The organism is Marinomonas sp. KMM3893, from assembly GCF_004352855.1.
Lineage (GTDB): Bacteria > Pseudomonadota > Gammaproteobacteria > Pseudomonadales > Marinomonadaceae > Marinomonas > Marinomonas arenicola.
This window is the reverse complement of the sequence record NZ_SJSC01000003.1, coordinates 1-115,343: the sequence shown is the minus strand read 5'-3', so window position 1 is coordinate 115,343 and position 115,343 is coordinate 1. Positions and strand designations below refer to the sequence as shown.

The following is a 115,343-nucleotide window of genomic DNA, read 5'->3' as shown; positions in this document are numbered from 1 at the left end:
AGACGCGTCGCGTTGTCTTGCTCCATGCCTCTAGACAGCAAAATCGTTTTATAGGTATCAGTAAGCTTTGCTACAGATATGATTGGCATAGTAAACCTCATGTTTTTCCGTATTACGGAATTTGTTATTGTTGTTATTCCATATAATGGCATCGTATGAATTTAATGGGAAGTCTGTTTCTTCAAATTTCAGAAAATAAACGCGTAAAATACCGCTTAAAAAGCGCCTTAAAATCCGATAATTCTGATCATTTAAATAAAAACATTAAGAAGGGCAATAAGTTAGAGCGCACACACTCGATGCTAAAGGAGGAAAATAATCGCGCCAATTTTTCTCAAAAATGAAAGGTTCAAGGTTACACAGCAAAAGCCGCTCATAACTGTCCTTTCTAAAAAACTCAGTTCTCATTTATTTTAGGCATAAAAAAAGCCAGCGCACTGGCTGGCTTTCGTGACTCTCTTAACCTTGTCGTTATTAACGTGTCTTAGACAGCGCCTTAATATCACTACCATGAACCTGAACTTGTAGTTCATGGGTTAAGCGTCGAATCTCTTCTAATTGCCCTAACAAAGAGTGCAATTGAGACTGTACAAAATAATGTCGCTCATCTTCGTCGGCTGGCGTGTCTGCGAGGCTTTTTCTCAAACGCTCAAATTCAACACTACTGTCATTTACCAACTGTCTTTGCTCAAGGCATTCTGCCACTTCGTGTAAACTTCCCACTATGTAATTTCCCGCATCTGCTAATAACTGATTACTTGACTGTTCGATTAACGTGCCGCGATGAGCGCTAAACGCGGCTATGTAATTAAATAGGGTATGACTGCGTATCACTAAACGCTGCCAAAGCTCGGTATCACGGCGAAAGTGACCCGGTTCTTGCTGCATATTAACTAAGGTCGAGGTTAGCAAGGCATCGGCGTTATAAGCGCGTCGACGGCTGTGGCGATAGACCTGCTCACTGACGTTGTCTTCTTGATAAAAGCGCATCAACTCTCGTAAGTAATCCGCACTACGGCGTAAGCCTTCAGCAAAGGTTATTGGCAGTTGGCGATACGCCCAATCCGGTAAAATGAAAAACACCGCAAGCCATGAAATAACACTGCCAATTAAGGTATCGATCAATCGTGGCCAAATCACATCATACCCATCTGATACCTGATTAAAGCAGCACACGACCATTAGCGTGATGGCCGCCGTCGCCAACATATAACGATTGGTTCGCGTTAAGAAAAACACCACACCAGCCACAACCGCAATCGCTAATTGAATGATTTCCACTGGGAACAAAGTAATTAAGGACCAAGCCGCAACCAGCCCTATCACTGTCCCTGCGATACGCTCGTAGAGCCGTTTTCGAGTCGAGCCAAAGGTTGGCAAGCACACAAACAAGGTGGTCAACATGACCCAATAACCTACCGAGAGGTTCAAATTTTGGATAATGGCATAGCCTGCGGTAAGCGCTAACGACATGCGCACAGCATGTCGAAACACCTGAGACTTTGGGGTCAACTGGTCCACGATTTGGTCAAAAATAGAGCGAAACGTGGTTCGCGGTTGGGGTATTTGCAAGGAAGCATCGGACAAGGAGACGTCTTCTAATTGACGCGCTTTGTCTAATTCCTGTTGTAAGGCAATGATATTGTCGGTTAATTGACGCAGCGGACGGAAAAGACGCCACTGGGTTGGTTCCGCTTCGCGTTCTAAGTAATCCATCGATCTCAGTACGCCGGCCACCGTTTCTTCGCTGTCGCGTAAATCAATCGAATGACCACCACGAATCGCTTCGCCTATTTTTCGACAGCTGGTCCCTGCTTCAGACAACTGACGCTGAAGCCGAAATAAAATATCACTGTGGAAAAAGGTTTCTGCCAAATCGGAATAATTATAGTGAGAGGAACTGGCTCGTTCGTGGATACCTTGAGCAATAAAATAAAAGCGGATATAACGCCCTAATCTAGGATTGGTTGGGTCACTGTCAATGCGACTCACCAAAATCTCTCGCACGCGATTTAACGCGACCACAACCTGCCCATGCTGCTGAGCTAAATCGAGTCGTAAAGAGTCCACGGCACCGCGCGTTGGTAATGGAAAAAACTTAGACTTAAGTTTTAAATAAAGCCCGACCTCAATATACAGGGAGGTCAACGCTTGGCGCAGAGTCACATGGGCAAACAAAGCCGCCCAAATCACCGACAAAATACCGTACCATAAAGCCCCTAATGTCAATAATACTGGCTCGTACCAAACCGGCACTTCATGGGTGGCTTGGTTAAGACCTATCATGGTGTAAACCGCCAAAATCAAGGTCGCTTGTGAGATCAAACCATAGCGTCGTCCTAGCGCTCCACCCATGGATAAGGAAAACGCCACAACGGCAATAGACGCGCCAAATACCCAAGGGTAAGGCATTAATAAACGCACCCCAAAGGCAGTAATAATGAACAAAATCAGAGTGATAGAAAGCGTTCGAACCCGACCTTGCCAGCCATCTTCAGTCTCCGCTAACGCGCTCGCAATTACCCCTAAAAAAAGTGGGATAACCATATCGATGCGGTCAATACTCCAACTCACCGCCATAGCGCCACACAAGGCCACAAACACCCTTACGCCATAAGACAATTGGCTCGTGCTGGTACCACTCAATTTACGTAACGATTGCAGGGAATGTTTAAAGGACAGCATAATAAAATTGCGTCTCCTGGTCGACGACAGCAATAAAGGGAGCATGAGGATAAAGATCGATTTTAAACGGCCATTAGAGTAACTACAAGTGAGCAAAGCCTATCTGCAAGTTACTTCCTAATAGCATGATTAAAAAGCACTTTTTATCACTATTTCGCCCTCATATTCTTCCCTAAAACACGCTTTATAAAGGCAAGACTGAGGCTGTGTAGAGCTCTGCTCAATGTCTGTCGTTATCATGTTCGACGGCAGACACAGTAAAAATATTCGATCAACGAGATAACTCGCCCTGACACACTTTTCAGCCTGTATTGAATCATGGAGAATAGTCTACAAACTGCCACCCTGCTCACCCTATTGGAAAGAGCTTGCCTGGTACGTAGATTGTTCTGTTTTATCATGCTTCATTAAGGATCATTCAATGGCTAATCACCACGAAACACCAGAGAAAATTGCTCAAGCCACCGCAGGCTATGTTATGCAACAAACCATGTTGCGCATTAAAGACCCAAAAGCCTCCTTAGATTTTTATCAAAACGTACTCGGCATGAAGCTCTTAGGTAAATACGATTTTCCTGGGATGAAATTCACCCTTTACTTTTTAGGCTACGAACAGGAGATCCCTGAAGGCGATGAGAAAACGCAAACAGAATGGGTATTTCGTCGCCCAGCACTTATCGAATTGACCCATAACTGGGGCAGTGAAAACGACGACAACTTCCCAGGCTACCACAATGGTAATGAAGACCCGCGTGGCTTTGGGCACATAGGCATTAGCGTCCCAGACGTACACGCAGCTTGCGAGCGATTTGAAAAATACCAAGTGGAGTTCGTAAAAAAACCAGACGAAGGCTCAATGAAAAACCTTGCCTTCATCAAAGACCCAGACGGCTACTGGATTGAAATATTGTCTGCTGAGGGCATCACAGAGATCATTCTTTCTCAATAACAAAACCGACTGGCAGGCTTGAACATACAGCTAAAGAGTGAGCGTTTTGGCACCGCAAACAAACCGCTCACTTTGCGTCACGCTCTGCTTTTGGCCGCCTTCACGAAACTTACTAGGACACCCACGAAACTTACTAGGACACCCATGCTAACAACCCAGCAATAAGAAACTTACTAGGACACCCATGCTAACAACCCAGCAAGGACACTTACTAGGACACCCACACGAAACTTACTAGGACATCCACGAACTTACTAGGACATCCATGCTAACAACCCAGCAAGGACACTTACTAGGACACCCACACGAAACTTACTAGGACATCCACGAACTTACTAGGACATCCATGCTAACAACCCAGCAATAAAGAGGCTTGTGCGAAATTTCTTCTTTATTCTATGCTCTACTTTTTATCGCTTTCACCGCAGACCAAGTCGACACACCATAAGGCACTAAATAGGTTAAGCCGACTTTAAACCAGTCATGAGCCGAAAGAGATAAGGCCATTATTTTGTCACCATGGTTTATCAAAGCCAGCATGGTACCAACAAACAAGGCCACTTTAACGGCACTGACCACGACAACACGAGAACGAGCAATAACAAAAAAATGTTTATTCGCTTCAGGGGGATTCATAATATTTCTAGCCTTGATTATTGAGCATTAGCTAACTCGAAATGAAAAAGGTGCAATATAAAAGCCGCTCACCAACATGGACGACTCACCTTGTCGCCATAGGGTGATCAGGGTTTAGCTGAAGCAAGTCCCAGAGGTTCCCATACAAGTCTTCGAAGACAGCGACAGTTCCGTAATCTTGCTCTTGAGGCTCTCTGACAAAATGGATGCCTATCGATTTCATACGCTCGTAGTCACGCCAAAAGTCATCAGTGTTTAAAAAGATAAACACACGACCACCCGCTTGATTACCAATAAACTCTTCTTGTCTCGAATTAGACGCCTTAGCCAATAGCAGGGTGACGCCATGTGAATTTGGTGGAGCCACCACCACCCAACGCTTATCCTGCTCCGCTTGATAGGTATCTTCGATAAGGTCAAAATTTAACTTATTCACATAAAAATCTATCGCCTCGTCATAGTCTTTGACGACAAGTGCGATATGCACAATATTTTGCTTCATCTTTTTGCCTAGCGTAAAAAATTGCTTCGTCAGCAAAGCCCTTGTTTTTAGTGGGCTACAAGCTCAACCTTGCTTTATTGTTGTTTCAAACTAACGACTCTGTCCAGTGCCTTTTACTAGTAGAGACGACTTGTTATAAGGCGCTTAAGACGTTGTTATTATTTGCATGAACTTTGTCGCCAAGGCCGACAACGCGTCTTCTGTGATGACCTCAACATTATTGTAATCAACCAGATTCCCATGCCGAATCAACACCGTTCTTGGGTAACCTGGACCTCCAAATTGCGCCGTCATTTGTTCATGTTCCGCGCTGATGAAATCGCCTTTGTGTAATTGCACAGTCACTTGAAGCACATCCACGCCATGACGCTTCATTGCCTGCCAAAAGCCCTCAATATACGGCTTTTGTCTCTCTGTACAGTCTGGGCACCAGGCCGCTACGACATTCACAACAAAAGTATCACCCGCCGCCATGCGACGATGAACCTCAACAGGCTCTACAAACTGAAGAGTGCTAACAACCTGTGTACTGCCATTAGAATTAAGCTCTATTCCCATACCTACCTCAATCAACCCCTAGCTAGCAACCCCTAGCTAGGACACACACTTTTATTTAACTAGGACACACATACTAAAACTACAATTGATCATAACAAGAAAATAAGGGGTATACCCTTTTCAGAGTTGCTTAAGTGGGTTTTTCTCTTCATTTACAAGCTAGAAAACGGATGTCATGCCTGAAAAGCATGCCCAAGACAAGGCAAAGCCCTAAAGCGTATTCAGTGGCGTTTTATTCAGATTAGAGAGTAAATTAGCGAAGCAGATGACAACTTTGTAGGCTTGGTTTTCGCTGTCGTTGATTGGACTCACAATAATGGGCGACGGCCGTTTCTTTGCCCACCACGCCGCCTGTTTTTTCACCAAACTGTATCGCAATACAAAGCCAGTTATCAGAAGAGATATTAAGCCGTTGAAGTATCGGCAAAAGCGAGGCATCAATCGCGCACTTTTTACCTTCTCGAATAATTCGTCCTGTTATATCAACCAGCGCTAGGTAATCTTGTAATAGGAAAGGAAGGCCATCTGGCATGTCGTTTCGTGGATGACCAACAAAGGGAAACAAGGTTTTAGGTTGATGATTTTCTTTTGCGGAGTTGATGCGTTTTTTTATGCTCGTGAAATCTGAATCCTCTGGCGTATCGCTCATTTTAGCTCGTATCGGATTCAAATCGACATACGCCATACAAGCAATTAATGCAGCTTCGTCCAGCAATGCTTGAGACTTAAAGCGCCCTTCCCAAAACCTTCCTGTACAAGCGTCTTCGGCATTTGCTTGTCGTGCAATCGGCTCATTTAGCTCTTTCATAAACCAACTAATATCCATTAGTCGATGCCTGAAAGTGTCCGCAGATGCCTCAACTAAGGTCAAAGCGAAATCATGCAGAGCTTCTCCCTTTAGGTATTGTTGAGTGAAAAGTGTTCCCTTATGGAGTTTATGCCAACGCCTTAGCACCTCTAACGTTGACCAGTTTTTTGCCTCCTCTTGATTGATGTGCAACACCACATGGAGGTGATTACTCATCACGGCATAAGAGCAAACATCAATGCCAAACACACTGGCCAAAAACAACAAACGCTTTTCAATCCAGCCACGTCGGTGCTCGTAGCTGTTCCCCGTTAACTCATCTTCACCGCATAAAAATGCCCTACGCACACAACGTGAGATGCAGTGATAATATGGAGTGTCATCAATACTAATTTGCTGGCTTCTGGATCTAGGCATAATGTGACTCTTGCTCGAAACTATACTGTAATTATATACAGTATAGTTTGATTCCAAAAAAATGCATTATTTCAGGAAAGCCTTATTACATAAGGGTTTGAAAGGTGGATGGCACACTTAAAGTAGCAGCACACTAAAGTAAAACTAAAGCAGTTAAGCTGGCTCTGTTAGTAATTCATCTCTAATCAGTGTTAACAAAAAGGTTTCTCGCTCAATCGACATGCCTTTTTTATCACTATTCTTAATAGTGTCTAGATTATGCTTAATCGCATCGTGAACATTGATCCACACGGCTTTCATGCCATTTTTAACTTCATAATCTTCAAGGCTTGTTTCGCCTAATTGCTCATCTATGTCGCAGGTATAACAATAAGATTTCATATGCATGATCTCAAAGCCACCTCTGTTCCATGGGCGATACTCTTCATACAAGCCGAACGCTTCGACATTACGAATATTTTGTGCCCCTGTCTCTTCCGCCAACTCGCGGATCAATCCTTGGCTCTGATTTTCTCCTTGATCGATTCCCCCACCCGGTAACGTGTAATCGTCGTAACGCTGTGTATACAGCATTAAAATTTTCTCTCCTTTTAAGATAATGCCACGCGCTGCAAGACGTAAAAATGAAGGTCGATCAAGTGACTCGATACTAGGATGAACAGTCGATTTTAACAAACGCATAAATAGAAGCACTGTGGTTATTGAAAAGAGGAGCAGGATGATAGCGGTTAGGTGATAACCAATCAAACGTCAGAAAGAGTATGTCAGCAGCATGCCATAGAAGAAGCCTTGCTATCACTGGCTTTTAAAGGTGGGTGGCACTTTAGGTGAGAGTGGCACTTTAATTCTCTTTAATACAAAGACGGTAATTTCAGTTTAGGATTCCCGACATAGGCGCATTTATAGTGACTTATTGAGAGGTTTGGTTATTTAACCAACAGGTCAGGTTGAATAACATACAAAATCTAAGTAGTCGTCTGAAAAGCACAGAAAGTAAGGAGGAAAAAGCCTTATTTTTGATGAGTTTCAAAGAATGTATAACCTGTTTAAAATCATAGCTTTACCCTAAAATGAGCGTTCAATTCAGCAGTAAGCTAGGCGTGATATTTCATGAAAAAACTATGAGCAACAGAGAGATAAATTTAACCCCATCAGTACCAACAAACGAAAAACAAACAACCTTAGATAAAGCTTCAGATTATGGCTATGAAAAAGTCCGAAGCTCTTTCACCAAGTCTTTTGCATTAGCCATCTATGCTGGAATCTTCATTTCCATCGCATTCGTATTTTACCTCTCAGTCACAACTGGAAGCGGCGACGCGCCTTGGGGAATGGTTCGCCTAATCGGTGGTATTGCCTTCAGCCTTGGTTTAATTCTAGTCATTGTTTGTGGTGGCGAATTGTTCACCAGCACAGTATTAAGCACCGTTGGCTGGGCTCAAGGGCGTTTTAATACCGCACAATTACTCAAATGTTGGGGGCGTGTTTACCTAGGTAATTTCGTCGGTACAATGGCTCTGCTTGGTCTCGTAATGGCCGCAAAATTGTACCAACTTGATGGCGGAGAATGGGGCATCCACGCCATGACAATCGCGCAAGGTAAGCTGAAGTACGATTGGTCACAAGCATTTGCCTTGGGTATTTTATGTAACTTCCTCGTCTGCTTAGCGACATGGATGACATTCACAAGTAAAGACACCCTTGCTAAATCATTGCTTGTTGTTTTACCCGTCGCCATGTTTGTCAGCAGCGGTTTTGAACACAGTATCGCAAATATGTTTATGGTTCCTCTTGGGCTTGCTATCAAAGCCGTTAGTGACCCCGCTTTCTATGTCGCTCATGGGCACCTTGTTTCAGATTTCGATCATTTAACTTTTTATAATTTTATTGTCCATAACCTTATTCCAGTAACTCTTGGTAATATTTTTGGTGGTGGCGTTCTCGTTGGCCTTGGCTACTGGAGCATTGATCGTAAAAAAACAAATGAGAAAACTCTAGATCAAACGGTGACCGCACAGAATAGATAGTCCATTGCAGTAACTTCCAATAGCGGACCAACCGTTGTTGGAAGTTACTCAATTTAACAGCCGTTTAAAGACCCTCCTCATCGCTCAGCAAGCTAACTAAAACGTATACTTTAGCGCCTCCTCTACTCTCAAATAGAAATCGAAGCCTTGCTATGACTGGGTTATAAGGGTGGGTGGCACTTTAATAAGCATTTGAACTTGCAGACTCTACCAGCGCTCTGGTGCGTAATAAAACACCGGCAACGACCAGTTCCAACGAATAGCAGCTAGACGCATAATCAGACCGCTACTGAAGGATACGAGCAGCGTAATGTCTTCATTCACGCCATAATGCTGCAACACTAAATAGAGCACAGCGACCATCAAAGACACGCTGGCATACAACTCATGTTGCAGCACCTGCGGAGTTTGATCACAAAGAATATCTCGCAAAATACCGCCAAACACACCAGTGATAATACCCGCCATAATGACCACTGGCAGGCTATAATCCAATTGCTGAGCAACATTACAACCAATGATGGTAAAGGCGATCAACCCCATGGCATCTAACAGAAGGAACAACTTCTGCAAGCGATGCATAAAGCGCGCAAGAAGCATGGTCGAAAGACCAGCCGTAATCGTTAGATAGATATAAGAAGGATGTTGAGTCCAATTAACGGGGAAATTTCCAAGAAGAATATCACGTACCGTGCCGCCGCCTAACGCCGTAATAAAGGCGATCAAAGCCACACCAAACATATCCATATTACGACGACCAGCGACTAAAGCACCAGACATCGCTTCTGCGGTAATGGCAATAAGATAAACAATCGTAAGCACACAGAACTCCTGTGTAAATCTGTGCCTCTCCCCCTGTCCCTTGTTCCTGAGAGTTTAACCAGACAGACCTGACCGCTGGCTTGCTCCTTCGGCGGGCTACTAAATGTAACCTCTCTCCAGATGGCAATATACTTAATCCGCAGTACTTTAGCCTGAGCGTTTATGGGAGTTTGCGCCTTCGGCGGCCAGCCTCTAAAGCTGACTCTCTCCTGCGGGGGCGCGCATTGTAGACAATTGCCATGGGAAATGAAACAGATTCTAGAAGGTGTTTCTCAAAAAGATAAAATCTATGTGTGGCAAGGGGTTAGCCGACTACAAAGAGTAGCGAGACATAAACTCATAGTGTCTGAATTATAGACAGTGGGGGGATTTTAATTGGTGCTGGTTGATATCGTTTTTATAAGCCAGGTTGCCAACCGTCGTGGTCAAACCCTTTTAAACATAACGCATTCGTAAGTCGATAGTTATGTAGCATTTTAAAAGCTCCCCTTAGTCCAAAAAGCCCGCTATGACTGGGTTATAAGGGTGGGTGGCACGTTAATTTTTTTAAAAGCTCCCCTTAGTCCAAAAAGCCCGCTATGACTGGGTTATAAGGGTGGGTGGCACGTTAATTTCTGACCTTATTTATCCTAGTTGAGCGATATGTGTCAGCGTCTCTGGATGATGTTTAACTAACTTCAACAGGGTTACCGCTTGGCCATTTGGCGTGCTGCGACCTTGCTCCCAGTTTTCTAATGTACGGGCTGAAGTATGTAACAGACGAGCAAATACACCACGCGACATATTAAACTGCTCACGGATATTAACAATTTCATCAGGCGAAATATTAAGCTCACCAACATCGCTTACTTGATGTGTTTTTAGCGTTAGCTTACCTTCTGAATGCGCTTTCGCTTCAACAAGAGAAGCACTTAACTCTGCAAATAAATCACGACTGCTCATTGCGCCATGCCTCCATAAAAATCTTCAATTGTTTCTTTTGATCTGAAGTTAGATCGGCCATCTCACTTTTTCCATAAATTGTCAGCAAGTAAAATCGCTGCTTATCATCGAGAAAATAATAAATAACGCGTGAGCCCCCGCGCTTCCCCTTCCCTTTGATCGCTACACGTACCTTTCGCAAACCACCAGTGCCTTGAATAACATCGCCCTGTTTTGGGTTAGTCATTAACTCGGCTTGAAAAAGCCTGAACTCCTCATCACTGAGGTACTCATCTCGGAATTTTTCAAATATGGTTGACTCAATGAATATGCTTTACATACTTCGAAGTGTACGCAATAAGCGTATAGGCAGTAAAGTCGCAACAAAAAAAGGATGCTAACTCGCTAGAGCAGGCTCACATCGTAATTTTTTAAGATGTTTTTAGAGAATCAGGACAGGGCTGCTTGATAGATGTAACGCTAGAAATTTTAAAGGGAAATGGACTCTTCGGACGGGAAGGCCCGCTATGACTGGGTTATAAGGGTGGGTGGCACTTTAATCCTCTCAAATATCAGCCCTGAAATTGTCGTATTTTTGCATTTGTAAATTGTCGTGTTTTTGCATACTATATAACCAATAAATACGGGGGGATAAGATGACAATTCAAGACAGGATAAAAACAAGAGTAAAACGCTCTAAGCGTTCTGTTTTTCTGCGCTCTGATTTTAAAGACATTGCCGAATACGACCAAGTCGGACGTGGTCTTAGAAACCTTGTTAAAGACGGCTTATTAATGAAAATTGGTTATGGCCTTTACACCCGAATCAGACAAAATAGAATCACAGGGAAACCTATGCCTGACAATGCTTCTGGCGCAGATGGCGTATTAATTGAAGCGATGGAAAGGCTTGGTGTCGATTACAAACTAGATAACCTATCCAGTTTGAATATCTCTGGGGAAAGTACTCAAATTCCAGCCAACATCAAAATAATTCTCAATAACCCGCGCTTTACCCGTAAAATTTCGATAGGAAAACAGGGCATCAATGACGATCGATAGTTCACTCTTTGTTGATGTTGCCGACGCCATTGGCCTTGGTAATCCCGCTATTGTCGAAAAAGATTACTACGTTGTTCAGCTACTACACCTTATTTCTTCCATTGATCTGGAATACCATCAGATTGTTTTTTCTGGTGGTACTGCATTGGCTAAATCGACAGTCAAAACCTATCGAATGTCTGAAGACATTGACTTGAAGCTGATACCAAAACAATCGTTTTCACATCAGTCATCACAAAATGCTAGAAGAAGTTCTCGTAAAGACGTGAAGAACCTTATTGAGTCTTTGATTGAAAGCTGCGCCCTTTTCTCAATCGAAGGAACACCTACAATTTCGGACAAATATAGATACTTCGCCTTTGATATCCGCTACCCCCAACAATACCAACAAATTCCCTGTTTGCGCCCCTTTATCAAATTAGAATTTATAGAATCAGATCTTTTAAGCAAACCAGAAACTAGATCGATTCAATCCATCTTCGCCGAAGTAACGCAATCCGGTATTGAAATTGACGAGTTTCCTTGTTCTGCCATCATTGATACTCAAGCAGAAAAGCTCCTATCAATGATACGAAGAACAGCCAGTGTCGCTAGAAACAACGAACGGACGGATGACGAGACACTCATCAGACACATCTACGACACCTATCACATCCAACTTACCCAACCTTCAAGCACCGACCTGCTCAGTTCATTAGTCGCAAAAGCAATCAAGATAGATGTAGAACGTTATGGAAACCAACACCAACGAATGATCCAAGCCCCTATCGACGAACTCCGTTATGGGTTACAACGATTAATTGATGACAGAAAATTTTCTGAACGCTACAACAATTATGTCAGTCCCATGGTCTACGCTGAAAATCCTGTTTCTTGGGAAGACGCACTCACCGTATTTTCAACGCTAACAAACCAAGTGTTAGATCATATTGAAGCGAACTCTTTGATGATTTAGGAATGTTCGGTTGGTTGGTCTACTTAGTATCAGACGGGGAGTCATCAACCATAGTCAAAACCTTTTCATAGCAGAACATTTAGACGTCAATAGCCCTGTTGAATTTTGAAGAAAATGCCCCCTTAGTCCGAAAGGCCCGCTATGACTGGGTTTTAAAGGTGGGTGGCACGTTAATTCCATGACTGGGTTTTAAAGGTGGGTGGCACGTTAATTCCTATGAGCTAAAACCGCCAAGCGTTGAGAATCCCTCTTGAACGCTTTGTTATGTGCGTACTATTTGGTGCCGCATTTCAATTAGCTGATGCTCACCCACCATCTCTACTTCTTTGATGAACTCAAAACCAAACCTTTCATAGTATTTTCTAAGATAACCATGAGCGTGGATTTCAATAGACTCGACACTAATATTCTGTGCATGGTCCATTAATGCTTGAACAACTTTTGAAGCAACTCCAACCCCTCGATATGTCTCAGTAACCGCTACCCTAGCCATAAAAGAAGAACCGTCTTCTTTCACTGTTAGGCGAGCAGTAGCAATTGGTTCACCTTGTTCCGTTACTAACGCGTGGATTGACTCTTCATCTAATCCATCAAAGTCTAATTCTGTAGGGATCTGTTGTTCAAGTGTAAATACCTGATAACGGATAGATTGAGCCAGCTTGATCAACTCGGAATCTTTGCCGATAGTTACTTCCATTGCTATTTTTCCTCCAAGCACATAACGCCTAATTCAGGTGCGCCGTAGGCGTCACCTGGAATTTCTTGTTATACCCGTTTACGGTTCTATTGTCGGTTAATTTTAACATCGCCATTTTCTATGGACACTGTGAATCTGTGAGAATCACTAGGCTTTACTTTAGTGGATGAGAAAGTCCCATAATCGTTGACTTCTTCAAATTCATAATAAAACGATACTGAATCTATGTTGTTATTTTCGGCTAATCCTATGAGATTGTTTTTCAGTTCAGATAACTCTTTTTCTTTGTTTCTGCTTTGATTAATTGCGTCAAAATAAAACAAAAAACACTTTTCAATTATCTTACCTTCGTCATCCGCTCCAATTTCATCAGTCATTGAATTGGGGATAGCAAAGTTGATCATTGAACTTTGATCAAGACCGTTAGTAATAACTTTGAATACATTAAAATATATCAGAGTATCATTATTTTCATTTGACACTTTATAAAGAGTGTCGCTTAACCCAGTATGAGAGCCATTTGTTGGTCTGGTATGAGGGTTTTCTGTATAGCCTACATATTCGACATTGCTGCTGATACCTAGATTAATTCCTGATTGTTCGAGGAAGTCATGAATAGAAGCTGTTGTTAGATCGCCATTCGAATCAGTTAGAGTTATATATTTGTCAGTTAAGTCGATTTTAGGGTTAGAAAACCGTTTCAAACCACGATCAAAAAACTTACATTTAATACTTGTTTTTTTCTCTTCCTTACCAACTAGAATATGTATTTTTACTTTCTTTGTGAAAGGGTTATAGCGGGGCTTTTTCTTGATATTGAATCTTACTTTCTCACGAGAGCAGATGAAATAAACGAATCGTTTTTCAAGATTCTCTTCAACTGTTTTCTTTAATTGCTTTAAATAATTTACTATTAACTTTCTTGTATCAAAGTATTCTGCGACCTCGTCTGGGTGTACTACGAGGTCATACCAATATTTATGATATCTTTCTAGTTCAACAATCCAATTTTTATTCGCAGATTTATATTCTCCATGCTCTGCAAAAGATGAATAACTCCCTCTGTTCAATTTCTACTCCTTGAGTTGATTTAGGGTATAACGCCGCGCTCTGCGGAAATTTAGGAGCGCTAGCGAGTAAATTTTCCGTAGCAGCGCCTTGTTAGCACTAGTTCGCAATATCTTCATTCTTGATAGAGCTTAGATATGAAAGATCCAATTGCTTCCCATGAGGGCTTTCTAATTGGTTAGAAATAGATACTTCAAACTTAAGGCTTGATGCCAAAGCATGTGCAGTTCCTGCAGCAATAGCTACAATTGGATTTGAAAATGAAGCACCAACTACGCCAGCAGTAATAGCACCATTCGTAATAGAGCCATAATTCAGATCGAGCGATACCTTTCTGCTTGCCAACAATCGCTCCCCCCAGCTTTGCTGGGCTACTTTGTCTAAATCACTAATAGCTTGCTCCAATCGCTGTATGTGAACATTTTTTGAGCGAGGAATATCTGCTGACTTTGATATCTCTAGATATAAATCATCTAATGTTCCGCGTAGAGCTGCCAATTCATCTGCTCTTTTTAATTTGAACTCCAACAGCCTATCTAATGGAACATCTGATTTCGGAACTGGTAAGCAACGTGTTAACTCAAAATCGGCAGTAACCAACTCTGCAGACATACCTGCGGGAATAGTTAGCTGATCACCACTTTGGTGAATAGCCCACTGTCCTGGATTCTTGTTGGTGAGATCCGTTGCTATTTCAGCTAGCCCCTGAAAATGCATTTTAGCGAGATCGCTACCATCAAAAGTGCCGCTTAAATTCATTCGTGCTGTTTCTTTACGAACTATTCCTGCCCCCTCTAATATTTTCAACTCATCAGAAGTACCCGTACCGAAAATATTACTGTCAGTTAATACAACCTTATCCCAGTAAAGAGCATAATATCTGCATTTTTCTGGAGGGATTCCACCTTTCATGGAGATTGAGTTCCCTTCGCTTACAATCTCCATCGCTGGAGTAATTATCCCTCTTTCCATATTTTCTCCGATTCTGAATTAATAGTGCTAACGCCAAGCTAAGCGGCGCAGCTTGCTGCGTCCTTGCTTGAGCGCCTTGTTAGCTTTTGTTAATTGAGGGCTCTGCAATGAGTTGCCATGAATGTACATCAGGACTGCACTGCATAAGCTTAATATTTCTTTGCCCCCAAGACTCTAAGATATTTTTGAATTCTTGGTCAGTAAAAGTTTTTTTCTTGGTCACGTTCTTATAAATATGACGCCCTAAATAGATTTCCTTTATTGAAGCCTCCGGTATGTCGAAGCAATATAGAGGCCGAGCAGCAACACTGATTTTAGTCCATTCTTTATGGCGACCTTGACCAAAGTGATAGCTTAAAGGTATCTCTGATATATTTTTAACCACTCTTACTTCTTCTTCGTAACCCCATTCAATCGACTTATATAGAAACGCTCGTTTTACAAGGTTAAATGCATCTTCATCAAACTTTAGCTTTTGCCCTATGGAACGGAGAGTTTCTTCACTGATAATTGGCAAGTTTTTATGAGGTTTAGTAGCTGAATAAATTACTTCGCCATACTGGCTAGGAATAACGCATGCTGCAAGGTCTGAAAAGCCTGCAATCTCTACATCAAAACCTATTACAGCGCCTTGATGCTCATCACCGTAATGTGACCACATTAAACTATTTAACGGTTGTCGCGTTAAAGACAAAACTCCGTATTTTCTAGAAAACCTATTTTTTACATGCATTTGTAGCTAAATTTGCTGTTATCTTTGATTCATCATCATCCGAAAATCCAAACGCTGTGCATTCAAAGGGATCATTAAGGTCCTCTAAACAAGAAAATCCAATTGATTGATTATCGATGACTGCTTTAGCAGCTTCAAAGGACATGTATTTGTATAGGATCACGGTAGTGCCTTTTGAAAGCTAACTTTTAAATAAGGGGCGCAGGCATGTGGGGCATAATGGCGAAGCCGCCCCGCATGTTTGCGTCCCAGCGAACGAAGTGAGTGACTTAATTTTTTTGTTAGGTGCGAGCTTATTCATAGACCCCTTGCTCTGTAATCAAACATTTAGGGCAAAAAGCCTTTCTTTTTAATGCCAATTCATTACAGCCAGCAAATTGACAATTGTTAGTTGAATAACCATTGTACTTTTTAAGTAACGCATTTATGTGTTTCCTCAATAGATGATCTTTGCTGACATCAGTTGGAGAGTCAATTTTTACAGCAAGTAGTGACTGAACTTTGTCGAAGTGATCAACTAGCCAATGTTGAGAACAAGTTGAACATTTGAGAATAGATTGCCAACCATTCCCATAACTTTGCATCTCAGGCATTGAATTGAAGTAACTATCATTTCTCCAGCCAGTAACTCTTATATCCATGCTTTGACACTGACATTTCACTTGTAGCACCTAACGCCCACATTAAGCGGACTAAAATTGTTGGCTATAATTGTATGAGGAACGAACAATGGCCAACTGTTTTAGTTCCGTTTAAATTACTTGTTAGCTACGTGCTGAATACGGAACCACTGTAATAACTTCATCAAGTCGACTGACAACTAAATCACCAAGTGAAGCGGTTGAAGTGCACTCAGCTATAAAACTATCAACGGCACTGCAAACATCGATAACCAATGATTTAGTAGAGATAGCAACCGTATTTTCTTCAGCGTATATTTGATGAGTAAGAGTATTACAATCATGATATAAGAACTTCATGGTATTAGGTTTATCATGTAATTCAGCTGTTGTGCCATAAGTATGAAGTAACGCACATCTAGCTGCATATACATCCTTTCCCGAATATTGATACTGTTGTTCAGCATTCGACTTTAAGTACTTATCGCACCAGTCAATAAAATCTACTCGCGTAACTCTACTTTTATCAGACGGCCTAGCTAGACCAGCCATTGCATCGATACAAATAAAGCTCATAGCTATACTTGGAGTAACTAATCCTTGAGCATCGCATTGCTTTATTTGTTCAGTAAGACCTCTTAAAACTGCCCAATCTGCTTTTTTTTTGATTCATAGTGCCTCAATTATCGATAAAGTAACTAACGCCTAATTAACAGGCAAAAAATAGTTGGCTAAAATAAGCGACGAAGGAGCAAAAGCCAACTGTTTTTTATCCTTGATTAATTTCTTGTTATGTTTACATTAAGACTTTTGAATAACTATTTCGATCAATATCGATGACCTCTACAGTTATAGAGCAACCAGATAAACCTAGTGTTTTAAGATGCTCTAAAACAAGTGTAGAAAAATTTAATTTTTGTTCCGAATTACGACCGGAAAGTAATTTTAAAGCAACGTGTACGAATGAAGCTTTATCATTACCTGTTTGATAGTTTGAGAATGAAATTGCCCTAACTTTTATATCGCTTCCATTCTCTTCAAACAATTTAGAATCCATAGCTCCTGAAAAAACTCGAGAAGTTAAAGAATTTCCATCAATATTTGATGAATGCTCAATTACACAATGTGGCACCATACTCTCCTGTAAACATAACATCTATGGACACCCCGCTTTTTGCAAGCAAAATCAACCGATAACAAATGTGGTTTTGCAGCCATCTATTCGGATTCCTTGTAAGAGACTTGCTCTTGATCCCCGATGAACTTCGCTGACTTGGCTCTAATCATTTTACCGTTTTCTAAGAAACGATGTTAGGCACAGAATCTCCAAGTCACGGTCTAACCTATTTTGTCATCACTTGCTTTTACCGAGCAAAACCGGATGTTCTTTGTTTACTTAATAGCGCTCTTTAAGCGCTAAAACTTTTCTCTTTGACCAACACGGCCCAGGCGATGCGAACCAACTTATTGGCTAACGCGACAATCACTTTGTTCTTATGCATTCTTTTGAGTAGCGAGGTTACCCACTCATAGAATGGTTTTCCTTCTTTCATATGCCTTATCACAGCTCTAGCACCATGTATAAACATACGCCTCAAATAGGTATCACCTCTTTTGCTGATACCAAGTAGCAATGACTTGCCTCCGCTAGAATGCTGGCTTGGCACTAATCCCAGCCAAGTAGCTAACTGACGCCCAGACGAAAACGCTTTTGCATCGCCAATGCTTGCTACCAAAGCCGAAGATGTTAGACGCCCGACACCAGGGATCTCCATCACTTTCTGGCATTCATCACTGGTTTGGCTTACAACATCAATCTGCATATCTAAATCATCAACGTACTGCTCAAGATCGGTTAAACGCTTTTGCATCGATTTAATATGATTAACCAACAACTTTGGCAGCTGCTCTTCGACTGAACCAAAGCCTTCTCTAAACCACTTTCTTAACTGAAACCTACCTGCGGGTACGCTGACCCCAAATTCTTGCAGGCTTGCCCTAATTCGATTTATAAGGGCTGTACGATCTCGTATTACGCCTTCTCGTTCACGATGAAGTAGCAATAACGCTTGTTGTTCTTCACTTTTAACTGAAACAAATCGCATCGTTGGACGACGAACTGCTTCGCAAATAGCTTCTGCATCAGCACTATCATTCTTATTCGTTTTGACATAAGGCTTAACGTACTGAGGTGGCATCAGCTTAACTTCATGCCCCAATTTCTCAATTTCTCTAGCCCAATAATGAGAGCTTCCGCATGCTTCCATCCCTACTAAGCAAGGCTCTATATTACTTAAAAACTTTATAACCTGATTTCTTCGTAATGATCTATTAATCAGTTTTTTACCTGCTCTATCGAACGCGCATAATTGAAAAACCGACTTTGCTAGATCAATACCGATTGTATAAATTTCACTCATGGCCGCCTCCTTTTAAACTGACTCTCTCAGTATAGAAGGGGTGTCCATTTCATTATTTTAATAGTGCGCATGCGTGTTTACGCATTTCAAAAACTGTCTAAATATCTCTATAACCAACTGAATTTAAAGTGTTTTATAAAGTTATTCATAATATCCAAAATTGGCTAAACGAGCGTGCGCGTTGTGCGTTTGATGTTCGCGAGGTAACAAAAAGAGAGGTATGTTTGAGAGTGAACCATCCGTTAGTTACTTTGCTTTCAATCCTTTGTTTACAAAATGTAACGCGAGTTGATTGAGATTACCAGACTGCTTTATCGTTTTTTGGTCTCTGGTTCTGGTTTGCGGTTTGCGCCAAGTGCCTAGAGAAAGACGAAGGCATTGGTATTCATCCAGTGCTGCGGCAACATGGCCTTGTGAAAGCGTTGCTTTCATTGTCAGATTCCCGTCGTGCCTCCGTTCATGCTGACCTACGTTCAATCGGTGTTTTCGATGATTTATAAAGCTTTGAAGTTATAAATACCTTAATTCGATGCAACGAAGTTGCGCGACTTGATGACGTTTCTGAGGCGGTGTTTGATGATGTCTCTCCATCTAAAAAGGCGCTAAACACCTTCCTTAAATGATCGACGTGCAAAAGCTTTCCTGTGCTACGGAAAAGATACGCTAAAGGCCTTAAAGCGAATTTTTGCCTTTCCTTTAAAATAAAGTTTTGGGCGCTAGCAAAAAGTTACCCGCTCAGCAGAGCGGAATAAAGGTCAGGAGTGCAAAGCGTTTGAATGGAAGGCACAAAACCAATACCTAGTATTCGACAAGTTTGGCGTTACCCGTCGGGGTCAAATCCCTTTAAATGCAGCTAATTTAGATGTGATCCATTCCGTAGGATTTTAAAGGGAAATGACCCCTTAGTCCCATTGTCAGATTCCCGTCGTGCCTCCGTTCATGCTGACCTACGTTCAATCGGTGTTTTTAATGAGGTAGGCGGCGGAGGTGAAGAAGTGCCGAAGAGAAACGCTGGTTGAGCTGCTCCAGCAGTGAGGTCGAAGTCAGGTCAAAGCCCTTTTTGAAGCGGTGTTTCTGGCTGCAATAAGGTCTGTAGGGCAAAAAGGGGTTCGACCCTGAGCAGTGCATAGCGTAGAGAAAGACAAAGGAACAAGCATTGGTATTCATCTAGTGCTGCGGCAACATGGCCATGTGAAAGCGTTGCTTTCATTGTCAGATTCCCGTCGTGCCTCCGTTCATGCTGACCTACGTTCAATCGGTGTTTCGATGATTTATAAAGCTTTGAAGTTATAAATACCTTAGTTCGATGCAACGAAGTTGCGCGACTTGATGACGTTTCTGAGGCGGTGTTTGATGATGTCTCTCCATCTAAAAAGGCGCTAAACACCTTCCTTAAATGATCGACGTGCAAAAGCTTTCCTGTGCTACGGAAAAGATACGCTAAAGGTCTTAAAAGAGACTTTTTGCTTTTCTTTTAAAATAAAGTTTTGCGGATCTGGGCAAAAGTTACCCGCTCAGCAGAGCGGAATAAAGGTCAGGTATGCAAAGCGTTTGAATGGAAGGCACAAAACCAATAACCCCACCCTAGCCCTCCCCTTACTCTTTAACTTAAAAAAAGTAAGGGAAGGAATTAGCCCAGTGACCTGGGCTTAGGGGTTATTTGTGGGCAAATGCCGTTTTCGTGCAGTCGCTGTCTATTTTGTCTTTTTCTTCCGCTAGGATTTCATCGGTAAATTGCCCCATGAAGCAGCAGCAGATGCCTTCGCCTATCATGGTGCGTGGCCCCATTGGGTGGCCGATGTGTTTGTAAACCCCGTGGCTGTGGCCATGTCCGTGGTTATGTGAATGACCGTGGCTGTGGGAATGGTCGTGTGTGTGTCCATGCCCATGGGAGTGACCGTGATCATGGCTATGGTCGTGGCCGTGAGAATGGTCGTGGTCGTGGCCGTATTCATGGGCATGTTCGTGATCGTGTTCTTTATCAGAAACGGACAAGCCTTGGGTGTCGTCTTGTGGGTCGACGAATTCGGCGTGGTGGTGATGAACGTCTACTTCGCCTGCGGCTAGGCGGCGTTTGAAGGAGTTCATTAGGGTTTCTTCACCGGTTTGTAATTCGCCTTGCATGATCTCTTCGACGCGGTTTTGGAAAGCGTCGATGACTCTTGGGTGATCACTCAGGTAAGGCGTTTGGATGAATTCAATCGCTGGGTTTTGTTTGGCGACTTTCTCCACATAGCCTTGAATACGTTTGATCAAACGACCGGTAAACAAGAAGTAAGGCGCAACAACAATGCGTTTGTACCCTAGCTTCATTAGGTTTTCTAAGCCGACGCCCACAGATGGGTAAGTCACACCAGAGTAGACAGTATCTGCCCAACCAAAGCCCATGTTTTCATTGACGATGCGCGTCAATTTAGCGGCTTCCGCGTTGGCGCCTGTGTCCGATGTGCCACGCCCTACTACGACTAATAAGGTGTCGTAGAGGTTTTCAGGTGGGTTTTCTGGGTCAAGCCCAAGTGACTCATAGATGCGCGCTTGGAAGGCTTCGATCATGTCGTCTTGCAAGCCAAGTTCACGGCCATAGGTAATATGCAGACCGGCGTTTTTTTCTTCGTAAGTGGTTAATACAGAAGGAATGTCATTTTTGGCGTGGGTCGCAGCAAACAGCATGCCCGGCACCGCGTAAATTTCTTCTACGCCTTGACTTAATAAACTGTTTAAGCCCATGTGAATGTTGGGCGCGGAAAACTCCAAAAAGCCGTACTCAACCGGCAACTCAGGAAAGCGCTCTTTTAAGCCTTTTGCTACTAGGCCAAATTCACGCTCTGCGTCTTTATCACGACTGCCGTGACCACAAATCATAATGCCCTTTTTGGCCTGTTCTGTATTACTCATTGTTTCTCTCTACTTTGTTCGACTCAGCTGGCTCATAGTCTAGCGACCACCAGCAAGATAACCAATGACCTTCTGCCCAAGATCACTGACGTTGCTCTTGCTGCTGATCTAGGTCAAGCAACAAGGATTGAATCTGTTCTCTGTGGCGTTCTGCGTTCTGCCACATACCACGCTGAATGGCTTCTAATAAGCGTTCGCCCATTTCTTCCAATGCATGGGGGTTATTATCGCGCATAAAGGCTTGATTGTCTGGATCAAGAAGCAATCTGTCGGTAACTTGTTCGTATTGATAATCCGCCACTGCATCCGTAGTCGCGTCATAGGCAAACAAGTAATCCACCGTCGCGGTCATTTCAAAGGCGCCTTTATAACCATGACTCTGCATGGCTTTAATCCATTTGGGGTTTAACACCCGCGAACGCACCACCCGATTAAGCTCTTCTTTTAAGGTGCGTATTTTAGGTGCCGTAGGGTTCGAATGATCGCTGTGGTAAACACTGGGCGCTTGGCCGCTAAACGCTGTTACCGCGTTGGTCATGCCCCCTTGAAACTGGTAATAATCGTCTGAATCAAGAATATCGTGCTCGCGGTTGTCTTGGTTTTGCACCACAGCATCGAGCTGTGACAAGCGCTCAACAAAAGCCGATTTCGCTTCCACGCCTTCGCCTTGGCTGCCATCGTTATTGGAGCCATAAGCGTAGCCGCCCCAGTTCACATAGGCTTCGGCCAAATCAGCTTTGGTGTCCCAACAACGCTCGTCGATCAAGCCTTGCAAGCCTGCCCCATAGGCACCCGGTTTACTGCCAAAGACTCGATACGAAGCTTGACGACTCGCTTGTTCAGCGCTCATTCCTTGGGCTAATAAGGTGCTTTTTCTGGCTTCCACATTCGCGCGAATGGTGTTGCCATTGCCCGGCTCTTCGAACTCGGCGATGGCTTGCACGGCGGCGTCATAAAGACGCATCACATTGGCAAAGGCATCGCGGAAAAAGCCAGACACACGCAAGGTCACATCGACCCGCGGTCGGCCTAATTGCATGCAAGAAAGTATTTCAAAATCGGTGACCCGGTTGGAGCCCGGCGCCCAAATAGGCCGAACGCCCATCAAGGCAAACGCTTGGGCAATGTCATCACCACCGGTGCGCATGGTGGCGGTGCCCCATACCGACAAACCTAAATCTTTTGGGTAATCCCCTTCTTCTTGCAGGTGCCGCTGGATCAAGGCGTCTGCCGATTTCTGACCAATCGCCCACGCGGCAGGAGAAGGAATCGCGCGATTATCCACGGAGAAAAAGTTACGCCCTGTCGGCAAGGTATCTAAGCGGCCACGGGTTGGCGCACCACTAGGCCCTGGCGGTATAAAGCCACCCGCGAGCCCGGTTAATAAGGCTTGAATTTCATTGTCAGCACTTTGCGCTAACGCCACCATCAGGCTGCGCTTACTGTGCGCTAATAACTCTGCGGTTTGCGGCAAGCTCTGCGCTACCCCGTCCACTGGGTTGTTGCCAATTAAATGGCTCAATACCAAATCTTTGGCCAAGAGTTCCAAACGCTCTTTGGTGTCTGCATGGGTTCGCCAATCTGCTTTGCTCACCTCAAGCAGCGCTCTTGGTTGATGACCTAACCAAGGTGTGCGCGTGCTTTGCATTGGGTCGAAATTGTCGTGTTGTAAATCTAAATCCGCCATTAAGGCATGCAAAATACCTTTACTGGTAATCTCACTACCACGGGGTAAACGTAACAAGGCAACCAAGGTATCCGCTAATTTATCATCTTCTGGTAGCTCCCCAAGGCGATGCAAACCATGGCGGATCTGCGCTTCTTTGATCTCGCACAAATAAGTATCCAGACCTTCTAGCACGGTTTCTTCAAGCACGGCCCCATCATCCCCCGACTCAATGCCAGTCAGCTCTTCTAATAAATGGGTTTCTTGGACTTTCTTTAAAATCTGCTCACGCAGCCAGGTTTCGCGACGCACATCCATGCCCATGGCTTGATAATATTCGTCGACTAAATTTTCCAGTTCCGCCATCTCGCCATAGGTTTCAGAACGGGTCATGGGCGGCATTAGATGATCGATAATCACCGCTTGAGTACGACGTTTGGCTTGCGCCCCTTCTCCTGGGTCGTTGACGATAAAAGGGTAAAAATGTGGCATAGGACCCAGTGCAATATCGGGCCAACACTGATCAGACAAGGCGGTGCCTTTGCCCGGTAACCATTCTAGGTTGCCATGTTTGCCCACGTGAACAAAGGCGTCCACCTTGTAGACATGACGCAACCAAAAGTAAAACGCCAAGTAACTGTGAGGTGGAATCAAATCTGGGTCATGGTAATTGGCGGCGAGATCCAAGTTAAAACCACGGGCTGGCTGAATACCAACGAAGGTTTCGCCTAAGCGAATGCCCGCCAGCATCATCCGACGCTGGCCATTTTGCTCGCGGCACTTATGGTCGTCTTCTGGTGGTCCCCAACGATCCCAAACGGCATTTTGGCTGTCTAACGGCAGCTGATAAAAATAATGCAGGTAATCTTCCAGCGCCAAGCTTTGCCAACAACCACGCTCGTGTAAGGTGGTTGGGTTATTCGTTACGGCGCCCAGCAAGGCTTCTATTAAAGCGTTTCCATGCTCAGGAATCTCTTCAACCGGATAGCCTGCCGCTTCGAGTGCGGTTAACAAGTTTACCGTCGATGCGGGCGTGTCTAACCCCACACCGTTGCCAATGCGGCCGTCTTTGGTGGGGTAATTGGCTAACACAAAAGCAATGCGTTTTTCGCGATTGGGCTTGTTGGCTAAAGTCGCATAACGCTTTGCCAGTTCCGCAACAAATTGCGCGCGTTCCAAGTGCAATTCATAACGCACCAAATCCACTTGTGCGAGTTCGTTGTAATGGCTCAAGGCTTTAAAACTGAGCGCTCGGGTAATGATTCGGCCGTCCATTTCTGGCAAAACGATTTGCATCGCCACATCGCGACTGCGTAAGCCTTGAGTTTGTTGTTGCCAATCTTCTTGTGTACTGCCTGACAGAATCAGCTGCAACACAGGAATCGGGGCGGCAAACGCAGATTGGAAATCCGTTGGTTCTGAGGCTAAATCTGGACTGCCCACTCGATTGGCGGCAAACCCCGTGGTGTTTAAAATCACCTTGGCTTGAGTACGCTCGACTAAGGATTCAATCAGCCCAACCGAAAGGTCATCCTTTAAGGAACTCACGGCAACCGCCAATGGCACCAAACCTTGCTGTTCAAGCACACCAATAAGCCCATCGAACATGGCGGTGTTGCCGCTTTGTAAATGAGAGCGATAAAACGCCAAAATCACAACGGCGTGACCAGCCGCTATGTTCTGCTGATAAGCTCTTTGCCATTGTGAAAAACCCGACGACTGACCATTGTGGTAGATCAAAGCATTGGGTAAAGGGGCTGGCTCTTGCCACGGTTGCGCCGCTGCAAAATAACGCTCGCTCAGAAAGTAGAATAATTGCTGGCTGTTGGCTTGCCCGCTGTCTCGCAGATAGCGCCACACTCGATGGCTGTCTTCTGGTTTCGCCGTAGAAACGTTAAAAAGCGCAGGATCTGGGGTGTCATCGCCTGGGACCATGATCAAGGTACGGCCTTTTTTTGCTTTCGACCAAGCTTGAAGCTGCTGAAAACCATAGGACCAATAATGCTCGCCACCAAGTAGCGAGACAATCACAACCGTGGCGTGATCCAGTACCTTGTGTTCATACAAATCGTAAGCGGCGGGTTTGACCAACTGCATCCAGTTCGCCAAACGAACGCTGGGTAACGAGACACCGTCTGAAGACAGCTGATCGAGTGCGCTACCTAATGCACCGAGCACGCTGTCTGCAGCGGCAAGTATGACCAGCTGCGCCGGTGTTTGACCTAGGTCGACAATGCCTTCATCGTCGACGAATCCGCCCGGTTTGGCTGCTAATAAATGCACGTCTTCTCCGCTTTTCGCTTACGTTTTTACTCTTGTTAATAACGGTTATGACTGACCGTTATTATTGGCAAATCTTGCTCGTTACTTTAACCGTGCATCAGGCACTTAATGCATCGTGCAAAATGTTTTCGATTTGCTCTTTTGAGATACCTTTAGCAATAAACACCAATTGTGTTTGGCGCACTTCTTCCGGCAGCCACAAGCGATCAAAATAACGATCCAAGCGTGTTCCCACGGCTTGAAACACTTGTCGCATCGGCTTGCCATGCACAGCGGCAAACCCTTTAACGCGGAAAATATTGTGCTCTTCGATCAACTGAGTCAGGGTTTCTTGCAATAAGTCAGAAGACACTTCTCCTAAGGTAATCACAAAAGAATCAAAGTGGTCGTGGGCATGATCATGGTGTGCACCGTGAGCATGGTGATGATCGTGATGGTTATGCACTTCGTCGATTCGGCTTTCTGTTGCCGCATCAATGCCTAACAACATATCCAACGCCGCTTCACCGTTTTCGATGTACACCGTTTTTACCGTATTGGGCACCGCATGCGTAATGACAGATTGCACACGAGCACGCTCGCCTTCGTCCAGCAAATCGTTTTTACTCACCACCACAAGGTCCGCGGCACTTAGCTGATCGTCCAGCAATTCTTGTAGGCTTGGGTCATGATCAAGGCTTTCGTCTGCTTGGCGCTGAGCTTGCACTTGATTTTCATCGTGAGCAAAACGCCCTGCCGCTACCGCTGGGCCATCAACCACTGTGATCACCGCATCGACCGTGCAATATTCTTTAATGCCCGGCCAGTTAAAGGCTTGTACTAATGGCTTAGGCAGGGCCAAGCCACTGGTTTCAATCAAGATATGGTCGATGTCGCCACGACGTGCAACCAACTGCTCCATCACTGGCAAAAATTCTTCTTCTACTGTGCAGCAGATACAGCCATTGGCCAGTTCATAGAAGCCATCGTCGCTGCGTTGGCTGCTTTCTTGACCTTCTTCGCCTTCAGGGCAGTCAAGAGGACAAGAGCGTAAAATCTCTGAATCTATGTCTAACTCGCCAAACTCATTGACGATAACAGCAATACGCTTGCCAGCCGCTTGTTTTAATACGTTCGACAGCAAGGTCGTTTTACCACTGCCTAAAAAGCCAGTGACGATCGTTGTTGGAATTTTATTAAGCTGCATAATGAATCCTGCTTTTATTTTTTGTCGTCTTTTTGACGATGGATTTTTCGGAATATATGGGCCTGACTTTTATCGTAAAGATAGGAGTCAGCAAAGTCATCAGTGTCGAGCACCTGACCCACTAAAATAAGGCTCGTTCGAGTAAACTTTTTTTCCCGAACTTTAGCAACAATATCCGCTAACGTGCCGACCACATAATCTTGATCCGGCCAGCTGGTTCGATAACACACAGCCACCGGGCAATCTGCGCCATAATGTGGAATAAGCTCGTCGACAATTTTGTGTATGCGTGTCACACCAAGGTGAATCGCAAGGGTCGCCCCACTTTGCGCCAAGGCAGGCAAACGCTCTCTTTCAGGGAAAGGGGTTTTGCCTTCGTAACGCGTCATGATGACGGTTTGTGATACACCAGACAGAGTTAACTCTTTTTTCAGCATGGCCGCAGACGCCGCCACCGCACTCACGCCTGGTATCACTTCATAATCAATGTCTAAGACTTCAAGACGACGAATTTGTTCACCAATGGCACCATATAAAGCCGGATCACCACACTGTAAGCGCGCCACATCTTTGCCTTCTTGCGCCGCTTTTTCAATCACCGCGGTGGTTTCATCAAGGTTCATTTCTGCGGTGTCGTAAATGGCTTCGGCACTGTCACGCACACTGTCGATCACCTGAGTCGGAATCAGTGAGCCCGCGTACAAAACAACCGGGCAACGCGCCATGGTTTTCACCGCTTTGATCGTCATCAGATCTGGGTCACCAGGGCCTGCACCAATAAAGTAAACCGTCATTTGATCTCCTTAAATATAGTCAGCGTTAAAGCTTTTTAGAATAGCCGCGAGGAGTATAAATCCACTGTTTTTCGCCATTTTTAATGTGTTTCGTGTCTGAGTTACCCACACTGACCATGGTGAACATGTCCACGTCTTTGGCGTCTAATTCGCCAAGTGTGGTAAAGGTAATCTCTTCTTCTGGGCGAGTTAACTGGCGGCCTATCATCACCGGGGTGCTGGCAGGTCGGTATTGAAGCAACACATCACGGGCGTGATTTAATTGCCAATCGCGTTTTTTCGAAACCGGATTGTAAAAGGAGACGACAAAATCCCCCGCGCCACACGCATGAAGACGCTTGTCGATGGTTTCCCATGGGGTTAATAAGTCAGAAAGAGAAATGGTACAGAAGTCATGACCTAGCATGGCGCCTACTCGGCTGGCACCCGCTTGCATGGCAGAAATACCGGGAATGACTTCGATGTCAACATCCAGCCATTCAGGGTGATTTTCTTTGCCTTGAAGTTGCAGGTCCAGCAACTCAAAGACCAAGGTCGCCATGGCGTAAATGCCAATGTCGCCACTGGAAATCAGCGCGGTACTCTTGCCCTGTGCCGCTAAGGTAAGCGCAAGACGCGCTCGGCCAATTTCTTCACCAAGCGGTAAATCATGGAAGGTTTTGCCTTCGCTCAGCTCACCTAATAGGTCTAAATAATAGCCGTAGGCTACCCAATCACTGCAGGCGGCCAATGCTTTGGTTGCATTTGGAGCAACCAACCCTAAATCACCTGGGCCCATGCCCATTACAAATAATTTGCTCATTACATCTCTTAAAATGGTCGTGCGTTATCAATACGCGAATCGGACCATTGTACACGTGAAATCGCTAAGAGGAGATGAAAACAGACAAGGTTAACGTGAGAGTTCTTCAGGTAAATGAGCGAAGTCAGCGTCGAATTAAGACTCGACGCGAATAAGCTGACATTTGATTTTAGAAAGATCTTCTATTTCCAAACCGGCTTGCTGACCTTTCACCCAAAAAGACACGTCTTCGCCAAGGTAATGGGCACCAGAAGCGCTAACCGCTCGGGTTAAGTTGTAGGTTTTTTGCTGCCAAAAGATCTGCGCTTCTTCCCCATGAAACATGACTTTTAAAGGCATGCCTGCGCACAGGTAATCCGCAACGTCCGTTTGGCTATCTTCTAGGCTTGGGTAGTCTTCTGCGGGTGGTTTCTCCACCCCACTACAGGCCGTAAGCGCCATCAGAGTGAAACCAGCACACACACTACCAAGCCATTTTTTATGGGCGGTAATTTTAGAGACTCCGTTCATAAACACTCCTTTCATAAACAATAATCGAGTAGATCAAAAAAGTGGATAGCTCGCATTTTGTAAACGCCAGCTAAGCGGTAAAACCTTGATAATCTTATTTTCGCTCTTTGAAAGCAGAAACAAAAGCGCTTTTACGCTTAGCAAGATGACAATAAAAATGAATCTCCTTAGAAAACATCATCCTATGCTTTGACACAGCTCTGTAAAAAACCGTATATTGCACATATCGAAACTATTCGATTTCGTTCTCGGGGCGGGGTGAAATTCCCCACCGGCGGTAAAGAATTTTATTCTAAGCCCGCGAGCGCTCATACTGCTGTCAAAGTAGTATGAGGTCAGCAGATCTGGTGTGACTCCAGAGCCGACGGTTACAGTCCGGATGATAGAGAGCGCGTCAGACAATACCTCAAGCAAGGTACGCCTTATGGTGTGCTATCGCCTAGTGTTAGGTACTTCATTTTTGATGAAGTATTTGCCTGTCCGTTCGCCCTGATTCACCTTTATTTGTAGGATTTAAAAATGAATCAGAGCTCAACAACGAATGTTACTGACTTTAACTCAGCAGACCAACGTATCGCATTTATCCATGCTTCTTGGCACACAGACATAGTGCTAAATTGTTTGGAAGGGTTTAAAACGGAATTAGCCGCTCGCGGTTATGACCTAAGCAAAATCGACATCTTCCCTGTTCCAGGTGCTTACGAGATTCCTTTGCAAGCAAAACTGCTTGCGAAAAGCGGCCAATATGCGGCCATTGCTGGCAGCGCACTTGTGGTTGATGGTGGTATCTACCGTCACGATTTTGTCGCTCAAACCGTGTGTAATGCTTTGATGCAAGTACAGCTAGAAACAGAAGTGCCTGTTCTTACTGCGGTACTGACACCTCATAATTTCCATGAGCACGATGAGCATTCTAGCTATTACAGCCGTCACTTTGTGAAGAAAGGCATCGAGCTTGCTAACGCATGCGACATGACGATCCAGCTAACAACTAAGACGAAAAAAGAGCTGCTATAAACCCAGCACTCATTAAGAGTCGCTTGCTCAAACTGTCTCATATCAAGCCTCATTTATGATCGTAAATGAGGCTTTTTTTGCCTTCCACGGTAATAAAAGTGCTTTCTTCCATTGTCTACACTAGGCTGTTTTTCGTCATGCGCGCCGAACCAACACGGCCGTGAATTTGAATAAGACATCACCTTATTAAACGGTGATAAATCATTCTAGCCCGAGATAACCCACCTCCCTCTTATAAAATTCTCCAATAACCTTAATAGTTTCTTTGTTATAGGTTTTCATTTTCAAAAGAGTAATATTTGAAAAATGTGTTTCCAACTCTATCGCAAACTCTGCGGCTCAATATGATAAGGAGATAATAAATGGGCGTGTCCAGCGAACAATTCGATCATAATACGACTTCTTCATCTGATCATCAGATTCAATCTCCCCCAGGTTCTTTTAAATCAAGCAAACCTAGATCATCGGTTAAGCAATGGATTAGCACGCAACTCGCCCTCGCTGGCATCACCATTAATGGCAGTAATCCTTGGGACCCTCAGGTGCATAACGAGGCTATATGGCCTCGTATCTTACGGCATGGGTCTCTTGGTTTAGGTGAAGCCTATGTAGACGGTTGGTGGGATTGCGAGCAAATTGACGAATTTATTTCCCGCCTTATTGACGCTCAGCTCGATAAAAAAGTCACTGGCCGTTGGGTGACAATACGGCATTGGTTAGCCGCGACTGTGATCAATCGACAATCAGAAAAGCGCGCCTATCAGGTCGGCGAACAACATTACGACGCCGGCAATGATTTGTACCAAGCCATGCTTGATCCGACCATGGCCTACTCTTGTGGCTATTGGCATCAGGCTAAGAACCTCCATCAGGCCCAACTCAATAAACTGCGCCTGATCTGTGAAAAAGCCAAGTTACAAAAAGGGGAATCGGTATTAGAAATTGGTTGTGGTTGGGGAAGTTTTGCTGAGCTTGCCGCAAAAGAGTATGGCGTTAATGTCACCGGCATCACTATTTCAAAAGAGCAAAAGAAACTCGCCGATGAGCGCTGTAAAGGACTGCCGGTCAAGATTGCTCTGCAAGATTACCGAAGCTTAGATGGGCAATACGACAAACTCGTGTCGATTGGCATGTTCGAACATGTTGGCCCTAAAAACTATGATACCTATATGCGAACGGCTCACAGGTTAATGAAAAACGATGGCATCTTCGTGTTACATACCATTGGCAACGCGAAAACCTCAGTGGGAACAGACCCATGGATAGATAAATACATTTTCCGTAATGGCGTCATTCCATCTCTTACCCAGATTAGCGAGGCGGTAGAACCTTATTTTGTGATTGAAGACGTGCATAACTTTGGCCCTGACTATGCAACCACGCTCATGGCATGGCACGATAATTTCGTTGCCGCATGGCCGAGCCTAAAGGAGCAATATAGTGAGCGTTTTTATCGCATGTGGGTGTATTACTTGATGGTCTGTGCCGGGGCATTTCGCAGCCGCTCACTACAACTTTATCAAGTGGTGCTAAGAAAGCGTGTAGACAGATTAGCTCGTTACCAAAGCGTGCGTTAACACGCTGTACAAGGCATCAAGAAAGGCCGTTCGGTGATGGCATTTCTTGATGCGATCTTCCCCTATGAGTCTGAGCGCTTACTCGCCCCTAACGACCCGCTGTTGCAGTGCTTCGTATAGATCGCTGTGTTTATCTGAGGCAACACAAAGGCTCAGCATGTCGTCGATAAAAAACGTCATAGCCCGCCGCTCTATTTGCTGGATGCCTTGCTGTTGCTCAGCGGATAAATTGGCGTATTTAGACGCAGCGCCAAAATCGCCAAATAAAATGTGTCCATCTGGGTTGATCAGCACATTGTGTGCGTATAAGTCACCGTGGGAAATCTCTTTGTCGATAAAGTGCTGCAGCACGGCGTCCATTTGCGCCACAATATAATGAATTTGTTGAATGGAAAAAGCCTGCCCTTGCGTGAAGGTATCTCGTGTACAGCTTGCTAAACTCGGTGGCTGACCAAGGTTTTGATAGTGTTCAGGAATCAACTCCATCAACAAAGCGGAACAATCAGCTTGGTCAATTTGCGCTAATGGCTTCACAATATTGTCATGGACCCCTATCGATAGACAGGCATCCAATTCATCCTCAGGATACCCATCGCTGGTTACCTCACCTTTAAATACCTTCACAGCAATGCTATCAGGAAATCCATAAGGGTTACGCTGCCAAGTCGCTTTAGAAATTACCCCAGATGCCCCCTGACCTAATACCTGATGCAAGATCAAATCTTCGGCAGCGACCGTTTTAAACTCTGGATGATAATGGCGATCCGCACAAAAAGGGTTGCCCGAAAACGCCAACCACGCCAATTTCGGCAAGCTTAATAAAGCGTCTGGAAAGGAGGACAGCTTATTCGCCGACAAGCGGATCAACTCTAGGTTCTGGCAATGTCTAATGGACTCTGGAATATCACGCAATTGGTTGCCCGCTAACGCCAACTTTTGCAAGCGTGGTAACAAGCCTATTTCCTCTGGCAAGGTTTCAATTTGGTTATCCGTCAAAATCAACCAGCGGGTAATGCGCGGCAAAGAGGCACCGGAGACAGTACGAATCTGGTTACTCTTAAAGCCAATCATTTCAAGTTTAGGACAGGCACCAAGCCCTACTGGCAGATGAGTAAACTGATTGTTGGAACAAAACAAAATTCTCAGATTCGACAATCGAGCGAGGTCATCAGGCAAGCTGGAGAGCGCGTTATTAGACAAATCCAATATTTCCAAGGAATCTGCCAGCGTGTAAATAGCTTCGGGGAATTCACTTAGATTTTCTGCCAATTGAAGGCGCTTTACGCCGCTTAATTCACCGTTATTCAGTTGTTGTAGAGTCTGCAAAACCATCCATCCAAAATAAAATTGGCTCCATTATAGCGACAAAAAAGCCGAGCGACAGGCTCGGCTTTGATAACACAGAAGACGCCTTAATTATTCGGCTTTTTTGGCAATGCGATAGGCGTGCAACAAGGGCTCGGTGTAACCCGATGGTTGAGACTTCCCTTTAAAAACAAGATCACACGCAGCCTTAAAGGCAATGCCATCAAAACCTGGCGCCATGCGTTGATAAGCAGGGTCATCGGCATTTTGTTGGTCTACGATCGCGGCCATGCGCTTTAATGCCTCCATCACTTGCTCTGGCGTACAAACACCATGCTCTAACCAGTTAGCCAGATGCTGCGACGAAATACGCAAGGTGGCGCGGTCTTCCATTAAGCCCACATTATTAATGTCGGGGACTTTAGAGCAGCCCACGCCTTGGTCTATCCAGCGAACCACATACCCTAATATCCCTTGAGCGTTGTTATCCAGTTCAAATTTGATCTGCTCTGCAGTGAGTGCGCTTGGGTCGTCCATTAAAGGAATCTGCAAAATATCATCAAGCTTGGCTCGTGGCCGCGAGGCCAATGTGTGTTGCTGAGCGCGTACATTTACTGTGTGATAGTGGGTACTATGAAGCGTCGCACCATTTGGCGATGGTACCCAAGCCGTGTTGGCGCCAGACCGCGGGTGGGCGATTTTTTGCTCTAGCATCGCCGCCATTTCGTCTGGCATGGCCCACATGCCTTTGCCGATCTGCGCCTTGCCAGGCAAACCGCACTCAATGCCAATATCCACATTCCAATCCTCGTACGCTTGAATCCAAGCCTGCTGTTTCATGATGGATTTTGGTACGAACGCCCCCGCCAACATGGATGTGTGGATTTCATCGCCAGTGCGATCAAGGAAACCGGTATTAATAAACACCACTCGCTCACTGGCCGCGCGAATGCATTCTTTCAAATTCACCGTGGTGCGGCGCTCTTCGTCCATGATGCCGATTTTTAATGTGTTGCGTTTGAGCTGTAAGACTTCCTCTATACGAGCAAATAATTCAACCGCAAAAGCGACCTCTTCCGGGCCGTGCATTTTAGGCTTCACTATATTAACGCTGCCGGCACGACTGTTTTTGCGAGCGGTGGTGCCATTCAGGTCATGCATTGCAGCGTAAGCGCAGATAAAGCCATCCATAATGCCTTCAGGCACTTCATTGCCCTCTCTATCGACAATCGCTGAATTTGTCATTAAATGACCGACATTACGAATAAACAACAAACTACGACCAGGCAAGGTCAATGACTCACCAGAGGGGGTTAAATAACTGCGATCAGGGTTCATTATACGAGTGACCGTTTGGCCACCTTTTTCAAATTGATCCTGTAAGGTGCCCTTCATTAAGCCCAACCAATTACGGTACACCTCAATTTTGTCTTCTGCGTCCACCGCCGCAATCGAGTCTTCGCAATCCATAATGGTGGTGATCGCCGCTTCAACCAATAAATCTTTCACACAGGCTTTATCGGTTTTGCCGACAGGCGACCTTGCGTCGATCTGGATCTCTATATGCAGACCATTGTTTTTTAATAAAATGGCCGTTGGCGCGGACTCGGTTCCGTTGAAGCCTACGAACTTATCTGCTTCTACTAAGCCTACTCGTTCACCAGACGATAAAGTCACAACCAGCTCGGCGTTGTCTACTTGGTAGGCGGTTGCATCACGATGAGAGGCATCGATCAGCGGTGCTGCTTGGTCTAATAAATGACGCCCAAAAGCAATGACCTTGTCGCCACGAATGGGATTGTAAGCACTCGTTCTCTCGGCGCCATCACTCTCAGGAATGGCGTCCGTGCCATAAAGTGCATCGTATAAGCTTCCCCAACGAGCGTTAGCGGCATTTAATGCAAAGCGCGCATTTTTAAGCGGTACAACCAGTTGGGGACCTGCTTGTTCAGCCACCTCTTCGTCTACATTTTGTGTGCTGACCTTAAAGGCGGCCCCTTCTGGCAACAGATAGCCAATCTCTTTTAAAAAGGTTTTATACGCCGTGGCATTCTCAGCCGACCAGTTATGCGTTAAGTGCCATTCGTCTATCTGAGTTTGTAAGGTATCGCGCTTGGCCAATAAGGCTTTATTTTTAGGAGCAAGGTCATTTAACGTGGCTTCAAACCCTTCCCAAAAGGCGGTCGGACTGATGCCTGTGCCTGGGGCTATTTCTTCCTTCACCAAATGCCATAGACCTTGCGCTATGCTCAAACCACCTTGCTGGATTCGTGTCGACATACCTTTTTCCTTATTATTAAACCGCAGATGAATTATTTATATCACTTTAGTAAAGACTGAAACACTTGTAACAACCTCAAAAGTAAAAAAACTTTCCCCTCTTTGTTCATGCAGCGCTGTCATAAAGTATGAATAAACAGTCATATAACGCGCTCAATAACTCGATATTTTCCTATTTAAGCACCACAAAAACACCGTGAAACACATTAGAAAGCATTCAGTCGTCATTTTTTTTGCAAGGTTACAAGTGAACTAAAAACACTGGTAAACGTTATTTTTACTCAATTAAATCAACACTTTAAGTTTAACCCAATAATGAAATAAGCCCATTCCAGGTATTCCTAGCGTAAAAAAACATGACAAAAAAAAGCCGTTAATCGTCTTTGGTAACCAAACTGTCATAAACCTTGTGCAATATGTCTCTCCAGACAAGGGTGATCAGAAAAACATTCATTGTCTAGCACATAAAGATGAGAAGAGGTGAAGGACAATACTGTCTTACATCTCAGTTTAAAGAATGATAATTCACACTGAACACAAAGAGGATACACTCTCATGAAACGCATTTTTGCAAGCTTGGTTGTCTGCGCTGCAGCAAACGCTCTGACAGCAACATCAGCTTTCGCTGCCGATCACATCACTGGTGCTGGTGCAACTTTCCCATACCCTGTCTATTCTAAGTGGGCACAATCATACAACAAAGAAACTGGCGCTCAGCTTAACTACCAAGCAATTGGTTCTGGCGGCGGTATCAAGCAAATCACAGCAAAAACAGTCGACTTCGGTGCTTCTGACAAGCCATTGAAAGCAAGCGTGCTAAAAGAAAAAGGCATGATGCAGTTCCCTACTGTTATGGGCGGCATCGTTCCAATCATCAACGTTGTGGGCATTAAGCCGGGCGAAATGGTGCTTGATGGCACAACAATCGCCAACATCTTCTTAGGTAAAATCACTAAGTGGAACGACCCAGAAATCAAAGCGTTGAACCCAGGTGTTAACTTACCAAACAAAAAAATCTCTGTTGTTCACCGCGCTGACGGTTCTGGTACAACATTCAACTTCACTTACTATCTAGCGGACATTTCTGCAGATTGGAAAAACAAAGTAGGTGTGGATGCTTCTGTACAATGGCCTGTTGGTACTGGCGGTAAGGGTAACCAAGGTGTGGCAAACTACGTCTCTCAATTGAAAAACTCAATTGGCTACGTTGAGTACGCTTACGCGCTGCAAAACAACCTAACTTACTCAAAAATGAAGAACAAAGAAGGCAACATAGTATCGCCTACAATGGAATCTTTCCAAGCAGCGGCCGCTGGTGCTGACTGGAAACACGCTGAAGGCTTCTACCTGATTCTTGCTAACCAACCTGGTGCGAATAGCTGGCCGATGACGGCTGCTACCTTCATCCTTCTCCATAAAGAAGTAGAAGACGCAAAAGCGACTCAATCAGTACTTAAGTTCTTTGACTGGGCATACACAAACGGTGATGCTGCAGCAGAAGAGCTACACTACGTACCTTTCCCTGCCAATGTAAAAGCTCTTATCCATGACGCTTGGAAAACAGAGTTGAAAACAACTGGCGGAAAATCCGTATACATGGGCTCTTAAGCGAATGACTAAACCCAACATGACTCTCGTCGAAAACATCAACGCGAAAGCTCATGAAGAGGCCGCTGGATCATTCCAGCGGTCTCCTCGCTTCATGAATGGCGAAGGCTTTAACAGCACATTCAAATGGCTTTCTATCTGTTCAGCTATGTTCATCCTCGTTATTTTGGGTGGCTTCTTTGTCTCCTTAACCATAGGGGCATGGCCAGCCATCAGCAAGTTTGGGCTTTCCTTTATTTGGACCTCTACTTGGAACCCAGTAACAGAACAGTTTGGCGCATTACCAGCCATCGCAGGCACACTTATTACGTCTGCTATTGCGATTGTGTTAGCGGTACCTCTTGCGTTTGCTATTGCCATTTACATTACTCAATTGGCACCACGCTGGTTACGCCATCCATTAGGCATTGCCATTGAACTACTGGCCGCGATTCCAAGTATTATTTACGGTATGTGGGGACTTTTCTTCTTCGCACCATTTTTCGCAGAATACATTCAAACGCCGATCATAGATGCGTTTGAAAATGTGCCTTTCCTGTCTACGGTTTTTGCAGGACCGGCAATTGGTATCGGCATGGCAACCGCCGGCATTGTGTTGGCTATTATGATTCTTCCTTTTATTGCCTCCGTGATGCGCGATGTGATTGATACAGTACCAAAACGCTTAAAAGAAAGTGGTTACGCCATTGGGGCAACAGAGTGGGAAGTAACCCGCGCGATCATTATTCCCCATTGTAAAACCGCCATGGCGGGTGCCGTTTTTCTAGGTCTAGGACGTGCCCTTGGTGAAACCATGGCAGTGACCTTTATTATTGGTAACGCGAACCGCATTACAGGCGCTATTTTTGCTCCTGGTAATACCATCGCCTCTACCATTGCCAATGAGTTCCAAGAAGCCTATACAGAAATACATTCTTCTGCATTGATTGCTCTTGGCTTATTGCTGTTCATTATTACCTTCATCGTGCTCGCCATTGCTCGCATGATGCTTAACCGAATCTCATCTTAGGAGTTGTTTGTGAACGCTGTCGTCCAACGTCGTCAACTTGCCAACGTTTTTGCTCGCATACTCATCGTTGCTGCAACCCTATTGGTTTTGGCTTTTTTAGTCTGGATTTGTGCGGTACTGCTCTACCAAGGGTTTTCCGCTTTCAAACCAACCTTGTTTACTGAAATGACACCGCCTCCGGGTGAGTCTGGTGGTTTAGCCAATGCAATCGCTGGTAGTTTCTTATTAGTCGCTGTGGCCATGCTGTTCGCCACCCCAGTCGGATTGCTCGCGGGCACCTACCTTAATGAGTACGGCAAAGGAACCTGGCTGGCGTCGACTGTGCGCTTTGTAAATGATGTATTACTGGCCAAGCCTTCTATTCTTGCGGGTCTTTTTATCTACGAGATTCTCGTCGTCCCTATGGGCGGATTTTCGGGTTGGGCAGGCTCAGCTGCGCTCGCGCTGATTGCGATCCCAGTGGTGGTACGTACCACAGAAGACATGCTAAATCTGGTACCAAACAGCATGCGCGAAGCCGCTTACGCATTGGGCGCAAGCCGCTCGAAAGTGATTATCACCGTCAGCTACCGTGCGGCTCGAGTGGGCATGACCACCGGCATTTTATTGTCCGTCGCTCGTATCGCGGGTGAAACGGCACCGTTACTCTTTACCTCATTGAACAACCAATTCTGGTCGACTGACATGTCTTCGTCGATGGCGAACCTACCTGTCATGATCTTCCAGTTTGCAATGAACCCTTATCCGGATTGGCAAGCCCTTGCGTGGGCCGGTGCATTATTAATCACCTTGACCATCCTTATACTTTCTATTATTTCGCGAGTGGTGCTACGCTCAGCGAATGCACAACATTAATTTTGGAAAAGCCAATGGAAATGACCATGACGCCAGCAGAACTTTTAAACATTGAGTCTAGCCAACCAGAGCTTACCAATGAAGTGGATATTTCGATCCGTGATTTGAACTTTTACTACGGTAATAATCACGCGCTGAAAAACATCAACCTTGAAATTGGCCGTAATGAAACCACTGCGATCATTGGGCCATCTGGTTGTGGTAAATCAACACTACTGCGTATTCTGAACCGTATTTATACGCTTTACCCAGGCCAAGAAGCCAAAGGGGAAGTCGTGATTGATAACCAGAATATACTTGACCCAAAAGTGAATGTGTCTGCATTACGGGCTCGCGTGGGCATGGTGTTTCAATCACCAACCCCTTTCCCTATGTCGATCTATGACAACATTGCTTATGGTATTCGTCTTTATGAAAAACCATCGCGCCGTGAAATGGACGCTCGAGTCGAAAAGGCCTTGCGCAGTGCTGCACTGTGGGACGAAGTAAAAGACAAGCTACACCAAAGCGGACAAAGCCTGTCTGGCGGTCAGCAACAACGTCTTTGTATTGCCAGAACCATAGCCTTGGAACCTCAAGTACTGTTGCTTGATGAACCAACGTCTGCTCTTGACCCTGTTTCGACGTCTAAGATTGAAGATTTGTTGGACACACTGCGCGACGAATACACTATCGTTATCGTGACGCACAACATGCAACAAGCGGCTCGCGTCTCTCAGAAGACTGTCTTTATGTACTTGGGTGAAGTGGTCGAAGTGGCCGAAACAGATGAAATGTTTTTGCGTCCTAAAGAAGAGCGCACTAAGAATTACATTACCGGTCGTTTCGGTTAATAGAAAAGCACAAGGCGAACCAAAAGGTTCGCCTCTTTCGGCTTGGTCTAGCAGGTCGGACACAGCCTCAGTGATGACACTCAATGTCCTAGCGCAATCTCACACCAGCTCTGCAACAAACTCATGCCTTGAGCAATGCCCATTTCAGCAAAAAAACTCCCCATGACCAAAAGCAAAAGATTGGCACCAATGGTTAGCCAAAACACCACGCGAAAGCGCGTTTTTATGGTCTTATGACGAAAGTATTTTTGCCCGAATAAAGCGCCAGGCCAACCGCCTAAGAACGCCAACCAATGCAGCCTCGATTCCGGTATGCGGCGCTGTTGTTTCTTCGCCGCTCGCTTATCCCAGCCATAAAACGCAAACGTCAATAGGCTCATGATCAAGTACAGAAAGATCCCCACGATAGGCCAAGACAAAGCGCTTCACTCCTAATACTGCATGCTTAAAAAAAGTCGCGTTAGTTCGATGTGAAAGTTCGATGTGAAAGTTCGATGCGAAAGTTCGATGCGAAATTACAACGCCACGCCACGGCGCTTTCTCATCAGAACAACAAAACCAACACCGCCCACAAGGCCGGTCAAAATACCAATCGGCATGTCTTGAGGTGGCATAATGATACGAGCCACTATGTCGGCCACCACCAAGAAAATGGCACCCAGTAAAGCAGACAGAGGCAAGACTTTTCGATAGTCCCCGCCCATCAACAAGCGCACAATGTGAGGCACCATTAACCCGACAAAACCAATCACCCCAGAAAACGCCACCGCTGCGCCCGTAAGCAGAGCACAGACGACAATCACGACAATACGAAAACGCTCGACCGGCACACCTAAGGTGCTGGCGGTTTCATCGCCTAAGATCATGGCATTCAGATAACGCGCGTTATAAATCAAATAAGCACTGCCCAATACCAAGGCGCTAATCGGAAACCATAATTGCCCCCATTGAGCCAAACCTAAGCCACCCAGCATCCAGAAAATCACTGTGTGAGAGGCCCTATGATCGCCCATAAAGATGAACAGACTCCCAAGTGAGGTGAGCACAAATGCCACCGCCACACCGGCTAAAATCAAGCGTCCAGCACTGTGCGCCACGGCAAAATTGGCCACCAGCAACACCAAAAACATCGCCAGCAAAGCCCCAAGAAAAGCAAACACTGGAACCGTCACAGCCCCTAATACCATGCCAGTGTGCAGCAGAGCTATGATAGCGCCTAACGCCGCACCAGAAGAAATCCCCAGCAAGTGTGGGTCAGCAAGGGGATTACGGGTTACGGATTGCAAAGACGCGCCCACCAGCGCCAAAGACGCCCCAACGGTCGCGGCTAGAATAGTCCGTGGTAAACGAACGGCCCAAACGATGTTCTCACGGCCCATCGACCAATCCGGCAGAAACCAAGTAGGATGTAACCAGGCCAATGACAGCTTATTGGCGATCACTCCCCACACTGTCGATTGCTGAATAGACACTGACCCTACACCGATGGCGAGTCCCATCAAGCCCAGCAATAATATGACCAAGATCACGACCAACATAGGTAAGGGAACATACCCTGACAGCACAGTCGCGCTTCGCGATGCCCGATTCCCCCTTACTTTTGATGACACACCTTTACTCATGAAGCATCACGACGAAATGCCGTCGCCAATCGTTTGATGGCGTCAATATTACGTGGCCCCGGTGTCGCTTCAACGTATTGCAGAACGACAAAGTGTTTGTTCTTAATCGCCGGAATCGATTGCAGCGCTGGATTATGGGTCAGAAAATCAATCTTTTGCTGCGCCGTCACATCGCCGTAATTCACAATAACAATGATATCTGGCGCTCTGTCTATCACAGATTCCCATCCCACTTGCGCCCAGCTTTTCTTCACATCGTCGGCGACGTTCACGCCTCCCGCGGCTTCAATGAGCGCCGTTGGCATCCCATAACGTCCTGCGGTAAAAGGCTGCTCTTCACCCGAGTCATACACAAATACTTTTGGCGCCTGTGGCAAGGGTTTTAAACTTGCTTGAAACGCGGCTAACTCTTTTTGGTAACCCGCCACCAAGGCTTTGGCTCGTGTTTCAACATTGAAAATTTTGCCTAAATTTAATAGGTCTGTATACAGATCGTCCATCGAGACTTTCGGCTTGTGCATGATATGAATACAGCTTTCAGTTAGCTCATACACGTTAATACCCAATGGCGCTAAGGTGGCTGGTGTCACGCCGCCACCGACTCGCATACCATAGTTCCAACCGGCAAAATAAAAGTCGGCATCGGCGCCTAACAGCACCTCTTTACTCGGGTACTTGGGCGACAATTCTGGCAGTTTACCAACCCCTTTTCTTAAGGTTGGATCAAGTGTTTTCCAGCCAGAAACCCCTGTGTATCCCACCATATGGTCACGTAATTTCAGCGCTAGCATCATCTCTGTGAGATTAACATCATTGGCTACCGCCGCTTGCGGTGCTCGCTCAAAGGTGACGCTTCTATTGCAGCTTTGCACCTGTACTGGGTAATGCGCCGCTTGGGCAATATTGACAAAAAATGCGCTGGCTAACGCCCCTGCCGTCAATATAAAAGGGCGTGCCTTAAATCGGGAAAATACAGTCATCATAAAATTAATCATTCAGGTAAAAAGAAAATCGTGGGCGCTGTGTAATGGGGTGTTTATCTATCACGGTTTCCACATCAAACACTTGCCTGATGCGACAAGAAGAAAAAACGTTATCCGGCGTATCAAACGCCTCTAAACGCCCTTCTTTCATCACCATCACTCGGTCTGCATACGCAGACGCCAGCGCCAAATCATGCAGCGATACGATCACAGTACAAGGCAAGGTCGCAATCAATGCCAGCACATCAAGCTGATGACGAATGTCTAAATGGTTCGTCGGCTCATCCAGCACCAATACATCGGGCTGTTGCACTAATGCCCGCGCAATGCGAACTCGCTGGCGCTCACCGCCAGATAAAGAACTAAAATCACGCTGGGCAAGGGGCAAAACATCCAGCCAATCTAAGGCACTTTCTATAAGCTGAATATCTTGATCCGAACGTCCCCATGAACGGCTATTGGGTGTCAGCCCAACTTCCACCATTTCAAATACGCTCAAACCAAAGTCTGCGCCTGAGTCTTGTAATACGGTGGCAATGCGTTTCGCGCTTTGTTTGGCGGGTAAACGCCAAATGTCTTCGCCATCTAATAAGACTCGACCCGTGGTGGGTTTATTCACCCGATACAAACAGCGCAATAAACTGGTTTTTCCCGAGCCGTTAGGACCAACGACCGCCACAAATTCTCCCGCATTGATCGTGGCATCGATGGGTTTGAGGACCGATTGCCCTGCAACAGGCGACCAAGAGACTTGCTCTAATTGAACCGTCGCAGGGCGGCTTGCTAAAAAATACGACGCTTCGGCCGGTTTCATTTCATCAGACACAACATAATCCAATCTGGTGGCAGCCTCGATCAACACGCCATACTAACAAGACGCGTTTCTGATCGACCGAGCACATCATAAAAAACAGAGACTATACGGGGTGTAGAATAGAGGGACAAGTCATTCTGGTTGCGCGCTTTTCATCTTAACATGCCGTATTTCACGGCACGTTTTGGAATCGCCAGATCGTGTGCCTATTTTTTGGCGAAAAAGACCTCATGGCGAGCATTAGGTGCCAAAGATATATCCGCATGGGTAGGCTGTAAGCCAGAACAATGCCTTAACTCCGCCACCATTTTTCTATTAAAAGCATGAATATTCACATCCGCTAAATAATCATTGACTGGCATCCAGCAGGCGTCCGCCACTTCTTCGGTGTCGGTAATGACAATGCGTTCATCGAGGGCGGTTAAGCGGCAAACAATATACAAATTAGACTTATCAAACTGCACTGGGTGGCGAGTTCTCAAACCTAACACCGCATCAAATGCGGTACTCACACCGGTTTCTTCTAATACTTCTCGAACCACAGCTTCTTCAATGTTTTCACCTTGCTCAATGTAGCCACCTGGCAACTTATAACCGCGATAATTAGACCAGTTATCACGCATCACCAGCAACTCATCTTTGGCGTTAATAACAATCGCCCCTGTGCCCAATGTGTGGGTTGGTGAGAAAGGCGCATAACTTGTCTCATCGATTCGGCAAATCATGGTTAATGATTCTTCGTTGCAGTTATGAAAGACAAAATCATGCTGAGCAAGAAACGGCACAAAAGCGCTTTGGACTCGGTCAAGCGTCACCCAAATAAGGCGAAAACTCCCTTCTTTTGCTTTTTCCAACAATGAAACTAAACCTTGCTCAAACGCATTTTGATCATTAGGCAAAGCCTTCGCGTCGATAATGATGCCACCAAAAGTATCCATTTGATGGGACAGAATGAACGACATAATGGGTCCTTAGAAAGGGAATAAAATAACACTCGTCATGGGCTATCAGTGATAACCTGTATTAACAAGAATGTGTGGGAAATCAGAAACAATGGAAAGGCTGCGTGTCCTTAAAAAAGAGGCAAGCGTGGTAAAATTCTCACGCCTACTACAGCCCCAAAGCTCTCTTCAAACACATCTACGGAGGAATCTTAAGCATAGATGAAAAGAAGGCTTTTTCCAGTTTTAGGCGCACGCACTTCATCAGCACGCCTAAATAACTCACCCATAAGCCGCGCGTATTGAGCTAAAACTCACTCAACACCATTAACTCAACGCAGCCAAGGCCAGCGCTCACCAGACTATGCTGGGCGCTCATCGTATTGTGGAACATCGTCGGCAATCGTATCCCATTCGGCTTTCGATGCCGCAAAAATATGCATCGCAGGACGCCTTTCTATCTGAGTATCTAATGTGCCAATGCGCAATCGTAATAACTCAGGCTGACTAGGACGACGACTATAAAGTGGTGACGCACATCGAGTACAAAAAGTCCGAAACACGCCTGGCGTAGATTCGTATTCCCCTACCAAGGACTCGCCTTCTAGAAACACAAAGGCCTCAGTTGGAATCGCCGCATTGGTGGCAAACGCAGTGCCATTCGCTTTACGACATTTTTGACAATGGCATTGCATAATAGCCCCCAGTTCACTACGAACTTCGTACTGAATACCATGACACAAACAACTACCTTTCAATACCGTGCTCATCGCGTCTCCTCCTAGTCTTAATCGATTATTTTATTTGTTAAGTGCATAAATAAGCTGACAACCATGACGAACTTCTAGCCCTTCACGATCCGCTTTCCGAAGGCCTTTGACAACCAAACTGTATGAGTTATCAATCATACGTTCAATTTCTCCCATCGGTAAAGAGCCATCTAACAGCACGGTATTCCAATGACGTTTATTCATATGGTAGCCCGCACTGACAGCACTAAAAATATCCCTTAGTTGGCGCGCTTCTTCAGGGTCGCATTTTAAATTAATCGCGCTTTGTCCTTGGCGCACCATGCACAGAGCAAACATCTTCTGCTGCACTTTAACCACCATGGCGTCTGGCCCAAAGGGATACTCTTCCACCGCTTCAGGCTTAGACAATAAATAGTGTTTTATCGCCGCATCAAGCATCAGAGCCTCTATTTGAAAATGACCATAAGCGGTGATGCTACCTTGTTTTTAGCGGGAGTTAAAAACAAAAATGCCTTTGCACTGAGTAAGTGCAAAGGCATGCTAGACAAGACAACTAGGCGTAAAACGCACCGATAAAAAGCCGTTTAGCCATTTACAACACGTTTAAGCTCTTGCTGACTAGCCAGGTATTCGTCGTACGTGCCTTGGAAATCAATGACTTCTTGGCCTTTAATTTCAATAACGCGATTCGCTAATGAAGACACAAACGCACGGTCATGGCTGACGAAAATCAGGGTGCCGTCAAAATCCATCAAAGCGTTGTTCAACGCTTCAATTGCTTCCATGTCCATGTGGTTCGTAGGCTCGTCCATGACCAATACGTTCAGGTCCATCATCATCAACTTACCAAACAAGAGACGGTTTTTCTCACCACCAGAACAGACTTTTACTTTTTTATTAAAGTCATCTGCGGTGAACAACAAACGGCCTAACATGGCACGGACTTTCAAGTCATCGTGTTTTGCTGTACGCCATTTAGACATCCAATCAAACAAGGTCAAATCGCAATTAAAGTCTTCCGTGCTGTCTTGTGGGCAATAGCCGATGACGGCATTTTCAGCCCATTTAATTTCGCCTTTTTTCGCTTCTAATTCACGCATCAAACAACGTAAGAAGGTGGTTTTTCCGGCGCCGTTTTCACCAATAATCGCCAACTTAGAGCCCGCGTCTAGGATGATATTACCGCCAGTAAACAACATATCGTCTTCGAAACCGTGACCTAGATCTTCCAATATTAGCGCTTGGCGATGCAATTTTTTATCTTGCTTAAGCGTAATAGACGGTGTCATACGACTAGACTGTTTTACTTCAGACAATTCAATTTTATCGAGTTTCTTAGCCCGTGAACTTGCCTGTTTCGCTTTTGAAGCATTCGCAGAAAAGCGGTTAACGAAGGCCTGAAGGTCATCCATTTCGGCACTTTTCTTGGCATTCTCTGTCAGTAATTGCTCACGAATCAAAGACGAAGCTTCCATGAAGTACTCATAGTTACCTGGGTAAATACGCAATTCACCAAAGTCGATGTCTGCCATGTGCGTACACACAGAGTTCAAAAAGTGACGGTCATGGGAAATAATAATCATGGTGCATTTGCGCTGATTCAAGACACCAGCCAACCAGTTGATGGTATGAATGTCCAAGTTGTTGGTTGGTTCATCTAATAACAAAATATCAGGGTTAGCGAACAAGGCTTGCGCCAATAACACTCGCAATTTCCAACCTGGGGCAACCTGACTCATCAAACCAAAGTGGTAAGATTCTTCAATACCGGCTTCCAAAAGAATGTCGCCTGCACGGCTTTCGGCACTGTAGCCATCCATTTCAGCAAACTCTGCTTCAAGCTCACCGGCACGCATGCCATCTTCTTCGCTCATTTCTAATTTTGCGTAGATAGCATCACGTTCTTGTTTTACTTTCCACAGCGCGGTATCTCCCATGATCACGGCATCAACGACTGAATATTCTTCAAACGCAAATTGATCCTGACTCAAAGTACCGACTTTTTCACCCGGTGTAATAGAAACGTTGCCTGACGTTGGGGTCAGCGCACCACTTAAAATTTTCATAAAAGTGGATTTACCGCAACCATTCGCGCCGATCAAACCATAGCGGTTGCCGTTGCCGAATTTTGCAGAAATGTTTTCAAACAATGGCGTTGCGCCAAATTGCATGGTGATATTAGCCGTGGAAATCAAAAAGAATACCCTGAGAAAGAAGGAGAAGAATTCACTTATTGGTGCCAGCCCAAAAGCCGTACAAAAGATAAGCACAAAGGCGGCGAATATAGAGATTTATAGCGCTAAAGTCGAGGTTTAGATGGATTATTTGCAGATAAAGTCAGTGGTTCCCCAAACAATGACGGTTCCCCCTGGACTCAAAAACAAAAATAGAGCGCCAGCAAAAACAAAAATAGAGCACAAGATAAATAAACAGGACTCGCTTAGTTACCTATGGCTCTATTTTATTGTGTTTATCAGGTTAGGATGCGTGGCGACACCCACTGTCATTTTTGTACATCAACCCATGCATCCCAGCCTTTCCATTCATACTCATCGCTTTCTGCCGCGCTAACAACAAGGCGCTTAACCAAAGGACTGTTGCTGAATTTATTCATCAAGTAACTCATCGTGCTTTTCCTATGTGTGTTTTCAATAGCTAAATTTTATCAACATTCGTATTTTTGATAAAATTACCTTTTACTAACGTCATCATAGACCCATACTATTTCCATCTGATGACAGATCAGCATGGGCTTGAGTAGAACGCCCTTGAGTGGCCTTGTCTTGCTCAGGATCAGGTTTGGGTTCTACAAAGGCAAAGAAACCTGATTTGCATAACCCAATAAAATCAGCGCTGGCCATATTTAATAAGGTTTTCCGTTGTCCATCGGCGACGGAACACTGGGTCGTTAAGCCTAAAATAAAACTCGCCGCCAAGCCTTCAGGGCGAGTGGCCATAGCAAGTACAGATTGACGAAAACGGGTTCTTGATTGCGCCGCCCTCGTTTCTAGTGCCTGTGTTTTTAAAAACAACTGCTCACGCTGTCGACGCATTCTGCCTAGACCAAACATAGTGCCTCCTCGTGGTTAAGACTTCTCGCTTTCAGATGCCGGCTGATTCGTTGGAATAAGTGCATCCAGAGTGCGCGTGAAATCCATGTTTTTTAATGTGATTCGCGCCACATACAATAATCCAGCGGCACTCAACAAGGTCATGCCAGTGGCCGCCAGCAAGATCCCAACCAACGAAAAGCCATAACTCCACGCCAATGCCGCGGCGCTGGCGATCAGCAACAGCCAAGCGGTAATCAATAAGAAAACAATGCCACCAATGAGCGCCAATAATTGAGCACTGGATGTCACCCAAATTTTGGCCTCAAGCGCCCCTAACCCAAGCACGCTTTTTAACCATTGCTTATGGGTTAAAGCCACATCGGCAAAATCAGGCTCTTGTGATGTTTTCATCAGACACTCACCTCTGCTTGCTGATCAAGGGAAAACAACCGCTCGCCTTACTTACGTTTGCACAACAGACCTGCTGCCACTGCGCCAGCAAGAAAGGCAATACCAACCGTTTTTACCGGATGTTCTTTGGCGTAATTGCCAACGACGTTAGTGACTTTTTCCGATTGTTGTTTGGCAGTGTCGGCCATTTTATGCGCTTGCTCGCTGATTTGATGCGCCACTTCTTCGATTCGTTCTTCACTTTTGGCCGCCGCTGCGGACGCACCATCCACACCGTTATGAGCGGCTTCGGCGGCTTGATCTACTTTGTCATGCGCTTTGGATTGAGTCGTACTTTTTGCTGTAGCCATGATTCTTCTCCATTACTTTTGAATGTAGTTATTACATAGCTAACATCGTGCCAACTTATAAATTATTGATATTTAAGGATTTATAAAAAATTCAGTTCAAGTAAAAAACAACAAGAGAAACTTACTACACACTGGCTTGTAAAAACTTCACGACCAATACCGCAGCAAATATGCACATCGACAAACATCACCTATTCGGCCAACGTGCTAAGTCGAAGCGGCTCGTACGAGAAAAGGTCTAGCCAGCGAAAAACACAACAGCGCCCAAAAGAAGCCAGCACAGAGACCGGCTACAACATCGCTAGGCCAATGCACCCCCAAGTAGACTCGACTCAAGGACACGCCGAGCGGGATCACCAACGCCATAACCAATAACCAACGAGCCGCCAAGCGCTGAGCACACTGCCAGCCAAGTACCAAGGCACTCGATAGAAAAAACAGCGCCGACGACATCGCATGCCCAGAAGGAAAACTGCTGGTATAAACCTTGGTGGCATGGGGCACCAGCTCTGGACGCGGACGAGAAAATCCCCATTTCAGCAAGAATGAAAACGCCATACCAAGAAAAATCACGCTAAGGAAATACACCGCCAAATAGCCTTTTCCAGTTAAGCGTAAGTAACCTGCTAACATCAGACTAAAGCAGCCCAGCAACCAATTACTGCCCAGCGCCGTCATGTCTCTCATCCATTCCCCGACCCATAAAGGCCCCCAGCCTTGACGAACGTCTGCGCTGTCTCGCAAAGCAAGCAACAGGCTTTTATCAATTTGCGCGACCACGGGCGTATGAATCAACGCGGCCAAGAGCACAAAACAGAAAAAGAGTACGATCAATAAAACGCCGCTCGACCGAGTTGCTTTGTTTCCTAAAAAGAGATCCTTATTCATAAACACCTTCGCGTTAAAAAAACGGGCTATCATTTTCATTCGTTATCGAGGAAACCAAAAGGATAAAATAAGTATTTACAGGTTTTTGCGCGATTTCGAGCCTCATTGAAAGCTGTTTACATAACCTAACAAAAGCAGGCTATAGTACAATCTTGATCGATTTTTATCCCTCCTATTTCTTATTGCAGCCGCTCTGCCATAAGAAATACACCTTAATAGCGGTACTGCCAAAACTCATTTGGAGCATTAATGAGAGTTGATATTGAAACGCAAGACATTGATTTAGAGGCGATACCTCGTTTCCAATTAGCGTCCACTTATAAGCGGCAACTGCAATATGGCATCATTGGCTTCACACTACTCACGGTCTTACTGCTCTTTATCTGGCTCGTTGTTGCTATTTTTGCGCCGCTCTCTATTTGGGTCCCCTTGCAGCTCAATATTGCTGCCATCCTGCTTGTGTTAGTGGCGGCTTTTCAGTCCGCATGGCGAATTTCTTTGTGGCGAGAACAGGCACTGGCTCAACAGGGTGCGCCTCACTCCTCCGACGCTCAGTCAGAAGCGATTGAAAAAGACATAGAGCAGGATACTAGCAATGTCGTGCAGACTTTTTTTCACTCGTTTGCCCAGCAATGGATTAAGCCAATCCAGTCAGCAATAAGCGTTAATGCGATCTGGATTATTGGCTTAACGCTGTTTGCTTTTCTATTAATCGCCACCGGCTGGAACCTGTCTTTGCCTGCGCAGGCATTAGGAAAATCGGCTTATTTGTTTGCTGGGATAACGCTATTATTGGCGTTTGCCCTGCTGGTGCTCGAACGTTATTTATCCAGCCACCAAGACAAATGGCCAGAGGCCAGTCACCTAGCCATGTTAGTCAGGGTGGCCATCGTCACCTTAATCCTGTCTGCTGTGTGTCTAAGTTACGCTTCAGCGGATCGTGTTTGGCCATTACGTATGGCGGTGTTATCCGGCTTATTACCCACGGTAGTCGCACTAGAGCTGATCGTCAGAGCGTTACTTTCTGCTTTTACACCACAAAGACAGAGCCTTGAACCTACTTTTTTTGCCAACAGTTTTATGGCTGAACTGCTGCGCTGGCCACCAAAGCCGATCCAACTGATGCAAGAAGGTTTGTTCCAACGTTTTGGCGTCGACCTACGACAAGTGTGGGCCTTTTCATTCATCAAACGCGCTTCCTTGCCGGTACTTGCCTTGATCGTATTTTGTGCTTGGCTATTAACCGGCGTGCATGAGATTCCAATGAATGGCCGAGGCATCTATGAAAAATTCGGCAAACCCGTAAGCGTATTAAAATCAGGGTTGCACACCACATTACCATGGCCATTTGGGCGTTTAGTGCCCGTTGAAAACGGCGTGGTTCATGAACTTACCGCTAGCAGCGACAACAACCAGCTAGCGCCATTAACACCGGCAGAAGGGCCAGCGCCTGAAACCGCCAACCGACTTTGGGACGCCACCCACCGCAGCGAGAAGTCTCAAATTATTGCCAGTAGCAACGACGGTAAACAAAACTTTCAAATCGTCGATATGGATGTGCGCTTTATCTATCGCATTGGATTAACAGACCAAGACGCCCTCAATGCCACCTACAAGAGTGCGGACCTCCCCACCTTGATCCGTCGCACAGCAAGCCGCATCTTGGTACACGACTTTGCAGGTAGAACCTTGGACGATTTATTAAGCGAGCAACGCAACACACTATCAAACGATGTGGGCCAAGCGGTACAACACGATTTAGACCAACTGCATAGCGGCGTAGAGCTGCTGGCTACCGCCATCGAGGCAATCCATCCGCCAGCCAAAGCCGCAAACGCCTATCACAAGGTGCAATCGTCGCAAATTGAAGTACAAGCCTTGATCGCACGAGAAAAAGGCAAAGCCGCTGCCGCCCTCAATAAGGCTCACCAGCAAGCCAGTTTGATAGACGATCAAGCCCAAGCCAATGCTCATCAAACGATGAGTAAAGCGCAAGCCGACAAGATTCTGTTTGATGCGGATCATTCTGCCTCCAAGGTTGCCGGTCAAACCTTCCTTCGCGAACAGTATTATCAGCAATTAACCCAAGGTATGAGCCAAGCCAATAGCTTGATCATTGACCATCGTATTCATGGGAATAAATCCCCAACGCTGGACTTTAGACGCTTCACCGCTCCTATCGACCCAGTTTCAAACACCAACACCACTCACTAGGAGAGCGCCCATGAGCACGTCACACAACCCTACTCATCATGCCCATGACGAAACCGATCACGCGCCTCATTCAGATGATGATCATCATCACCATCACAGCCCCACTGCGCCAAGCGCCTCAAAAGGGGCATGGCGTCGCATAAGTTTCGCCTTGCTGCTTGTCGCGTTCGCCATCGCGGCGGCTTGCTTGGTTCAAGTGCGCTCTGGTGAAGCGGAAGTTATTACACGCTTTGGCAACCCTGTCAGAGTCTTACTAGAACCTGGGCTCGCTTGGCATTTGCCTGCGCCTTTCGAGCTGTCTACTCCGGTTGATTTACGCTTACGAACCACTTCCAGCGGCTTGCAAGACGTAGGCACAAAAGACGGTCTACGTATTATTGTGCAAGCCTATGTGGTGTGGCAGGTTAAATCTGATAAAGACGATGTGCAGCGCTTTATGCGCGCCGTTCAAAACCAACCAGACGAAGCCGCTCGCCAACTACGAACCTTTGTGGGCTCCGCTTTAGAAGCCACCGCCAGCGGCTATAACTTGTCCAGTTTGGTCAACACAGACGCCAGTAAAGTACAAATCCCTCTTTTTGAAGCCAAACTTCGAGAACAAATTAGCCAATCCCTTTTGGACACTTACGGTGTTCGCGTGGTGCAAGTTGGCATTGAGCGATTAACCCTACCCGTGGTCACGCTGTCGGCCACCGTAGATCGAATGCGTGCTGAACGGGAAACCATAGCGACACAACGCACTGCAGAAGGCAAACGACAAGCCGCTCAAATCACCTCAGAAGCACAAAAAGAAGCGCGTATTATTACCGCCGATGCGACAGTCAAAGCCGCGAACATTGAAGCAAAATCCTTAGTCGAAGCCGCCAGCATTTATGGTAAAGCCCACGCCGAAGCACCACAGCTCTACGATATGTTGCGCTCCCTCGATACCCTAAGTGGCATTATCAATAAGAATACGCATTTGGTTCTTAGAACCGACGCGGCACCATTTAGCGCACTGATCGATGGGCCCAACACCTTTCTTTCGCCTAATACGCCCAACAGCCAAGAGGCGAAAAAACCATGATCTCTGGCAAAAGCGTCACTCAGGAAAGACCGCTAAATCAACCAAAAGGTCACTGGTTCCAGGCTGGTCGATTGGCTTTTTTGGCACTCTATCTGCTGACCTTTATAACCGCATTTACTTGGCTCGTTAGCAATGTTCGGGAAATCGGTCCTGACAGTCGCGCCGTGGTATTGAGTTTTGGCGCCATTGATAGAGTACAAGACTCAGGCCTGCTATTGGCGTGGCCGCAACCGTTTGAAAAAGTAGTGATTCTGCCAGCCGCCGATCGCGTTATTGATCGTACGGTCCAAGCTTTAATTCGACCTGAAGTCGCTAACTACACTGGGCTTAATTCTGGCATGGCCAGCGACGCAAACGCAGGCGTGGGCTACCTATTAACCGGCGACGCCGGTGTCGTGCAATTAGGCGTTCATCTATATTACAAGGTCACCGACCCTTACGCTTATGTACTGCAAGGAAAGCATGTGTCTTTTGCCTTGGATCGCTTGGTTGAACGCAGCGCGGTATTGGTGTCAGCGTCGCGTGACTTAGACACTATTTTGGTGGCCCGCCCTGAATTGGTCGGCGCCAGTACCGAAGCCGCGATTAAGCGGGAAAAACTGCGCGCAGACCTAGTACAAAGCATCAACCAAGGGTTGGCCGCACTAGCAAAAGAACACGCTAGTCTCGGCATTCGAATCGCTCGTGTCGACCTTCAACCAAGCTTGCCGGTGGAAACCGTGGACGCCTTTAATGCCGTCCTAACCGCTAGCCAATTGGCCAAACAAACCGTGGCTGAAGCGAACAATAAAGCCGCCACAACACGACAAAAAGCCAATCAAGAAGCCGACCGCTTGATACAACAAGCCAATGCAAATGCCAGCGAACGCGTCGCAAAGGCTCACACCGACACCGCCACCATCAGTCGCCTTGCTCAGCTCCAGCAAAATAATACAGACCCAGGCCTGCTGTGGCGCTTGTATCGCCAACGTATTCACACCTTGCTGTCACAAGCCGGTTCTGTCACCACGGTAGACCCTAGTGACGATGGCAAACTTATTCTACAAGGCAAACAACCATGACTCAGTCGTCTCATTCACATCACGGCCATGATCACGCTCATGACCATGGGCACATCCATTTTGCCAGTGGCTCCTTGAGTCGTCGCGAAAAAAAAGCCGCCGCTAAACAACTGACTCTGGCGATGGTTGCTCTGGGGTTATTGGCCTTGGGGTTGGTTTGGCATTGGCTATTTCCTTCTCAGCAAAGCGTCAGTCAGCTGCTGCTTGGCTTAGCCTCTGTGTTGGTCGCTTTTCCCGTCTTACGCTCAGGCTGGCATAGCCTAAAACACCCGAGTTTGCATGGCATTACCGATCAATTAATTGCCCTTGCCATGTTAGGTGCATGGGCCACGGGAGATTTAACAACCGCGGCTCTATTGCCTATCATCATGATTTTTGGCCATATTCTAGAAGAGCGCAGCGTGATCGGCTCCCAAGAAGCAATCGACGCATTGAGCCAACTCACCCACAGCAACGCTCGTAAAATCAACCCAGATGGCAGCATCAGTGATGTTGGTAATCAACAGCTACAAACCGGGGATCTGGTTGAAGTTCGTGCAGGCGATCGCATTCCTGCCGATGGCAAAATCATAGCGGGCATGGCCAGTTTGGACACAGCCCCTATTACCGGAGAGTCGGTGCCACAAGAAGCCAAAACCGGCGATGATGTGTTTGGTGGTGCCATTAATCTAGACGGTCTACTGCGCATTCGTGTCACCCGTACCGGCGACGAATCCACCTTGGGCAAGGTGATCGCCCTGATGCAAAAAGCCGAGCAAGCAAAGCCGCCGATTACTCGTTTGCTTGAGCGTTACGCAGGGCAATACATGCTGTTGGTGCTCATGGTGGCGGCCATTACTTGGTTTGTGACTTACGACGCTCAAGCTATGTTGGCGGTGTTGGTAGCGGCGTGCCCTTGTGCCCTTGTTTTGTCTGCGCCAGCGGCTTCCATCGCCGGTATCGCGGTGGCAGCTCGTCACGGCATATTGATTCGAAGCTCGGCTTTTTTAGAAGAATTTACCGAGCTGAGTTCCTTAGTCATCGACAAAACAGGGACATTGACCTTTGGCGCCTTAAGTTTAGAGTCCCTACAACCGGTGGCGAACTCTCCGCTTTCAGAGACTCAGTTAGTCACTTTAGGGGCCAGTTTAGGGGCGTCCAGTAGTCACCCTGTTAGTCGGGCCTTGAGCAGCCTAATTGAGCATCAAGACTATCAATCCTTGCAAAACGTGCGTGAACACCAGGGATTAGGCGTGGTAGCAGAGACGGAACAAGGCGAAGCGGCATTAGGTCGACCTGAACTCTTTACTCAGCTGGGCATTGTATTTCCCCCTGTTCCTGACCATGACGGTCCAATGGCGGGCTTGTCTCTCAAGGGGCAGTTTATTTGCTGGTTTTTGCTCGCCGATAAAGTACGCCCAGAAGCCTCACAAGCGCTGGCGGATTTAAAAGCTTTGGGGGTAGGACGACAACTTTTGCTCACCGGCGACCGTCAATCGGTAGCCAACAAGCTGGCGGCCGAAGTGGGCATTAGTGACATTGTTGCGCAAGCATTGCCTGAAGATAAATTACACAGGGTAAGAGATGAAATTCAGTCTGGCTTTAAACCCTTAGTCGTAGGCGATGGCATTAACGATTCTTTAGCGCTAAAGGCCGGTGTCGTGGGGGTTGCTATGGGCGCTGGTGGGGCAGATATCGCACTGGCTTCGGCCGATATCGTATTGATTGGCAGTGATTTAAGACGCTTAGGAACCTGTGTGCGATTAAGCCGACGCTGCCGTCGCACGCTGCACATGAATGTCATCATTGGTCTTAGTTGGACAGTGGCGATTATGGCCGCGGCGGCCTTTGGCGCATTAGGCGCAGCCGGTGCATTAATCGCTGCGCTACTGCATAACCTCAGTACCTTACTGGTATTAGTTAACACCGGACGGCTGTTGCGCTTTGAAGAAGTACTAAAAGACCCAACCAAGCCCGATGCGCCATAACGCTCGATGACCTCTTATCAAACCTTGCGGCGACTGACATACAGCGCCGCATGTTCTAACAAGTAATCTCCCTGCAACGTCATACGAACATCAGCCCCCTTCACACTGTGAGCCGGTTTAGCGTATACCCAAACTCGCTGAGTGAGGCCATTGTCTAGATTCACCACATCCATCTCAACGCGTCGATAACCGTCTGGTTCAGTTATCCGCTCCAGTGCATCCATTTCGGCCAGTGCGTCATCATCCACACTAAAAACCTGACCGAGCACTGGGTGTCCTTCTCCGGCGTCTAACAGCAACCAAGGGGAATAGCGCTCGCCAACCAACAAGAGCGGATAAGACACTGTGGTGCTAAAGACGCCCGGAATACGCTCGCCTTGGTTGCGTTCAAAATTAGGAAAACCTTCTTTTAAGGTGCCAAAAACAAACACACACGGCATCACACATTCCTTATCCAATGACTCTCTCTAGGGGGCATCACGATCCGCTGGAGTGCCTGTAAAAGCAGAAATCAACGCATGTGGATCGCTTTTTTCAGTTTGTTCTACGCAGGCTTGCGCCCACCAAACAAGCTGGCTAAAAGTACGGTTAATATAGCTTCCCCAGCGGTTATGATCTTGATTCACTTGGGTTGTGCCATCCTCTTCAAATACCTCTTGGGCATGGGGAATATGCACCATGGAGGACACAGGTAAACAGCCTAATTCACTTAAAAAGACACGCATACCAACAGCCGCACGCATGCCGCCCCATTGCCCAGAAGAATAAGTCACGATCGCACTCGGTTTATAAGAGAACAAAGAGCTGCCAAAATGATTCAATAAATTCGCCAGCGCAGGACTGATGCTGTGGTTGTACTCAGGGCTCAGCATAATGTAGCCATCGGCGGCACGAATTTTATCCGCTAACAAATCTAAGTCTTGTGGCACGGTGCGCTTGGAATAGGAAAAGTGCGGCTTAAACACAGCACCTAATTCGTATTCCAGCGGATCAATCAATTCAATCTCATGCTCTGGATAACAAGTCGAAAAGAAAGACAAACACGCCTTACTGACTCTTTCTCCTAGTCGCGCTGGGCGTGGCGGTGTACTGGTTCTTACTGATCCAAGGAAGATCAAAAACTTCATTACTCTCTCCTTCCAACAAATATGACGACTGAACCGAACAAAGCGGCTTAGGTGTAATGCTTTTCTTGATCGATACGCCCTGCTTTCATGGTGACCCCATGGTCACACATGTAATCAATCACGTCAGGATCATGACTCACCATGATCATAGTCAAATCACGACGGGCCTTTAAGTCATTTAATAAATTCAATATTTCAGCCTGAACCGACATGTCTAACGCCGACGTCGGTTCATCCAGTAATAACAACTTGGGTTCAAGCAACAAGGCGCGAACAATGGCCACCCGTTGACGCTGACCACCGGACAATTGATGTGGGTAACGGTCAATCATATTTTCCGTTAACCCCACCTGCTTAAAGCCCTCGCTAATGCGCTCATCAATGTCTGGCAAACCGAGCAACTTCAGCGGCTCCGCAAGCGTTCGACGCAAGCGGTGCTTGGGGTGTAACGAGGCGTAAGGATCTTGAAACACCATTTGCACTCGGCGACGTAAATCGCCAGTGAAAACCTTACCAGATTCCAGTGTCTGACCAAATAGGCTAATGTCGCCTTCCCAATGCGGATTTAACCCAGCAAGCACCCATAAAAGCGACGATTTGCCACACCCCGACGGACCAACCAAACCAAAACATTCTCCAGCTTCGACGGTTAAATCTATGTCGTGTACCACAGTATTGCGCTGCAAGCCTTGGGCATGACTCACACTGACGTTTTTAAGCTCTAGCACGTTCAATTCAATGTCTCCAAGTGCTCGCGATCTAAGGTGGGCAGAGGCTGGCCACGCTTAGTAATGTTGGGTCGGCACGACCATAAGGTTTGCGTGTAAGGGTGGGTCGCATTTGGCAAGTCTTCTGCGGGTAAATGATCGATCAAGCGCCCCTGATACATCACCATTACGCGCTCACAATAATCGGCGACTTGCTGAAGATCGTGACTGATCAATAAAAGTCCCATATTGCGCTCTTCTACAAGAGAATGGATCAAGTCCAAAACCTGATCTCGAACCGCATGATCTAGGGCTGATGTGGGCTCATCGGCAATCAATAATTGCGGATCATTGATCAGCGCCATTGCCAACATGACCCTTTGCCCCATGCCACCAGACAATTGATGTGGGTACATTTTTCTTAGCTCAGCAGGGTTAGGAAGCCCCACCGCATCGAGCATGTGTTCGACTTTTTCTGTCCTGGCTTTACGGGACATGGATTGATGCAATAGTAAGGGTTCGGCCACTTGACGACCGATGTTTTGAGTCGGATTCAGCGCGTACTTAGGGTCTTGCAATACCATGGAGACTTGATGACCACGCAGCCGGTTCCATTGTCGTTGGTCGTAGTTTAATACCGGATGCTCAAGCAGCTGAAAACGCTCTGCGTCTACCACTAACGAATCCGCTAGCAAGCCCATTAATGAGCGAGCGGTAAGCGACTTACCAGAACCGGATTCGCCGACCAAGGCAACGCGTTCGCGCCCCATGGAAAAATCAATTCCTTTGACCAGCTGAGTGCCGTCGTTAAGGCCAATATGCAAGCCGCGCACGTCCACTAATGTCGTTTTATTTGTCATGACGAGGGTCCATTTTATCTCTCAGCCCATCTCCGAGCAGATTAAAAGCAAGACTGGCTAATAAAATAGCCACACCCGGTACCGCCGCGACCCACCATTGATCGAAGATCACTCGGCTACCACTGGCCACCATAGAGCCCCATTCCGCCGCGGGTGGTTGAATGCCCATGCCTAAGAAACCAAGCCCTGCAGCGGACAGAATAATGCCCCCTAGATTTAGCGCCGCGCGAACAATTGCGCTGGGTAAAATCAATGGCAAGATGTGCCCAAAGATCAAACGCCAGCCACTGATGCCTTGCATTTTTGCCGCTGACAGATAATCACTACGACGGATCGATAAGGTTTCCGTTCGCGCTTGACGCGCAAAAGATGGCCAGCTGGTAAAGGCCAACGCCAATGCGCCATTCATCAAACCAGGGCCTAAAATTGACACCAATGCCAAGGCAATAACCAAGCTTGGCAAGGACATTACAATGTCCGTTAAGCGCATTAAAATACGCTCTACCCAGCCGCCAAAATAGCCCGCACAAATCCCTACCGTTAAACCAATTGGCACGGTTAATACAATAACCAAGCTGACTAATAGCAAAGTAGGACGAGCACCATGCAGCACTCGTGAGAAAAGGTCGCGACCAAAGCGATCGGTACCAAACCAATGCTGCGCATTGGGTGCCAATAACCGATCTTGGATATTTTGCACATTGGGATCAAAGGTCGATAATTGCGGAGCAAGCAAAGCCAATACCACCAGCAAAATCACCAACGCCAAACCAATATTTAAGGTACTAAACAGACTTAGCCATCGAAAAGCACCATGTTTTTTTAAAGTCATCATCGTGTTCTTGGGTCCACCCATTTAGTCAGTATGTCGGCAAGCGCATTAAGCAACACAAAACAGGTGCCGATTAATAAGGTCGCTCCTAATACAGCCGCCGTATCCGATGCGAACAATGCGCTGGTCAAATAGCGCCCTAAACCAGGCCAAGCAAACACGGTTTCCGTTAACACCGCCCCTTCTAATAATCCGGTGTAAGACAAGGCCAATATGGTAATCAAGGTGCCTAATACATTAGGGAACACATGCACTAATAAGATACGCAAACGACTGGCGCCTTTAGCTTGTGCCAGAATCACGTATTCTTTATTACTTTCTTCCAACATCACCGCTCGTAACAGGCGAGTAATAGACGCCATCGACAGTAACGCCAAGACCGCAACGGGTAACCAGAGGTGAGCGATGGCATTTTTTATAATATTAATGTCACCGCTACGAAAAGCATCCAACAGCACAAAACCACTGTCTTGCGTCATGGTATAGGTGTAAATATCATCCAGTCGGCCAGGCCCTGCGGACCAATGTAGCGTCGCATAAAAGAGCAATAGCCCAAGCAAACCAAGCCAGAAAACCGGCACAGAATAACCTAACAGAGAAATAAACCTTGCCAGCTGATCTAACCAACTGCCCGGCTTATAGACCGCTAAGATGGCAAATAAAATGCCAAAAAAGGCACCAAAAAACATCGCACAAGTGGCCAGTTCAATGGTCGCAGGAAAAGTACGCATAAGGTCATTAAGCACAGGTTGCTGGCTTAACTGAGACATGCCTAGATCACCATGAGTCAAACGGCCTAAATAATGCAGAAACTGCATCGGCAAAGGCTCATCTAACCCCAATTCGTGTCGTGCTTGCTGATAAGTTTCCTCACTCGCATGATCACCCACTAACTGCAATGCGGGGTCGATTGGCGCAGCGCGAGACAGCAAAAAGGTAAACACCAATAAGCCGAATAAGGTCAGCGCTAACGAAATAAGGCCGCTCGCCAAATGTTGGCTGCGGCCTATCCAAAGCCGACGCATTGCGCCGGCTGATTTATCAATATTACTCATTATTTAGAAACGTTTTGATAGTAAACCATGTCTGGCGTAATGCCTTGGACATAACCTTTTAGATTATCTCGAATAGCAACCAACTTTTTATTTTGCAAACCAATCACGAACGGTGCACTTTCACGCACCTGACGCTGCAACTCTTGGTACATTTTTGTACGCTTAACAGGGTCAGTTTCGGCGCGGGCTGCAATGGTCATTTTGCTTAGCTCTGGAATCTGCCAATTGGCACGCCATGCTATGGTTTTTGAGCCATTTTCCGGGTTGTAAGCAAACGAAGAGGCATTGGTATTAGGGTCAAAATAGTCCGGCCCCCAAGACGATACATTGGCTTCGTAGTTATGTTCTTTTACGTCATTAGACACTTGGCTACTGATACCAGGAATCAGTTCCACTCGGATACCCGCTTTCGCAAAGCTGGCTTGTAATGCTTGAGCAACATCCAAATATGGCGGTTGGTTAGAAACCACCAATTTGAAGTGTGGGTCTTTGATTCCAGCGTCTTTTAAGATCTGTTTCGCTTTTTCTGGATCGTAATGGTATGGCTGATCCGTCAAAGCGCCGTTGAAGCCTTGCGGAAGGAAAGACTGCTGAACTTGAAATTGACCACGCATCAAGTCTACGGCAATGCCTTTGTAATCAAATGCCCAATGCGCCGCTTCCCAAAATTTCGGATTGCCCAAATCTGGGTTATTCTTCGCTTTGGTATTAAACATGATGTAATAAAGTGATGCATAAGGTAACGCTAAGGCTTTCACCCCAGGCTTTCCTTGTAGCGACTCAAATTGATCAGAACCTAGGTTACGTGCAATGTCCGCATCACCTTGCTCTATCAATAGTTGACGGGTTGCCGCATCAGGGACGTTTTTCATCAAAATCATCTGCATTTTAGGTGCGCCGGCAGGCGATGTTTTGTTTGCCGTCAGAACCAATGCTTCATGAGGCGTGTATTTCATAATTTGAAATGGACCACTGCCAGCCGAATGATTGTTTAACCAAGCGTGACCAAAATCGCCATTCTTGACATGCATCTCAACGGCTTTTTCATCCACGATAGAAGACGCTGGAGCCGACAATAAACTTAAAACAAACGAAGGACCCACATTAACGTCCCAAGTGATTTTTACCTTATTAGCGTCCACTTTTTGTAGGTGGCTATCCACATTGTCTTTATCCCAACCTAATTGGGTCAAAATAAAAGACGGCGCTAAATTCAATTTTACCACTCGGCTTAATGAGAAAAGCACGTCTTCTGGTCGAATAGGATTACCACTCGCAAACTGAGCATTATCCCGCAGTGTCAGTGTTAAACTACGCGGCGTCGATACCCAACTGGTTGCCAATGTTGGTTTTAATTCTGTTGGGTTTTCAGGGTCTGACTGAACCAGTCGCTGATAGATATTGGTAAAGGTTTGTACTGAGGTTAATTCAAATCCTTGTGCTGGGTCCAAACTGGTCACATCGTCGAGCGATTGAGCAACAACCAACGCGTTTGGTGGCGTTGCAGCCATGGCCGCGATGCTCCCTGTAAGCAGTATGCCTGTGGCAATCCATTTTTTAATCATCTGGTATTTTCCTAACTAAATAGTCAATTTTATGTAAGTGTAAGTGACCTAGCTTATTTGGGAAAGAGCCCACCTCGCTTTGGCTTTTATATGCACATTCTATCTATTTTTCTTAATTTATTTAACTTAATCGAATAAGAGAAAGGTTATATTTGCCCTTTTTAACCATTAGCTAACAGCTTGGTTAAGGTGTGGGCAGAAATGGCTTGGCAACCTGTCGCATTTTGCCCACACCAAAGAGACGCAAAATTTGTGCCGCCTTGCATGGAGTCTAATGCTTTTAGCTGTGTCATTTCGATTGACGCATGAGGAAACGCTGGGGCAGAGGGTGACATATACGCCAGCTCTTCCATCACACGATTCACCACAGATCGAGCAGGTCGACCGGTAAACACATTCGTCAAGGCCGTGTGCTGCGCCGCTTCACTTTGCAGCGCCTCTCGGTGAGAGGATGAAATCCGAGACTCATCACACAACAAATATGTCGTGCCTATTTGCACCGCTGCCGCACCCAGCGCCAGCAAAGCCTGTATCTCTTTATGATGGGCTATCCCTCCTGCACCAATTACAGGCACTTTTAGCACTTGAATAAGTTGTGAAACCAGAGAAAACAGCCCTACCTGAGTGGTAATGTCATCAGATAAAAACATACCGCGATGGCCGCCTGCTTCTACCCCTTGTGCAATGATGGCATCCACACCTTGCGACTCTAACCAGAGCGCTTCTTCTAAGGTCGTCGCGGATGACAGAACCTTACTACCCCAAGACTTCACCCGCTGCACTAATTCTGGATCAGGCAGGCCAAAATGAAAGCTGACCACAGGAGGCGAAAACGGCTCAATGGCATCGGCGATGGCGTGATTAAAAGGCGTTCGGTTGGCGCTATTAGGCAGGCTTTTTGGTGTCGCTCCAAACGCCGCAAAATAGGGCATTAATTTGCTCTGCCAAACCTGATGTTCTGCTTCGTTATACTCGATCGGTTGATGGCAAAAGAAATTCAAATTGTAGGGTTTGTCTGTGCCCGCTTTGATCAACTTAATTTCACTGACCATGTCCTCCACACTAAGCATGGCGCAAGGCAAAGACCCTAAGCCACCCGCGTTAGACACGGCTATTGCCATATCGCTTCCTTGGGCTCCAGCCATAGGCGCCTGAATAATCGGGTGCTCACAGCCGAGTAAGCGCTTACCTTCCAGGTTGATCATACTTTCTATTCCTTATTCTTCAGGCGTTCATTGGTAAATTTATTTCACGTTCGGCAAATGACGTTGGATGGCGCTTGGCAACACACGCAACAATTGAGCTCTCATAAAATGCCATTTCGCCGACAACAATAATAATCCGCCACCGATCAGCACCCCAGTCAAAGCAAAGCTGTAGCCAATGCCACCATAACTCTCAATGATGGCCGACACCGCATACAGCACATAAATCAACGAAGACACCATAAAGGCCCGACGATCTACCGCAATCGAAATAGACGTCATCAGCAGATACAAAAAGACCACAACAAGCATGCTGAGCAGGCTCTCATTGCCATTCAAAATGCCTAAATTTGAGAAAATAGGATGAATGATCAAGGGCGCCGACAGTAAATGAAGCCAGAAGGCGACGTCTGAACGACGAGTGATACGCTGAGTATCACTCGCATCCCAATACATCGCTAACAGAAACGCGGCAACGCCACACAAAAACAGCACCATCATCAAACCCGATTTGGCCGCAGGAAACATCACCAAAACAAGCGAGAGAACAGAGACAAAAAGCGCACCGGTTCCAACCGCAACCGTAATAGGAACCCTAAAACGTCGCCAATGAAGGTAAGCCGACACTGTGGTCACCGCCGCGGCAAAAAGCGATGCCGCCTGCACAGAGAAAGAAGGGATCGAAGAGGAAATTGAAAACACACACCAAAAGACACCTCCCATAAAAGAGAGGAGCAAAACAATCGCTGGCAGGGCCATTTTACGCTTACGAACAAAAAACTCAGCCAGCCCCCAAGATAAGGCCGCGAAGACCAGCATAGCAAGCGTGTTGCTGCTAGGCCTAACCACCCAAACAGATGAAAACAATAACAAGCTACACGCAATCACCACGAAGATATCATTGAAACCACCCACTAATCGGAAGTTTTCTTCATCGACGGCGGCGGTTTGCTTTTCTTCTGCTAATAACGAGCGAAATTCAGTGACTGCGGTGTCAGTAAACACACCTTTCTCTACGGCATAATTTAAATCTTCATCCGTGTACATACTGCAGTTAACCTTTTCTCATTAAGTAGGCCGCCATTATTGCGCTTTTCAGGCACCGGAAGAAGCACTTTTACTTGACCGAGATAAAGAGACAGTTAGAAGGAAAGAACGAAAAGGAAGAGGAAAAGCAGGAAGAGTGAAAAAGAGCAGACGGTGATCACCAATCTGCTCGGTATAACGCGGTTTATAATCTGTCTGAAATATTACGCACTAGGTCCGCACCAGGTAACTGGCTCGCGATGCCACATAACCATAGATACGTTCTATGTAATGGATAACCGCGGAAGATCCAACGTTTTCGAAGTTGATTAAAGTTCTTAAAAAACGCTTTTTTATGGCCTGTAACAGGTTGTTCACAAACAGAGTTCCAACCTTTGTAGACCCCAGATAGGTCTGCTCCACGCATATAACGTTGCAGCCATTTAGGGAACCGAGCGAACGTCATCGCGGACTGAAAATCAATAAAATAGGGTTTACCGTCTTCCCCTAAAATCACATTTCCTAGATTGCGTAAATCTAGGTGAACAAGACCACGGCGGTGCATTTCCGACACCATGTGTTCAAGTTGATTAAAGAAGGATTTAGGCACTGTTTCACCTTGCTTACTTAGCGTACGCAGTGGCACCCCTTCGATAAAAGCATACGCGATGCCAATAGAAGACAAGCGGTGGAACTCATCACTCACACCATTCATGCCTTGCAGACGCGCTAGCGCCTTATATTCTTGATTAATAAACAAACGAGCAAATGTCTTACGAACTATCCAGGGACTGTGTTGAAAGTCTTTGATGACTAAATCAGTCTGATCGTCTTTATAACGATACACGATAGCATTAGCAAAGCGGCCTTTATGGAGGACGATTAAATTGTCAGTATGAAAGTCTCGCTCTGGAAAACATTCACTTAATTGTGAAATCAGTACTTGCTCGTTCATAATCAAAATCTACGTAAGTAATTGCCTAGACAACAATATTAACAAACGTAATGATCATCCAGTAGAGAGCAGAGAAAAAGTCACTCTTTGTTACGAATTTATTTCAAATTGTTCAAAAATCTTAGCAGAAGCGTGCTTAATTGGTCTCTCTCTTGGTGAGAAAAACCACTTAAGGCCTTCTCAAACACACGGTTTACCTTGGGCTGAATATTCGGGATAAAGGCATCACCTTTGGCGCTTAAGCTCAAATACATTGAGCGCTTGTCTGTCTCAGACGGGCGTTTATCCAATAACCCCTTGCCTTCAAGCCGACACAATAAGCGGCTCATCGCCCCTCGATCGTAATCCATTTCAGTGCACAAACTCGCCAGCGTACTTCGGCCATTGTAAGCCAGAATCATCACAACCCGATATTGAGCTGCGGTTAACTCCAATGCTGACAGCTCAGCGTCGATCGACGACACAATGTGCGTTTTAATCGCTGAAATTAACAAGCCAAAGTCCGCGATTGACTGCAGCTTTTCCAGCTTATTCACCTGCAAAGCAAATGGCTTTAACATAATCCCCCATCCTATTTAATAACGCGCTACGGCCTTCTGTTAATAAGCCCCAATGAGCACATAATAAAAGACAGAAAGCGAAAAAAATATTAACTAGCAAAGATGAATTACATCAACAAGATAGCTTGCCTCTTGAGTTGAAAACAGTGAGTAAATACAAAGGACACACTACATAAGGTTACTGACAGCCCTAACAAACTTGGTTAAGATTAGAACAATCCCATTCATTGTTGTTTTACGAAAGGCGACTCTCAACCCAAGGCTGTCTCTATGCAAATTACCAATTCGCCATTCAACTATGCTCAAGCAGGCCTTAAAAACAGCCAAACAGGGTTGAACGAAGCAAGTCAAAAAGTCGCAGAAGCCGCCACTCAAACAGCCGATAGCAATCAATCCAATCGCTCAGGCAGTCAAATACAAGATGGGGTAATACAGGCAAAAGAAAGCGAGCTGAACGCAAAAGCGAACGCTCGTGTTATCAATAGCGCAGATCAGGCTATTGGTTCATTGATTGATATTCGAGTCTAAAACGGCCTTAAAGCGCCAACAATTCTGTCATCTCTGACGCCAATAAAGGGCGTACAAGGCGCCCTACTTCTTCACCATTTTTTAAATAGATCAAGGTCGGCCAAAGCGTAACACCAAAGGCTCGCCCTAATTTTTTTCCCTTCCCATCAAACACCTTGATATGCCATAGCGAGCGCGTTGACAGCTCATCAGCAACGATCGGAGCAGACGCCTGACAATGCCCACACCAGGGCGCACCAAACTCAAGGATGACATCGCCTGCTAAAAGCTTAATGTCTTCAACGCTTGGGGCTTGCTCAGAATAGTCTGGGTTAAACCCCATAGTAGCGGCATTTATCTTAGTCATTATTACTCCCTGCGTTAAACAGCCCCGTAAGCGCCATACCAAAGAATGGCAAAAAAGTGACATGCGGTTCCCGATAAGACAAACAAATGCCAAATCAGATGCCCATATCGCAAACGCGCATCAAACGCATAAAAGACTACGCCTAGCGTATAGAGCAGGCCACCTAACACCAAAAGCATCAGACCTTGTGGCGCCATAAGCTCAACTAAGGGCTTGATCGCAATGATAATAAGCCAGCCCAGCAAAACATATAAGGCGGTTGAGACAAGCGGATGTTTGGCTTTGCCAAAAGCTTTTAGCAAGACTCCTACCGCTGCCAGCCCCCAAACAGAGGCTAAAATAGACCAGCCCCAAGCACCTCGTAGCACCCCTAGCATAAACGGCGTGTAGGTACCGGCAATCAAAAAATACACAGCGGAATGGTCAATAACTCGAAATAGGTTTTTCGCTGGTCCCGCAGGCGCAGCATGGTACAAAGTAGAAGAGAGGTAGAGCAAAATCATGGTAGCGGAAAAGACGCTGACGCCAACCAAAAAACTGGTGTCGGCGTCGTTAATGGCGCTGATAATTAAAAATGGTGTACCGATGAGCGCGGCCAGCAAACCGAGCCCATGGCTGATACTGTTGGCAACTTCTTCCCCGAGCGATTGTTCTCTTTTCGCGGGCGCTAATACATCTTCCATTTCTTTTTCTCCATCCATCATCAAACCCAGTATTGGGTTTTAACCAAATCGATAAACGGTCAAGCGTTAAGGCCTAGATTGTCTCTTGGCCTTAACGTAAAGCATGATGCTTATGATCTAGTGTTGCAACATTGAGATTGGTTGCCTTTCTAGTCGATTGTAGAGGCGTGAACTTCCATTTGTTCCGCTAATAGAAAATCCTTTTCAGAGAGCCCTTCAACATCTTCTGTGGTTAACTGTATATGCACTTCATTGTAGTTATTAGACCATTCTGGGTGATGATCCATTCTTTCTGAAATCAAAGCGCATTGCGTCATAAACCCAAAAGCTTGCTGAAAGTTTCTAAAGGTAAAGCTAGAAGACAACTTACCGTTTTTAATTTCCCAATGGCCTTGCGTAGACTTATTAAGCTCGCTAAGTGACCATTCTATTTCTTCTTGTGAGAGTGCTTTTAATGACATAAATACCTCCAAAGGCTGTTCTTATCTGTGCACCTTCATCCCTGATATTATTTTATTCCCCATGTATAAATGAAGTATTGGAGTATAAAAGTGCGAATGCAATCGCATGGAATAAAGATCACTCTAGTTGCCGTTTTTTTGCCTCTTAGGAGGCTATATGATGAATCCATCACCTTGCGTAAAATATCTCTCTAAAGCCTTAATCTCCCTGTTTTTATTCTTATGCTACGAACCTATTATGCTTTGAATGCTCTTGCAATAGAGACAGTCGCCTTTGCATTTTTAATCTTATTTAAGATCAATTCTGGTGCGCTATCCGCAGCCTGTTTTGCTGCAAATAGGGCCGCAGATTCCGCCACACCGTAGACCCCCACCGTGTTGAAAACATACTCAGAATGGGTGCTTAATAAACTTGCCATTGGGGTGAGTTGCTCTGCACTGAAGGTCTGAAATGACCAAGCATACTTTTCCGCTAAAGCGATTAGATTCTCTTCATCGGCTTTTATATCTATGCTGCTCAAAGAATGAATATCCTTCGGTGTTAATCCTTTTTGAGACAGCCCTTCCAACATGAGGCGTTCTAAAAACGCCAGTGGACAACCTCGCTCACACCCCATACCTAAGGTATAAACAGGATTCAGATACGCCTTGGCAGTCGTTGCCACCAATTGAGCCCCAAGACTATTTGCGACTTGAGCCCCCCATTCATTCGCCCCGCCTTCATGGCCTGATAAAAGAGGAATAACAAATTTCCCCAACTCATCTAAGACCAACACCGGAGGGTCTTGGTATTTATCTTCTATAACGGGCGCCAAGGTCCGCATAACAATGCCTGTGGCACAAATAAACACCAAGTGATCGCCTTGCTGGAACGCTGAGCGCACCTTTTGAGCAAACGGCTTGGGCTTATAATCCAATACCGCCTCAGGCCACTGACGTAATATGCGCCTAGCAAGCTGCTCACCCGCTGGCGTCAGGGCAACAATGCGAATCAACGTGTACCTCGCTCGCTCTTAGTCACGACAAACAAGGAGAAATACGGCCCTGCTTTGTCTTCCAATGTGGATACGTCTTGCACTATGCGCTCATTATCACGGCCAATGTACTCTAGATATTTTGCGTCTTGCAGGCGGTTCGTCTTCCGTAGAGCGGTCAGTATACGAGGTCTAGCACGGCCCGCTTTCATAATAACAACACTGTCGTGTTGCTCTAACGCGGTATCAATTTGCAATGCAGAGTGACGCCCACTCACGACAGCAAACGACTCTTTTAATACCGTTAATGGGTGATTCAAGGCCGAAGATGCCGCATTAATAGAAGAGACTCCAGGCACTACCTGACAAGAGAACTGCCCCTCTAAACGTTCTAATAAATACGCAAAAGAGCCAAAAAACAGTGGGTCCCCTTCACATAAAAACACCACATCACGTCCGTTTTCTAGCTCATCGGCTATCGCCTGTGCTCCGCCATCATAGGCCTTATTGGCTTCTTCACGATCGGTTGACATGGGCATCACAATCGCGATTTCATTTTGTTGATGGGTAACACCTGAAAAGGCTTCACAGGCAATGTTTTTGGCTTGTGAATTGCCTTCGCCATTGGCCAGATAACTCACCACACTGGCACCTTGAATTAAACGTAGTGCCTTTAAAGTAATCAATTCAGGATCACCTGGGCCGACTCCAACCCCAATAAAGCGCCCTTTTGTTTGTTCGTTTGTTATCATCTCGACAGCCTTCATTACTCGGTGTCCTTTTGTGTATTAATAGCCATTGACGTCTTAATAAATAAAGACAAGGTCACTGGCAGATTAGGGCGATACAGCCGCTGACCGGCTAAACGATCTTGTTTGGATACAGCCAACTGCAAACTGTGTTCTTCGGCGTCTTGCAAGCGCGCACGCTGATTGGCAAATTGCATGACCTGAAACTTGCTGTCTTCTGTCACCGCGCTCACCATTAAATGGCCACCAAGAGGCAAACATGACCATACTTGCGCCATCAGGTCATTCAAAGCGCCATCACTGCCACCAATAAAAACTTTATCGGGTAAGGGCAAATCGGCCAATGCTTCAGGTGCACGCCCTGCCACAATGGACAAATTACGGGTAACGCCAAAACGATCTTGATTGGCTTCTAGGCAGGCTAAGCGTTGTGGATGATGCTCAATGGCAATGATGTGGCTTTGCTGATGCCAATAGGCAAGCTCCACACTCACACCACCACAGCCAGCACCAATGTCCCAGACTGTATCACCCGCTTGAAGCCCCAAATAAGAGAGGATAACCAGCCTAACTTCGCGCTTGGTGATCATCCCTTTGCCGTCGCCTTTATCGGTAACAAAGGCGTGATCAGGAATCCCCGGTGCGCTCGGATACAGGCTTCCTTGACCGCCACTCGGCCTGCCTGTTTTCACGACAATGACGTTTAACGGGTCAAATGTCAGTGCCGTTTGCTCGCACAAGGTTGTGGCAGAGAACTGACGTACCTGCTCATGTTGATACCCCAAAGCTTCACAAACGGTGATCTCACTGTGAGCTAAGCCGGCCGCTAGGCACTCTTGTGCAATGTGTTTTGGCTGACTGTATTGATCTGTCAGTAACACTAGGGTTTTATTGCACTGCAATGAAGAACGTAGATTCGATAAGGGTCGGCCATGCAAACTCACCACCTGCACATCTTGCAATGACAACCCCAGACGATGACACGCCATTTGAATACTGGACACATTAGGGTAAAAAACCAATTTATGAGCAGAACCGACGCCGCCAAAAGTACGCTTAAGCCAAGCTCCTACCCCATAAAATAGAGGATCTCCAGAAGCCAACACCACCACTTGTGCTGCGCCTTCTTGTTGCCATTGCTCGAATTTAACCGCCAATTGAGACAGCTTAGGCAGCTTTTCTACCTGGGCTTGATGTGCAAAGTCCACCAGGGTGTCATGCTGCCGAGGCGAGCCTACGACTATGTCATGTTCGGTTAAGTTTGATAATACGGCTTGTGCTGGCGCCGCTAAATTCGCACATTCCGCCACCCCCAACCCAATCACATGAATTTGCATCAATAATACTCACCCAAGTTACAACGCAGTAAGGCATTGCAGCTGGCAGAAGTCACCGCACTGCCTCCCATACGGCCGAGTAATGTAATGCATTCTACGCCTAGTGTTTGGTGCGCATCCCAAAGCGCTTGCTTGGATTCTGCCGCGCCGACAAAGCCCACCGGCATACCAATAATCAAAGCCGGTTTGGGCGCGCCTTGCTCAATCATTTCCAATAGGCGAAACAAGGCGGTTGGTGCGTTACCAATCAAAACGACACTGCCTTCTAATGAATCCGTCCACAGGCTTAATGCCGCCATAGAACGCGTTTCACTTCGATTTTTCGCCAACATGGCAACCGTAGGATCGTTTAAAAAACACAGGGGTTCACGCTCAATCATGCGCTTAGTCACACCCTGCTTGACCATTTCCACATCGCATAAAATCGCACCATTATTCGCCAACGCCTCGCGCCCAGCCTGCGTTGCGTTCGCACTAAAGCGCACGCTGTTCGCCACATCAGGCAACCCCAAACTGTGTACGATGCGCATCACCACTTGTTGTTGATCTTGAGTCAGCGCAGAAAGGTCGGTTAGCGCACGAATCTGACGAAAACTGTCTTGTTCAATCGCCTGTGGGTTTTGCTCGTAGCGTTGCGGCTCTGACATAGAATGACTCTTTTGGCTAATATTATCGTTGGTTGAATTTGTCACTGTTGGCTGTCTTTTTGATCATGAATGGAGGGACTACAGACGCTTAAGCAGGCCTCTAGGCAAGTATCTGTGTCATTAAACTCTTTGTCCGCGGCAGGCAATCTAGGTCGCTCTTGAAGCAACACATCTATCCCTAATTCCCGCGCGGCTTCTAGTTTAGCGTACGTGGCGTCACCCCCACTGTTTTTACTAACAATGACATCTACTTGGTAATCAACAAGCAGCTTTCGCTCTTCCTCTAAAGCAAAAGGGCCAATGGCTTTGATCCACTGAACGCCTTCTGGCAGGGGGAATTTTGCGGCCACAGCCGTGCGCCAAATAACGGACGCTACAGTATCATTTTTGAGAATCGTTCTCAACAAAGATTCGGGCATTTGCCCTGCACTGAGCAATGGAGTACGACACCCTTTGAGCAGTGAAACTAACGCGGAATCATCTTGGTAATAACGCCAGCGGTCACCCGCTTTAGGTTGCCAAGCGGGGCGATGAAAACGCCAGCAAGGAATGCCAACTTCACGGGCAGCGACCACCGCTTTACTGCTCATGGTGTGGGCATAAGGATGGGTCACATCCAAAACCAGGGTAATCTGATTGGCTCTTAGGTATGCGGCTAAACCACCAAACTGAGTAAAACCACCAACCACCAGCTCACAATCCACTTTTGGCACTCGCACCAACCCAGCCAAGCTGTACACCACTCGAACGCCCGCTTGATGAAGGGTGTCCGCCAGACGACGCCCGTCTGCGGTGCCTCCTAGTAATAAAATTTTCATTTCATCCTTCCTCGCGAATCTGCATCTGTGGCATGACCGACAAACTGACCACGACGATCAATTGCCCAGACTTCCAGTGCTATGTGCGACGGTATATAGGAACGCGCAAAATGTAATGCCTGAGCACAAATCGCGTCGGCGAGTGGAAGGCCCGCTTGCTGAGCAAATTTCAATGCTTCTACACTGGTGTTCGCCTGGGCCATTTTTTCAGTCAGCTCAACCTCAGCCCCTAAGCGGGTCGCTAAGCTTGCCAATGCCGGTAAATCAATGCTCGATACTCGACTGTTTAGATCCATATGCTGTTGAGCCAATTTGCTGATTTTTCCAAAACCGCCACACAAGCTTAATGTCGTTAATTTGGCGCCACTGTGCTGCTCCACTTTTCTCACGTGCTTAAGCACAGCTCCGACAAAGTCCCCCATTTCGATCAACGCCATATCATCGAGTTGATAATGTTTTTTTATCGCGTCTTCACTGCTATTGCCTGTGGTGGCTGCAATGTGAGTAATGCCATTGGCGCGCGCCACATCGATGCCTTGGTGGATAGACGCAATATAAGCGGCGCAAGAAAACGGCCGAACTATGCCTGTGGTACCAAGAATTGAAATCCCGCCCATAATACCAAGACGCGGGTTCATGGTTTTTTCTGCAATCTGAGCCCCATTGATCACCCCAACAGAGACATCAAAGCCCCCTTGGTAATGATAGGTTTGAGCAAAACCTTCAAGGTGCTCTGTCATCATTTTTCGCGGCACAGGGTTGATTGCAGGCTCACCCACGTCAAGCAATAAGCCGGTACGAGTCACAATACCAACCCCTTCAGCGGCATAGAAATGTACACCTTGCTGCGCGCTTAACGCCAGTTCGACAAAAATCGTCGCCCCATGAGTCGCATCAGGATCATCGCCTGCATCCTTTATGGTCGACGTGCGAGCGCTTGATTCGCTCACCTTATACGCTTCAATCGTCAGATCAACCTGCTTCCCTTTTGGCAAGGTCACACTAACCGTTTTATCTTGGCGTTGCGCAAAAAGTGCTTGCGCCGCCGCCACACAACACGCCGTCGCACAGGTGCCTGTGGTCAGACCGGTGCGCAATGGCGTTGGCTTTTCTGCACTTTCAGGCCACATATTATGCGCTCTCACCCAAACGGTTTACGCCTAAAAAAAGAGCCGCTGTCGCCGCTAAGTTTGACGGGAAAAACAAATGCAAATAACTGGCGGTTAGCCCCTGCTGCTGGTAAATGGCCTCCCCTGGGGCTGGATGACGCTGACGGCGGCCATAACCAACTGGCTCTGGCGTGTTCGCGCTGCGTGATCTGTGATGAGCATGGCCACGAATGTCCCCTTGCGGCACCACGGCCGTTTGCATACCTTGACAACCACGCTTACCGCGCATGGCTCCTTGGCCGGGTAAAATGCCCAACATTGGGTAACAATGACCTTCTAAATCTGTCAGCTCTTCTAAGCTATACAACATGCCTCCACACTCGGCGAGAAGGGGTTTGCCAGTCGCAAAAAACGCCTGTATCGCAAGTCGCATATGCGTATTTTCAGACAAGGTTTTGGCGTGCAATTCTGGGTATCCACCTGGTAACCAAAGCGCGTCAGCGGCTGGCAAGTGCGAGTCTTTTAACGGAGAGAAAAAGACAATAGTCGCGCCCAAGCTTTTTAGTGCATTCAGGTTGGCATCATAAATAAAACTAAAAGCGGCATCTTTCGCCACGGCGATGGTTTTACCTTGCAAATGACGCTTAGCCGGTACTTCTGCGTGATCGCGCTCTGCGGGTAGAAAAGCCACCGGTTCCGGCAGGGTTAATAAACCGTCATCATTTGATTGTTGCAACCAGTCAACCGCTGCTTCAAAACGAAGCTCAAGTTCGTCCGCGACTTCTTCTGCTTGTACCAACCCCAAATGGCGCTCTGGCAGTGTCACTTCTTCATCGCGCTTCAATGTCGCCAGCAATGGCAAAGACGCCGGCAGCGCGTCGCGAATTAACTCAGCATGGCGTTCACTTCCACAACGGTTCGCAATCAAGCCAACCACGGTGACATCCGCTCGAAAATTCGCCAACCCTGTCGCCAAGGCCGCGGCCGTTTGCGCCATCCCCTTCACATCCATCACAATGGCCATCGGAATACCAAAACGTGCCGCAAGATCCGCACTGGATGGCTCGCCATCAAACATCCCCATGGCGCCTTCAACAAGAATCAGGTCCGCAACTTTTGCTGCTTGATACAAACGATCCTGACAGTAATCATCACCTGCCATCCAGATGTCTAACTGCTCAACCGGTTGTTGGGAGGCTTGGGCGAGTATTTGTGGGTCTAAATAATCAGGCCCAGTTTTAAACACCCTGACCACCTTTCCTTGTTTGGTAAAGTAACGAGCCAAGGCCGCCGTAATCGTTGTTTTACCTTGATTCGACGCCGGAGCAGTAAGAAAAATAGCAGGGCAATAGATGGTTTCTTGACTCATTGTTTTGTCTCTAAAAGCGAATTTAATAATAGGTAATCGGCGCCAAGTTGTTGCGCGATTTCAGCCCCTCGACCACGTTTCACCTGGGTGTTTTCAGTATCGATCAAGACACAATGGCCTAATAATGCTTTGTTGCTGCCCGCTGAAAAGTCCGTCACATCCGCTTGTGTACGACCGTCCGTTACAATGTACGTTTGGCTAATTAACCCAGAGGTTGCCTTATGCTGCTGGGTTAAATATTGGCTGACCTTCTCGATGGCAAGACGAAACGGCGTACCACCTCCAGCCCCTAATTGATTTAACCTCTCTAGAATTTCCTTGGGGGCGCGGACTTTCGGCAAAACAGCCGACACGGCGTCTTGACCAAAGCCTAAAATAGCCATTTGTTCACGGGCCAGATAGGCTCGATTGGCGATGTCTAGAATCACCCCTTTGGCTTTCGCAAAGACACCTTGCGCCAAGGTCGAGGCCGATGTATCTAACAGCACCACATGCAATACAGGCAGACCAGCATGGCGTTTCTTAGGCAATAATTGACTTGGTGGCCAGCTTTGCGGGTGACTGATAATGCTTCTAAACCAATCGATTCCCTCCCCCGCCACAGACCCATCAAGACAATACCCACTCGCGGCCTTACCTCGTTGCTTTCCCGGCGCCACCTCTCGTAAATTTTTCGATGAGGTCTTTGTTTTTTCAGGAGACTGCAGCGTCGGTAATCCAATACGCTCACTTGCGACTTGTCGTTCTGGCTGCATACTGCCCCATTCCCCCTGTTGAGCAGGGTCAGGTGAAGCGGAGTCTGTATTATCAGGCAATGAGCTCGGTGGACGCCTTGATGGTGGCGTAGAAGGCGGCGTTGAATTGGGCGTCGTTGGGGGCTTAGGCGACTCGGCTTGGCGGCGATGGCTCAACACAAGTTCTTCTACCGCCTGAACATCACCAATCGACACCATGTCAGCACCACGCCACGCGGCATGCGCCATTGCAGCCCTTACCCAGACAATATCCGCTCGCACACCGTCTACCTGAGCGTCCTGGCAGCGACTGGCAATGTCCATACGCAACGCGTCTGTGCAGCGTACTTTAGGTAAGCCATTGCGGGCGATTTGAATGCTGTTTTTTAAGTTACGCTGTTTGTATTTGAACGCCTCACAAAATGCCTTCGGATCCTGATCGTATTCATCTCGTAAGCGAACAATTTGTACCCGCTCTTCCAAGCTGTAGTGGTTATCCAGAGCGACCATCAAACCGAAGCGGTCTTGCAATTGAGGACGCAATTCCCCTTCGTCTGGGTTCATGGTTCCCACCAATAAAAAGCGCGCTTCATGCTCATGACTGACGCCATCACGCTCAACTCGGTTAACCCCGCTGGCAGAGACATCCAGCAGTTGATCCACCAAATGGTCACTCAGTAAGTTCACTTCATCCACATACAAAACACCGCCGTGGGCTCGGCTTAATAAACCAGGCTTAAAGACAACTTCTTTGTCTTGCAGTACTTGCTCTAAATCTAAAGCGCCTAACAAACGGTCTTCACTCGTACCGAGCGGCAAGGTGGCAAATGGCACCAGCTCATCCCCTTGCAGCGCCGGCATGATGCCAGACAAACCACGAGCCAAAGTGGATTTCGCAGAGCCACGTGGACCACTAATCAAGACACCACCGATTTTCGGATTAATCGCCGATAAAATAAGCGCCAATTTTAAAGACTCTTGCCCAGCTACGGCGGTAAAAGGAAAGTTGCTATGGGCTAGGCTACTCATGGTGTTACCTGTCGTTGATTAGGGTCAAAGGGAAACTAGAAAACCGCCTATTGTAGGCGGTTTTGCTATGTCTTGTCTCGCTTGAACCTTATCCGTGGCCTTGCGTTATGTCAAACTCAAAGCGCGGCACGAAACATGAATCAAAAACATATTAAAGCTGCGATGAATCCCCGCCAGAAAGAAGAACGTCTGGATGAAAATCTACAATCAGTTGCTCGACTAACTCCAAGTCAAAAGTATCGAGCGCTTGTGTGATATCCCGCCGTTGTGAAGCAGGCAGTTGCTCACTAAGTCGCTGTACTACTTCGTTGGTCTTATTGATATCCCCACTTTTCGCAGCCCGATAGATTTCCTGCCAGTCTTGATCCGCCATCACCGCTTGTTGGCACTCGGCTGTTTTCGACAAAGAAGACGCTAATGCGGCCTCTTTATGGTCATCAAATATGGGCACAAATCGGACATCCATATGGGACACCAACGCCTCATACACTTCTTCCACTTTATATGGCTTGGCTATTACCTGCCAAAAACCGTCTTTTTTCAACTCGGCTAATTCGTGAGTCATGGTGGAAGCCGTCACCGCGATGACAGGAATCTTGTTATCTGGGTCCAAATCTTGAATCGCCTTCAATAGATCTCGGCCACTTTTGTTTGGCATACGGATGTCGGTCATTACCATTTCAGGGCGATATTTCTTAAAGCGTTCAATGGCGATTTCTCCGTCTTCTGCCTCAATAATTTGGCAACCCGCCTTCTCCAGTAAAGACACTAAAATATCCCTAGACCAGTCATCGTCTTCGGCCACCAGCACACTAATAGGGTGACTTAGGCGACTATGGGAACCGGCTTCAAAAGCAGAGTATTCAAGGGTCACTTCTTCTGTCATGTCTGAAATCGGCATCATCACAGTAACACGGGTTCCACCAGAAGGAGGGCTCTGAATAGCAAGCGATCCGCCCATTAACTTTACGAGGGTATGAGACAACGCCAACCCAAGGCCTGTACCACCTTCGCGCTGACCTGCCTCCCCCTGAACAAATGGCGTAAATAGGCTGTCCATTTGCGTATTATCAATTCCTGGGCCTGTGTCTGAGATAACTAACTCAAGTAAATCGTCTTCATAATGGCTCGTTACTGTCACGGAACCTGTCGCAGTAAATTTCACGGCATTGCCGACCAAATTAGTCAGTACTTGATGAAATTTAACAGGGTCAATCCACACCAATAATTCAGCCGGCATGTCTAGATCGGCACTAAGCTGCAAGCCTTTTTTTTGTGCCTGCCCTTGAAGCAACTTAACCACCTGCAGTATTTCTTTTCGCAAACTGACTTTCTGGCAGTGCAACACCATGCGGCCGGATTCGATTCGGGCAATGTCTAAAATGTCGTTGATCAAGGCCAGTAAACGTTCACCGGCTCCTTCAATGGCTTGAAAGCGCGTCTTTGCGACACCAGTTAGGGTCATGTCTTCTCGGATCAGTTGTGCGTAGCCAATAATGGCATTCAGCGGGGTGCGGATTTCGTGACTCATATTTGCCAAGAAGTTACTTTTCGCCTGGCTGGCTTGCTCTGCGGCCTGTTTTGCATTCTCCAATTGAGCGGAGACGTTCTTTTGGTCACTGATGTCGCTCATGATATCGCCAAAAGAAATGGCGTCGCCTTCGTCGTTGCGTAAAATAAAGTAGGTTTCATAGGTTTCAAACACCCGCCCATCCATACTCTGCGCTTGCAGCTCCCCCTCCCAGACGCCGTGCTCTTTGACATAAGGAATCACGGTGTTGGTTAAAAATTGCTGACTTTTAGACGGATAAAATGCGAGGTAGTTGAGATCTTTAAGCGGCACATCGTCACTAACGCAAAGCAAATCACGCATTTTTTTGTTCAGATAAGACATGTCCCCGTTTAACGTTGCCATACCAAACCCTTGGGCAGAGTTATCCGCAAAGCTTTTAAAAAGCTTTAGCTCACTGATGAGTGAGTTGCGCTCTGTAATGTCTCTTGCGATCCCCAATACGCCTTTAAAATTCAATGAAGGCTCTTCGATTGGCACACGATAGACTTCAAACAAGCGTTGACCGCTGCCGTCTGCGGCTGTCCCCCAACAATGCTCATGTAGGGTTTCTCCACGCTGCAAAGCCTGATTGTCTCGGTCTTGATAATATTGGCCATTGCCATCGAGGTTAAGCTCTTGATCGGTTTTTCCTTTTACCTGATCGCGCTGTAAATTATTAAACGTCGAGAAAGCATCATTACAGTCTAAATAATGACCATCCTGATCTTTTGACCACACAGGGTCGGGGATATTATTCAGTAAGGATGAGAGAATTAATTCGCGCCGGCGGGCATTCTCACGAGCCGAAATCAATTCTTTTTCTGTGGCAACAAGGTGATTAACTTGCTCCAAGGTGCCAACAATGCACTGCACGCGCCGACGGCTGTCCCAGCGAGTCACGCTGCCACGCATTTCAAGCCACTGGCTCTCACCGTTTATATCGTCGACACGAAAACGCAGTGACTGAGGCGTTGTTTGGTTTATCTGTTGCGTCAAAATGGCCGCCGACCATTCATCAAAGTCGGGGCGATCTTCTTTCTTGAGGTAGGCGAGCCAGTCTTGAATATTGTTTGGCACGTTTTCTTCCCCAAAACCAAATTGGGCAAAAAACTCAGAGGAAATATAAAACTTTTTACTTTGTGGAAACCATTCCCAGACACCCGCTTTGGTGGCCAAAATGGCTTTAGAATAGCGTCGTTGCAAATGCTTAAAGCGAATAAGAAACACCAGCTGAAAAATCACCAGAAGCGCAGCGGTTCCGATAAACAAAAAGATCAATATACTAACAATGGTCGAGGTTCCAGACGGCATAATCGGATTCCTTAGCGATTCGAACGCAGGGGGGTGCAACACGCCTCCTCCTGTGCTTCTCTTCTTAGAGAAACACGTCCCTTTGGAAACACAGTGTTAAGGGGGCGTATCTTGGTTTACAGTTTTTCAGGTTTATGAAAGTGGTAACCTTGTCCCCACTCCACCCCTAATGCCTGTAACTGCAAAACAATGTCTTGGTTTTCAACAAACTCAGCGACCACAGGTTTATCAAGCATTTTGGCCAGCTTGACAATGGAATCCACCATACCGTGGTGTATTGCGTTCAGGTGCATGTCTTTGACAAACAACCCATCAATTTTGATCAAGTCGAAGGGCAAATCCATCAAGTAGGCAAACGAAGAAAAGCCTGTTCCAAAATCATCCAGCGCAATACTGCAGCCGCACTCATGCAATAGAGACATAAAGTGACGCGTATCTACAAAGTTATTCAGCGCTTCAGTTTCTGTGATTTCAAAACAAAACTTCTGGCCATCAAGCTGGTATTTATCCAGTTGTGCGACAATAAAATCTGCAAAATCCGCTTCACGAACCGACAACGCAGACACATTCAGAGCCACCTGGCTAACTTCTTCCCATAGGTGCGGCCTTTCTGCCAGCTGTTGCATGGTATGGCTGATGACCCAACGGTCTATTTTGGAGATGATGCCAAAGCGCTCCGCTGCGCGAATAAAGTCATTCGGATAAAGCAGTTTCCCCGTTTTCTCGTCTCTCAAACGAACTAGAATTTCAATTTTTTTGCCAAGCGTCCTTGTTTCTGTCAGTGGAAACAGCTGCTGAAAATGCACCTCAAACAGATCTTTCTCAAGGCCATCAATAATACGCAGCCCCCAATTCAAATTGCCTCTACGCTCTTCATAAGCAAGGGCGTCTGCGTTCTCCACAATGCGTGAATAAATACCGCTTTTCTTGCAGGAGTAACTCACTTCGTCCGCCAACATGATCACTTGCTCAAAAGACACCATATCGACGGTAATGGGGATCGCAATTTTCGTCAGGGATGTTCTAAATTGACGACCATCCCAAACAAAAACAAAGTCTTCAATACGCTGATTCATGATACGGAAGAGCGACTCAACGGCTTCGGCGCCTCCTCGCCCAACGGCGATGGCAAATTTATCGCCACTCAAACGCGTACAAAAATCTCGCTGGGGAGAGCATAAGTCATTAATAACAGTGGCAAGTTGATGCAACAATTCATCGCCTGCTATACAGCCACAGGCATCATTAATCAGATGAAACTCATTAATGTCGATTAACACAAAGTAAGGAACGTGGGCGTTCGTTTTGGACTGAACACCGGAAATAAGGTGGGTAATATGCTCGTCTAATGCGTCGCGATTATAAAGCTGAGTGACAAAGTCATGCTGGGCAAGATAGTTCAAGCGGTCTTGCATATAGCGCCGCTCATTCACTTCTTTGCGTAAATGACGATTGGCTAAATTTAAGTCGGCGGTGCGATCCCGAACCTTTTCTTCCAACATAAGGTTCAAGTCTTTTAGCTCATTCGTCAAATTGAAACGCTCCAACTGATGAGCAACACGCGAGCGTACTTCTTCAACACGAATAGGCTTCGTTATGTAATCGTTTCCTCCCGCATCGAAGCCACGACTAATATCGTCTACTAAGGCGGTAACAAACACCACAGGGAGATCTTTAAACTTGGCATTGGCTCTTATTTGGCGGCAGGTTTCAAAACCATCAATCCCACCCATCATAACGTCTAAAAGGACAAGGCAAGGCTCAGTTCGCTCCAACAAAGCCAATGCACGCTCTCCTGAATTGGCCACGACAACCTGGCAGTCTAATGCCGAGATAACGTCATTTAATACCCGCAAATTCTCAGGTACATCATCGACAATCAATACTGTGGGTATTTGCTTCATGCTCCGTTATGCCTTCCTTAATTGGTTCAAATAGAGTGCCACACCTGTTACAAAATCACCAATGTGTGTTTTTTAAACAACATCTTAGAGTCTACCCTTGTTTTACTATGAATTTCTATCCTACTTTAGCCTCTATCTTCAATCTCATCAGAATACATCACCAAAATCTTGACCTTGGACTAACATCCAAGGTTTATACTTGTCTTAACTATCATTCAAGAGAGAAAAGCATGTACCGTATTGGCGAGCTGGCAAACGACTTCAAGGTAAAAAGCGATACGCTCAGATTTTATGAAAAGCATGGCCTATTAACGCCATCAAAGCGTTCTGATTCAGGCTATCGGCTGTATACCGAGCAAGACAAAAAAACATTGTCTTTTATCCTTCGCGCCAAAACCGTTGGCTTTAGCTTAGCGGATATCCATGAGCTGCTTTCTATCGAGGTCGATAAAGACAACAACGCCTGTGCCGATGTCAAAATAGTGGTCGATGCAAAACTTGAAGAAGTTGAAAGAAAAATCGCCGAACTTAACCACTTCCAACAATCATTAAAACAGCTGTCTGATGCCTGCTGTGGCGGCCCTGGAAGCGCGGCTCAGTGCACCATACTCGAAGCACTGGAATCTGATGTTCATAACGTTCAACCAGAACATCATCACTGTCTAAAGGAGTGAATACCATGGCCTTCTTAACTCATTTTGCGGAACTTTTTTTGGAATCTGCTCCCTGGCTACTCCTAGGGTTCATCTTGGCCGGCCTGCTCAAGGTGTTTGTTCCAATGAGCTGGATGAACAAGCAACTCGGTGGACACGGCCTAAAATCCGTCGTTAAAGCCGCCGTCTTTGGCGCACCATTGCCACTGTGCTCTTGTGGTGTTATTCCCGCCGCGGTGGGCTTACGCCGTGCGGGCGCTTCCAAAGCATCTACCACGTCTTTTTTGGTGTCCACGCCTGAAACTGGGGTCGACTCCATTACCGTATCCTACGTTTTACTAGGGCCTTTTATGGCCATTATTCGCCCTATCGCCGCCGTTTTTAGTGCCATTCTGGCAGGGTTATTGGTGGGCCGAGATGACGATGATGGCGTCCCTAATACAAAGTCGGCAACGCAAGTGAATGCCAAGGAAACGAGCTCGTGCTGTGCTACCAGCACACCCGCAGAGCCATCGTGCTGCGGCACAACCAGCACAGCTGAAGCGTCCTGCTGCTCAACAAATGATGCGCCAGTAAAGTCTGCAAGCATCACGGCTAAAATTCGCTCAAGCCTCCACTATGCTGCCACAGAGCTATTAGACGATACCGCCCTTTGGTTATTGGTTGGTTTGGGGTTTGCGGCCCTAGTGCAAACCTACATTCCTGATGACTTTCTAGCGTCATGGGGAAATGGCTTATTGGCCATGCTTGTTATGGTGCTGATATCCATCCCCATGTATATCTGTGCGACCGCATCGACCCCCATCGCAGCGGGTCTTTTATTAGCCGGTGTGGCACCAGGACCCGTCCTCGTTTTTATGATGGCAGGGCCTGCTACCAACATTGCCACCTTAGGTGTTGTCGCAAAAGAGTTAGGCAAGAAAGCCTTAGTAGGGTATTTAACAGGGGTATTAGGCGGTGCGTTATTGTTCGGTTTTTTAGTCGATTTTCTGGTGACTAAATTTGCTATTTCAGTGGTGCCTCAAATTGGTCCTGAGCTCACGCTATTGCCTAGTTGGGTTACCCTATCAACCGGCGTCATTCTTGCGTTTCTCATGGTTGTTTCATTAACGAAGCAGATGATGATGAAAATGAACAAAGGCCATTCTCATCAGCATTCACATTAATCAATATGAAGTAAGCCAACGCACATGAGTCAGTACTTAGCGTCAATCTTTAAGCCAATAAGACGGCCTCTTATTGGCTTGTTTGCCTCTACCAATGGTGAACCACCAATTAAGCCGCTTTGATTTCTTTGGCGTGCGCCCATTTGGGTGGTCGATGGTAGCGCCCTACCACTGAACTTAAAAAAGCAAAGGCAAGCAAAGAGTAGCCTATGCTTTCCGCTTTTAATGTCACTATCGCCACCGCAAAAACCAATAAGTCAGCCACTAGTGTGGTCTTGCTGGCATGAATCCCATAGCGGCGCTCTAAATACACAGAGAGAATATTCAACCCACCTAAAGAGGCGTTATGTCGGAATAAAATAATGAGCCCAAAACCCACCAATAATCCCCCTAAGGTACCCGATAAAATAGGGTTCATATCAATCGAAACAAAGTGTTTCATTAACTCAGAGAAAATCGACAACAAGCTAATACTGATAAAGGTGTTAACGGTAAAGTCTCGACCTAAAGTACGCCAAGCAAGCAGATAAAAAGGGATGTTGAGCAAAAAGAATAACTGCCCAAAAGAAAGGTCGGTTAACTGTCTCAGTATCATACCGACTCCAGCAGTGCCACTAATCAGTAGACCGGCTGAGTTCAGAATGTGTATGCCTAAAGCAACCAATACACAGCCTTCAAAAATAGAAAGCCAACGGTGTGTTACGTTCATAATAAGTCCTCAATGCCCGCATTAACTTTTGATTAATGACGGAATAGCTGTCGTTCGCTTCTTGTGGAAGCGGTTAACGCAGATTAAATAGTAACCCAGCGTTTCTGCAACGTATGCATAACACATACCAAATTTGATGGACTGTATTATCCATAAACTGGAGTGTTTATCATCCACTGTGCTCGCTTTATGACTTTTTACCTTTTACACGCTCACTATCAGTGCATTTCAGACAATAAAAAACCTCGTAATGACCGAGCACTACGAGGTTTTAGACTCACCTATCTTGGTTTTTCTTAGCGAGATTTAACCTTGGATTTACGACGTTTAGCGGGAACTGCAGCAGCGTTTGTTGGCGCGCCCCCTGCTCGAGAGGACGCACTGCCTCCCGCTTTACCAGACTTTTTACGCGCTTTATCCGCCGCCGCATTCTTCGCCATTGTTGGACGATTCGAGGTATGAGAAGCCCCGGTCTGCTGCCCTGCTTTTGGCTTCACTGGACGACGCGACACTTGTTTGTCTTTGTCTTCCGATGGCACCAACTTATTGTCGCCATTACCGATCAAATCTGCGCGTCCCATTTTGATCAAGGTATTACGCAAATCTTTCCAGTTGTTCTGGTCGTGGTAGCGTAAAAAGCCTTTTTGTACGGTGCGCTGTTTATAGTCTTTCGGCGTATAAACGTCTTCACTCTTATAAGTCACCGGTTTCAATGGGTTCTTACCGGAATGGTACATGGCCGTCGCCAACGACATAGGTGAAGGGTAAAAGGTTTGTACCTGATCCGGTTTGAAATCGTTGGTTTTCAACCACAAAGCCAAATTCATCATGTCTTCATCTGAACTGCCCGGGTGAGCCGCAATAAAGTACGGAATCAAATGCTGTTTTTTGCCCGCTTCTTTAGAGTATTTATCAAACATCCGCTTGAAACGCTCGTAGGTGCCCATGCCCGGCTTCATCATTTTAGACAAGGTGTCTTTTTCAGAGTGCTCTGGGGCAATTTTTAACAAACCACCAACGTGATGCGTCACCAACTCACGTACGTACTCAGGGTCTTCAACCGCTAGGTCATAGCGTAGGCCTGAGGCAATAGAAACGGTATGAATCCCTTCTACGGCACGCGTTTTACGGTATAGCTGGGTGGTTGGGCTATGGTCCGTATTTAAGTTAGAGCAAATCGTAGGATACACACAGGATAACTTACGACAAGAAGCCTGAACCTCATCGTCGTTACAGTTCAGAGTGTACATATTCGAGGTAGGACCACCTAAGTCAGAAATATGACCGGTAAAGCCTGGCACCTTAGCTTTGATTTCTTCTATCTCATTTAAGATAGATTCATGGGAACGACTCTGAATAACCCGCCCTTCGTGCTCGGTAATCGAACAAAAAGTACAGCCACCAAAACAGCCTCGCATAATATTGATCGACGTTTTGATCATGTCGTAGGCAGGAATACGCGCTTTTTTGTATTTCGGATGTGGCACACGCGCATAAGGCAGATCAAAGACACCATCCATTTCCGGTGTTTCCAATGGAATTGGTGGCGGATTAACCCAAATCTCTTTTTTACCATGTTTTTGAATCAAAGCTCGCGCATTATGCGGGTTAGATTCCAGGTGCAAAATACGTGAAGTATGCGCATACAAAACAGGGTCTTTAGAGACCTTTTCAAACGAAGGCAAGCGAATATAAGTGGTTTCAGGGTCCAGTTTCTCACCGCGACGTAATGGCGCAGGAATCACTCGAATAGGCATGACATCAGAGTCTTCTTCGCCCTCTTTTGTCTGGCATTTGCCTTCAGGAATGTATTCGTAAGGGCTGTATATTTGGTCGACCTTGCCAGGCCAATCTACTCGGGTTGAGTCAATTTCTGTGTAACCACCTGGCGGTGCATCTCGAACAATGGTGGTGCCACGAATATTGGTTAATTCTTTGATCGTTTTACCCATCGCGATTTGATGAGTAACGTCCAGCATGGCGCGTTCCGCATTACCATAAAGTAAAATATCGGCGGTGGAGTCTATCAAAACCGAACGTCGAACTTCATCGCTCCAATAGTCATACTGAGCAATACGACGCAAACTCGCTTCAATACCACCGACCATCACAGGCACGTCATGGAAGGCTTCTTTACAACGTTGAGAATAAACAATGACAGCGCGATCTGGACGTTTGCCCCCCACACCATAAGGTGTGTAAGCGTCGTCGTTACGCACTTTAAGGTCTGCGGTATAACGGTTAATCAAGGAATCCATGTTCCCCGCCGTTACCCCAAAATACAAATTAGGACGGCCCAAGCGCATGAAATCATTGGCATTACGCCAATCTGGTTGATCAATAATGCCGACACGATAGCCTTTAGACTCTAATAAACGCCCCAATACGGCCATACCAAAACTTGGGTGATCCACATAGGCATCCCCAGTGACAATAATCACATCACAGCTGTCCCAGCCAAGCTGGTCCATTTCTTCTCGGGTGGTCGGCAAAAAAGGGGAAACACCGTAACATTCAGCCCAATACGTTGGATATGAGAATAGATCGGTGGCGGTTTTATGTCGTTTTATCATTGGCAGCTCTTGGTATCGACGTAACCACGATGACATCACGAAATGTGCGTTACGAAGATACATAGGTTATCGGGGGAATTTTCCGGCATTATCCCAGAAAAGACCTCCGGTATACAGAGCCAATATGTAAAGCTGATCAGAAGAGCTTAAGCAGGGACGATATGCCAAACACTCTCTTCAAAGAAACCGTGCCCTTGATCTTTGTATTGCGCATTGGTTTGCACAAGATCTTCAGAGGCAATTTTTTGAATCTTATCGCCCCACATCTGGTTAATTTCTTCATGCGTAACAGAAAATGGCGGCCCCTGTTTATCACCATCATAGCGCAGTGAAATCAGTAATACGAAGGCCGAAGGCGCAAGTAATGAAAGCGCATGAGAAACGTATTCAGCTCGTCGATTCGATGGCATAGCCACCATAGCCGCGCGGTCATAACAGGCGTCAAAACCTGTTTCTTTAAAGGTGAAAAAATCCCCTTCAACGATTCTTAAAGAAAGCCCTTCCACCGTATGGATTTTCAGGTCACCTTCTTCATGAGTGTTATACACTAAATCGTTGTCACCAAGAAATTGCACCACAGCCAAAGAAGAGAGTTCAACCCCAGTCACTTGATAGCCCTGCTCTGCTAGCCAAATCATGTCGTTTGATTTGCCACACAAAGGAACCAGCACATGACTGCCTTTTGGCAAGTCAGGCCAATAGCCAACCAGTCGAGGATTCACACCTTCTTTATGAAAGCCAATTCGTCCCGATTTCCAACGGTCCAACCAAAATTCGTTTGTTATTACACCGGTTTCATTAAGCATCATTTTATCTCTATCCTAGGCGACTCTAAGTCTCTTGCCGCCGATCATTATATCTTCGACAATAGGTTAAAATGGGTAAACCTATCTAATCCTAACAAATAATATTGATTCAGATCTCTATTTTTACACCCTAAATACGACACTTTTTATACGGAAACATTATGTCTTTAGAAAACGCACCTACACACATAAAACTGGCCATTGATTTAATTGCTTTACTTGAAGACAACAAGATAGACAATCAAGTCGCAATTGACGCTTTAACGCTTGCCTTGAACGATTTTAAAGCAAAACAAAAGCACGCCAACAACGCACTCAGTGCGGCGGCAAAGACGGCTCCTCAACCTTAAAGAAGTCCATCACTCGCTCTTTTGGTACGTCTGAAATACGTCCATATTGCCATTTTGGTTGCTTGTCTTTATCAACCAATAAGGCTCGCACACCTTCTTTAAAATCCCCTTGAGCACAGCAGGCAACAGACAACTGAAGCTCGCGCATAAAAACGGATTCTAAACTTTTGCCGTGAGCCCAATCCAATTGCGCCAATATCAAATGGGCGGATAAGGGGCTGCCATTCAAAAAGTTTTCTTTCGCTTTTATCATTGCCGGACATTCTGGTGAATAGGACAACATAGCGGCATAAACGTTCTCAATGTCCCCTGACATTAATGTCATTACCGTCGGTTGCAGTGCCGTTAGCTCAGGTTTGAGCAAGGGTAACTCATCGGATTGGGCGCGAGTGAACAACGCCTGTTCAATAATAGACGTGACCTTTTTGGGGTCCAATTCCACCATGCTGGCGTTAGCAAACGACGCGATCAAAGCATCGCGATCTTCTGCCATAATGTAATGCGTTGCCAAACCGAGCTCACACGCATCCGTGGCAGAGACCTGATACCCGGTTAGCGCCATAAAACGCGCTATTTCCTTGCTTTCCAGCTGATTTAAGAAGTAACTGGCCCCTACGTCAGGGTACAAACCAATGCTAATTTCAGGCATGGCCAACTTGCTGGATGGTGTTACCACGCGATAACGAGAGGCCATCATTAGCCCCATACCACCGCCCATCACATACCCACTTCCCCAACAAATAATAGGTTTAGGAAAACGGTGTAGTAAATAATCAAGGGCGTACTCTTCTTCAAAGTAACGATGGGCAAAATGCGTCTCTTCAGACGTGACAAGACTGCGATAAACATCAACCACATTACCACCGGCACAAAAGGCTTTATCCCCTGCGCCTTCTAACCAAATAGCGACGACCGTCTGATCCATTCGCCAACTCTCTAGCTGGCTAAGCATCTGCTCTATCATCTCCATGCTCAGAGCATTCAATGCAGAAGGATGATTAAGTCGGATTACACCTAACTTATAACGCTCAGCAAAAGGCTGAACCTCAAACACAACAGGATTGGTCACAAAGCACTCCTTTTTATTTTTATCGGCTTTAATACAGAAACTACCCCATGCGTTATTCGCAAGCAATCTATCAATCGTCCATTACGACAAAAGTCTTACGGGTAAAAAACCAAGATACAAAGCGAAAAAAGCGACAACCTCAAACAAAAAAACCCCTTCATCTGAATGAAGAGGTTTTCAAAACACCATACAATAATCTGAGATTATTTTTTAGGCGCGTACGGGTTTTCCGAAGACTTAAACTCAAATGAAATCGGAGTACCGGTAATATTCAGTATGGTACGGAATTTGTTTTCCAAGTATTTTTTATAACTGCCTGGAAGCGAGTCCGTTTGGTTACCATGCACAACAATACGTGGAGGGTTTGAACCCCCTTGGTGAGCATAACGTAACTTAATACGACGGCTATTGACCATTGGAGGCTGATGCTCAGCAATCGCATCTTCAAGGATACGAGTCAAACGGTTCGTAGACCACTTAGCGTAACAAGACTCATACGTGGATTCGATCGTATCGTATAAATTACCAACATCAGTACCGTGCAAAGCCGAAATGTAATGCACTTTTGCGTAAGGAACAAACCCTAAACGACGCTCCACTTCGCTCTTGATGTGCTCGCGCTCATCTTTTGCTAAGCCATCCCATTTGTTGACGGCAATCACCACACCACGACCGGCATCCAGCACATAACCAATCATATGCAGATCTTGTTCAACCAAGTCTTCATGGGAATCAATCACCACAATCACCACGTTGGCATCTTGAATCGCTTGCAGCGTTTTCACAATCGAGAATTTCTCAACCGCTTCTTTCACATGCTTACGACGACGCACGCCCGCGGTATCGATCAGTGTGTATTCTTTCTCATTACGAATATAAGGAATGTACACACTGTCGCGCGTGGTGCCTGGCATGTCATAAACCACGACTCGGTCTTCACCTAGCATGCGATTTACCAAGGTCGATTTGCCCACATTAGGACGCCCAACCACACCAATACGAATACCACGAGAACCCAGTTGAATTTGATTTTTTGCTTCTTCAACTTGCTCAGCAAACGGCAACATAACCTTATCAATTAAGATATGAACGCCTTTACCGTGCGCCGCCGCAATCGGCAGTAATTCACCAAGCCCTAATGAATAAAAATCTGCCAAGGCAATATCTTCATTAATACCATCGGTCTTGTTGACCACAAGGTAAATAGGCTTATTCGCGCGGCGTAAGTGGTTTGCAATCATTTCATCGGCAGGATTAAGACCATGTCGGCCATCCACTAAAAAGAGCACCGCATCCGCTTCTTCTATCGCAAGAAGAGACTGACGCGCCATCTTTTCATCAATACCTTGTTCGTCGCCACTGATACCACCAGTGTCAATAACAATAAATTCATGCTCACCCGCTTTACCATCGCCATATTTGCGGTCTCGGGTTAGGCCAGGATAATCGGCCACCAAGGCATCGCGAGAACGTGTCAAACGGTTAAAAAGGGTCGACTTTCCAACATTGGGTCTACCTACCAATGCAATAACTGGGATCATTTTTTTACCTATAAAAATACAAAGCGGCCACCACTCCTTTTAGGAATGGCAGCCTCTTTAAAATCGCTAAAAGAGAAGTCGTGTCGACTTCAATAGCTCAATGCCGTGACATCTGAGTCCGGCGTCAATATAAACAGCTGATTTCCATCCGCTATCATACGACTGCCTGGAGCAACATCATCGTTCGCGATATCACGCCCTTTTACTATTCCTGTTTTAAGGTCTAGTAAATGGACATAGCCACCTCGATCCATCACCGCAACATAATCTCTAAAAAATTCAGGCGTAATCAAATCTCGCTTTTCAAGTGTTTTGTTTTCCCACACTTGAGAGCCATTTTTGGCGTTTAAAGCGATCACATTACTGTCCAAATCCACCGCAACGAGAAGGTCATCTCTCACTGCAACACCAACAGCACTAGGAATACTACGCTGCCAGATGGGACTGCCTTTTTGCAACGATAAAGCCGTCACTGTGCCATTATAAGCCGCCGCATAAACCACACCGTCTTTGACAACCAAACGACCATCTACATCACTCAAGCGTTCAATTTCATAACGGCCTTCGGGTTTACCAACGTCATAAGACCAAACCTGTTTACCGGTTTGCAGATCAAAGGCTTTTACTTTGCCGTCTGAAAAGCCAGCTAGTACCTTACCATTAATAATAATAGGCGCACTTGTACCACGGACCGTCAATGCAGGCAAATCCTCTTTTGCTCGCCATAGCACATGGCCATCGCTCGCATCCAAAAGACTCAACCAACCATCGGCAGTTTGCACGGCCAACTTACCATCATAATACGCCGGCTCAGAAAGCACTTCAGAACTCAAGGTCTGCGTCCATTCCACCGCTTTTTTCTTCAATGAAACGGCCACAAGTTGGCCTTCATAAGTACCAAAATAGATGTTATCAGCGTCACGAGTTACGCCTGCACTGGGTTTATATTTCGTTTTGATACGAAGCACTTCATCGCCGTCTTTTTGGGTAAGCTGATACACAGAACCGACGCGAGTAACGAAGAATAAACTATTATCTTGTGCAACCAAGTTGTAACGTTCGCTCGTCTCACCAAAATCGCCATCCACACCAGTACGCCATGATGTGTCTAAATCCACTTCACTGTCGATGGGCGCTGGGCTAGGCAAATCAGGACGGGAGCTGGCACAACCTTGGAGCATTAAAGCCGCTAATATAACACCAGTAACAAGCGATTTACTCATAATCAACCTTTGACTAAGTCCTTGAGTTTAATGTCTAGCAATGGGTGTTTAACATTGTCACCCAAGGCTTCACTGGCTTTTTGATACGCCACTCTCGCTTCATCACGCTTACCTTGCTTAAGGTAAATATCCCCTGCAAGTTCTTGACGCTGAGCAAGAAACTCAGAAGAGGTCACTTGCTCTAATGTTGCTAGCGCAGCGCTGTACTCTTCTTTTTGAATCTGTAACTTAGTAATACGTAAGTTCGCTATCGCAATAAAAGACGCGTCTTCCGTCTGCTTGATCGCCGTTTTAAGATCCGTAATGGCCGCATCGTAGTTGCCCTTTTGAGCATCTAAACGAGCTGAGAACAACTGACCAAACATGGCATAACCCGTATCGTTATAATCATCAGTCAATTGCTTAGCAATGAAAGAGACTGTTTTTTGGTTGTCTTCTTTTGACAAGTCAGACGCGGCTTCGATCATATTTTGATACAAAGCAGACGCTTCACTCAAATGATCTGCTTGGCTTTTTTGCCAAGCTTGCCAACCAAAATAGCCACCAACGCAAACCGCAATCGCTATGATTAAGACAGTGCCGTTCTTTTTCCACCACTCTTTAAACGCTTCAATTTGTTCTTCTTCAGTCTTTAATTCAGACACTTTTTATTCCTCGTTTAAGATGCCGTAACTGGCGCCAGACTTAATTCAACTGTAATTTAGCATTCACACAGTTCGCGATATCAGCAATCTGACAAGATTCTTGATCACCGGTTTGCATGTCTTTGACCTGACAAATGCCTTGCTCCACTTCTTCTTGACCCAAAATAAGAGTCAAACGAGCGCCTGAGTTATTGGCTTTCTTCATCTGGTTTTTAAAGTTACCGCCGCCACAATGACGCAATACCGTCACACCAGCTAATTCAGAGCGCAGCGTCTCCGCCAGCACAGAAGAGGTAATTTCAGCGTCCTCGCCCAAACTAACAACAAACACATCCGTAGAGGCTTTGGCTTCTTCAGGAATAAGTTCAAGCGTTTCCAGTAGCAATACTAGGCGCTCAATCCCCATCGCAAAGCCCACAGCTGGCGTTGCTTTACCCCCTAACTGTTCGACCAAGCCATCGTAACGGCCACCGGCACAAACGGTTGCTTGAGCACCAAGATGCGCAGTCACCCATTCAAACACCGTTTTACCATAATAATCTAGGCCGCGAACTAAGCGATGGTTAATCACAAAAGGCACGCCATTTGCCGTCAGAATTGCTTGCAAACGTTCAAAGTGCGCTTGGGACTCTTCGCCGATAAAGTCCCGAAGACTAGGGGCGTTGTTCAACACCGCCTGTGTTGCTTCGTCTTTAGAGTCCAAAATACGCAATGGGTTCGTCGTTAAGCGGCGCTGACTGTCTTCGTCTAGCTGATCTTTAAACTCTGTTAAGTAATCAACCAAGGCCGCTTTGTAAGCTTCGCGCTCAGACGCCAAGCCGATGGTATTCAGTTGCAGCTCAACATGCTCCAACAACCCCAGCTTTTTCCATAAGCGCGCAGACAAAACAATCAGTTCAGCATCAACGTCGGCACTCGCCATACCAAAGGCTTCAACACCAATTTGGTGAAACTGACGGTAGCGACCTTTTTGCGGGCGCTCATAACGAAACATAGGACCTGTGTACCACAAGCGCTGCACTTGATTAAACAACAAACCAGCTTGATCCGCTGCACGCACACAACTTGCGGTTCCTTCTGGGCGCAAGGTTAACGATTCACCATTGCGATCCTCAAAGGTGTACATTTCTTTTTCAACGATGTCTGTTGTTTCACCCACACCACGTTTAAACAGGTCGGTGTTTTCAACGATCGGAAAACGAATCTGTTGGTAGCCATAAGACTTCACAACATCAGCAACCGTGCTTTCTAAATATTGCCAAACAGAAGACTGGCCTGGAAGAATGTCATTCATTCCTCGAATAGCTTGGATTTTACGAGCCACTACAATTCCTTAATTTTTAGCGATGATGTTCGCCATCTCACGTTCTTTAGTTTTAGCCTTCTGACGAATCATTTTTTCAAGATCGTCAACTAATGTTTCATTCTTGAATTTGCTGTTCGGTTTGCCATCCAAATACACTAGGTTATTTGGCGAACCACCAGCAAGACCTATGTCCGCTTCTTTTGCTTCACCAGGCCCATTTACCACACAACCAATCACAGCGACGTCCATTGGAATGACGATATCTTCTAATCGCTCTTCAAGCTGATTCATGGTTTTAATCACGTCAAAGTTTTGACGCGAGCAGCTTGGGCAGGCAATAAAGTTAATGCCGCGGTTACGCAATTTAAGACTGCGCAACATGTCCCAACCGACTTTTATTTCTTGTACAGGGTCGGCCGCCAGAGACACTCGCAATGTGTCGCCAATGCCATCCATCAACAAAAGCCCTAGGCCGATAGACGACTTCACCGTACCTGAACGCAAGCCGCCGGCTTCTGTAATCCCTAAATGCAACGGGTTATCAATTTGACTGGCGATTTTGCGATAGGCCTCAACCGTCATAAAAATATCCGACGCTTTAAGGCTTAACTTGTACTCATGGAAATCCAATTCATCAAAATACTGAAGTTGACGAAAAGCCGACTCAACCAAAGCATCAGGCGTAGGTTCACCGTACTTTTTCTGCAAGTCTTTTTCTAATGATCCTGCATTCACACCAATTCGAATCGGGATGTTTTTGTCTCGAGCGCAATCAACAACCGATCGAATTCGGTCTTTATTACCAATATTACCTGGGTTGATACGTAAGCAATCTACCCCGTATTCAGCCACTTTGAGAGCAATTTTATAATCAAAATGGATATCGGCAACCAGTGGCACAGACACTTGTTTACGAATTTGCTTAAAGGCTTCTGCCGCATCCATGGAAGGAATAGACACACGTACAATGTCACCACCAGCATCGGCGATGGCTCTTATTTGAGCGACTGTGGCATCAACATCGCAGGTTTCAGTGTTCGTCATACTCTGAACACTAATAGGGGCGCCGCCACCAACTGGCACATTCCCCACCATAATTTGACGTGATTGACGACGTTTTATTGGCGATTCAAAATGCATAGTTTTCTCTACTTGAGCTCGAAGCGAGCCAGATCTTTGTGAGTATATGAGGAGAAGTCGTAGACTTCACCTTTAAATTTAAATGAGGAAACACCACGAGCGTAACCAATAACAACACGATAAGGCGCGCTACCGGTAACCTCTAATTTACTGCCTGCGGCTTTCACACCTGAGTATAAAATTTTACCGGTACTGTCTCGAATCTCAGTCCAGCAATCCGCATCAAACGCCATTTCTATGTCGTTTTTATAAAGGGGAGCTTGAGGCGTACTGACAACTTGCTCTGTAGGCACATCTTTTGTTGCTTCTTCGACTTTTTGGGGATTAACACCCGCTTTTTCTAGGATCGCAATGGTTTCCGCAGACAGCCCAGTCGTGACCGCATTATCAGCGACCGGCAACTCTTCTTCTGCGGCGGCTTTATTGACGGCGGCATCATCCGAATCTTGCGCAACAGAAGCTTCTGGTTCAGTGGTCGCTGCAGCCTCGTTAGAGGTCGCAGAGGGAGCCAAAGCAGGCATGGATGTATCTACCGAGCTTTGCTCTTCGACACCTTGATCCGCGGCGGCATTTTTTTCAATCACTGCCGAGTTATTATTTGAAAAGGAAGGCCACCAAAACGCTAAAAAAACCAAGACGGCAATAATAACAATGGAGATAAGAATAACAAAAGGATCACCAAAGCCTGCTTGCTTATTGATGACCTTATCGACCGGTTTAATATTAGATTCCGCTTTGGCGGTGGTGAGCGAATCGAACGCCGCTAACATCAGGTTTACATCCAGACCTACCAGACGGCAATAGCCCTTAAGATAACCCCTAGCAAAGGTCGCAGATCTAAAATAATCAAACTGATTGTCTTCCAACGCCCTCACTTGGTCGATTGGAATTTTTAATTCGGTAGAAACTTGCCTTTCATCTAAATGACGCTCAACTCGCGCGGCTTTAAGACTCTTACCGATATCAATGTTTGCGGTGTCGCTGTCGTTAAAAGAAACATCAGTTTGGAATTCAGTTGTCATGTTAATACCTTGAGCTATCCAAGCATATCGAAGTGCTCGCGGATGAATAAATTGTAGGGTCAGTTTCGCGTGCGATGATCTGCCGCGACAGACAGTTATATTCATCAAAATACGCTGTGTTTTGCGTATTTCTAGTTTCAGCCTGGATATTATTTAAAATGAGGCGAGCCTTACTAAGGTTACCCTGTATTAAAACAAGATTAAGCTCAGTCATCAAACCAATAAGCGGCAAATGCGCGATTTCTTTTGCTCGTTTTAGATCCTTCCACGCCTTTTTTACGTCATCTTGACGTATCGCACAGCGAGAGAGGTTAATCCACACGGATTGCCTTGTTGACAAGCCATTTTGGGCCGCCTTTTGAAAAGCCAGACAGGCCTCGGACCACTGTCGTTTTGCCCCTAATAAAACACCAAAGTTGTTCAATAAAAAATCATCATTAGGAAATCGCTGCAAACCTTGCCGGTGTGCATCTAACGCTTTGCTCTCATCACCCACTTGCAGCCAGTATAGACTCAATAAACGCCAATACTCTCGACGTCGATTTTGGTCTGTAATTTGATCCAATTGGGATTTTGCCAATGGCAACTGACCCAACAAAAGATGCGCCTGTATCAAGGACAAGCGTTTTTGATCGGAATGTTTGTGGGTACTCTGGCTAACAGGCTGGTAAGCACAAGCAGAAAGCAATAATGCGCTGAGCACCATTGCCATCACTAGGTGTTTTTTCATGAAGACATCCTTGTCTTACATTACAGGAGTTTCGGAACGATCCGCTTAACTCTTTACTTCACGCAACTCTATGTACTTTTGACTACGACGTGTCTTATCGTGAAAGTCACCAACTAATTGGCCACACGCCGCATCAATATCATCACCACGGGTCGTTCGCACGGTTACAGTATAGCCTGCGTCAGCCAAAATTTTCTGGAAACGACGAGTACGATTATTAGATGGCTTTTCATAACCCGAATTTGGGAAAGGGTTGAATGGTATCAAATTGATTTTACACTCCAACTCTTGAAGCAACTCCGCCAACTCATGAGCCTGATTTTCGTTGTCGTTCACACCCGACATCAAGGTGTATTCAATCGTGATGTGGCGTTTATCCGGCAAATTAGCCAAATAATGCTGGCAGGATTCAATCAACTCAGCAATAGGGTATTTTTTGTTAATAGGCACAAGTTCATTACGCAGCGCATCATTGGGTGCGTGCAAAGAAATCGCCAGTGACACATCGGTACGCTTTACCAACTCGTAAATTTTTGGCACCACACCAGAGGTGCTCAAAGTAACACGACGCTTAGACAAGCCATACGCGTTGTCGTGCATCATCAGTATCATCGCATCGACAACAGGCTCAAAGTTCATCAGTGGCTCACCCATGCCCATCATGACGACGTTCGTCACGCGGCGAGGACCATTTGGGTCCATTGGGCCAAAGGATTTAATCGCAATCCACACCTGACCAATAATCTCAGCCGGTGTTAAGTTACGGTTAAAGCCCTGTTTACCCGTGGAGCAAAAACTGCAATCCAAAGAGCAACCAACCTGAGAAGACACACACAAGGTTGCACGATCACCATCAGGGATCAATACCGTCTCAACACAATCGTTCTTGCCACCTTCCGTGCGGATGATCCACTTACGTGTACCGTCTGTTGAAATGTTTTGAGAAACAATCTCTGGAGCGCGAATTTCGCACGTCTTTTCCAATTTTGCGCGCAGCACCTTACTGACATCCGTCATTTCTTCGAAACTTTCAGCGCCCTTTTGATGAATCCATTTCATCACTTGAGTGGCACGGAATTTTTTCTCACCGATGGATTCAAAATACTCGATCAGTTTTTCAGGAGATAAACCCAATAGGTTTATTTTTTTGATGTCAGTCATAATAAATATCGCTTGCTGTGTATAGCATTAAGTGTAAACGAAAAAAGCCTCTGAAAAGAAAGGTCTTTTCAGAAGCCTCTGTAAAAAAGCGGGCTAGCGCCCGCTTTTACAAATCAGTTCGGACATAAAAGTCCTAGCTGTCAATTACTTACCGAAGAAGTAAGCAATTTCACGAGCTGCTGATTCAACAGAATCAGAACCGTGTACAGCGTTAGCATCGATAGAAGTTGCGTAATCTGCACGCAAAGTGCCAGCAGCCGCTTCTTTAGGGTTAGTAGCACCCATTAGTTCACGGTGACGAAGAACAGCACCTTCACCTTCAAGAACAGAAACAACAACAGGACCAGAAGTCATGAAACCAACCAAGTCTTTGTAGAAAGGACGTTCTTTGTGCTCAGCGTAAAAACCGCCAGCCAATTCGTCGTCTAGTTGAACCATTTTAGCTTCAACGATTTTAAGACCAGCACGCTCGAAACGAGTGTAGATTTCGCCAATTACGTTTTTCGCAACAGCATCTGGTTTGATGATAGAAAGAGTACGTTCCAACGCCATGATATAACTCCAAATTAAATTCAAAAGGGTGATGTTTAACATGACCCAAGACATAAAAGTTCAGCGCGTGGATTATACGCATCTCTTTGTTAAAATTGTATGCCGAAACGCGTTTTCTTTTGTTATATCGTATTTAAAAGACGCTTTTCGAGCAATTCCATCTTATCTAAGCTTACTCACTGCGTTTTTTATCGTTGTCGCGGCAAAATCCACTTCCGCTTCTGTGGTAAAGCGCCCAACCGACAAGCGCAATGAACTGTGCGCCAAGGCATCAGACAAGCCAATGGCTCGCAACACATAAGACGGCTCCAAGCTTGCCGAAGTACAAGCAGAACCAGACGAGACAGCAATGTCCGTTAACGACATCAGTAAAATTTCGCCATCAACATCCGCAAAACCCACATTCAATACCCCTGCAACGCGCGCGTCAGCGTCCCCGTTCAAATGGACGCCAGGCAATGTATTTAAAGCGTTCCATAAACGATTTCGCAAGGCTTCAATACGAGCACAGTCTTGCTCCATTTCCTCGCCCGCCAAACGAAAAGCTTCGCCCATACCAACGATTTGATGGGTCGCTAATGTACCCGAACGCATGCCACGCTCGTGACCACCACCATGAATCTGTGCATCCAGTTTCACTTTTGGGGTACGACGTACATACAAGGCGCCAATGCCTTTTGGACCATAAGTTTTATGGGCGGTTAGAGACATCAAATCCACTTTCATTGCGTTCACATCAATGGCAACTTTACCCGTGGTTTGAGCAGCATCCACATGAAGAAACACACCATTAGCTCGCGTTAACTCACCAATCGCAGCAATGTCAGTTAATACGCCAAGTTCATTATTGCCGTGCATCAAAGACACTAAAATGGTGTCTTCGCGAAGCGCTTCTTGAACCTGACTTAACGCAATAACACCGTGACTGTCTGGCTTTAAATAGGTGACTTCAAAGCCTTCTTTTTCAAGTTGCTTGCAAGGGTCCAATACGGCTTTGTGCTCTATCATCGATGTGATGATATGGCGCCCTTTTTGACGATAAGCATGCGCCACGCCTTTCAGCGCCAAGTTATTGGCTTCTGTTGCCCCTGAGGTCCACACAATTTCGCGTGACTCAGCATGAATCAAAGCCGCCACTTGCATTCTCGCCTCTTCCACCGCTTCTTCTGCACGCCAACCAAATAGATGAGAACGTGAAGCTGGGTTGCCAAAATTACCATCCGGCGTCAGGCAAGCCATCATTTTTTCAGCCACTCTAGGGTCAACTGGCGTGGTAGCAGAATAATCTAAATAAACGGGGGTATTCATATCTTTCTCCGAGAAAACAGCACGGCTTAAGCCAATTAAGCAGCAGATTTAGCAATATTTTGAATGCGACCAACGATAGAACGTAAACCATTGCCACGCGTTGGGCTTAGATGACGTTCAAGATCCAACTCTTCAAAATAGCCGGTCACATCAAACGCTAAAATTTCTTCTGGCGTTTTATGATTTAGCGCAGCCAACACCAACCCCAATAGACCACGAACAATGATGGCGTCACTGTCTACGGCAAACGTCAACACTTCACCTTTCGCCGCATCTTGTTCACTGCCTGGTTGAATCCAAACGCTGCTCTGACAACCTTTCACCAAACGCTCTGGCGTGCGCCAAGCATCATCAAAAACCGGCAAAGACTTACCTAAATCAATGATGTATTTGTACTTATCTTCCCAATCGTCGAAAAACAACAGATCGTCTACAATCTCTTCTGTACTTGGTAAGGACATGACTCCCCTCTTTTGCGTAAACGCGATAAAATAATAAAAGGCGTGTCATTAAGTGAACGCCTATAAAAACAAAACGGCACTTAGCAAGTGCCAAGGCCGTTTCTTATTGTATTCGATGTAACGAACTGACCGAAGGCGTTAAAAGAAAAGGCCAGCCTCTAACTGAGCTTCTTCACTCATCATTTCACGAGACCAAGGCGGATCAAACACCAGCTCAACAGAAACAGATTCAACATTCGGTACTTTCGCGACACGATATTTCACATCGCCAACTAAAACAGGCCCCATACCACACCCAGGTGCCGTCAACGTCATATCAATCTGTACATTTTTGCTTGCTTGATCCAGCGCCACTTTATAAACCAAACCAAGTGACACTAAACTGATCGGAATTTCCGGGTCATAAATCGTATTCAGTGCCTGCCAGACTTGCTCTTCGCTAATCTCATCAGAGCCTAAATTTTCGAAATTAAGGACCTCTGGTTGCTGACCAATTGCCTCTGCATCAGTGCCGTCAATACGCAGCATATTGCCTTGCCACGTGACAGTGTAATTACCACCTAAGCTTTGATTAATTGTAATGAACTGACCTTCAGGAATGCTTGTCGGCTCGCCGCTGGGTACTCTTCGAGCAGGACAAGCACGCTGTGTTACTACCATTTTTTGCATGAATCAGCTCACACTAAAGCTTTCGCCACAGCCACATTCCGCCACAACGTTAGGATTATTAAACTTAACCACTTCGTTAACGCCTTCGCGAACCAAATCAATTTCGGTTCCCTTTAACATCTGCGCTGAAGACGAATCTACCGCGAAGGTAACGTCACCAAACGACAAAACAGTGTCTTGTTCCGAGGCACCATCGACGATGTCCAGCACATAAGAAAAGCCTGTACAGCCACTTTCTTTGGTGCTTAAACGAATCAATTTATTCGGTTGTTTTGCCAATTTAGACGCAAAGTATTTCTGTGCGGAAGCGGTTAACGACACGCTAGAGACAGGATCAAATGTTGTTGCTGTCATCAAATTCTCCTAAGCCAACATGGTGCGCACTTTTTTCAGCGCAGCAAATAAGGCATCAACTTCTTCTAAAGTATTATAAACCGAGAAGGACGCACGCGCAGTGCCAGGCACATTAAAGCGCGCCATTAGCGGCTGAGCGCAGTGATCGCCGGTTCGTACCGCGATTCCCTGACGGTCAAGCAGGAACCCAATGTCCGCTGGATGACCGTGGTCTAGCACAAAGCTCAACACACCAATCTTTTCTTTGGCCTGACCAATAATGGTCAAACCTTCAAACTGTTCTGCCAGTTCCGTGGCATGATCCAGCAAGGCTTTTTCATGGGCCGCAACCGCGTCTTGATCAAGCGCGCTAAACCAGCGAATTGCTTCGCCCATCGCAATCGCATCACCGACGTTCGGCGTGCCAGCCTCAAAACGATACGGCAGAACATTCCAAGTGGCGTCTTGCAAAGTCACCGTTGAAATCATCTCACCGCCGGTGCGCCAAACAGGCCAATTCGCCAATACAGACGCTTTGCCCCACAACGCGCCGACGCCCATTGGCCCATAAATTTTATGCCCTGAAAACGCATAAAAATCACAACCAATATCTTGCACATCAACACGGCCATGAGCAGCGCCTTGAGCACCATCCACCAACACCCAAGCGCCGACCTGTTTCGCTTTCGCGGTCATTTCTTTGATTGGGTTAACCGTACCAAGCGCATTAGACACATGGGGAAAAGCAACAAATTTAGTGCGTTCATTCAACAAAGCACTGTAGGCGGACTGGTCCAGTTCACCAGAATCCAATACTGGAACCGTTTTTAATGTCGCCCCAGACACCTTACAAGCTTGCTGCCAAGTCACCAAATTGGCATGGTGATCCATGCCTGTGGTAATGACTTCATCGCCTGGAGACAATAATTGCCCCAAGCCATTGGCAATAATATTGATGCCTTCCGTTGTACCAGATGTCCAAATGACTTCTTCGCGTTTCGGCGCATTAATGAAGTCTTTGACGATATCACGAGCCGCTTCGAAATGACGCGTTGCCTCATCCGCAAGACGATGCGCCCCACGATGCACATTGGAATTACAGGTCGTATAGTAATTAACCAAAGCATCAATCACACATTGCGGCTTCTGGGTCGTGGCCGCATTGTCGAGATAAACAAGAGGGTTACCATCAATTTCACGCTTTAAAATCGGAAACTGTTCACGGATAGCTGCTACATCAAGACTCATTCGTTTCTCGCTTACTTCACTTCCATTTGCGCAAAACGTTCACGAATAATAGGACGAACCCACTCCGCCAACGCCGCATTTGGCATTAAATCAATCAACTCGTTAATAAAACCAAAGTTGAGCATCACCTGAGCTTTTGAACGACTCACGCCACGTGTTTGCAAGTAATACAGCGCTTGCTTATCAATCTCTGCAACCGTCGCACCATGAGCACAACGCACATCATCAGCGTAGATTTCCAACTCAGGCTTAGTATTAATTTCCGCTTTGTCTGACATCAACAAATTGCGGTTATTCAACGCGGCTAACGTTTTTTGAGCATCACGATGAATGTGAATTCGACCATTAAACACCGCGCGAGCACGATCAGCGACGATGCAACGTACGTTCTCTTCGGTCGTACCGTTAGGCATCGCGTGCTCAACCGTCGCATGAAGGTCAAACAACTCTTTACCATCGAGCAGGTAAATCGCATTCAGCTTAGCGTCCGCAAACTCACCCCCATGGATGATGTCGGTATCTAAGCGCGACAAGTCGCTGCCAAAACCAACAATGCTGCTGTGCATTTTCGATTTATCACTCAAATTAAAGTGACTGCCACCAATGGCAACATTGCTGCCAGTTTGCAACGCAAAACGGTAATGCTCCAAGTACGCATTGGCCGCAATATCGTATTCAACAAACGCGGTACTTAATGTGTCACCTTGTGATTGAATGTCTTCAATCACAGTCAAACGAGCACCGTCAGCAAGCGACACTTGAACACGAGTATGGGACTCTGCCCCTTGACTCAATAACGAGCTAATGCGAATCGGCTGAGCAATCTCAACCCCTTGCGCAACAGAGACAATCATCACATCTTCTGCTAATGCATCGTTCACCAAACCAAACAAATGACGCTCAGGTTTAATAGCAGAAAACGCATTTAACGCCGCGGCTTGCTGGGTAGCGTCTAGGTTTCGACCTAAAGAAACAAGCAAGCCTGCTGGTAGCTCTTTAGTGGATTGTGCTGCATCAAATTTGCCATTCACAAACACCAATTCAATCGCTGTAAGCCCAGTAATTGCTTCTGGTGACAAATCGACGTCATGAGAAACAACGCCCGCTTGAGTTCGTTCAACAGGACGCAGCGGCGTATAACGCCACGCTTCCGTCTTACGTGTAGGCCATTTCGTTTGCGCTAGTAACTCAAGAGCATGCGCACGTTTAGGAGCAAGCCAATCATCAAGATTTTGCGCTCGAGTAATGGCGCTTTCTAACCATTCACTCATGCATTACCCCTCTAGCTCGTCTTCAGCTGGTGCTTTTTGCAACCAAGCGTAGCCTTGTGCTTCTAGCTCATGCGCCAAAGAAGCATCGCCACTTTTGACAATTTTGCCATCAGACAATACATGAACAAAGTCCGGTTTAATGTAGTCTAAAAGACGCTGGTAATGGGTCACAACAATAAAGCTGCGATCCGCAGAACGCTGACTATTAACGCCTTCAGCAACCACTTGCAAAGCATCAATATCCAAACCAGAATCTGTTTCATCTAGGATGCACAGTTTTGGTTTAAGCAGGAGCATTTGCATTAATTCGTTACGTTTTTTCTCACCACCAGAGAAGCCTTCATTAACGCCACGCTTCAAGAAAGACACTGGCAAATCCACTTGTTTACAAGCGATTTTAGCTTCTTTCAAGAACTCCGCAGACGTAATCGCTTCTTCGCCACGCGCTTCACGCTGCGCATCGACAGAGGCTTTAAGAAACTCAAGGTTACTCACACCAGGGATTTCAACTGGGTATTGGAAAGCCAAGAAAAGTCCGGCACGGGCACGGTCTTCTGTTTCCATTTCCAACAAATCTTGGCCAGCTAACGCAACGCTGCCGCCATCCACACTGTAACCGTCACGGCCAGATAGCACATAACCTAGAGTACTTTTACCGGCACCATTTGGGCCCATAATTGCGTGAACTTCGCCTGGTTTAATGTCTAGATTAAGCCCTTTGATGATTTGCTTATCTTCAACGCTGGCGTACAAGTCTTTGATCGTCAACAAACTGTTCGTGTTCGACATCTTCAATAATTCCTTAACCTACAGAGCCTTCAAGGCTAATTTCTAGTAACTTGCCCGCTTCAACGGCAAATTCCATTGGTAATTCTTTGAACACTTCCTTACAGAAGCCATTCACTATCATTGAGACCGCTTTTTCTGGGTCTAAGCCTCGCTGACGACATAAAAACATCTGCTCATCGCTGACTTTAGACGTCGTCGCTTCATGCTCAATGATCGCCGATGGATTACGGCTTTCAATATAAGGGAAGGTATGGGCGCCACATTGATCGCCGATCAATAAGGAGTCACACTGGGTAAAGTTACGAGCGCCTTTCGCGCCTGGGTTCATACGAACTAGGCCACGGTAGCTGTTGTTACTCTTACCCGCTGAAATACCTTTAGAGATAATGGTCGAGCGAGTATTTTTACCAAGGTGAATCATCTTGGTACCCGTATCCGCCTGCTGGCGTCCACGAGTCAGGGCAACGGAGTAGAACTCACCAACACTGTTGTCACCTTTCAAAATACAGCTTGGGTATTTCCAAGTAACAGAAGAACCGGTTTCTACTTGTGTCCAAGAAATTTTGGCATTGGTATGGCAAATGCCTCGTTTGGTAACGAAGTTAAAAATACCGCCTTTACCGTCTTCATCGCCTGGATACCAGTTTTGTACCGTTGAGTATTTGATTTCAGCATCGTCCAACGCAACCAACTCAACCACCGCGGCGTGCAATTGATTTTCATCACGCTGAGGCGCGGTACAACCTTCTAGGTAGCTCACATGACTGCCTTCGTCGGCAATAATCAAGGTACGCTCAAATTGACCGGTGTTTTGTTCATTAATACGGAAATACGTCGACAATTCCATTGGGCAACGCGTGCCTTTTGGAATGTACACAAAAGAACCATCGGTAAAGACCGCACAGTTTAGCGCTGCAAAATAGTTGTCTTTTTTCGGAACCACACTACCTAGGTACTTTTTCACTAGCTCTGGGTATTTTTGAATGGCTTCTGAAATCGGACAGAAAATAACACCCGCTTCTTCTAGCTTGTCACGAAAGGTGGTAACAACCGATACGGAGTCAAAAACCGCATCGACCGCAATACCAGCCAGCATTTGCTGCTCAATGAGAGGAATACCTAGTTTCTCGTAGGTACGCAGTAGTTCAGGGTCAACCTCGTCCAATGACTTAGGTTTGTCCTTCATACTTTTTGGTGCAGAGTAGTAAGAAATAGATTGGAAGTCGATTTTAGGGTAATCCACATGAGCCCAATCCGGCTCTTCCATCTCTAGCCATTCACGAAATGCACTCAGGCGCCACTCAAGCATCCATTCAGGTTCGTTCTTCATTCCTGAAATACGGCGAATGACATCTTCATCCAATCCTGGCAAAAACGTTTCTGATTCCACATCAGACACAAACCCGGCTTCATATTCTCGCGCCAGCGCTTTATCTATCTGCTCAGTCATATTAAAACTCACTTTTTATCGGAACAGGTGCGTTGGTATAAACACACCAATTTTCTACGTCGCTCTAGCCAACAATAGCCGCGCTGATTTTATCTTCACTCGAACGCGCCGCTTGACGACCCTCTGAATTCTGCCGTTCAGCAACCTGTCGAACGTCATTTCGCCGCACTAATTGCTCTAAACTAATTTGATTTAAGAAATCATGTATTTGGTCACTTAAATCACACCACAAATGGTGTGTAAGACAAGTGTTGCCGCCCTGGCAATCGCTTTTCCCTTTGCAGCCAGTCGCATCGACAGATTCATTTACAGCATCAACAATCTGCGCAACAAAGATTTCATCACGAGCTCGGCTTAAACGGTATCCTCCGCCAGGACCGCGCACACTGGTCACCAATGCTTGCTTACGCAATTTTGCAAAAAGTTGCTCTAAGTAAGATAAAGAGATTGCTTGTCGATTAGAGATATCGGATAACGACACAGGGCCGTGATCAGAATGTAACGCCAAATCAAGCATGGCGGTTACGGCATAACGACCTTTTGTTGTCAGGCGCATAAGCTATCCAATTAAGAGTATTTATTCAGAACAAATAATACACAAAACCTACTGTTTTGATCAAGTATTTACCTGAGTATTTTAGTAGGTTATTAATTCATCCCAATATCTCGGTGCGCGTATTTTACGTGGAGTAAAGGAAAAACTAAACCACTGACTCGAACAATGCCTTGAATTCTCAACATTTCAACAATTGGCAAAGAAACACCCTGTAAAACACAATAAACAGCCATAACCTTGACGACACTAAAATCTCAGTGCAAGGTGCCGATAGAACAATGTAAGCGCCAACCATCACACAAGGGCACCATTGGAGGAAAACATGGCAAATAAAAAAGACGCCGCGAAGGCCGAAGTTGAAGCAAGCAACGACAGTGCTCCCAGCAAAAAAAGCAGAAAGACCCTACTCGCTTTTTTTCTCTGCTTTGTTTTTAGCGTGGCCGCGTCTGTTGCTACTACGTATTTTCTCATGCCGAAGGACACTCAAGTCGCCACCGAAGAACCGGAAAATAACCTAAAGCAACAGCTAAGCTCTCTACAAGAATCCATTGCCTCACAGAATCAAGCCATTCAAGCGGTAAAAGCAGAGAACGATATATTAAAACTGTATTTACGACACAGCAGTTCAACCGCCCTGAAGAATATCTTGATAGACCAAGAAAATAACATTCAAGCCTATCTCAAAGTCATGAAAGCCGCGATGGAAGACCTGACGAAACTCACTTCTGGCACCCGCGACTGGAACAACAAATACCAATACCAATTGGATTTAGCGCTTAAAGGCAGCCTAGAAAGAGAAGATTTGTTAAAACTATTAAAAACAGGCGAACCTAATGAGAAAAAATAACTGGACTCATGAAGGCATGTAGAGGCATGTAGCGACCCAGCGCCTTGCCACTAAAAACGGGGGTATTCACACACCGAGGCAAGTGCACTTCTCGTTCCCTCCTTAACCACACATAACCTACAGAGTAAGGGGCGTTTTTGTTGTCGATGATAAACAGCACTCAACTGCTAAAAACCTATGATGCCGTCAAAACCAGCTTCTGGTTTACCCCTTGCTTGATTTTATTAGGCACTCTGTTTACTTGTGCACTATTGCTCAGTATTGATCTATACAGCGACCTTCATCGTACTCATTGGCTGCATTTCCTCTATCATTCAGACCCTGACATTATTCGCAGCCTGCTCACCACCATTGCCAGTAGCGTGATGACAGTCGTGAGTATCACCTTTTCCATTACCATAGTGGCCCTGACCAATGCTTCTTCTCAGTTTGGCCCGCGGCTCATCCGCAATTTCATGGAAGACATCAGCACTCAAGTTGTACTAGGAGTGTTTATCTCGCTGTTTGTTTATTGTTTGATTTTAACCCGCATGACAGACAACTTCGCCGAGCCAGCTTTTCTACCAGGTTTAAGCATCGCTGGCGCCGCAATGATGACGCTGTTTGGCATTCTTTTGCTCATCTATTTCATTCATCACGTTGCTCAGAATCTCCAATCAGACCACATTATCGACAACGTTTATTCAGAACTGCAAAACAGCATCGAGAAAATCTTTGATCAACAAAAAGAAAAGGAAAGCACAACCCAAGACGATCATATAGCAACAAAAAGCGCCTCGCCCCTGCTATTAAAAAGCCCTCAATGCGGTTATGTGCAAGCCATCAACTACGATCAATTAACCGCCTTAATGAGTAAACTAGATGGTTATCTTGAAGTGCTTGTGGCTCCTGGAGACTTTGTCGTCAATCGCAAGACAAGCATGCGCTCAACAATCAAGGAACTGTCCATTGTCGACGAAAAAAGCTTACACGACTGCTTCACATTCGGTTCCAAACGAACCCCAATACAGGACCCTGAATTTGCCGTCGATCAATTAGTCGAAATCGCATTAAGAGCCCTGTCTCCGGGCATCAATGACCCCTACTCAGCCATCGCCTGTGTCGACAAACTTACCGCCATGATTTGCGACCTTACCCAGGAGACGTTCCCACAAGGCATCGCGTTTGACCGCGAAGGAGTTAAGCGCATAAATTACAAAGTAACGTCTTTTGAAGGGCTCGCAAACACCGCGTATGACCAAATACGCCAGTACTCGCCAAACTGCTTAGCGGTGTGCTTACGCCAATTAGAAGGGCTAGCCTGCATCGCTGAACAAGCTCGCGAACCCTCCCATTGGGCCTTTGTCCGTCACCAAAAACACATGATCGAACACGGGTTAAAGCAACAAAACTTCATTGACCTTGATAGAGAAAAAATCAACAGTCGCTTACAACATCTAAATGAATTATTGCAAAGCGACGGTTAATGTAATCCTAGTGACTGCCATCGCGAGTCATTAGCCTAATAGCTACAAAGAACACGCCAACAAGGTGCCCTGTTTGATCGCACGCTTAGCGTCTAATTCAGAAGCGACATCCGCCCCACCAACAAGATGAACCGGACGATTGAGTGCATTCGCTAACGTTTGATTGGGTAATTGGCCCGCGCAAATGACCACGTTATCAACCGCCAAACATTGCGCTTCACCCGCAACGGATAGGTGTAACCCTTCGTCATCGATTTTTTGATACTCGCAACTAGGAAGCATGGTTACGCCTTTTTTGAGTAATTCGGCGCGATGAATCCAACCGGTCGTTTTACCAAGCTTCGCCCCGACTTTGGATTTCTTACGCTGCAGTAAAAATACCTCTCGGGCAGCTGGCGTAAATTGAGGTTTTACCCCTTCCACACCGCCACGCGCGCTAAACGTCATATCGACCCCCCATTGCTTCATAAACGCCGGGATGGTTAATTGGGGCTTGGCCTCTTCATGGATCAAGTACTCACTAATATCAAAACCAATGCCGCCAGCACCAATAACCGCCACCCGTTTACCAACTGGGTGCCCGTTCATCACATCCAAATAACTCAATACTTTTGGGTGTTCAATGCCATCAATATCCAAATCACGAGGCAATATTCCCGTCGCCAATACCACCTCATCAAAGTCATATTGGCTGAGTACAGCGCTATCCACTTTAGTGTTCAAATTAACGGTCACACCGGTGAGTTCTAATTGACGCTGGTAATAACGCAAGGTTTCATAGAACTCACCTTTACCAGGAATGCGCTTAGCAATATTAAACTGCCCACCAATTTCATTGGCGGCATCAAATAGCGTCACATCATGACCACGCTTCGCCGCTGTCGTTGCAAATGCCAATCCGGCAGGGCCTGCACCAACCACGCCAATGCGCTTTTTCACTTCTGCCGGTGTGATCAATATCTCTGTCTCATGGCAGGCTCTTGGGTTTACCAAACACGATGTCAGCTTATTGGCGAACACATGATCAAGACAGGCTTGGTTACAACCAATACAGGTATTGATCTCATCCGCCCTATGCTGCTCTGCTTTTTCAACGAACTCAGGATCGGCCAGAAAAGGACGCGCCATAGAAACAAGATCCGCATCGCCTCGTGCTAATACTTCCTCAGCCACATCCGGCATATTGATCCGATTTGACGTGATCAGAGGCACATTTAACGATTCTTTTAGCTTTGCCGTCACCCAAGTAAACGCTGCCCTAGGCACCTTAGTCGCTATGGTTGGGATTCTTGCTTCATGCCAGCCTATGCCAGTATTAATAATCGAAGCACCGGCATTTTCAATGGCCAAACCCAGCTGAATAATTTCCTCAAGGTTGCTGCCTTGGTCAACCAAATCGAGCATAGACAAACGGTAGATAATAATAAATTCGTCGCCGACCGCTTGACGAATCCGATGGACAATTTCTACAGGTAGACGAATACGATGTTCATACTCTCCACCCCAGCCATCCTCTCGATGATTGGTTCTAGATACCACAAATTGGTTTAACAAATACCCCTCAGAGCCCATGACTTCAACACCATCGTAACCTGCTTTTTGAGCAAGCACTGCGGCATTAACAAAGTCATCAATCTGTTGATAAATCTCTTCATCACTAAGTGGGTGCGGTGGAAATGGATTGATCGGTGCCTGTAGCGCTGAAGGTGCGACCAGTTTAGGGTTGTAAGCATAACGACCTGTATGCAAGATCTGCATGCAGATTTTACCGCCTTGATCATGCACCGCTTGAGTAATCACCCGATGATTTTCTGCATCCGCTTGCGATGCCATCAACGCGGCACTTGCGTGCACAGCGCCTTCAGAATTAGGCCCTATACCGCCAGTCACAATAAGAGAAACACCGCCTTTTGCCCGCTCAGCATAAAACGCGGCCATGCGTTCAAATCCCCCTTTCATTTCCTCTAACCCAAGGTGCATTGACCCCATGATGATGCGGTTTTTTAACTGCGTGAACCCCAGATCTAAAGGGGTAAAGAGATGCGGATACTGTGAATGACTCATATAGGCTGCCCAGCTTTTATATTGTTATTGTTCATTTGGAAATGGTGTAAAACCAAATCTAGACAACGTCAAGATAGAATTTTATTTTGACACTGTCAAGATTAGACGTTTTAATCTTCACATGACAATTCAAAAGAAAACCTACCATCACGGCGACCTGATAAGCTCCCTTATCAAAGCGGCCTCAGACATACTTCAAGAAGAAGGCGTCGAGGGCTTATCCATGCGCAAATTAGCCGACAAAGTGGGGGTGTCTAGGACCGCACCCTATCACCACTTTAAAGACAAAAATGAACTCTTATGCGCCATTGCTGAAGCTGGCTTCAAAGCGCAAGAGGCCAGGCTGCAATCACTACTCTCCAGCCATGAAGCATCCGAAAAGCGCTTTCATCGCTATGTCTATCAGTACATTGAATTTGCGGACACCCAACGCGAAGTGTATGACCTCATGTATGGACGCTTGATTTGGAAAACAGGAACGCCAACGAGCAGCCTAAAAGACGCATCAAAGCAGACTTTTAAACGCTGGTTGGACTGGGTAGAGCAGCTTCAAGAAGACAGGGTATTACCCAGCAACAATTCCGCTTTAAGAGTCGGGCAAGCCAGCTGGGCTAGCTTGCACGGATTAAGCCGATTACTCATTGATGGTATCTATTTAGATCGAAATGACATTCAAGCCATGACAGAACAAATGATCCAAACGCTTACTCAGCCTGCATCAAGCTGAGCGCGAACCACAGACAAACGCTCTTCTGCCTTGCGTTTTTTCATATCCCTATGACTTAACAGCACCAAGGGTAGAACAATAAACAGAGTGCCAATTATTAAAAACACATCGATAGACTCACCGAACATCAACCAACCTAGTAACGCAGCAAACACTAAACCTGAGTATTCGGCACTGCTCACCTGGCTTGATGCAACATAACGATAACCTTTTAGACACGCTAAGCTGTATAAAATAGAGCACATCGCCGACCCCATCGCATAGCTAAAGCCATCAAAGTTTAGTGGTTCTGCCTCCCACAGCATTAGACCTGCAGATACTGGCAAAGCACATAGGTGCATAACGAACAAGCCAAAAAATAAATTCTGTTCTTTTGGCAATTTACGAATGAGCAAACTGTTTGTCGCCAATACAACGGCAAACAAAACGGCACTCATCATGCCCCAGTTAATATCGGTTGGCCTTAAGATAATAAGCACCCCCATGAAACCAGACAAAGCCGCACACATAACACCTAGGGTAATTTTCTCTTTAAAAAATATACCGGCAAACAAAACGATTAAGATGGGGGCAATGTAAAATACCGCATTGGCCGTCGCTAATGGCAATTCAGACAATGAAACTATCAACAGAATACTCGCCAAAATCCACAGATTCCCTCTGATAAAATGCAACTTGAATCCTGCAAAACAGTCGGATGAAACGTGCTTTATTGCAAGCGGGGTTAATACGATACAAATCATCACCAATCGCATAAAAGTAAACTGGAATATCGGCACATTACTTCCTGCAAGCTTGATAAATACATCACAGAAAGTTGCAAACAAATTCCCTAATACAAGAATGAAAATAGCACTTCCAATAGTACGCCCTGACATAACCGCTCACCGTATAAACAAGATTACTGATCGCAGCAGTGTAATATTGATTACGACACCAATAAAATGATATATCCTGATTAACTATTAGTTTTTTGGATAATAAAATGCTTCCGCCACTAAAAGCCTTACCCGTTTTTGAGTCCGTCGCTCGATTAAATAGCTTCTCTCGAGCGGCCGCAGAGCTGAACGTCAGCCAAAGCGCCGTATCACACCAAATTAGAGCGCTCGAAGATTATCTTGGGGAAAGCTTATTTCAGCGCCAAGGACGCTATCTCACACTGACACAAGAAGGTAAAAACTACCTCGACGCCATCAGTAGCTCTCTGTCTCATATTGCTCGGGCCAGCAACCAAATACGAGGGGAAGAAGACACCAAGATAAGAATCGCTGTCTACAGTTCTTTTGCTGTTTGCTGGCTAATGCCACGCTTATCAGACTTACAACATAAGCACCCTAATCTAGACATAACCATCACCATGACTCACGGGGCCCCCGAGCTATCTGACAAAACAGCAGATTGCTTTATCACCACAGACCAAGAAAAAAGAGGGTTCGAGTCGACTCTTTTATATCAGGAAACCTTATTTCCTGTTTGCAGCCACGCTTTTTATCAAGAGATCAAAAACACCCTTAACTTGACATCAGAAGAGCTAAAAGAACAACTTAAAAGCAAGCCTGAGCTACTAGAAGGTTTCCCGCTCATCACTTCTTACGGTATTTATAAGGAGTATACGGAAGACTGGCGGAGCTGGTTTCTAGAACGAAACTCAGCCATTCCTAGCAATGTTAAATTCCACAAATTTAGTCATTTACTATTGGCTTATGAAGCTGCCAAACACTCCCTCGGCATCGCCCTAGTGAATGACTACATGTTTAACGAAAAGGACACAAACAGCCCATTAGTGAGAATTCCAACACACCATATCCAGACCCATGAGCACTTTTTCTTTTCATACAAAACGTCCAGACGAAATGAAACCGCGATCAAGGAAATTAAGCAATGGATTATCAACGAAGCAAGCGCCCTAAATACACATACCCAAGCAACGAATCTTTGGCCGTAGAAAGTAAAAATCACGCTTAGAAAAGATCTGAAAAATCCCCCAAAAGGTCTCAAAAGCCTGTGTTTATAAGGCTTTCTCTATGCCTATTTTAAATCTCTTTTTAATAGTTGCTCAGCGTGCATTTACTTCTATAATGCGACTGTTTTCTATTTAGAAAATGTCGTCAATGGGTATTCTCACAGCGCTTTTCCACTGTGCCAAAACACGGCTTCAAGTGTTTTTTTATGTATGAGGTGGTTATGAGTGATTTATTGGGAATTGGCCTGCTGATTATGCTCAGTGCAATGTTTGCGATGGCGGAAATTGGCATGGCAGCAGCCAGAAAAATTAAACTGCGGATGATGGCAGAAGATGGCAATAACAAAGCAGATGCGGTGTTATCATTACAGCAGAACCCTGGCGCATTTTTTGCGATGATTCAAATTGCACTGAATGGCATATCTATAATGGGTGGCATTATCGGTGAGCAAGCACTCACCCCACATATGAAGCGACTGATCAGCCTAGTGTATCAGGGCCACTTATTAGAACAAATTAGCTTTACCTTATCTTTCTTATGCCTAACTTCTTTGTTTATCTTGTTTGCAGATTTATTACCTAAACGCCTAGCCATCATAATGCCAGAAGCAGTGGCCATCAAAATGGTCACCCCCATGCGCTGGATTACACTTATCCTGACACCTCTGGTGTTTTTATTTAATGGTTTGACCAATGCCATACTACGCCTTCTAAACCTGCCAACTAAGCGCGAAGAATTAGTCACAACAGAAGATATTGTCGCTATGATGGACGCTGGTGCAGAAGACGGCAGCTTGCAAAAGCAAGAATATCAACTCATTGGTAATGTGTTTGAATTAGACAGCCTTACGATCGGCAGCGCGATGACCCCCCGCGAACAAATCATTTATTTTGACGCGCAAGAAAGCAGCGCAGACATCAGTCAAAAAATCATCGAGCACCCGCATAATGATTTTTTAGTATGCGACGGCAACTTAGATAAAATTTTAGGGGTAATTGAATCGAAGGAAATACTGCGGATGGTACTCAAAGGAGAACCCGCCAGCATAGCGCCAGCGCAGATCGATAAAGACATTTTCTACCTACCGGAAACACTAACCCTCTCCGAAGCGTTGAATGCGTTTAAAGTCGCTCCTCAGCCCTTTGCAGTGATAGTGAACGAGTACGGAACAGTCGTCGGCTTAGTGACAGTGAAAGACTTACTCAGCAGCTTCATGGGCGACCTAATCACCCCGCAAGACGAAGAACAAATCGTCCAACGCGACAGCAACTCATGGCTCATTGAAGGACTTACGCCTGTTAGCGATGTCATGCGTAGCTTGGAGATCGAAACCTTCCCAGACCGAAATCAATACGAAACAATCGCAGGATTTGTAATTCACCAGTTAAAACGCGTTCCAAAACGAACCGATGCCTTTGTCTACCAAGACTTCAAATTTGAGGTATTAGATCTAGACGGCATTCGGGTTGAGCAATTGCTGGTGACCAGAGTGTCATAGAAGCTGACCTGAAGTAAAAGGGGTCAGAATGCGTCCAGCACTTACGGCTAGGTTTAGAGCCTATTAAAGCGCGAGACACACTTCTTGGGACGGTATGCAAAGCCCAGCCAGTTTGCCGGTTGTGACTAGGGTCAGAGCCCTTAAACAGCAAGTGATGTGGTTGGTTGGACACTGTACGACTTTTTAAGGGGTCTGACCCTGCACATCTGGCGTGATTAATCTCGATGAAAACATAAAGCACTGTATTCATTAACTTTTATATATGCCTGTCTTGATTAGAGCAATCTCGATGAAAACATAAAGCACTGTATTCATTAACTTTTATATATGCCTGTCTTGATTAGAGCAGTCTTGATTAGAGCATTTCAAATGCCCAGCTAGTTTGCCGGTTACGACTAGGGTCAGAACCCTTAAACATCAAGAGATGTGGCTGGTTGGACGCTGTGCGACTTTTTAAGGGGTCTGACCCTGCGGACGGTATGCGCAATCAGTGTAGAGGTTCTTGTTTTTCCGTATCTTTAGAGAGCCGCTGACGCGTCGAGCTTGGCTCTTTAGAAAGTAATGGCGCAAGCAAATGGAAGAACAAGAAATTCTGTTTAAACTACAACGCTAGAACGAAAAAAACCCACCCTGCGTAGCAGGATGGGGCTTCTCTTAATTATAAGCTTGACGACGACCTATGCTTATCCCCTTGCGGGACTCTCGCATTTATTTCAGGCATAAAAAACCCTGACAGCGTTAGCTATCAGGGCTTTCTTAATTATAAGCTTGACGATAATCCGCTCTCACATGCGTTCCTTCATAAGAGCCCCACACGGGTGTGGAGGGTTATGCTCTCGCATTTATTTCAGGCATAAAAAAAACCCTGACAGCGTTAGCTATCAGGGCTTTCTTAATTATAAGCTTGACGACGACCTACTCTCACATGGGATCCCCCACACTACCATCGGCGATGACGCTTTTCACTTCTGAGTTCGGGATGGGATCAGGTGGTTCAACGTCTCTATGATC

At 46.1% G+C, this 115,343-nt stretch carries 112 protein-coding genes, 1 rRNA gene and 3 riboswitches (1 of these 116 running past the window's edge); of the genes, 23 read left to right on the top strand and 90 right to left on the bottom strand.

Annotated features, from left to right (window positions below; genetic code table 11):
• Both yiaK and yccS read right to left on the bottom strand, forming a co-directional pair.
• A protein-coding gene (gene yiaK, locus E0D71_RS08450) for a 3-dehydro-L-gulonate 2-dehydrogenase (protein ID WP_133002880.1) crosses the window boundary here: on the bottom strand, positions 1-89 show its beginning. Its footprint begins 919 nt before the window's first position; only the first 89 of its 1,008 coding nucleotides appear in the window; it begins with the start codon at positions 87-89; its stop codon lies beyond the left edge, outside the window.
• Positions 90-474: 385 nt separating this feature from the next.
• Positions 475-2,685: a YccS family putative transporter gene (yccS, locus tag E0D71_RS08445; protein ID WP_165942976.1), complete on the bottom strand. Its 2,211-nt coding sequence runs from the start codon at positions 2,683-2,685 to the stop codon at positions 475-477.
• 421 nt (positions 2,686-3,106) lie between these two features.
• Here yccS and gloA point away from each other — a divergent pair, with 421 nt between their 5' ends.
• Positions 3,107-3,634, top strand: a complete 528-nt coding sequence (gene gloA / locus E0D71_RS08440; RefSeq protein WP_133002878.1) for a lactoylglutathione lyase — start codon at positions 3,107-3,109, stop codon at positions 3,632-3,634.
• A gap of 396 nt (positions 3,635-4,030) precedes the next feature.
• Here gloA and nrtS read toward each other — a convergent pair whose 3' ends face one another.
• The 5 genes from nrtS to E0D71_RS08415 form a co-directional block, all read right to left on the bottom strand.
• On the bottom strand, positions 4,031-4,270 hold the full coding sequence (gene nrtS / locus E0D71_RS08435; protein ID WP_165942975.1) for a nitrate/nitrite transporter NrtS: 240 nt from the start codon (positions 4,268-4,270) through the stop codon (positions 4,031-4,033).
• 85 nt (positions 4,271-4,355) lie between these two features.
• Positions 4,356-4,772: a VOC family protein gene (locus E0D71_RS08430; RefSeq protein WP_133002877.1), complete on the bottom strand. Its 417-nt coding sequence runs from the start codon at positions 4,770-4,772 to the stop codon at positions 4,356-4,358.
• Positions 4,773-4,916: 144 nt separating this feature from the next.
• Positions 4,917-5,330 carry a hypothetical protein gene (locus E0D71_RS08425; RefSeq protein ID WP_133002876.1) on the bottom strand — a complete coding sequence of 138 codons (414 nt, stop codon included), beginning with the start codon at positions 5,328-5,330 and terminating at the stop codon, positions 4,917-4,919.
• A 253-nt stretch (positions 5,331-5,583) separates the two neighbouring features.
• A complete protein-coding gene (locus tag E0D71_RS08420) occupies positions 5,584-6,555 on the bottom strand; it encodes a transposase (RefSeq protein ID WP_133002875.1) in 972 nt (323 codons plus the stop codon).
• A 153-nt stretch (positions 6,556-6,708) separates the two neighbouring features.
• Positions 6,709-7,236 carry an NUDIX hydrolase gene (locus tag E0D71_RS08415; protein ID WP_133002874.1) on the bottom strand — a complete coding sequence of 176 codons (528 nt, stop codon included), beginning with the start codon at positions 7,234-7,236 and terminating at the stop codon, positions 6,709-6,711.
• A gap of 440 nt (positions 7,237-7,676) precedes the next feature.
• Here E0D71_RS08415 and focA point away from each other — a divergent pair, with 440 nt between their 5' ends.
• Positions 7,677-8,582, top strand: a complete 906-nt coding sequence (focA, locus tag E0D71_RS08410; protein WP_133002873.1) for a formate transporter FocA — start codon at positions 7,677-7,679, stop codon at positions 8,580-8,582.
• A gap of 207 nt (positions 8,583-8,789) precedes the next feature.
• On the opposite strand, the gene E0D71_RS08405 is transcribed toward focA, so the two are convergent.
• The 3 genes from E0D71_RS08405 to E0D71_RS08395 form a co-directional block, all read right to left on the bottom strand.
• Positions 8,790-9,404: a trimeric intracellular cation channel family protein gene (locus tag E0D71_RS08405; RefSeq protein ID WP_133002872.1), complete on the bottom strand. Its 615-nt coding sequence runs from the start codon at positions 9,402-9,404 to the stop codon at positions 8,790-8,792.
• A gap of 23 nt (positions 9,405-9,427) precedes the next feature.
• Positions 9,428-9,534, bottom strand: a riboswitch (glycine riboswitch).
• Positions 9,535-9,626: riboswitch (glycine riboswitch) on the bottom strand.
• 402 nt (positions 9,627-10,028) lie between these two features.
• Positions 10,029-10,346 carry a type II toxin-antitoxin system MqsA family antitoxin gene (locus tag E0D71_RS08400; RefSeq protein ID WP_133002871.1) on the bottom strand — a complete coding sequence of 106 codons (318 nt, stop codon included), beginning with the start codon at positions 10,344-10,346 and terminating at the stop codon, positions 10,029-10,031.
• Positions 10,333-10,638: a type II toxin-antitoxin system RelE/ParE family toxin gene (locus E0D71_RS08395; protein WP_243712023.1), complete on the bottom strand. Its 306-nt coding sequence runs from the start codon at positions 10,636-10,638 to the stop codon at positions 10,333-10,335. Before E0D71_RS08395 ends, E0D71_RS08400 begins: the two co-directional genes overlap by 14 nt.
• Before the next feature lie 343 nt (positions 10,639-10,981).
• Between E0D71_RS08395 and E0D71_RS08390 the strand changes: the two genes are divergently transcribed.
• The gene (locus E0D71_RS08390) at positions 10,982-11,386 is read left to right on the top strand and encodes a DUF6088 family protein (RefSeq protein ID WP_133002869.1); all 405 of its coding nucleotides are present in this window, start codon (positions 10,982-10,984) and stop codon (positions 11,384-11,386) included.
• Positions 11,373-12,341 carry a nucleotidyl transferase AbiEii/AbiGii toxin family protein gene (locus E0D71_RS08385; RefSeq protein WP_133002868.1) on the top strand — a complete coding sequence of 323 codons (969 nt, stop codon included), beginning with the start codon at positions 11,373-11,375 and terminating at the stop codon, positions 12,339-12,341. Before E0D71_RS08390 ends, E0D71_RS08385 begins: the two co-directional genes overlap by 14 nt.
• Before the next feature lie 262 nt (positions 12,342-12,603).
• Here the strand turns inward: E0D71_RS08385 and E0D71_RS08380 are convergent, their stop codons facing one another.
• The 16 genes from E0D71_RS08380 to E0D71_RS08310 form a co-directional block, all read right to left on the bottom strand.
• On the bottom strand, positions 12,604-13,038 hold the full coding sequence (locus E0D71_RS08380; protein WP_133002867.1) for a GNAT family N-acetyltransferase: 435 nt from the start codon (positions 13,036-13,038) through the stop codon (positions 12,604-12,606).
• Positions 13,039-13,124: 86 nt separating this feature from the next.
• The gene (locus tag E0D71_RS08375) at positions 13,125-14,108 is read right to left on the bottom strand and encodes a hypothetical protein (protein ID WP_133002866.1); all 984 of its coding nucleotides are present in this window, start codon (positions 14,106-14,108) and stop codon (positions 13,125-13,127) included.
• A gap of 97 nt (positions 14,109-14,205) precedes the next feature.
• The gene (locus E0D71_RS08370; RefSeq protein ID WP_133002865.1) at positions 14,206-15,078 is read right to left on the bottom strand and encodes a DUF6236 family protein; all 873 of its coding nucleotides are present in this window, start codon (positions 15,076-15,078) and stop codon (positions 14,206-14,208) included.
• A 79-nt stretch (positions 15,079-15,157) separates the two neighbouring features.
• Positions 15,158-15,772, bottom strand: a complete 615-nt coding sequence (locus E0D71_RS08365; RefSeq protein ID WP_243711992.1) for a DUF2971 domain-containing protein — start codon at positions 15,770-15,772, stop codon at positions 15,158-15,160.
• A 332-nt stretch (positions 15,773-16,104) separates the two neighbouring features.
• Positions 16,105-16,452: a hypothetical protein gene (locus E0D71_RS17395; RefSeq protein WP_165942970.1), complete on the bottom strand. Its 348-nt coding sequence runs from the start codon at positions 16,450-16,452 to the stop codon at positions 16,105-16,107.
• A 123-nt stretch (positions 16,453-16,575) separates the two neighbouring features.
• Positions 16,576-17,007, bottom strand: a complete 432-nt coding sequence (locus E0D71_RS08360; protein ID WP_133002864.1) for a hypothetical protein — start codon at positions 17,005-17,007, stop codon at positions 16,576-16,578.
• A gap of 220 nt (positions 17,008-17,227) precedes the next feature.
• Positions 17,228-17,563: a 5-carboxymethyl-2-hydroxymuconate Delta-isomerase gene (locus tag E0D71_RS08350; RefSeq protein ID WP_133002863.1), complete on the bottom strand. Its 336-nt coding sequence runs from the start codon at positions 17,561-17,563 to the stop codon at positions 17,228-17,230.
• 277 nt (positions 17,564-17,840) lie between these two features.
• On the bottom strand, positions 17,841-18,851 hold the full coding sequence (locus E0D71_RS08345; protein ID WP_133002862.1) for an IS110 family transposase: 1,011 nt from the start codon (positions 18,849-18,851) through the stop codon (positions 17,841-17,843).
• A gap of 246 nt (positions 18,852-19,097) precedes the next feature.
• Positions 19,098-19,283 carry a hypothetical protein gene (locus E0D71_RS08340; protein ID WP_133002861.1) on the bottom strand — a complete coding sequence of 62 codons (186 nt, stop codon included), beginning with the start codon at positions 19,281-19,283 and terminating at the stop codon, positions 19,098-19,100.
• A gap of 616 nt (positions 19,284-19,899) precedes the next feature.
• On the bottom strand, positions 19,900-20,061 hold the full coding sequence (locus E0D71_RS17390) for a hypothetical protein (protein ID WP_165942974.1): 162 nt from the start codon (positions 20,059-20,061) through the stop codon (positions 19,900-19,902).
• A gap of 446 nt (positions 20,062-20,507) precedes the next feature.
• Positions 20,508-21,746, bottom strand: a complete 1,239-nt coding sequence (locus tag E0D71_RS08335; protein ID WP_133002860.1) for a sirohydrochlorin chelatase — start codon at positions 21,744-21,746, stop codon at positions 20,508-20,510.
• An 82-nt stretch (positions 21,747-21,828) separates the two neighbouring features.
• Positions 21,829-25,695 (bottom strand): cobaltochelatase subunit CobN, encoded by a 3,867-nt coding sequence (gene cobN / locus E0D71_RS08330; RefSeq protein ID WP_133002859.1) that lies wholly within the window; start codon positions 25,693-25,695, stop codon positions 21,829-21,831.
• 97 nt (positions 25,696-25,792) lie between these two features.
• The gene (gene cobW, locus E0D71_RS08325) at positions 25,793-26,881 is read right to left on the bottom strand and encodes a cobalamin biosynthesis protein CobW (protein WP_133002858.1); all 1,089 of its coding nucleotides are present in this window, start codon (positions 26,879-26,881) and stop codon (positions 25,793-25,795) included.
• Positions 26,882-26,895: 14 nt separating this feature from the next.
• Positions 26,896-27,675: a precorrin-4 C(11)-methyltransferase gene (cobM, locus tag E0D71_RS08320; RefSeq protein ID WP_133002857.1), complete on the bottom strand. Its 780-nt coding sequence runs from the start codon at positions 27,673-27,675 to the stop codon at positions 26,896-26,898.
• Between the two features lie 25 nt (positions 27,676-27,700).
• Positions 27,701-28,477 (bottom strand): precorrin-3B C(17)-methyltransferase, encoded by a 777-nt coding sequence (gene cobJ, locus E0D71_RS08315; RefSeq protein ID WP_133002856.1) that lies wholly within the window; start codon positions 28,475-28,477, stop codon positions 27,701-27,703.
• Between the two features lie 135 nt (positions 28,478-28,612).
• On the bottom strand, positions 28,613-28,987 hold the full coding sequence (locus E0D71_RS08310; RefSeq protein WP_165942973.1) for an MliC family protein: 375 nt from the start codon (positions 28,985-28,987) through the stop codon (positions 28,613-28,615).
• 240 nt (positions 28,988-29,227) lie between these two features.
• Positions 29,228-29,382, top strand: a riboswitch (FMN riboswitch).
• 124 nt (positions 29,383-29,506) lie between these two features.
• On the opposite strand from E0D71_RS08310, the gene E0D71_RS08305 reads away from it, so the two are divergent.
• Both E0D71_RS08305 and cfa read left to right on the top strand, forming a co-directional pair.
• Positions 29,507-30,004 carry a 6,7-dimethyl-8-ribityllumazine synthase gene (locus tag E0D71_RS08305; protein WP_133002854.1) on the top strand — a complete coding sequence of 166 codons (498 nt, stop codon included), beginning with the start codon at positions 29,507-29,509 and terminating at the stop codon, positions 30,002-30,004.
• Positions 30,005-30,366: 362 nt separating this feature from the next.
• On the top strand, positions 30,367-31,581 hold the full coding sequence (cfa, locus tag E0D71_RS08300) for a cyclopropane fatty acyl phospholipid synthase (protein ID WP_133002853.1): 1,215 nt from the start codon (positions 30,367-30,369) through the stop codon (positions 31,579-31,581).
• A 78-nt stretch (positions 31,582-31,659) separates the two neighbouring features.
• Here the strand turns inward: cfa and E0D71_RS08295 are convergent, their stop codons facing one another.
• Entirely contained in the window at positions 31,660-32,907 is a 1,248-nt protein-coding gene (locus E0D71_RS08295) for a leucine-rich repeat-containing protein kinase family protein (protein WP_133002852.1), read from the bottom strand.
• 90 nt (positions 32,908-32,997) lie between these two features.
• Entirely contained in the window at positions 32,998-35,166 is a 2,169-nt protein-coding gene (locus E0D71_RS08290; RefSeq protein WP_133002851.1) for a malate synthase G, read from the bottom strand.
• A gap of 555 nt (positions 35,167-35,721) precedes the next feature.
• Between E0D71_RS08290 and pstS the strand changes: the two genes are divergently transcribed.
• The 4 genes from pstS to pstB are packed head-to-tail and all read left to right on the top strand — an operon-like array spanning position 35,722 to position 39,471.
• Positions 35,722-36,774 carry a phosphate ABC transporter substrate-binding protein PstS gene (pstS, locus tag E0D71_RS08285; RefSeq protein WP_133002850.1) on the top strand — a complete coding sequence of 351 codons (1,053 nt, stop codon included), beginning with the start codon at positions 35,722-35,724 and terminating at the stop codon, positions 36,772-36,774.
• Positions 36,775-36,778: 4 nt separating this feature from the next.
• Positions 36,779-37,783 (top strand): phosphate ABC transporter permease subunit PstC, encoded by a 1,005-nt coding sequence (gene pstC / locus E0D71_RS08280; protein ID WP_133002849.1) that lies wholly within the window; start codon positions 36,779-36,781, stop codon positions 37,781-37,783.
• A 9-nt stretch (positions 37,784-37,792) separates the two neighbouring features.
• Positions 37,793-38,638: a phosphate ABC transporter permease PstA gene (gene pstA, locus E0D71_RS08275; protein WP_133002848.1), complete on the top strand. Its 846-nt coding sequence runs from the start codon at positions 37,793-37,795 to the stop codon at positions 38,636-38,638.
• 20 nt (positions 38,639-38,658) lie between these two features.
• Positions 38,659-39,471 (top strand): phosphate ABC transporter ATP-binding protein PstB, encoded by an 813-nt coding sequence (gene pstB / locus E0D71_RS08270; RefSeq protein WP_207923370.1) that lies wholly within the window; start codon positions 38,659-38,661, stop codon positions 39,469-39,471.
• Positions 39,472-39,551: 80 nt separating this feature from the next.
• On the opposite strand, the gene E0D71_RS08265 is transcribed toward pstB, so the two are convergent.
• The 13 genes from E0D71_RS08265 to E0D71_RS08210 form a co-directional block, all read right to left on the bottom strand.
• Positions 39,552-39,890: a DUF1294 domain-containing protein gene (locus E0D71_RS08265; RefSeq protein ID WP_243711989.1), complete on the bottom strand. Its 339-nt coding sequence runs from the start codon at positions 39,888-39,890 to the stop codon at positions 39,552-39,554.
• Between the two features lie 96 nt (positions 39,891-39,986).
• Positions 39,987-41,093, bottom strand: a complete 1,107-nt coding sequence (locus E0D71_RS08260; RefSeq protein WP_133002847.1) for an iron ABC transporter permease — start codon at positions 41,091-41,093, stop codon at positions 39,987-39,989.
• Positions 41,090-42,076 carry an ABC transporter substrate-binding protein gene (locus tag E0D71_RS08255; protein WP_243711987.1) on the bottom strand — a complete coding sequence of 329 codons (987 nt, stop codon included), beginning with the start codon at positions 42,074-42,076 and terminating at the stop codon, positions 41,090-41,092. Before E0D71_RS08255 ends, E0D71_RS08260 begins: the two co-directional genes overlap by 4 nt.
• Positions 42,077-42,080: 4 nt before the next feature.
• Positions 42,081-42,902 (bottom strand): ABC transporter ATP-binding protein, encoded by an 822-nt coding sequence (locus E0D71_RS08250; protein ID WP_243711986.1) that lies wholly within the window; start codon positions 42,900-42,902, stop codon positions 42,081-42,083.
• Positions 42,903-43,096: 194 nt separating this feature from the next.
• Positions 43,097-43,852, bottom strand: coding sequence for an NUDIX domain-containing protein (locus E0D71_RS08245; protein WP_133002846.1), 756 nt, complete (start codon positions 43,850-43,852; stop codon positions 43,097-43,099).
• 341 nt (positions 43,853-44,193) lie between these two features.
• Entirely contained in the window at positions 44,194-44,601 is a 408-nt protein-coding gene (locus tag E0D71_RS08240) for a GFA family protein (RefSeq protein ID WP_133002845.1), read from the bottom strand.
• Between the two features lie 30 nt (positions 44,602-44,631).
• Positions 44,632-45,021, bottom strand: a complete 390-nt coding sequence (locus tag E0D71_RS08235) for an MmcQ/YjbR family DNA-binding protein (RefSeq protein ID WP_133002844.1) — start codon at positions 45,019-45,021, stop codon at positions 44,632-44,634.
• Between the two features lie 146 nt (positions 45,022-45,167).
• Positions 45,168-46,778: an ABC-F family ATPase gene (locus E0D71_RS08230; protein WP_133002843.1), complete on the bottom strand. Its 1,611-nt coding sequence runs from the start codon at positions 46,776-46,778 to the stop codon at positions 45,168-45,170.
• A 308-nt stretch (positions 46,779-47,086) separates the two neighbouring features.
• Positions 47,087-47,209, bottom strand: a complete 123-nt coding sequence (locus E0D71_RS17555; protein WP_279433434.1) for a hypothetical protein — start codon at positions 47,207-47,209, stop codon at positions 47,087-47,089.
• Between the two features lie 82 nt (positions 47,210-47,291).
• Positions 47,292-47,654 carry a hypothetical protein gene (locus E0D71_RS08225; protein ID WP_133002842.1) on the bottom strand — a complete coding sequence of 121 codons (363 nt, stop codon included), beginning with the start codon at positions 47,652-47,654 and terminating at the stop codon, positions 47,292-47,294.
• A gap of 15 nt (positions 47,655-47,669) precedes the next feature.
• Positions 47,670-48,047, bottom strand: coding sequence for a hypothetical protein (locus tag E0D71_RS08220; protein WP_133002841.1), 378 nt, complete (start codon positions 48,045-48,047; stop codon positions 47,670-47,672).
• A gap of 47 nt (positions 48,048-48,094) precedes the next feature.
• Positions 48,095-48,397, bottom strand: a complete 303-nt coding sequence (locus tag E0D71_RS08215) for a DUF883 domain-containing protein (protein ID WP_133002840.1) — start codon at positions 48,395-48,397, stop codon at positions 48,095-48,097.
• A 207-nt stretch (positions 48,398-48,604) separates the two neighbouring features.
• Positions 48,605-49,285 carry a phosphatase PAP2 family protein gene (locus E0D71_RS08210; protein ID WP_165942972.1) on the bottom strand — a complete coding sequence of 227 codons (681 nt, stop codon included), beginning with the start codon at positions 49,283-49,285 and terminating at the stop codon, positions 48,605-48,607.
• Between the two features lie 249 nt (positions 49,286-49,534).
• Between E0D71_RS08210 and E0D71_RS08205 the strand changes: the two genes are divergently transcribed.
• Genes E0D71_RS08205 through E0D71_RS08190 form a run of 4 tightly spaced genes read left to right on the top strand, consistent with a single transcriptional unit; the run spans position 49,535 to position 55,593 of the window.
• The gene (locus tag E0D71_RS08205) at positions 49,535-51,499 is read left to right on the top strand and encodes a protease modulator HflK (RefSeq protein WP_133002838.1); all 1,965 of its coding nucleotides are present in this window, start codon (positions 49,535-49,537) and stop codon (positions 51,497-51,499) included.
• A gap of 10 nt (positions 51,500-51,509) precedes the next feature.
• Positions 51,510-52,565 carry a protease modulator HflC gene (locus tag E0D71_RS08200; protein WP_133002837.1) on the top strand — a complete coding sequence of 352 codons (1,056 nt, stop codon included), beginning with the start codon at positions 51,510-51,512 and terminating at the stop codon, positions 52,563-52,565.
• Complete coding sequence (locus E0D71_RS08195) at positions 52,562-53,626, top strand: protease modulator HflK (RefSeq protein ID WP_133002836.1); 1,065 nt, start codon at positions 52,562-52,564, stop codon at positions 53,624-53,626. The genes E0D71_RS08200 and E0D71_RS08195 overlap by 4 nt, the downstream gene beginning before the upstream one ends.
• Complete coding sequence (locus tag E0D71_RS08190; protein ID WP_133002835.1) at positions 53,623-55,593, top strand: cation-translocating P-type ATPase; 1,971 nt, start codon at positions 53,623-53,625, stop codon at positions 55,591-55,593. The genes E0D71_RS08195 and E0D71_RS08190 overlap by 4 nt, the downstream gene beginning before the upstream one ends.
• A 17-nt stretch (positions 55,594-55,610) precedes the next feature.
• Here the strand turns inward: E0D71_RS08190 and E0D71_RS08185 are convergent, their stop codons facing one another.
• From E0D71_RS08185 to E0D71_RS08135, 11 genes are all read right to left on the bottom strand, one after another.
• On the bottom strand, positions 55,611-56,051 hold the full coding sequence (locus tag E0D71_RS08185; RefSeq protein ID WP_243711984.1) for a gamma-glutamylcyclotransferase family protein: 441 nt from the start codon (positions 56,049-56,051) through the stop codon (positions 55,611-55,613).
• A 9-nt stretch (positions 56,052-56,060) separates the two neighbouring features.
• Positions 56,061-56,720, bottom strand: a complete 660-nt coding sequence (locus E0D71_RS08180) for an NAD(P)H-dependent oxidoreductase (protein WP_133002834.1) — start codon at positions 56,718-56,720, stop codon at positions 56,061-56,063.
• A gap of 47 nt (positions 56,721-56,767) precedes the next feature.
• Positions 56,768-57,448 carry an ABC transporter ATP-binding protein gene (locus E0D71_RS08175; protein WP_133003328.1) on the bottom strand — a complete coding sequence of 227 codons (681 nt, stop codon included), beginning with the start codon at positions 57,446-57,448 and terminating at the stop codon, positions 56,768-56,770.
• A 2-nt stretch (positions 57,449-57,450) separates the two neighbouring features.
• Positions 57,451-58,287, bottom strand: coding sequence for an ABC transporter ATP-binding protein (locus E0D71_RS08170; protein ID WP_133002833.1), 837 nt, complete (start codon positions 58,285-58,287; stop codon positions 57,451-57,453).
• Positions 58,277-59,122 (bottom strand): ABC transporter permease, encoded by an 846-nt coding sequence (locus tag E0D71_RS08165; protein WP_133002832.1) that lies wholly within the window; start codon positions 59,120-59,122, stop codon positions 58,277-58,279. The genes E0D71_RS08170 and E0D71_RS08165 overlap by 11 nt, the downstream gene beginning before the upstream one ends.
• Entirely contained in the window at positions 59,119-60,174 is a 1,056-nt protein-coding gene (locus E0D71_RS08160) for an ABC transporter permease (RefSeq protein WP_133002831.1), read from the bottom strand. The genes E0D71_RS08165 and E0D71_RS08160 overlap by 4 nt, the downstream gene beginning before the upstream one ends.
• Positions 60,174-61,739: an ABC transporter substrate-binding protein gene (locus E0D71_RS08155; protein ID WP_133002830.1), complete on the bottom strand. Its 1,566-nt coding sequence runs from the start codon at positions 61,737-61,739 to the stop codon at positions 60,174-60,176. The genes E0D71_RS08160 and E0D71_RS08155 overlap by 1 nt, the downstream gene beginning before the upstream one ends.
• Before the next feature lie 161 nt (positions 61,740-61,900).
• Positions 61,901-62,944, bottom strand: a complete 1,044-nt coding sequence (locus E0D71_RS08150) for a nitronate monooxygenase (protein ID WP_133002829.1) — start codon at positions 62,942-62,944, stop codon at positions 61,901-61,903.
• A gap of 39 nt (positions 62,945-62,983) precedes the next feature.
• On the bottom strand, positions 62,984-63,991 hold the full coding sequence (locus E0D71_RS08145; RefSeq protein ID WP_133002828.1) for a hypothetical protein: 1,008 nt from the start codon (positions 63,989-63,991) through the stop codon (positions 62,984-62,986).
• 184 nt (positions 63,992-64,175) lie between these two features.
• Complete coding sequence (locus tag E0D71_RS08140) at positions 64,176-64,925, bottom strand: RIO1 family regulatory kinase/ATPase (RefSeq protein WP_133002827.1); 750 nt, start codon at positions 64,923-64,925, stop codon at positions 64,176-64,178.
• A 98-nt stretch (positions 64,926-65,023) separates the two neighbouring features.
• Positions 65,024-65,485: a MarR family transcriptional regulator gene (locus tag E0D71_RS08135; protein WP_133002826.1), complete on the bottom strand. Its 462-nt coding sequence runs from the start codon at positions 65,483-65,485 to the stop codon at positions 65,024-65,026.
• 270 nt (positions 65,486-65,755) lie between these two features.
• Here E0D71_RS08135 and E0D71_RS08130 point away from each other — a divergent pair, with 270 nt between their 5' ends.
• A complete protein-coding gene (locus tag E0D71_RS08130) occupies positions 65,756-66,013 on the top strand; it encodes a hypothetical protein (RefSeq protein ID WP_133002825.1) in 258 nt (85 codons plus the stop codon).
• A gap of 7 nt (positions 66,014-66,020) precedes the next feature.
• On the opposite strand, the gene E0D71_RS08125 is transcribed toward E0D71_RS08130, so the two are convergent.
• From E0D71_RS08125 to E0D71_RS08065, 13 genes are all read right to left on the bottom strand, one after another.
• Complete coding sequence (locus tag E0D71_RS08125; protein ID WP_133002824.1) at positions 66,021-66,359, bottom strand: thioredoxin family protein; 339 nt, start codon at positions 66,357-66,359, stop codon at positions 66,021-66,023.
• 14 nt (positions 66,360-66,373) lie between these two features.
• The gene (locus E0D71_RS08120) at positions 66,374-67,042 is read right to left on the bottom strand and encodes a hemolysin III family protein (RefSeq protein ID WP_133002823.1); all 669 of its coding nucleotides are present in this window, start codon (positions 67,040-67,042) and stop codon (positions 66,374-66,376) included.
• Positions 67,043-67,191: 149 nt separating this feature from the next.
• A complete protein-coding gene (locus E0D71_RS08115; protein ID WP_133002822.1) occupies positions 67,192-67,503 on the bottom strand; it encodes a 4a-hydroxytetrahydrobiopterin dehydratase in 312 nt (103 codons plus the stop codon).
• 236 nt (positions 67,504-67,739) lie between these two features.
• A complete protein-coding gene (locus tag E0D71_RS08110; protein ID WP_133002821.1) occupies positions 67,740-68,498 on the bottom strand; it encodes a cobalamin biosynthesis protein in 759 nt (252 codons plus the stop codon).
• Positions 68,495-69,229: a precorrin-2 C(20)-methyltransferase gene (cobI, locus tag E0D71_RS08105; RefSeq protein ID WP_133002820.1), complete on the bottom strand. Its 735-nt coding sequence runs from the start codon at positions 69,227-69,229 to the stop codon at positions 68,495-68,497. The genes E0D71_RS08110 and cobI overlap by 4 nt, the downstream gene beginning before the upstream one ends.
• Positions 69,230-69,243: 14 nt before the next feature.
• Positions 69,244-70,563: a precorrin-6y C5,15-methyltransferase (decarboxylating) subunit CbiE gene (gene cbiE / locus E0D71_RS08100; RefSeq protein ID WP_133002819.1), complete on the bottom strand. Its 1,320-nt coding sequence runs from the start codon at positions 70,561-70,563 to the stop codon at positions 69,244-69,246.
• Positions 70,563-71,210 (bottom strand): precorrin-8X methylmutase, encoded by a 648-nt coding sequence (locus tag E0D71_RS08095; RefSeq protein ID WP_133002818.1) that lies wholly within the window; start codon positions 71,208-71,210, stop codon positions 70,563-70,565. The genes cbiE and E0D71_RS08095 overlap by 1 nt, the downstream gene beginning before the upstream one ends.
• 41 nt (positions 71,211-71,251) lie before the next feature.
• A complete protein-coding gene (locus E0D71_RS08090; RefSeq protein ID WP_133002817.1) occupies positions 71,252-72,028 on the bottom strand; it encodes a precorrin-6A/cobalt-precorrin-6A reductase in 777 nt (258 codons plus the stop codon).
• Positions 72,025-73,158 carry a cobalt-precorrin-5B (C(1))-methyltransferase gene (locus tag E0D71_RS08085; protein WP_133002816.1) on the bottom strand — a complete coding sequence of 378 codons (1,134 nt, stop codon included), beginning with the start codon at positions 73,156-73,158 and terminating at the stop codon, positions 72,025-72,027. The genes E0D71_RS08090 and E0D71_RS08085 overlap by 4 nt, the downstream gene beginning before the upstream one ends.
• A gap of 1 nt (position 73,159) precedes the next feature.
• Positions 73,160-74,506, bottom strand: a complete 1,347-nt coding sequence (locus E0D71_RS08080; protein ID WP_133002815.1) for a cobyrinate a,c-diamide synthase — start codon at positions 74,504-74,506, stop codon at positions 73,160-73,162.
• Positions 74,503-76,269, bottom strand: a complete 1,767-nt coding sequence (locus E0D71_RS08075; RefSeq protein ID WP_133002814.1) for an ATP-binding protein — start codon at positions 76,267-76,269, stop codon at positions 74,503-74,505. Before E0D71_RS08075 ends, E0D71_RS08080 begins: the two co-directional genes overlap by 4 nt.
• Positions 76,270-76,420: 151 nt before the next feature.
• The gene (locus E0D71_RS08070; protein WP_133002813.1) at positions 76,421-79,132 is read right to left on the bottom strand and encodes an ATP-binding protein; all 2,712 of its coding nucleotides are present in this window, start codon (positions 79,130-79,132) and stop codon (positions 76,421-76,423) included.
• Positions 79,133-79,248: 116 nt separating this feature from the next.
• Positions 79,249-81,036: an EAL domain-containing response regulator gene (locus E0D71_RS08065; protein WP_133002812.1), complete on the bottom strand. Its 1,788-nt coding sequence runs from the start codon at positions 81,034-81,036 to the stop codon at positions 79,249-79,251.
• Between the two features lie 230 nt (positions 81,037-81,266).
• Between E0D71_RS08065 and zntR the strand changes: the two genes are divergently transcribed.
• A complete protein-coding gene (gene zntR / locus E0D71_RS08060; protein WP_133002811.1) occupies positions 81,267-81,710 on the top strand; it encodes a Zn(2+)-responsive transcriptional regulator in 444 nt (147 codons plus the stop codon).
• 5 nt (positions 81,711-81,715) lie between these two features.
• On the top strand, positions 81,716-82,855 hold the full coding sequence (locus E0D71_RS08055) for an SO_0444 family Cu/Zn efflux transporter (protein ID WP_133002810.1): 1,140 nt from the start codon (positions 81,716-81,718) through the stop codon (positions 82,853-82,855).
• A 109-nt stretch (positions 82,856-82,964) separates the two neighbouring features.
• Here the strand turns inward: E0D71_RS08055 and E0D71_RS08050 are convergent, their stop codons facing one another.
• The 3 genes from E0D71_RS08050 to E0D71_RS08040 all read right to left on the bottom strand — a co-directional run bounded on the left by E0D71_RS08050 (position 82,965) and on the right by E0D71_RS08040 (position 86,946).
• Positions 82,965-83,564: a YitT family protein gene (locus tag E0D71_RS08050; RefSeq protein WP_133002809.1), complete on the bottom strand. Its 600-nt coding sequence runs from the start codon at positions 83,562-83,564 to the stop codon at positions 82,965-82,967.
• A 296-nt stretch (positions 83,565-83,860) separates the two neighbouring features.
• Complete coding sequence (locus E0D71_RS08045; protein ID WP_133002808.1) at positions 83,861-86,137, bottom strand: YgiQ family radical SAM protein; 2,277 nt, start codon at positions 86,135-86,137, stop codon at positions 83,861-83,863.
• A gap of 146 nt (positions 86,138-86,283) precedes the next feature.
• Positions 86,284-86,946: a thiopurine S-methyltransferase gene (locus tag E0D71_RS08040; protein WP_243711983.1), complete on the bottom strand. Its 663-nt coding sequence runs from the start codon at positions 86,944-86,946 to the stop codon at positions 86,284-86,286.
• A gap of 158 nt (positions 86,947-87,104) precedes the next feature.
• Here E0D71_RS08040 and E0D71_RS08035 point away from each other — a divergent pair, with 158 nt between their 5' ends.
• Positions 87,105-87,293, top strand: coding sequence for a DUF2496 domain-containing protein (locus tag E0D71_RS08035; RefSeq protein WP_133002807.1), 189 nt, complete (start codon positions 87,105-87,107; stop codon positions 87,291-87,293).
• Here E0D71_RS08035 and E0D71_RS08030 read toward each other — a convergent pair.
• The 19 genes from E0D71_RS08030 to iscR all read right to left on the bottom strand — a co-directional run bounded on the left by E0D71_RS08030 (position 87,259) and on the right by iscR (position 105,766).
• The gene (locus E0D71_RS08030; protein WP_165942971.1) at positions 87,259-88,362 is read right to left on the bottom strand and encodes an enoyl-CoA hydratase/isomerase family protein; all 1,104 of its coding nucleotides are present in this window, start codon (positions 88,360-88,362) and stop codon (positions 87,259-87,261) included. The genes E0D71_RS08035 and E0D71_RS08030 overlap by 35 nt on opposite strands.
• Positions 88,363-88,565: 203 nt before the next feature.
• Positions 88,566-89,903: a ribosome biogenesis GTPase Der gene (gene der / locus E0D71_RS08025; RefSeq protein ID WP_133002805.1), complete on the bottom strand. Its 1,338-nt coding sequence runs from the start codon at positions 89,901-89,903 to the stop codon at positions 88,566-88,568.
• Positions 89,904-89,992: 89 nt separating this feature from the next.
• On the bottom strand, positions 89,993-91,126 hold the full coding sequence (gene bamB / locus E0D71_RS08020; RefSeq protein ID WP_133002804.1) for an outer membrane protein assembly factor BamB: 1,134 nt from the start codon (positions 91,124-91,126) through the stop codon (positions 89,993-89,995).
• 2 nt (positions 91,127-91,128) lie between these two features.
• Positions 91,129-91,770 (bottom strand): tetratricopeptide repeat protein, encoded by a 642-nt coding sequence (locus tag E0D71_RS08015; RefSeq protein WP_133002803.1) that lies wholly within the window; start codon positions 91,768-91,770, stop codon positions 91,129-91,131.
• Between the two features lie 40 nt (positions 91,771-91,810).
• Positions 91,811-93,094 carry a histidine--tRNA ligase gene (gene hisS, locus E0D71_RS08010; RefSeq protein WP_133002802.1) on the bottom strand — a complete coding sequence of 428 codons (1,284 nt, stop codon included), beginning with the start codon at positions 93,092-93,094 and terminating at the stop codon, positions 91,811-91,813.
• A 9-nt stretch (positions 93,095-93,103) separates the two neighbouring features.
• Complete coding sequence (gene ispG / locus E0D71_RS08005) at positions 93,104-94,216, bottom strand: flavodoxin-dependent (E)-4-hydroxy-3-methylbut-2-enyl-diphosphate synthase (protein ID WP_133002801.1); 1,113 nt, start codon at positions 94,214-94,216, stop codon at positions 93,104-93,106.
• Between the two features lie 8 nt (positions 94,217-94,224).
• Positions 94,225-95,238 carry a RodZ domain-containing protein gene (locus E0D71_RS08000; RefSeq protein ID WP_243711982.1) on the bottom strand — a complete coding sequence of 338 codons (1,014 nt, stop codon included), beginning with the start codon at positions 95,236-95,238 and terminating at the stop codon, positions 94,225-94,227.
• Between the two features lies 1 nt (position 95,239).
• Positions 95,240-95,968, bottom strand: a complete 729-nt coding sequence (locus E0D71_RS07995) for a hypothetical protein (protein WP_243711981.1) — start codon at positions 95,966-95,968, stop codon at positions 95,240-95,242.
• Between the two features lie 45 nt (positions 95,969-96,013).
• Positions 96,014-97,129 carry a 23S rRNA (adenine(2503)-C(2))-methyltransferase RlmN gene (gene rlmN / locus E0D71_RS07990; protein ID WP_133002800.1) on the bottom strand — a complete coding sequence of 372 codons (1,116 nt, stop codon included), beginning with the start codon at positions 97,127-97,129 and terminating at the stop codon, positions 96,014-96,016.
• A gap of 144 nt (positions 97,130-97,273) precedes the next feature.
• Positions 97,274-97,681: a nucleoside-diphosphate kinase gene (ndk, locus tag E0D71_RS07985; protein WP_133002799.1), complete on the bottom strand. Its 408-nt coding sequence runs from the start codon at positions 97,679-97,681 to the stop codon at positions 97,274-97,276.
• 162 nt (positions 97,682-97,843) lie between these two features.
• Positions 97,844-98,989, bottom strand: a complete 1,146-nt coding sequence (locus tag E0D71_RS07980; RefSeq protein ID WP_133002798.1) for an IscS subfamily cysteine desulfurase — start codon at positions 98,987-98,989, stop codon at positions 97,844-97,846.
• A gap of 35 nt (positions 98,990-99,024) precedes the next feature.
• Positions 99,025-99,450 carry a SufE family protein gene (locus tag E0D71_RS07975; protein WP_133002797.1) on the bottom strand — a complete coding sequence of 142 codons (426 nt, stop codon included), beginning with the start codon at positions 99,448-99,450 and terminating at the stop codon, positions 99,025-99,027.
• Positions 99,451-99,588: 138 nt separating this feature from the next.
• Entirely contained in the window at positions 99,589-100,119 is a 531-nt protein-coding gene (gene sufT / locus E0D71_RS07970) for a putative Fe-S cluster assembly protein SufT (RefSeq protein WP_133002796.1), read from the bottom strand.
• A 3-nt stretch (positions 100,120-100,122) separates the two neighbouring features.
• Complete coding sequence (locus E0D71_RS07965) at positions 100,123-100,473, bottom strand: iron-sulfur cluster assembly accessory protein (protein WP_133002795.1); 351 nt, start codon at positions 100,471-100,473, stop codon at positions 100,123-100,125.
• 9 nt (positions 100,474-100,482) lie between these two features.
• On the bottom strand, positions 100,483-101,700 hold the full coding sequence (locus E0D71_RS07960) for a SufS family cysteine desulfurase (RefSeq protein ID WP_133002794.1): 1,218 nt from the start codon (positions 101,698-101,700) through the stop codon (positions 100,483-100,485).
• 11 nt (positions 101,701-101,711) lie between these two features.
• The gene (gene sufD / locus E0D71_RS07955; RefSeq protein WP_133002793.1) at positions 101,712-102,971 is read right to left on the bottom strand and encodes a Fe-S cluster assembly protein SufD; all 1,260 of its coding nucleotides are present in this window, start codon (positions 102,969-102,971) and stop codon (positions 101,712-101,714) included.
• Between the two features lie 3 nt (positions 102,972-102,974).
• A complete protein-coding gene (sufC, locus tag E0D71_RS07950) occupies positions 102,975-103,760 on the bottom strand; it encodes a Fe-S cluster assembly ATPase SufC (RefSeq protein ID WP_133002792.1) in 786 nt (261 codons plus the stop codon).
• A 13-nt stretch (positions 103,761-103,773) separates the two neighbouring features.
• Positions 103,774-105,210, bottom strand: a complete 1,437-nt coding sequence (gene sufB / locus E0D71_RS07945) for a Fe-S cluster assembly protein SufB (RefSeq protein ID WP_133002791.1) — start codon at positions 105,208-105,210, stop codon at positions 103,774-103,776.
• A 64-nt stretch (positions 105,211-105,274) separates the two neighbouring features.
• The gene (gene iscR / locus E0D71_RS07940; RefSeq protein ID WP_133002790.1) at positions 105,275-105,766 is read right to left on the bottom strand and encodes a Fe-S cluster assembly transcriptional regulator IscR; all 492 of its coding nucleotides are present in this window, start codon (positions 105,764-105,766) and stop codon (positions 105,275-105,277) included.
• Positions 105,767-106,088: 322 nt separating this feature from the next.
• Here iscR and E0D71_RS07935 point away from each other — a divergent pair, with 322 nt between their 5' ends.
• Both E0D71_RS07935 and E0D71_RS07930 read left to right on the top strand, forming a co-directional pair.
• Positions 106,089-106,613, top strand: a complete 525-nt coding sequence (locus E0D71_RS07935) for a hypothetical protein (protein ID WP_133002789.1) — start codon at positions 106,089-106,091, stop codon at positions 106,611-106,613.
• A gap of 146 nt (positions 106,614-106,759) precedes the next feature.
• A complete protein-coding gene (locus E0D71_RS07930) occupies positions 106,760-108,079 on the top strand; it encodes a DUF2254 domain-containing protein (RefSeq protein WP_243712021.1) in 1,320 nt (439 codons plus the stop codon).
• A gap of 42 nt (positions 108,080-108,121) precedes the next feature.
• Here E0D71_RS07930 and E0D71_RS07925 read toward each other — a convergent pair whose 3' ends face one another.
• The gene (locus E0D71_RS07925) at positions 108,122-110,143 is read right to left on the bottom strand and encodes an NADPH-dependent 2,4-dienoyl-CoA reductase (protein WP_133002787.1); all 2,022 of its coding nucleotides are present in this window, start codon (positions 110,141-110,143) and stop codon (positions 108,122-108,124) included.
• Positions 110,144-110,264: 121 nt separating this feature from the next.
• On the opposite strand from E0D71_RS07925, the gene E0D71_RS07920 reads away from it, so the two are divergent.
• Positions 110,265-110,870: a TetR/AcrR family transcriptional regulator gene (locus E0D71_RS07920; protein WP_133002786.1), complete on the top strand. Its 606-nt coding sequence runs from the start codon at positions 110,265-110,267 to the stop codon at positions 110,868-110,870.
• On the opposite strand, the gene E0D71_RS07915 is transcribed toward E0D71_RS07920, so the two are convergent.
• The gene (locus tag E0D71_RS07915; protein WP_133002785.1) at positions 110,852-111,748 is read right to left on the bottom strand and encodes a DMT family transporter; all 897 of its coding nucleotides are present in this window, start codon (positions 111,746-111,748) and stop codon (positions 110,852-110,854) included. The two genes, E0D71_RS07920 and E0D71_RS07915, sit on opposite strands and share 19 nt — an antisense overlap.
• 107 nt (positions 111,749-111,855) lie before the next feature.
• Here E0D71_RS07915 and E0D71_RS07910 point away from each other — a divergent pair, with 107 nt between their 5' ends.
• Together E0D71_RS07910 and E0D71_RS07905 are read left to right on the top strand one after the other, a co-directional pair.
• Complete coding sequence (locus E0D71_RS07910; RefSeq protein ID WP_133002784.1) at positions 111,856-112,815, top strand: LysR family transcriptional regulator; 960 nt, start codon at positions 111,856-111,858, stop codon at positions 112,813-112,815.
• Positions 112,816-113,054: 239 nt separating this feature from the next.
• Positions 113,055-114,332: a hemolysin family protein gene (locus E0D71_RS07905; RefSeq protein ID WP_133002783.1), complete on the top strand. Its 1,278-nt coding sequence runs from the start codon at positions 113,055-113,057 to the stop codon at positions 114,330-114,332.
• A gap of 902 nt (positions 114,333-115,234) precedes the next feature.
• Here E0D71_RS07905 and rrf read toward each other — a convergent pair.
• A 5S ribosomal RNA gene (gene rrf / locus E0D71_RS07900) occupies positions 115,235-115,343 on the bottom strand; the annotation flags it as partial.

Coding starts and splice junctions, on each gene's coding strand:
- yccS (WP_165942976.1), bottom strand. CDS start 2,685: ATGCTGTCCTTTAAACATTCCCTGCAATCGTTACGTAAATTGAGTGGT.
- gloA (WP_133002878.1), top strand. CDS start 3,107: ATGGCTAATCACCACGAAACACCAGAGAAAATTGCTCAAGCCACCGCA.
- nrtS (WP_165942975.1), bottom strand. CDS start 4,270: ATGAATCCCCCTGAAGCGAATAAACATTTTTTTGTTATTGCTCGTTCT.
- E0D71_RS08430 (WP_133002877.1), bottom strand. CDS start 4,772: ATGAAGCAAAATATTGTGCATATCGCACTTGTCGTCAAAGACTATGAC.
- E0D71_RS08425 (WP_133002876.1), bottom strand. CDS start 5,330: ATGGGAATAGAGCTTAATTCTAATGGCAGTACACAGGTTGTTAGCACT.
- E0D71_RS08420 (WP_133002875.1), bottom strand. CDS start 6,555: ATGCCTAGATCCAGAAGCCAGCAAATTAGTATTGATGACACTCCATAT.
- E0D71_RS08415 (WP_133002874.1), bottom strand. CDS start 7,236: ATGCGTTTGTTAAAATCGACTGTTCATCCTAGTATCGAGTCACTTGAT.
- focA (WP_133002873.1), top strand. CDS start 7,677: ATGAGCAACAGAGAGATAAATTTAACCCCATCAGTACCAACAAACGAA.
- E0D71_RS08400 (WP_133002871.1), bottom strand. CDS start 10,346: ATGAGCAGTCGTGATTTATTTGCAGAGTTAAGTGCTTCTCTTGTTGAA.
- E0D71_RS08390 (WP_133002869.1), top strand. CDS start 10,982: ATGACAATTCAAGACAGGATAAAAACAAGAGTAAAACGCTCTAAGCGT.
- E0D71_RS08385 (WP_133002868.1), top strand. CDS start 11,373: ATGACGATCGATAGTTCACTCTTTGTTGATGTTGCCGACGCCATTGGC.
- E0D71_RS08380 (WP_133002867.1), bottom strand. CDS start 13,038: ATGGAAGTAACTATCGGCAAAGATTCCGAGTTGATCAAGCTGGCTCAA.
- E0D71_RS08370 (WP_133002865.1), bottom strand. CDS start 15,078: ATGGAAAGAGGGATAATTACTCCAGCGATGGAGATTGTAAGCGAAGGG.
- E0D71_RS17395 (WP_165942970.1), bottom strand. CDS start 16,452: ATGGATATAAGAGTTACTGGCTGGAGAAATGATAGTTACTTCAATTCA.
- E0D71_RS08360 (WP_133002864.1), bottom strand. CDS start 17,007: ATGAGCTTTATTTGTATCGATGCAATGGCTGGTCTAGCTAGGCCGTCT.
- E0D71_RS08345 (WP_133002862.1), bottom strand. CDS start 18,851: ATGAGTGAAATTTATACAATCGGTATTGATCTAGCAAAGTCGGTTTTT.
- E0D71_RS08340 (WP_133002861.1), bottom strand. CDS start 19,283: ATGAAAGCAACGCTTTCACAAGGCCATGTTGCCGCAGCACTGGATGAA.
- E0D71_RS17390 (WP_165942974.1), bottom strand. CDS start 20,061: ATGAAAGCAACGCTTTCACATGGCCATGTTGCCGCAGCACTAGATGAA.
- E0D71_RS08335 (WP_133002860.1), bottom strand. CDS start 21,746: ATGAGTAATACAGAACAGGCCAAAAAGGGCATTATGATTTGTGGTCAC.
- cobW (WP_133002858.1), bottom strand. CDS start 26,881: ATGCAGCTTAATAAAATTCCAACAACGATCGTCACTGGCTTTTTAGGC.
- cobM (WP_133002857.1), bottom strand. CDS start 27,675: ATGACGGTTTACTTTATTGGTGCAGGCCCTGGTGACCCAGATCTGATG.
- cobJ (WP_133002856.1), bottom strand. CDS start 28,477: ATGAGCAAATTATTTGTAATGGGCATGGGCCCAGGTGATTTAGGGTTG.
- E0D71_RS08310 (WP_165942973.1), bottom strand. CDS start 28,987: ATGAACGGAGTCTCTAAAATTACCGCCCATAAAAAATGGCTTGGTAGT.
- E0D71_RS08305 (WP_133002854.1), top strand. CDS start 29,507: ATGAATCAGAGCTCAACAACGAATGTTACTGACTTTAACTCAGCAGAC.
- cfa (WP_133002853.1), top strand. CDS start 30,367: ATGGGCGTGTCCAGCGAACAATTCGATCATAATACGACTTCTTCATCT.
- E0D71_RS08290 (WP_133002851.1), bottom strand. CDS start 35,166: ATGTCGACACGAATCCAGCAAGGTGGTTTGAGCATAGCGCAAGGTCTA.
- pstS (WP_133002850.1), top strand. CDS start 35,722: ATGAAACGCATTTTTGCAAGCTTGGTTGTCTGCGCTGCAGCAAACGCT.
- pstC (WP_133002849.1), top strand. CDS start 36,779: ATGACTAAACCCAACATGACTCTCGTCGAAAACATCAACGCGAAAGCT.
- pstB (WP_207923370.1), top strand. CDS start 38,659: ATGACCATGACGCCAGCAGAACTTTTAAACATTGAGTCTAGCCAACCA.
- E0D71_RS08260 (WP_133002847.1), bottom strand. CDS start 41,093: ATGAGTAAAGGTGTGTCATCAAAAGTAAGGGGGAATCGGGCATCGCGA.
- E0D71_RS08255 (WP_243711987.1), bottom strand. CDS start 42,076: ATGATGACTGTATTTTCCCGATTTAAGGCACGCCCTTTTATATTGACG.
- E0D71_RS08245 (WP_133002846.1), bottom strand. CDS start 43,852: ATGTCGTTCATTCTGTCCCATCAAATGGATACTTTTGGTGGCATCATT.
- E0D71_RS08240 (WP_133002845.1), bottom strand. CDS start 44,601: ATGAGCACGGTATTGAAAGGTAGTTGTTTGTGTCATGGTATTCAGTAC.
- E0D71_RS08235 (WP_133002844.1), bottom strand. CDS start 45,021: ATGCTTGATGCGGCGATAAAACACTATTTATTGTCTAAGCCTGAAGCG.
- E0D71_RS17555 (WP_279433434.1), bottom strand. CDS start 47,209: ATGAGTTACTTGATGAATAAATTCAGCAACAGTCCTTTGGTTAAGCGC.
- E0D71_RS08225 (WP_133002842.1), bottom strand. CDS start 47,654: ATGTTTGGTCTAGGCAGAATGCGTCGACAGCGTGAGCAGTTGTTTTTA.
- E0D71_RS08220 (WP_133002841.1), bottom strand. CDS start 48,047: ATGAAAACATCACAAGAGCCTGATTTTGCCGATGTGGCTTTAACCCAT.
- E0D71_RS08215 (WP_133002840.1), bottom strand. CDS start 48,397: ATGGCTACAGCAAAAAGTACGACTCAATCCAAAGCGCATGACAAAGTA.
- E0D71_RS08210 (WP_165942972.1), bottom strand. CDS start 49,285: ATGAATAAGGATCTCTTTTTAGGAAACAAAGCAACTCGGTCGAGCGGC.
- E0D71_RS08205 (WP_133002838.1), top strand. CDS start 49,535: ATGAGAGTTGATATTGAAACGCAAGACATTGATTTAGAGGCGATACCT.
- E0D71_RS08200 (WP_133002837.1), top strand. CDS start 51,510: ATGAGCACGTCACACAACCCTACTCATCATGCCCATGACGAAACCGAT.
- E0D71_RS08195 (WP_133002836.1), top strand. CDS start 52,562: ATGATCTCTGGCAAAAGCGTCACTCAGGAAAGACCGCTAAATCAACCA.
- E0D71_RS08190 (WP_133002835.1), top strand. CDS start 53,623: ATGACTCAGTCGTCTCATTCACATCACGGCCATGATCACGCTCATGAC.
- E0D71_RS08180 (WP_133002834.1), bottom strand. CDS start 56,720: ATGAAGTTTTTGATCTTCCTTGGATCAGTAAGAACCAGTACACCGCCA.
- E0D71_RS08170 (WP_133002833.1), bottom strand. CDS start 58,287: ATGACAAATAAAACGACATTAGTGGACGTGCGCGGCTTGCATATTGGC.
- E0D71_RS08165 (WP_133002832.1), bottom strand. CDS start 59,122: ATGATGACTTTAAAAAAACATGGTGCTTTTCGATGGCTAAGTCTGTTT.
- E0D71_RS08160 (WP_133002831.1), bottom strand. CDS start 60,174: ATGAGTAATATTGATAAATCAGCCGGCGCAATGCGTCGGCTTTGGATA.
- E0D71_RS08155 (WP_133002830.1), bottom strand. CDS start 61,739: ATGATTAAAAAATGGATTGCCACAGGCATACTGCTTACAGGGAGCATC.
- E0D71_RS08150 (WP_133002829.1), bottom strand. CDS start 62,944: ATGATCAACCTGGAAGGTAAGCGCTTACTCGGCTGTGAGCACCCGATT.
- E0D71_RS08145 (WP_133002828.1), bottom strand. CDS start 63,991: ATGTACACGGATGAAGATTTAAATTATGCCGTAGAGAAAGGTGTGTTT.
- E0D71_RS08140 (WP_133002827.1), bottom strand. CDS start 64,925: ATGAACGAGCAAGTACTGATTTCACAATTAAGTGAATGTTTTCCAGAG.
- E0D71_RS08135 (WP_133002826.1), bottom strand. CDS start 65,485: ATGTTAAAGCCATTTGCTTTGCAGGTGAATAAGCTGGAAAAGCTGCAG.
- E0D71_RS08130 (WP_133002825.1), top strand. CDS start 65,756: ATGCAAATTACCAATTCGCCATTCAACTATGCTCAAGCAGGCCTTAAA.
- E0D71_RS08125 (WP_133002824.1), bottom strand. CDS start 66,359: ATGACTAAGATAAATGCCGCTACTATGGGGTTTAACCCAGACTATTCT.
- E0D71_RS08120 (WP_133002823.1), bottom strand. CDS start 67,042: ATGGAAGATGTATTAGCGCCCGCGAAAAGAGAACAATCGCTCGGGGAA.
- E0D71_RS08115 (WP_133002822.1), bottom strand. CDS start 67,503: ATGTCATTAAAAGCACTCTCACAAGAAGAAATAGAATGGTCACTTAGC.
- cobI (WP_133002820.1), bottom strand. CDS start 69,229: ATGATAACAAACGAACAAACAAAAGGGCGCTTTATTGGGGTTGGAGTC.
- cbiE (WP_133002819.1), bottom strand. CDS start 70,563: ATGCAAATTCATGTGATTGGGTTGGGGGTGGCGGAATGTGCGAATTTA.
- E0D71_RS08095 (WP_133002818.1), bottom strand. CDS start 71,210: ATGTCAGAGCCGCAACGCTACGAGCAAAACCCACAGGCGATTGAACAA.
- E0D71_RS08090 (WP_133002817.1), bottom strand. CDS start 72,028: ATGAAAATTTTATTACTAGGAGGCACCGCAGACGGGCGTCGTCTGGCG.
- E0D71_RS08085 (WP_133002816.1), bottom strand. CDS start 73,158: ATGTGGCCTGAAAGTGCAGAAAAGCCAACGCCATTGCGCACCGGTCTG.
- E0D71_RS08080 (WP_133002815.1), bottom strand. CDS start 74,506: ATGAGTCAAGAAACCATCTATTGCCCTGCTATTTTTCTTACTGCTCCG.
- E0D71_RS08075 (WP_133002814.1), bottom strand. CDS start 76,269: ATGAGTAGCCTAGCCCATAGCAACTTTCCTTTTACCGCCGTAGCTGGG.
- E0D71_RS08070 (WP_133002813.1), bottom strand. CDS start 79,132: ATGCCGTCTGGAACCTCGACCATTGTTAGTATATTGATCTTTTTGTTT.
- E0D71_RS08065 (WP_133002812.1), bottom strand. CDS start 81,036: ATGAAGCAAATACCCACAGTATTGATTGTCGATGATGTACCTGAGAAT.
- zntR (WP_133002811.1), top strand. CDS start 81,267: ATGTACCGTATTGGCGAGCTGGCAAACGACTTCAAGGTAAAAAGCGAT.
- E0D71_RS08055 (WP_133002810.1), top strand. CDS start 81,716: ATGGCCTTCTTAACTCATTTTGCGGAACTTTTTTTGGAATCTGCTCCC.
- E0D71_RS08050 (WP_133002809.1), bottom strand. CDS start 83,564: ATGAACGTAACACACCGTTGGCTTTCTATTTTTGAAGGCTGTGTATTG.
- E0D71_RS08045 (WP_133002808.1), bottom strand. CDS start 86,137: ATGATAAAACGACATAAAACCGCCACCGATCTATTCTCATATCCAACG.
- E0D71_RS08040 (WP_243711983.1), bottom strand. CDS start 86,946: ATGATGCTTAATGAAACCGGTGTAATAACAAACGAATTTTGGTTGGAC.
- E0D71_RS08035 (WP_133002807.1), top strand. CDS start 87,105: ATGTCTTTAGAAAACGCACCTACACACATAAAACTGGCCATTGATTTA.
- der (WP_133002805.1), bottom strand. CDS start 89,903: ATGATCCCAGTTATTGCATTGGTAGGTAGACCCAATGTTGGAAAGTCG.
- bamB (WP_133002804.1), bottom strand. CDS start 91,126: ATGAGTAAATCGCTTGTTACTGGTGTTATATTAGCGGCTTTAATGCTC.
- ispG (WP_133002801.1), bottom strand. CDS start 94,216: ATGCATTTTGAATCGCCAATAAAACGTCGTCAATCACGTCAAATTATG.
- E0D71_RS08000 (WP_243711982.1), bottom strand. CDS start 95,238: ATGACAACTGAATTCCAAACTGATGTTTCTTTTAACGACAGCGACACC.
- E0D71_RS07995 (WP_243711981.1), bottom strand. CDS start 95,968: ATGAAAAAACACCTAGTGATGGCAATGGTGCTCAGCGCATTATTGCTT.
- rlmN (WP_133002800.1), bottom strand. CDS start 97,129: ATGACTGACATCAAAAAAATAAACCTATTGGGTTTATCTCCTGAAAAA.
- ndk (WP_133002799.1), bottom strand. CDS start 97,681: ATGGCGTTGGAACGTACTCTTTCTATCATCAAACCAGATGCTGTTGCG.
- E0D71_RS07980 (WP_133002798.1), bottom strand. CDS start 98,989: ATGAATACCCCCGTTTATTTAGATTATTCTGCTACCACGCCAGTTGAC.
- E0D71_RS07975 (WP_133002797.1), bottom strand. CDS start 99,450: ATGTCCTTACCAAGTACAGAAGAGATTGTAGACGATCTGTTGTTTTTC.
- sufT (WP_133002796.1), bottom strand. CDS start 100,119: ATGCAAAAAATGGTAGTAACACAGCGTGCTTGTCCTGCTCGAAGAGTA.
- E0D71_RS07965 (WP_133002795.1), bottom strand. CDS start 100,473: ATGACAGCAACAACATTTGATCCTGTCTCTAGCGTGTCGTTAACCGCT.
- E0D71_RS07960 (WP_133002794.1), bottom strand. CDS start 101,700: ATGAGTCTTGATGTAGCAGCTATCCGTGAACAGTTTCCGATTTTAAAG.
- sufD (WP_133002793.1), bottom strand. CDS start 102,971: ATGAGTGAATGGTTAGAAAGCGCCATTACTCGAGCGCAAAATCTTGAT.
- sufC (WP_133002792.1), bottom strand. CDS start 103,760: ATGTCGAACACGAACAGTTTGTTGACGATCAAAGACTTGTACGCCAGC.
- sufB (WP_133002791.1), bottom strand. CDS start 105,210: ATGACTGAGCAGATAGATAAAGCGCTGGCGCGAGAATATGAAGCCGGG.
- iscR (WP_133002790.1), bottom strand. CDS start 105,766: ATGCGCCTGACAACAAAAGGTCGTTATGCCGTAACCGCCATGCTTGAT.
- E0D71_RS07935 (WP_133002789.1), top strand. CDS start 106,089: ATGGCAAATAAAAAAGACGCCGCGAAGGCCGAAGTTGAAGCAAGCAAC.
- E0D71_RS07930 (WP_243712021.1), top strand. CDS start 106,760: ATGATAAACAGCACTCAACTGCTAAAAACCTATGATGCCGTCAAAACC.
- E0D71_RS07925 (WP_133002787.1), bottom strand. CDS start 110,143: ATGAGTCATTCACAGTATCCGCATCTCTTTACCCCTTTAGATCTGGGG.
- E0D71_RS07920 (WP_133002786.1), top strand. CDS start 110,265: ATGACAATTCAAAAGAAAACCTACCATCACGGCGACCTGATAAGCTCC.
- E0D71_RS07915 (WP_133002785.1), bottom strand. CDS start 111,748: ATGTCAGGGCGTACTATTGGAAGTGCTATTTTCATTCTTGTATTAGGG.
- E0D71_RS07910 (WP_133002784.1), top strand. CDS start 111,856: ATGCTTCCGCCACTAAAAGCCTTACCCGTTTTTGAGTCCGTCGCTCGA.
- E0D71_RS07905 (WP_133002783.1), top strand. CDS start 113,055: ATGAGTGATTTATTGGGAATTGGCCTGCTGATTATGCTCAGTGCAATG.